112 protein-coding genes, 1 tRNA gene, 9 pseudogenes and 2 riboswitches (1 of these 124 only partly in view) are annotated in these 113,841 nt (G+C 45.0%); of the genes and pseudogenes, 47 read left to right on the forward strand and 75 right to left on the reverse strand.

Features of this window, described 5'->3' with window-relative positions; all coding sequences use genetic code 11:
* From ACVA54_RS06665 to ACVA54_RS06685, 5 genes are all read right to left on the reverse strand, one after another.
* On the reverse strand, positions 1 to 491 hold a 491-nt coding region (locus ACVA54_RS06665), incomplete at its 3' end, for an Hsp70 family protein (RefSeq protein WP_446579359.1).
* A 186-nt stretch (positions 492 to 677) separates the two neighbouring features.
* Positions 678 to 1,097, reverse strand: coding sequence for an Hsp20 family protein (locus ACVA54_RS06670; protein WP_099080443.1), 420 nt, complete (start codon positions 1,095 to 1,097; stop codon positions 678 to 680).
* Between the two features lie 487 nt (positions 1,098 to 1,584).
* A complete protein-coding gene (locus ACVA54_RS06675) occupies positions 1,585 to 2,136 on the reverse strand; it encodes a YbhB/YbcL family Raf kinase inhibitor-like protein (protein ID WP_099080442.1) in 552 nt (183 codons plus the stop codon).
* 102 nt (positions 2,137 to 2,238) lie between these two features.
* Entirely contained in the window at positions 2,239 to 2,802 is a 564-nt protein-coding gene (locus ACVA54_RS06680; protein WP_099080441.1) for a cysteine hydrolase family protein, read from the reverse strand.
* A 233-nt stretch (positions 2,803 to 3,035) separates the two neighbouring features.
* On the reverse strand, positions 3,036 to 4,292 hold the full coding sequence (locus ACVA54_RS06685) for an adenylosuccinate synthetase (RefSeq protein ID WP_446608336.1): 1,257 nt from the start codon (positions 4,290 to 4,292) through the stop codon (positions 3,036 to 3,038).
* Between the two features lie 107 nt (positions 4,293 to 4,399).
* Here ACVA54_RS06685 and ACVA54_RS06690 point away from each other — a divergent pair, with 107 nt between their 5' ends.
* From ACVA54_RS06690 to ypfJ, 3 genes are all read left to right on the forward strand, one after another.
* Positions 4,400 to 5,269 (forward strand): LysR family transcriptional regulator, encoded by an 870-nt coding sequence (locus tag ACVA54_RS06690; protein WP_099080439.1) that lies wholly within the window; start codon positions 4,400 to 4,402, stop codon positions 5,267 to 5,269.
* 4 nt (positions 5,270 to 5,273) lie between these two features.
* A complete protein-coding gene (locus ACVA54_RS06695; protein WP_099080438.1) occupies positions 5,274 to 5,666 on the forward strand; it encodes a ribosome recycling factor family protein in 393 nt (130 codons plus the stop codon).
* Between the two features lie 138 nt (positions 5,667 to 5,804).
* A complete protein-coding gene (gene ypfJ, locus ACVA54_RS06700; protein WP_099080437.1) occupies positions 5,805 to 6,698 on the forward strand; it encodes a KPN_02809 family neutral zinc metallopeptidase in 894 nt (297 codons plus the stop codon).
* Positions 6,699 to 6,851: 153 nt separating this feature from the next.
* Here ypfJ and ACVA54_RS06705 read toward each other — a convergent pair whose 3' ends face one another.
* Positions 6,852 to 7,373, reverse strand: a complete 522-nt coding sequence (locus tag ACVA54_RS06705) for a DUF2058 domain-containing protein (RefSeq protein WP_446632270.1) — start codon at positions 7,371 to 7,373, stop codon at positions 6,852 to 6,854.
* A gap of 188 nt (positions 7,374 to 7,561) precedes the next feature.
* Between ACVA54_RS06705 and ACVA54_RS06710 the strand changes: the two genes are divergently transcribed.
* On the forward strand, positions 7,562 to 9,022 hold the full coding sequence (locus tag ACVA54_RS06710; RefSeq protein ID WP_099080435.1) for a glutathione synthase: 1,461 nt from the start codon (positions 7,562 to 7,564) through the stop codon (positions 9,020 to 9,022).
* Between the two features lie 79 nt (positions 9,023 to 9,101).
* Here ACVA54_RS06710 and ACVA54_RS06715 read toward each other — a convergent pair whose 3' ends face one another.
* The 4 genes from ACVA54_RS06715 to ACVA54_RS06730 form a co-directional block, all read right to left on the reverse strand.
* Positions 9,102 to 9,287: a hypothetical protein gene (locus tag ACVA54_RS06715; protein WP_099080434.1), complete on the reverse strand. Its 186-nt coding sequence runs from the start codon at positions 9,285 to 9,287 to the stop codon at positions 9,102 to 9,104.
* A gap of 158 nt (positions 9,288 to 9,445) precedes the next feature.
* Entirely contained in the window at positions 9,446 to 9,805 is a 360-nt protein-coding gene (locus ACVA54_RS06720) for an MmcQ/YjbR family DNA-binding protein (protein ID WP_446649480.1), read from the reverse strand.
* A gap of 296 nt (positions 9,806 to 10,101) precedes the next feature.
* On the reverse strand, positions 10,102 to 10,416 hold the full coding sequence (locus ACVA54_RS06725; RefSeq protein WP_099080432.1) for a cupin domain-containing protein: 315 nt from the start codon (positions 10,414 to 10,416) through the stop codon (positions 10,102 to 10,104).
* 306 nt (positions 10,417 to 10,722) lie between these two features.
* Positions 10,723 to 12,192 (reverse strand): DEAD/DEAH box helicase, encoded by a 1,470-nt coding sequence (locus tag ACVA54_RS06730; RefSeq protein ID WP_119464347.1) that lies wholly within the window; start codon positions 12,190 to 12,192, stop codon positions 10,723 to 10,725.
* A 240-nt stretch (positions 12,193 to 12,432) separates the two neighbouring features.
* Here ACVA54_RS06730 and ACVA54_RS06735 point away from each other — a divergent pair.
* Positions 12,433 to 12,862 (forward strand): annotated as a pseudogene (locus tag ACVA54_RS06735) (VOC family protein).
* Positions 12,863 to 12,920: 58 nt separating this feature from the next.
* Here ACVA54_RS06735 and ACVA54_RS06740 read toward each other — a convergent pair.
* Positions 12,921 to 13,628 carry a lipoate--protein ligase family protein gene (locus ACVA54_RS06740; protein ID WP_119464348.1) on the reverse strand — a complete coding sequence of 236 codons (708 nt, stop codon included), beginning with the start codon at positions 13,626 to 13,628 and terminating at the stop codon, positions 12,921 to 12,923.
* Positions 13,629 to 13,832: 204 nt separating this feature from the next.
* On the opposite strand from ACVA54_RS06740, the gene ACVA54_RS06745 reads away from it, so the two are divergent.
* Positions 13,833 to 14,159 carry a DUF4156 domain-containing protein gene (locus ACVA54_RS06745; protein ID WP_099080429.1) on the forward strand — a complete coding sequence of 109 codons (327 nt, stop codon included), beginning with the start codon at positions 13,833 to 13,835 and terminating at the stop codon, positions 14,157 to 14,159.
* Positions 14,160 to 14,261: 102 nt separating this feature from the next.
* On the opposite strand, the gene ACVA54_RS06750 is transcribed toward ACVA54_RS06745, so the two are convergent.
* The gene (locus ACVA54_RS06750; protein ID WP_446649481.1) at positions 14,262 to 15,281 is read right to left on the reverse strand and encodes a hypothetical protein; all 1,020 of its coding nucleotides are present in this window, start codon (positions 15,279 to 15,281) and stop codon (positions 14,262 to 14,264) included.
* Positions 15,282 to 15,711: 430 nt separating this feature from the next.
* On the reverse strand, positions 15,712 to 16,863 hold the full coding sequence (locus tag ACVA54_RS06755) for an aminotransferase-like domain-containing protein (RefSeq protein ID WP_119464350.1): 1,152 nt from the start codon (positions 16,861 to 16,863) through the stop codon (positions 15,712 to 15,714).
* Positions 16,864 to 16,993: 130 nt separating this feature from the next.
* Between ACVA54_RS06755 and ACVA54_RS06760 the strand changes: the two genes are divergently transcribed.
* On the forward strand, positions 16,994 to 17,863 hold the full coding sequence (locus tag ACVA54_RS06760; protein ID WP_099080426.1) for an AraC family transcriptional regulator: 870 nt from the start codon (positions 16,994 to 16,996) through the stop codon (positions 17,861 to 17,863).
* A 60-nt stretch (positions 17,864 to 17,923) separates the two neighbouring features.
* Here the strand turns inward: ACVA54_RS06760 and ACVA54_RS06765 are convergent, their stop codons facing one another.
* The 5 genes from ACVA54_RS06765 to xdhA form a co-directional block, all read right to left on the reverse strand.
* On the reverse strand, positions 17,924 to 18,970 hold the full coding sequence (locus tag ACVA54_RS06765) for a DUF4382 domain-containing protein (RefSeq protein WP_446596402.1): 1,047 nt from the start codon (positions 18,968 to 18,970) through the stop codon (positions 17,924 to 17,926).
* Between the two features lie 112 nt (positions 18,971 to 19,082).
* Entirely contained in the window at positions 19,083 to 19,214 is a 132-nt protein-coding gene (locus tag ACVA54_RS06770; RefSeq protein ID WP_259343772.1) for a hypothetical protein, read from the reverse strand.
* 27 nt (positions 19,215 to 19,241) lie between these two features.
* On the reverse strand, positions 19,242 to 20,075 hold the full coding sequence (xdhC, locus tag ACVA54_RS06775) for a xanthine dehydrogenase accessory protein XdhC (RefSeq protein WP_446579365.1): 834 nt from the start codon (positions 20,073 to 20,075) through the stop codon (positions 19,242 to 19,244).
* 41 nt (positions 20,076 to 20,116) lie between these two features.
* Positions 20,117 to 22,444 carry a xanthine dehydrogenase molybdopterin binding subunit gene (gene xdhB / locus ACVA54_RS06780; RefSeq protein ID WP_446579366.1) on the reverse strand — a complete coding sequence of 776 codons (2,328 nt, stop codon included), beginning with the start codon at positions 22,442 to 22,444 and terminating at the stop codon, positions 20,117 to 20,119.
* Positions 22,434 to 23,888 (reverse strand): xanthine dehydrogenase small subunit, encoded by a 1,455-nt coding sequence (xdhA, locus tag ACVA54_RS06785; RefSeq protein ID WP_446649482.1) that lies wholly within the window; start codon positions 23,886 to 23,888, stop codon positions 22,434 to 22,436. Before xdhA ends, xdhB begins: the two co-directional genes overlap by 11 nt.
* A 344-nt stretch (positions 23,889 to 24,232) precedes the next feature.
* Between xdhA and ACVA54_RS06790 the strand changes: the two genes are divergently transcribed.
* Entirely contained in the window at positions 24,233 to 24,472 is a 240-nt protein-coding gene (locus ACVA54_RS06790) for a YdcH family protein (protein WP_099080421.1), read from the forward strand.
* A gap of 101 nt (positions 24,473 to 24,573) precedes the next feature.
* On the opposite strand, the gene ACVA54_RS06795 is transcribed toward ACVA54_RS06790, so the two are convergent.
* Positions 24,574 to 25,227, reverse strand: coding sequence for a cupin domain-containing protein (locus tag ACVA54_RS06795; RefSeq protein ID WP_446579368.1), 654 nt, complete (start codon positions 25,225 to 25,227; stop codon positions 24,574 to 24,576).
* A gap of 283 nt (positions 25,228 to 25,510) precedes the next feature.
* On the opposite strand from ACVA54_RS06795, the gene ACVA54_RS06800 reads away from it, so the two are divergent.
* A complete protein-coding gene (locus tag ACVA54_RS06800; RefSeq protein ID WP_099080419.1) occupies positions 25,511 to 26,230 on the forward strand; it encodes a beta-ketoacyl-ACP reductase in 720 nt (239 codons plus the stop codon).
* A 67-nt stretch (positions 26,231 to 26,297) separates the two neighbouring features.
* Here ACVA54_RS06800 and ACVA54_RS06805 read toward each other — a convergent pair whose 3' ends face one another.
* On the reverse strand, positions 26,298 to 26,831 hold the full coding sequence (locus ACVA54_RS06805) for a dihydrofolate reductase family protein (RefSeq protein ID WP_099080418.1): 534 nt from the start codon (positions 26,829 to 26,831) through the stop codon (positions 26,298 to 26,300).
* A 99-nt stretch (positions 26,832 to 26,930) separates the two neighbouring features.
* Here ACVA54_RS06805 and ACVA54_RS06810 point away from each other — a divergent pair, with 99 nt between their 5' ends.
* Entirely contained in the window at positions 26,931 to 27,497 is a 567-nt protein-coding gene (locus ACVA54_RS06810) for a TetR/AcrR family transcriptional regulator (RefSeq protein WP_099080417.1), read from the forward strand.
* Between the two features lie 235 nt (positions 27,498 to 27,732).
* Positions 27,733 to 28,593: a glutathione-dependent disulfide-bond oxidoreductase gene (gene yghU / locus ACVA54_RS06815; RefSeq protein ID WP_099080416.1), complete on the forward strand. Its 861-nt coding sequence runs from the start codon at positions 27,733 to 27,735 to the stop codon at positions 28,591 to 28,593.
* Positions 28,594 to 28,657: 64 nt separating this feature from the next.
* Here the strand turns inward: yghU and ACVA54_RS06820 are convergent, their stop codons facing one another.
* Positions 28,658 to 30,268 carry a BCCT family transporter gene (locus ACVA54_RS06820; protein WP_446649483.1) on the reverse strand — a complete coding sequence of 537 codons (1,611 nt, stop codon included), beginning with the start codon at positions 30,266 to 30,268 and terminating at the stop codon, positions 28,658 to 28,660.
* A 441-nt stretch (positions 30,269 to 30,709) separates the two neighbouring features.
* Between ACVA54_RS06820 and ACVA54_RS06825 the strand changes: the two genes are divergently transcribed.
* Positions 30,710 to 31,879, forward strand: a complete 1,170-nt coding sequence (locus ACVA54_RS06825; protein WP_446596408.1) for a serine hydrolase — start codon at positions 30,710 to 30,712, stop codon at positions 31,877 to 31,879.
* A gap of 94 nt (positions 31,880 to 31,973) precedes the next feature.
* On the forward strand, positions 31,974 to 32,378 hold the full coding sequence (locus tag ACVA54_RS06830; protein ID WP_099080414.1) for an SPOR domain-containing protein: 405 nt from the start codon (positions 31,974 to 31,976) through the stop codon (positions 32,376 to 32,378).
* Positions 32,379 to 32,432: 54 nt separating this feature from the next.
* Here ACVA54_RS06830 and ACVA54_RS06835 read toward each other — a convergent pair whose 3' ends face one another.
* Positions 32,433 to 32,906 (reverse strand): peroxiredoxin, encoded by a 474-nt coding sequence (locus tag ACVA54_RS06835; RefSeq protein ID WP_099080413.1) that lies wholly within the window; start codon positions 32,904 to 32,906, stop codon positions 32,433 to 32,435.
* 794 nt (positions 32,907 to 33,700) lie between these two features.
* On the opposite strand from ACVA54_RS06835, the gene ACVA54_RS06840 reads away from it, so the two are divergent.
* Positions 33,701 to 33,958 carry a LysR family transcriptional regulator gene (locus ACVA54_RS06840; protein ID WP_259343773.1) on the forward strand — a complete coding sequence of 86 codons (258 nt, stop codon included), beginning with the start codon at positions 33,701 to 33,703 and terminating at the stop codon, positions 33,956 to 33,958.
* A 119-nt stretch (positions 33,959 to 34,077) separates the two neighbouring features.
* On the opposite strand, the gene ACVA54_RS06845 is transcribed toward ACVA54_RS06840, so the two are convergent.
* The 6 genes from ACVA54_RS06845 to ACVA54_RS06870 form a co-directional block, all read right to left on the reverse strand.
* A complete protein-coding gene (locus ACVA54_RS06845) occupies positions 34,078 to 34,218 on the reverse strand; it encodes an adenosine deaminase (protein WP_099080412.1) in 141 nt (46 codons plus the stop codon).
* A gap of 57 nt (positions 34,219 to 34,275) precedes the next feature.
* Positions 34,276 to 34,485 carry a hypothetical protein gene (locus ACVA54_RS06850; protein ID WP_446649484.1) on the reverse strand — a complete coding sequence of 70 codons (210 nt, stop codon included), beginning with the start codon at positions 34,483 to 34,485 and terminating at the stop codon, positions 34,276 to 34,278.
* 237 nt (positions 34,486 to 34,722) lie between these two features.
* Complete coding sequence (gene cspE / locus ACVA54_RS06855) at positions 34,723 to 34,935, reverse strand: transcription antiterminator/RNA stability regulator CspE (protein WP_099080410.1); 213 nt, start codon at positions 34,933 to 34,935, stop codon at positions 34,723 to 34,725.
* 239 nt (positions 34,936 to 35,174) lie between these two features.
* Entirely contained in the window at positions 35,175 to 36,020 is an 846-nt protein-coding gene (locus ACVA54_RS06860) for a patatin-like phospholipase family protein (protein ID WP_099080409.1), read from the reverse strand.
* A gap of 480 nt (positions 36,021 to 36,500) precedes the next feature.
* Complete coding sequence (locus ACVA54_RS06865) at positions 36,501 to 36,836, reverse strand: hypothetical protein (protein WP_099080408.1); 336 nt, start codon at positions 36,834 to 36,836, stop codon at positions 36,501 to 36,503.
* 366 nt (positions 36,837 to 37,202) lie between these two features.
* Positions 37,203 to 37,628 (reverse strand): universal stress protein, encoded by a 426-nt coding sequence (locus tag ACVA54_RS06870; RefSeq protein ID WP_099080406.1) that lies wholly within the window; start codon positions 37,626 to 37,628, stop codon positions 37,203 to 37,205.
* A 285-nt stretch (positions 37,629 to 37,913) separates the two neighbouring features.
* On the opposite strand from ACVA54_RS06870, the gene ACVA54_RS06875 reads away from it, so the two are divergent.
* The 4 genes from ACVA54_RS06875 to ACVA54_RS06890 all read left to right on the forward strand — a co-directional run bounded on the left by ACVA54_RS06875 (position 37,914) and on the right by ACVA54_RS06890 (position 42,588).
* Positions 37,914 to 40,070, forward strand: coding sequence for a prolyl oligopeptidase family serine peptidase (locus ACVA54_RS06875; protein WP_099080405.1), 2,157 nt, complete (start codon positions 37,914 to 37,916; stop codon positions 40,068 to 40,070).
* A gap of 222 nt (positions 40,071 to 40,292) precedes the next feature.
* Positions 40,293 to 40,691, forward strand: a complete 399-nt coding sequence (locus ACVA54_RS06880) for an NUDIX hydrolase (RefSeq protein WP_446579373.1) — start codon at positions 40,293 to 40,295, stop codon at positions 40,689 to 40,691.
* A 150-nt stretch (positions 40,692 to 40,841) separates the two neighbouring features.
* On the forward strand, positions 40,842 to 42,005 hold the full coding sequence (locus ACVA54_RS06885; protein WP_446608347.1) for a MerR family transcriptional regulator: 1,164 nt from the start codon (positions 40,842 to 40,844) through the stop codon (positions 42,003 to 42,005).
* A 7-nt stretch (positions 42,006 to 42,012) separates the two neighbouring features.
* Positions 42,013 to 42,588 (forward strand): GNAT family N-acetyltransferase, encoded by a 576-nt coding sequence (locus ACVA54_RS06890; protein ID WP_446642089.1) that lies wholly within the window; start codon positions 42,013 to 42,015, stop codon positions 42,586 to 42,588.
* A 74-nt stretch (positions 42,589 to 42,662) separates the two neighbouring features.
* On the opposite strand, the gene blaCARB is transcribed toward ACVA54_RS06890, so the two are convergent.
* Positions 42,663 to 43,526: a CARB/PSE/RTG family carbenicillin-hydrolyzing class A beta-lactamase gene (gene blaCARB / locus ACVA54_RS06895; RefSeq protein ID WP_119464364.1), complete on the reverse strand. Its 864-nt coding sequence runs from the start codon at positions 43,524 to 43,526 to the stop codon at positions 42,663 to 42,665.
* Positions 43,527 to 43,736: 210 nt separating this feature from the next.
* On the opposite strand from blaCARB, the gene ACVA54_RS06900 reads away from it, so the two are divergent.
* Positions 43,737 to 45,068 (forward strand): ferredoxin reductase family protein, encoded by a 1,332-nt coding sequence (locus ACVA54_RS06900; protein ID WP_119464365.1) that lies wholly within the window; start codon positions 43,737 to 43,739, stop codon positions 45,066 to 45,068.
* Positions 45,069 to 45,110: 42 nt separating this feature from the next.
* On the opposite strand, the gene copI is transcribed toward ACVA54_RS06900, so the two are convergent.
* The 5 genes and pseudogenes from copI to ACVA54_RS06925 form a co-directional block, all read right to left on the reverse strand.
* Complete coding sequence (gene copI, locus ACVA54_RS06905; protein ID WP_099080399.1) at positions 45,111 to 45,671, reverse strand: copper-resistant cuproprotein CopI; 561 nt, start codon at positions 45,669 to 45,671, stop codon at positions 45,111 to 45,113.
* A 73-nt stretch (positions 45,672 to 45,744) separates the two neighbouring features.
* A pseudogene (locus ACVA54_RS06910) lies at positions 45,745 to 48,881 on the reverse strand (efflux RND transporter permease subunit).
* Positions 48,878 to 50,590, reverse strand: coding sequence for an efflux RND transporter periplasmic adaptor subunit (locus tag ACVA54_RS06915; RefSeq protein WP_446649485.1), 1,713 nt, complete (start codon positions 50,588 to 50,590; stop codon positions 48,878 to 48,880). Before ACVA54_RS06915 ends, ACVA54_RS06910 begins: the two are co-directional and overlap by 4 nt.
* Before the next feature lie 101 nt (positions 50,591 to 50,691).
* A complete protein-coding gene (locus ACVA54_RS06920) occupies positions 50,692 to 52,083 on the reverse strand; it encodes a TolC family protein (RefSeq protein ID WP_446632236.1) in 1,392 nt (463 codons plus the stop codon).
* A 137-nt stretch (positions 52,084 to 52,220) separates the two neighbouring features.
* A complete protein-coding gene (locus ACVA54_RS06925) occupies positions 52,221 to 52,664 on the reverse strand; it encodes a hypothetical protein (protein ID WP_099080396.1) in 444 nt (147 codons plus the stop codon).
* Positions 52,665 to 52,856: 192 nt separating this feature from the next.
* Between ACVA54_RS06925 and ACVA54_RS06930 the strand changes: the two are divergent.
* Both ACVA54_RS06930 and ACVA54_RS06935 read left to right on the forward strand, forming a co-directional pair.
* Positions 52,857 to 53,057, forward strand: a pseudogene (locus tag ACVA54_RS06930) (4Fe-4S binding protein); the annotation flags it as partial.
* 177 nt (positions 53,058 to 53,234) lie between these two features.
* Entirely contained in the window at positions 53,235 to 53,615 is a 381-nt protein-coding gene (locus ACVA54_RS06935; protein ID WP_172438164.1) for a hypothetical protein, read from the forward strand.
* 157 nt (positions 53,616 to 53,772) lie between these two features.
* Here the strand turns inward: ACVA54_RS06935 and ACVA54_RS06940 are convergent, their stop codons facing one another.
* The gene (locus ACVA54_RS06940) at positions 53,773 to 54,057 is read right to left on the reverse strand and encodes a hypothetical protein (protein WP_446640323.1); all 285 of its coding nucleotides are present in this window, start codon (positions 54,055 to 54,057) and stop codon (positions 53,773 to 53,775) included.
* 171 nt (positions 54,058 to 54,228) lie between these two features.
* On the opposite strand from ACVA54_RS06940, the gene ACVA54_RS06945 reads away from it, so the two are divergent.
* The 3 genes from ACVA54_RS06945 (at position 54,229) to ACVA54_RS06955 (ending at position 56,459) form a co-directional block, all read left to right on the forward strand.
* Positions 54,229 to 54,621 carry a hypothetical protein gene (locus ACVA54_RS06945; RefSeq protein ID WP_099080395.1) on the forward strand — a complete coding sequence of 131 codons (393 nt, stop codon included), beginning with the start codon at positions 54,229 to 54,231 and terminating at the stop codon, positions 54,619 to 54,621.
* A gap of 295 nt (positions 54,622 to 54,916) precedes the next feature.
* The gene (locus tag ACVA54_RS06950) at positions 54,917 to 55,612 is read left to right on the forward strand and encodes a VC0807 family protein (protein WP_446649486.1); all 696 of its coding nucleotides are present in this window, start codon (positions 54,917 to 54,919) and stop codon (positions 55,610 to 55,612) included.
* Between the two features lie 328 nt (positions 55,613 to 55,940).
* Positions 55,941 to 56,459: an RNA methyltransferase gene (locus tag ACVA54_RS06955; protein ID WP_099080393.1), complete on the forward strand. Its 519-nt coding sequence runs from the start codon at positions 55,941 to 55,943 to the stop codon at positions 56,457 to 56,459.
* 271 nt (positions 56,460 to 56,730) lie between these two features.
* Here ACVA54_RS06955 and ACVA54_RS06960 read toward each other — a convergent pair.
* Positions 56,731 to 56,807, reverse strand: a tRNA-Pro gene (locus tag ACVA54_RS06960).
* A gap of 126 nt (positions 56,808 to 56,933) precedes the next feature.
* On the opposite strand from ACVA54_RS06960, the gene ACVA54_RS06965 reads away from it, so the two are divergent.
* Positions 56,934 to 57,812: an NAD(P)-dependent oxidoreductase gene (locus ACVA54_RS06965; protein WP_119464368.1), complete on the forward strand. Its 879-nt coding sequence runs from the start codon at positions 56,934 to 56,936 to the stop codon at positions 57,810 to 57,812.
* A gap of 181 nt (positions 57,813 to 57,993) precedes the next feature.
* On the opposite strand, the gene ACVA54_RS06970 is transcribed toward ACVA54_RS06965, so the two are convergent.
* From ACVA54_RS06970 to malK, 6 genes and pseudogenes are all read right to left on the reverse strand, one after another.
* A complete protein-coding gene (locus tag ACVA54_RS06970; RefSeq protein ID WP_446608353.1) occupies positions 57,994 to 59,430 on the reverse strand; it encodes a catalase in 1,437 nt (478 codons plus the stop codon).
* A 289-nt stretch (positions 59,431 to 59,719) separates the two neighbouring features.
* A pseudogene (locus ACVA54_RS06975) lies at positions 59,720 to 60,001 on the reverse strand (glutathione S-transferase); the annotation flags it as partial.
* Between the two features lie 67 nt (positions 60,002 to 60,068).
* Positions 60,069 to 61,100, reverse strand: coding sequence for an NADP-dependent oxidoreductase (locus tag ACVA54_RS06980; protein WP_119464369.1), 1,032 nt, complete (start codon positions 61,098 to 61,100; stop codon positions 60,069 to 60,071).
* A 100-nt stretch (positions 61,101 to 61,200) separates the two neighbouring features.
* The gene (locus tag ACVA54_RS06985; RefSeq protein ID WP_099080389.1) at positions 61,201 to 61,788 is read right to left on the reverse strand and encodes a TetR/AcrR family transcriptional regulator; all 588 of its coding nucleotides are present in this window, start codon (positions 61,786 to 61,788) and stop codon (positions 61,201 to 61,203) included.
* Between the two features lie 49 nt (positions 61,789 to 61,837).
* On the reverse strand, positions 61,838 to 62,158 hold the full coding sequence (gene yqfB, locus ACVA54_RS06990) for a N(4)-acetylcytidine aminohydrolase (protein WP_099080388.1): 321 nt from the start codon (positions 62,156 to 62,158) through the stop codon (positions 61,838 to 61,840).
* A 152-nt stretch (positions 62,159 to 62,310) separates the two neighbouring features.
* A complete protein-coding gene (gene malK, locus ACVA54_RS06995; RefSeq protein ID WP_099080387.1) occupies positions 62,311 to 63,429 on the reverse strand; it encodes a maltose/maltodextrin ABC transporter ATP-binding protein MalK in 1,119 nt (372 codons plus the stop codon).
* A gap of 667 nt (positions 63,430 to 64,096) precedes the next feature.
* Between malK and malE the strand changes: the two genes are divergently transcribed.
* The 3 genes from malE (at position 64,097) to malG (ending at position 67,832) form a co-directional block, all read left to right on the forward strand.
* A complete protein-coding gene (malE, locus tag ACVA54_RS07000) occupies positions 64,097 to 65,275 on the forward strand; it encodes a maltose/maltodextrin ABC transporter substrate-binding protein MalE (RefSeq protein WP_099080386.1) in 1,179 nt (392 codons plus the stop codon).
* Between the two features lie 79 nt (positions 65,276 to 65,354).
* Positions 65,355 to 66,929, forward strand: coding sequence for a maltose ABC transporter permease MalF (gene malF / locus ACVA54_RS07005; protein ID WP_446579381.1), 1,575 nt, complete (start codon positions 65,355 to 65,357; stop codon positions 66,927 to 66,929).
* A 12-nt stretch (positions 66,930 to 66,941) separates the two neighbouring features.
* Complete coding sequence (gene malG, locus ACVA54_RS07010) at positions 66,942 to 67,832, forward strand: maltose ABC transporter permease MalG (RefSeq protein WP_099080384.1); 891 nt, start codon at positions 66,942 to 66,944, stop codon at positions 67,830 to 67,832.
* Between the two features lie 432 nt (positions 67,833 to 68,264).
* Here the strand turns inward: malG and ACVA54_RS07015 are convergent, their stop codons facing one another.
* The 3 genes from ACVA54_RS07015 to ACVA54_RS07025 form a co-directional block, all read right to left on the reverse strand.
* The gene (locus ACVA54_RS07015; protein ID WP_099080383.1) at positions 68,265 to 68,510 is read right to left on the reverse strand and encodes a hypothetical protein; all 246 of its coding nucleotides are present in this window, start codon (positions 68,508 to 68,510) and stop codon (positions 68,265 to 68,267) included.
* Positions 68,511 to 68,650: 140 nt separating this feature from the next.
* Positions 68,651 to 69,136 carry an acyl-CoA thioesterase gene (locus ACVA54_RS07020; RefSeq protein ID WP_099080382.1) on the reverse strand — a complete coding sequence of 162 codons (486 nt, stop codon included), beginning with the start codon at positions 69,134 to 69,136 and terminating at the stop codon, positions 68,651 to 68,653.
* A 159-nt stretch (positions 69,137 to 69,295) separates the two neighbouring features.
* On the reverse strand, positions 69,296 to 70,201 hold the full coding sequence (locus ACVA54_RS07025) for a DMT family transporter (RefSeq protein ID WP_099080381.1): 906 nt from the start codon (positions 70,199 to 70,201) through the stop codon (positions 69,296 to 69,298).
* Positions 70,202 to 70,299: 98 nt separating this feature from the next.
* Between ACVA54_RS07025 and ACVA54_RS07030 the strand changes: the two genes are divergently transcribed.
* Complete coding sequence (locus ACVA54_RS07030; RefSeq protein WP_099080380.1) at positions 70,300 to 71,088, forward strand: AraC family transcriptional regulator; 789 nt, start codon at positions 70,300 to 70,302, stop codon at positions 71,086 to 71,088.
* On the opposite strand, the gene ACVA54_RS07035 is transcribed toward ACVA54_RS07030, so the two are convergent.
* Complete coding sequence (locus tag ACVA54_RS07035; protein ID WP_099080379.1) at positions 71,083 to 72,000, reverse strand: M14 family metallopeptidase; 918 nt, start codon at positions 71,998 to 72,000, stop codon at positions 71,083 to 71,085. The two genes, ACVA54_RS07030 and ACVA54_RS07035, sit on opposite strands and share 6 nt — an antisense overlap.
* Before the next feature lie 191 nt (positions 72,001 to 72,191).
* Here ACVA54_RS07035 and ACVA54_RS07040 point away from each other — a divergent pair, with 191 nt between their 5' ends.
* The gene (locus tag ACVA54_RS07040; protein ID WP_446579382.1) at positions 72,192 to 73,097 is read left to right on the forward strand and encodes a DUF808 domain-containing protein; all 906 of its coding nucleotides are present in this window, start codon (positions 72,192 to 72,194) and stop codon (positions 73,095 to 73,097) included.
* 111 nt (positions 73,098 to 73,208) lie between these two features.
* Here the strand turns inward: ACVA54_RS07040 and pyrC are convergent, their stop codons facing one another.
* Positions 73,209 to 74,237, reverse strand: a complete 1,029-nt coding sequence (gene pyrC / locus ACVA54_RS07045; protein WP_099080377.1) for a dihydroorotase — start codon at positions 74,235 to 74,237, stop codon at positions 73,209 to 73,211.
* Between the two features lie 143 nt (positions 74,238 to 74,380).
* On the reverse strand, positions 74,381 to 74,545 hold the full coding sequence (locus ACVA54_RS07050) for a YqaE/Pmp3 family membrane protein (RefSeq protein ID WP_099080376.1): 165 nt from the start codon (positions 74,543 to 74,545) through the stop codon (positions 74,381 to 74,383).
* A 242-nt stretch (positions 74,546 to 74,787) separates the two neighbouring features.
* Between ACVA54_RS07050 and ACVA54_RS07055 the strand changes: the two genes are divergently transcribed.
* Positions 74,788 to 76,605, forward strand: a complete 1,818-nt coding sequence (locus tag ACVA54_RS07055) for an MOSC N-terminal beta barrel domain-containing protein (RefSeq protein ID WP_446649487.1) — start codon at positions 74,788 to 74,790, stop codon at positions 76,603 to 76,605.
* An 84-nt stretch (positions 76,606 to 76,689) separates the two neighbouring features.
* Here ACVA54_RS07055 and nadE read toward each other — a convergent pair whose 3' ends face one another.
* A complete protein-coding gene (gene nadE / locus ACVA54_RS07060) occupies positions 76,690 to 77,520 on the reverse strand; it encodes an ammonia-dependent NAD(+) synthetase (RefSeq protein WP_119464372.1) in 831 nt (276 codons plus the stop codon).
* A 209-nt stretch (positions 77,521 to 77,729) separates the two neighbouring features.
* On the opposite strand from nadE, the gene ACVA54_RS07065 reads away from it, so the two are divergent.
* Together ACVA54_RS07065 and ACVA54_RS07070 are read left to right on the forward strand one after the other, a co-directional pair.
* Complete coding sequence (locus ACVA54_RS07065; RefSeq protein WP_446649488.1) at positions 77,730 to 78,263, forward strand: nicotinate-nicotinamide nucleotide adenylyltransferase; 534 nt, start codon at positions 77,730 to 77,732, stop codon at positions 78,261 to 78,263.
* A gap of 14 nt (positions 78,264 to 78,277) precedes the next feature.
* Positions 78,278 to 78,760, forward strand: a complete 483-nt coding sequence (locus ACVA54_RS07070; RefSeq protein ID WP_099080372.1) for a hypothetical protein — start codon at positions 78,278 to 78,280, stop codon at positions 78,758 to 78,760.
* A gap of 75 nt (positions 78,761 to 78,835) precedes the next feature.
* On the opposite strand, the gene ACVA54_RS07075 is transcribed toward ACVA54_RS07070, so the two are convergent.
* Positions 78,836 to 79,444 carry an AraC family transcriptional regulator gene (locus ACVA54_RS07075; RefSeq protein WP_099080371.1) on the reverse strand — a complete coding sequence of 203 codons (609 nt, stop codon included), beginning with the start codon at positions 79,442 to 79,444 and terminating at the stop codon, positions 78,836 to 78,838.
* 197 nt (positions 79,445 to 79,641) lie between these two features.
* On the opposite strand from ACVA54_RS07075, the gene ACVA54_RS07080 reads away from it, so the two are divergent.
* Positions 79,642 to 80,748 (forward strand): 1-acyl-sn-glycerol-3-phosphate acyltransferase, encoded by a 1,107-nt coding sequence (locus ACVA54_RS07080; RefSeq protein ID WP_099080369.1) that lies wholly within the window; start codon positions 79,642 to 79,644, stop codon positions 80,746 to 80,748.
* A 101-nt stretch (positions 80,749 to 80,849) separates the two neighbouring features.
* On the opposite strand, the gene ACVA54_RS07085 is transcribed toward ACVA54_RS07080, so the two are convergent.
* Positions 80,850 to 81,449 (reverse strand): hypothetical protein, encoded by a 600-nt coding sequence (locus ACVA54_RS07085; protein ID WP_446579497.1) that lies wholly within the window; start codon positions 81,447 to 81,449, stop codon positions 80,850 to 80,852.
* 148 nt (positions 81,450 to 81,597) lie between these two features.
* On the opposite strand from ACVA54_RS07085, the gene ACVA54_RS07090 reads away from it, so the two are divergent.
* Positions 81,598 to 81,870: a YnjH family protein gene (locus ACVA54_RS07090; protein ID WP_119464375.1), complete on the forward strand. Its 273-nt coding sequence runs from the start codon at positions 81,598 to 81,600 to the stop codon at positions 81,868 to 81,870.
* A gap of 53 nt (positions 81,871 to 81,923) precedes the next feature.
* Here the strand turns inward: ACVA54_RS07090 and ACVA54_RS07095 are convergent, their stop codons facing one another.
* Complete coding sequence (locus ACVA54_RS07095) at positions 81,924 to 82,223, reverse strand: YfcZ/YiiS family protein (protein ID WP_099080367.1); 300 nt, start codon at positions 82,221 to 82,223, stop codon at positions 81,924 to 81,926.
* 522 nt (positions 82,224 to 82,745) lie between these two features.
* Between ACVA54_RS07095 and ACVA54_RS07100 the strand changes: the two genes are divergently transcribed.
* Together ACVA54_RS07100 and ACVA54_RS07105 are read left to right on the forward strand one after the other, a co-directional pair.
* On the forward strand, positions 82,746 to 83,207 hold the full coding sequence (locus tag ACVA54_RS07100) for a TetR/AcrR family transcriptional regulator (protein ID WP_099080366.1): 462 nt from the start codon (positions 82,746 to 82,748) through the stop codon (positions 83,205 to 83,207).
* A gap of 219 nt (positions 83,208 to 83,426) precedes the next feature.
* Positions 83,427 to 83,585: pseudogene (locus ACVA54_RS07105) on the forward strand (ATP:cob(I)alamin adenosyltransferase); the annotation flags it as partial.
* Positions 83,586 to 83,681: 96 nt separating this feature from the next.
* Here the strand turns inward: ACVA54_RS07105 and ACVA54_RS07110 are convergent.
* A complete protein-coding gene (locus tag ACVA54_RS07110) occupies positions 83,682 to 84,596 on the reverse strand; it encodes a chemotaxis protein (RefSeq protein ID WP_446644228.1) in 915 nt (304 codons plus the stop codon).
* Positions 84,597 to 84,865: 269 nt separating this feature from the next.
* On the opposite strand from ACVA54_RS07110, the gene ppiC reads away from it, so the two are divergent.
* Both ppiC and ACVA54_RS07120 read left to right on the forward strand, forming a co-directional pair.
* On the forward strand, positions 84,866 to 85,144 hold the full coding sequence (gene ppiC, locus ACVA54_RS07115; RefSeq protein ID WP_099080364.1) for a peptidylprolyl isomerase PpiC: 279 nt from the start codon (positions 84,866 to 84,868) through the stop codon (positions 85,142 to 85,144).
* Positions 85,145 to 85,627: 483 nt separating this feature from the next.
* Complete coding sequence (locus tag ACVA54_RS07120; protein WP_119464376.1) at positions 85,628 to 86,977, forward strand: alpha-amylase family protein; 1,350 nt, start codon at positions 85,628 to 85,630, stop codon at positions 86,975 to 86,977.
* Positions 86,978 to 87,070: 93 nt separating this feature from the next.
* On the opposite strand, the gene ACVA54_RS07125 is transcribed toward ACVA54_RS07120, so the two are convergent.
* On the reverse strand, positions 87,071 to 87,514 hold the full coding sequence (locus tag ACVA54_RS07125; RefSeq protein ID WP_446596420.1) for a GNAT family N-acetyltransferase: 444 nt from the start codon (positions 87,512 to 87,514) through the stop codon (positions 87,071 to 87,073).
* Between the two features lie 144 nt (positions 87,515 to 87,658).
* On the reverse strand, positions 87,659 to 87,961 hold the full coding sequence (locus ACVA54_RS07130) for an ArsR/SmtB family transcription factor (RefSeq protein WP_446649489.1): 303 nt from the start codon (positions 87,959 to 87,961) through the stop codon (positions 87,659 to 87,661).
* 251 nt (positions 87,962 to 88,212) lie between these two features.
* Here ACVA54_RS07130 and ACVA54_RS07135 point away from each other — a divergent pair, with 251 nt between their 5' ends.
* A complete protein-coding gene (locus ACVA54_RS07135) occupies positions 88,213 to 89,346 on the forward strand; it encodes a permease (RefSeq protein ID WP_446644227.1) in 1,134 nt (377 codons plus the stop codon).
* A gap of 278 nt (positions 89,347 to 89,624) precedes the next feature.
* Complete coding sequence (locus ACVA54_RS07140; RefSeq protein ID WP_119464377.1) at positions 89,625 to 89,918, forward strand: hypothetical protein; 294 nt, start codon at positions 89,625 to 89,627, stop codon at positions 89,916 to 89,918.
* Between the two features lie 50 nt (positions 89,919 to 89,968).
* On the opposite strand, the gene ACVA54_RS07145 is transcribed toward ACVA54_RS07140, so the two are convergent.
* The 5 genes from ACVA54_RS07145 to ACVA54_RS07165 all read right to left on the reverse strand — a co-directional run bounded on the left by ACVA54_RS07145 (position 89,969) and on the right by ACVA54_RS07165 (position 95,327).
* On the reverse strand, positions 89,969 to 91,927 hold the full coding sequence (locus tag ACVA54_RS07145) for a monovalent cation:proton antiporter-2 (CPA2) family protein (RefSeq protein ID WP_446649490.1): 1,959 nt from the start codon (positions 91,925 to 91,927) through the stop codon (positions 89,969 to 89,971).
* Positions 91,924 to 92,541 (reverse strand): NAD(P)H-dependent oxidoreductase, encoded by a 618-nt coding sequence (locus ACVA54_RS07150; RefSeq protein ID WP_446608362.1) that lies wholly within the window; start codon positions 92,539 to 92,541, stop codon positions 91,924 to 91,926. The genes ACVA54_RS07145 and ACVA54_RS07150 overlap by 4 nt, the downstream gene beginning before the upstream one ends.
* Positions 92,542 to 93,294: 753 nt before the next feature.
* Complete coding sequence (locus ACVA54_RS07155) at positions 93,295 to 93,726, reverse strand: YccF domain-containing protein (protein WP_099080358.1); 432 nt, start codon at positions 93,724 to 93,726, stop codon at positions 93,295 to 93,297.
* A 191-nt stretch (positions 93,727 to 93,917) separates the two neighbouring features.
* Positions 93,918 to 95,132: an MFS transporter gene (locus ACVA54_RS07160; RefSeq protein WP_119464379.1), complete on the reverse strand. Its 1,215-nt coding sequence runs from the start codon at positions 95,130 to 95,132 to the stop codon at positions 93,918 to 93,920.
* A 12-nt stretch (positions 95,133 to 95,144) separates the two neighbouring features.
* Positions 95,145 to 95,327, reverse strand: a complete 183-nt coding sequence (locus ACVA54_RS07165; protein ID WP_310648447.1) for a hypothetical protein — start codon at positions 95,325 to 95,327, stop codon at positions 95,145 to 95,147.
* Between the two features lie 182 nt (positions 95,328 to 95,509).
* Positions 95,510 to 95,609: riboswitch (purine riboswitch) on the forward strand.
* A gap of 94 nt (positions 95,610 to 95,703) precedes the next feature.
* Here ACVA54_RS07165 and ACVA54_RS07170 point away from each other — a divergent pair.
* Entirely contained in the window at positions 95,704 to 96,711 is a 1,008-nt protein-coding gene (locus ACVA54_RS07170) for an adenosine deaminase (RefSeq protein ID WP_099080356.1), read from the forward strand.
* A 59-nt stretch (positions 96,712 to 96,770) separates the two neighbouring features.
* Here ACVA54_RS07170 and ACVA54_RS07175 read toward each other — a convergent pair whose 3' ends face one another.
* The 3 genes from ACVA54_RS07175 to ACVA54_RS07185 form a co-directional block, all read right to left on the reverse strand.
* A complete protein-coding gene (locus tag ACVA54_RS07175; protein ID WP_259343776.1) occupies positions 96,771 to 97,796 on the reverse strand; it encodes a TRAP transporter substrate-binding protein in 1,026 nt (341 codons plus the stop codon).
* Positions 97,797 to 98,399: 603 nt separating this feature from the next.
* Positions 98,400 to 99,119, reverse strand: a complete 720-nt coding sequence (locus ACVA54_RS07180; RefSeq protein ID WP_099079093.1) for an SDR family oxidoreductase — start codon at positions 99,117 to 99,119, stop codon at positions 98,400 to 98,402.
* 213 nt (positions 99,120 to 99,332) lie between these two features.
* Complete coding sequence (locus ACVA54_RS07185) at positions 99,333 to 99,638, reverse strand: isoamylase early set domain-containing protein (protein ID WP_446596425.1); 306 nt, start codon at positions 99,636 to 99,638, stop codon at positions 99,333 to 99,335.
* Between the two features lie 191 nt (positions 99,639 to 99,829).
* Between ACVA54_RS07185 and ACVA54_RS07190 the strand changes: the two genes are divergently transcribed.
* The gene (locus ACVA54_RS07190; protein ID WP_446649491.1) at positions 99,830 to 100,207 is read left to right on the forward strand and encodes a hypothetical protein; all 378 of its coding nucleotides are present in this window, start codon (positions 99,830 to 99,832) and stop codon (positions 100,205 to 100,207) included.
* 82 nt (positions 100,208 to 100,289) lie between these two features.
* Positions 100,290 to 100,889 (forward strand): thiol:disulfide interchange protein DsbA/DsbL, encoded by a 600-nt coding sequence (locus tag ACVA54_RS07195; RefSeq protein WP_446649492.1) that lies wholly within the window; start codon positions 100,290 to 100,292, stop codon positions 100,887 to 100,889.
* A 45-nt stretch (positions 100,890 to 100,934) separates the two neighbouring features.
* On the opposite strand, the gene ACVA54_RS07200 is transcribed toward ACVA54_RS07195, so the two are convergent.
* The 5 genes and pseudogenes from ACVA54_RS07200 to ACVA54_RS07220 all read right to left on the reverse strand — a co-directional run.
* Entirely contained in the window at positions 100,935 to 101,381 is a 447-nt protein-coding gene (locus ACVA54_RS07200; RefSeq protein ID WP_099079089.1) for a DUF3429 domain-containing protein, read from the reverse strand.
* Between the two features lie 227 nt (positions 101,382 to 101,608).
* Positions 101,609 to 102,265 carry a 3,4-dihydroxy-2-butanone-4-phosphate synthase gene (gene ribB / locus ACVA54_RS07205; protein WP_099079088.1) on the reverse strand — a complete coding sequence of 219 codons (657 nt, stop codon included), beginning with the start codon at positions 102,263 to 102,265 and terminating at the stop codon, positions 101,609 to 101,611.
* A 186-nt stretch (positions 102,266 to 102,451) separates the two neighbouring features.
* Positions 102,452 to 102,592, reverse strand: a riboswitch (FMN riboswitch).
* Between the two features lie 132 nt (positions 102,593 to 102,724).
* A complete protein-coding gene (locus tag ACVA54_RS07210; protein WP_099079087.1) occupies positions 102,725 to 103,342 on the reverse strand; it encodes a cobinamide adenolsyltransferase in 618 nt (205 codons plus the stop codon).
* Between the two features lie 53 nt (positions 103,343 to 103,395).
* A pseudogene (locus ACVA54_RS07215) lies at positions 103,396 to 103,928 on the reverse strand (1-acyl-sn-glycerol-3-phosphate acyltransferase); the annotation flags it as partial.
* 30 nt (positions 103,929 to 103,958) lie between these two features.
* Positions 103,959 to 104,114 (reverse strand): annotated as a pseudogene (locus ACVA54_RS07220) (HD domain-containing protein); the annotation flags it as partial.
* Positions 104,115 to 104,345: 231 nt separating this feature from the next.
* Between ACVA54_RS07220 and ACVA54_RS07225 the strand changes: the two are divergent.
* Positions 104,346 to 104,528: a hypothetical protein gene (locus tag ACVA54_RS07225; RefSeq protein WP_099079086.1), complete on the forward strand. Its 183-nt coding sequence runs from the start codon at positions 104,346 to 104,348 to the stop codon at positions 104,526 to 104,528.
* A 52-nt stretch (positions 104,529 to 104,580) separates the two neighbouring features.
* Here the strand turns inward: ACVA54_RS07225 and ACVA54_RS07230 are convergent, their stop codons facing one another.
* The 6 genes from ACVA54_RS07230 to ACVA54_RS07255 form a co-directional block, all read right to left on the reverse strand.
* The gene (locus ACVA54_RS07230) at positions 104,581 to 105,858 is read right to left on the reverse strand and encodes a cytosine deaminase (protein ID WP_446596427.1); all 1,278 of its coding nucleotides are present in this window, start codon (positions 105,856 to 105,858) and stop codon (positions 104,581 to 104,583) included.
* A 9-nt stretch (positions 105,859 to 105,867) separates the two neighbouring features.
* On the reverse strand, positions 105,868 to 107,106 hold the full coding sequence (gene codB, locus ACVA54_RS07235; RefSeq protein ID WP_099079084.1) for a cytosine permease: 1,239 nt from the start codon (positions 107,104 to 107,106) through the stop codon (positions 105,868 to 105,870).
* Between the two features lie 745 nt (positions 107,107 to 107,851).
* Positions 107,852 to 109,198: a magnesium transporter gene (locus ACVA54_RS07240; protein WP_119464383.1), complete on the reverse strand. Its 1,347-nt coding sequence runs from the start codon at positions 109,196 to 109,198 to the stop codon at positions 107,852 to 107,854.
* Between the two features lie 80 nt (positions 109,199 to 109,278).
* Positions 109,279 to 110,589, reverse strand: a complete 1,311-nt coding sequence (locus tag ACVA54_RS07245; RefSeq protein WP_099079081.1) for an ABC1 kinase family protein — start codon at positions 110,587 to 110,589, stop codon at positions 109,279 to 109,281.
* Between the two features lie 101 nt (positions 110,590 to 110,690).
* Entirely contained in the window at positions 110,691 to 111,914 is a 1,224-nt protein-coding gene (locus tag ACVA54_RS07250; RefSeq protein WP_446645705.1) for an HlyD family secretion protein, read from the reverse strand.
* Positions 111,914 to 112,240: an MFS transporter gene (locus ACVA54_RS07255; protein ID WP_099079079.1), complete on the reverse strand. Its 327-nt coding sequence runs from the start codon at positions 112,238 to 112,240 to the stop codon at positions 111,914 to 111,916. The genes ACVA54_RS07250 and ACVA54_RS07255 overlap by 1 nt, the downstream gene beginning before the upstream one ends.
* 107 nt (positions 112,241 to 112,347) lie before the next feature.
* Between ACVA54_RS07255 and ACVA54_RS07260 the strand changes: the two genes are divergently transcribed.
* Positions 112,348 to 113,349, forward strand: a complete 1,002-nt coding sequence (locus ACVA54_RS07260; protein WP_446579395.1) for an AraC family transcriptional regulator ligand-binding domain-containing protein — start codon at positions 112,348 to 112,350, stop codon at positions 113,347 to 113,349.
* Positions 113,350 to 113,382: 33 nt separating this feature from the next.
* Here the strand turns inward: ACVA54_RS07260 and ACVA54_RS07265 are convergent.
* Positions 113,383 to 113,670: pseudogene (locus ACVA54_RS07265) on the reverse strand (pyridoxamine 5'-phosphate oxidase family protein); the annotation flags it as partial.
* Between ACVA54_RS07265 and ACVA54_RS07270 the strand changes: the two are divergent.
* A pseudogene (locus ACVA54_RS07270) lies at positions 113,653 to 113,841 on the forward strand (aminotransferase class I/II-fold pyridoxal phosphate-dependent enzyme); its annotated part runs 306 nt beyond the window's last position; the annotation flags it as partial. The pseudogenes ACVA54_RS07265 and ACVA54_RS07270 sit on opposite strands and share 18 nt — an antisense overlap.

The following is a 113,841-nucleotide window of genomic DNA, read 5'->3' on the forward strand; positions in this document are numbered from 1 at the left end:
ACTTCTAGACCTGCGATACGGCCAGCATCTTTGGTTGCTTGACGCTGTGCATCGTTAAAGTAAGCAGGAACGGTGATAACGGCGCCAGTCACTTCCTCACCTAGGAAGTCTTCAGCCGTTTTCTTCATTTTTTTCAAGATTTCAGCAGAAACTTGAGGAGCCGCCATTTTTTGGCCTTTCGCTTCTACCCAAGCATCACCGTTGTCAGCCTTAACGATTTTGTAAGGCATGATTTCGATGTCACGCTGAACTTCTTCGTCTTCAAAACGACGGCCAATTAGACGCTTAATTGCAAATAGCGTGTTAGTTGGGTTAGTTACTGCTTGACGTTTCGCAGGTTGACCTACTAGCGTTTCACCGTCAGTGTAAGCAACAACCGATGCAGTGGTGCGCTCACCCTCTGCGTTTTCAATGACACGTGGTTTGTCGCCGTCTAGTACAGCAACACATGAGTTAGTCGTACCTAAGTCAATACCAATGATTTTACCCATAATAATTACCTCTACACTTTGCATTAGTTATATTAATGCAAAGTTGTTAAAATTCGATGTTGTTTTATAAGGGCATAACAGGCATTTTTGTGGCTGTTATACCTTGTCTCAATCAAATAGATTGGTTCAGTGATTACCGCTAAACAGGTGATGCTGTGGTTAGCCATGTTTAGCGAAAACTTGAAACTATTTGCTGATGGAAATCTTACGCGCTTGCATTGCTTCCGGAACTTCTCGGATGAGATCAATATGCAGCAATCCATTTTCCATACTCGCTGCGGTAACAGTGACGTAGTCAGCCAGTTGGAACTTGCGCTCAAAGTTGCGCTCGGCAATACCTTGATAAATGTAAGTTGGTTTGGTTTCAGAGGCATTAATTTCGCCTGAAACGATCAGCATGTTTTCGTTTTGAGTGAGAGTTAGCGCATCTTCAGAGAAACCAGCAACTGCCATAGTAATGCGGTAGTTGTGCTCATCTTTCTGTTCGATGTTATATGGTGGGTAACCATTTTGAGACGATTTCTTCGCGTTGTTCTCAACAAGATTCAACAGACGATCGAAACCGATGGCATGACGGTATAGGGGAGAAATATCTACATTACGCATAGTACTATCCTTTCAATAAGCAATAGTTCTCAACACATAAAGTGCTGAGATCGAACTCATACTCTTAAGCCCTTGAGAGCTAATTTAGACATACGGTTCAACGGTTAATAATCGGAAGTCGCATCTTGATCATCCTGTTGATGGGACAGTCTGCTCGTTCCGTGGTGATCACTTTTGTATTCCCTTAATAAGGCGAATTAAGTCATCAATGAACTCCATTTGGCAGTTCGTGTAAGCAATATATGCTTCCGTAATTTTCTTGTCAATAGGCCCATTAGAAAAAATAACATGAAATGTGTTTTTAATGATTCTTAAGGTAATGCATGAGCAAGCAGTGAAGGGCAGCACATTTAATGAGTGGCACTAGGTGTTCTCAATCTTATTTGAGATGCATCGATTTACGCTGAATCAAAAAAGAAGAGCTCGAACTTGAACTCTTCTTAATCGCTACGCAAGGGTAGGATGAATGAAACCAATCATTTTGTGACTATCTCAAATTGGTTGGTGCGGTTAATACCACTTTATCAATAACATGTTGCAGTATGTTGTAGCCGGCGAGCGCACCTGACGCATTGTCGGGCAGCTCAATTTTTTCTGTATCCAAGGCATAGACGGTAATTTGATAATTGTGTGGTTTCGCGTTTGGAGGAGGGCATGCACCGCCAAATCCTTTGAAACCAAAGTCATTGGTCACCATGCTGGCGCCTTTAGGCAAGCTTTTCCCTCCTTTTTCACCGGCATTTTCTGCCATACCAGTTTGATCAGCAGGAATATTGACCACTAACCAATGCCACCAACCACTACCGGTTGGCGCGTCTGGGTCATACATGGTAATTGCGAAGCTTTTTGTACCTTCAGGAGGGCTATTCCAACTCAGTTCTGGAGACTTATTGTCTCCGGTGCAGCCCCATTGGTTGAAAATTTGTGATTTCTTAAGTGATTGATTATCAATAATATCTGTGCTTTTTAGCTCAAAGGAATAACTAGAAAAGAGAGGAAGAGCAGATAACACAAACGATAATAATTTGATCTGTTTCATTGGCACTCCTATTTGACTTGTCTTAAAGCAAGCAAAGAAAGCATAGTCCACTTTCTCATTACTGCCATAGAAGAGAAAGTGAACGAGCGGGAGTGGGCTGAATTAATACAAGGACTTTGCTAATGAAATAAAATCTAAAGTCGTGCCGACCTCTGAAATCTTAGGAATAACGGACGATAGAGCAAAGGCATGATTGGCTAGCGAGGGGTCGGTGACCGCATCATGGCAAATGGTGACGTTATATCCTAGTTCATAAGCTTGCATGGCTGTTGACAGAACGCCCATGCTTGTCGCGATACCAGTGATCACGACATGAGTCACATTTAAGCTTTGTAGGCGTTGGTGAAGCTGCGTGTGGGTGAATGCCCCCCACGTTTGTTTGGTGATAACGATATCAGTACGGTGATGGTTCAACTCTTCTATCAACGTCGTCCAATTCGGCTTTAGTTCACGCGATGAGCGAGAGGGCGAATCTACTCGCCCGTCTGGACGACCGGAGACATTCACGAGTACCACAGGCCAATTGAGAGAGTGAAAAGTGTTTAACAACAGATTGGTATGCTCAATGACTTTACTTGCATCTTTAGCGTCGACCAGTTCGACAATACCATATTGCAAGTCAATGGCGATGAGTGCAGTGTTATTATCAATTTGGGTAATTGGCACTTTGAAATATCCATGAGTTTGAAGACTATTGCGAAAGTATAGCTTTGAAAACCAAGTAACCTCACTCTGAAGTCGGAATCTGTAAGCATTGGAGTACAGGAAATGAAGATAGGGTTAATGTTCTATCGACTGAAAAAACAAAAAAAGCGGCGTTACCCCGGAAAAGATAAAGCCGCTTGCTAATATAACCAAGCACTTACTGTGACTTGGGTATAGACGTGTTATTCCACGCCTTAGCGCATAATCATTTGTTCACGACCAGGACCAACCGATACCATCTTCACTGGTACACCCATTAGTTCTTCAATACGTAGAACGTATTTTTGTGCCGCGACTGGTAGCTCTTCGAATTTACGACAACCAGAAATGTCTTCGCTCCAACTTTCCATCTTCTCATAGATTGGTGTTAGTGCAGCCGTTTGAGGCCAAATGGGGTTCTCACTGTGTTCGCCTTCGTAACCAACACAAATTTTTAGATCGAAAAGGCCAGTCAGACAGTCTACTTTTGTCAGTGCAATTTCAGTCGCTGCTTGAAGCTCAACACCGTTCTTCGTTGCGACTGCATCGAAGTAACCCATGTCACGTGGACGACCCGTTGTTGCGCCGAATTCACCTGCTAGTTCACGGAATGCATCTTGCTCTTCCATTGCTGTGATCAGCGTACCTGTACCTACCGATGAGCTGAACGCTTTTGCTACTGCGATAACACGCTCTGGGCGCAGAGCAGGCAGACCACTACCGATACCTGCGTACATAGACACGACGTTCGAAGACGTTGTCCATGGGTACTCACCGTAAATAAGGTCACGGCCTGCACCTAGCTGTGCTTCAAACAATAGCGTTTGGTCTTTTGCTTGTAGCGCTTTTAGTGGAAGCGTTACGTTGCAGATAGCATCACGCCAAGGTGAAGACACTTCTAGCAACCAGTCCGCCATCTCTTCAGCGGTTTGTTCAAACTCGAACGTTGGGTAAAGAGCACGTAGCTGTGGAAGTTTCCAATCCATCCAGAATTTAAGACGTTCAACAAGAACTTCTGGTTGCTGTAGCCAACCCACAAGGATGCCTTTTTTCATCACACGGTCGCCGTATGCAGGTGCAATGCCCTGACGAGTTGAACCGTATGCTTTGTCGCCTAAGCGTTGTTCTTCTAGCGTATCTTCTAGTGCGTGTAGAGGTAGACACAGTGTTGCGCGATCAGAGATGCACATCTTCACTTTCACGCCCGCTGCTTCAACTTCCGCAATCTCCTGAGACAGCGACGCAGGGCTGATAACCATACCCGGACCTAAAACTGCCAAACAGTCTGGGTTGAAAACGCCACTTGGTAGCTGGTGCAGCTTGAACGTACCTAGGTCGTTAATCACGGTGTGACCCGCGTTGCTACCACCTTGGAAACGAATGCTTGCAGAAGCTTGCTCTGCCAAAAAGTCAACGATGCGGCCTTTGCCTTCATCACCCCAGTTTGCACCCACAACAACGATAGACGACATAACTCATTCTCCAAAAACAGACCGGAAAATCTTAGGGGGCTCGCGTGAATAAGAGAAATTAATTATACTCATTAACTTGATAAGAAAATCATATCGGGCAATTTTCTATGTTAGATTTGAACTGGTTGCGTACATTCGTCACCTTGGCGGAAGTAAAGCATTTCGGTAAAACAGCGATCGAACTGCACATGACGCAGCCTAATGTGAGCCTTCACATCAAGCAGCTTGAACAAGCGACTCGCACTAAGTTGATCGAGCGTAACCCAGTACAACTGACTCAGGCAGGTAAGCGATTATTAGACACTGCGCAGCACATGTTGAACGAGCTGCAAATCTGCCAATCTGATCTCAATGCCATTGACGACTTAATGCAAGGGACGCTTTCAATTGCAGCGAGCGATATTGTTTCACGCCTATTACTTATCAAGCCTTTTCAGCAGTTTAAAAGTGAATATCCGGGCATCGACTTAGCACTCTTCAATACGACATCTTCTCAGGCGGTGGAGCTAGTGAAAAGTGCCCGTGCTGACATCGGTTTTGTGATGGCGCAGAAAGAGAGCCAACCGCTGCACTTTACGCCTTTAACGCAAATCCATTGGTGTGCTTTTGGCGATAACATTTTCGATTGGCGAGACAACAAGGAAGAGAGCCAGACTTTGATCTTGCTTGGCCATGATACCCGAACTCGTGAATTGATTGACGCATCACTACCAGAGCTAAAGTTACCAAAACATAGAGTGATGGAAGTAGGCAGTGTAGAGGCACAAATCGACTGGGCAGAAGCGGGCTTTGGTACGGCGATTGTGCCTGATTTTTCCCTCGATCCAAGGCTTAAACTCTCACGAGAAGTGACGCCTTTGCCTAGCTTCCCCAATACCGATTTCGGCTACATCGTGCGCCAAAACCAAGTGCTGTCAAAAGCCGCCAAGCAACTTCTTAAATGGGTAGCTGAGAACGTATCGGTGGTTGAGGTTTAACTCTATGAAAGACACAAGCATCACGATTCTATTACCTTCTTTTATTCATCGAATTGGGGGAGAGCAAGCTAAGCGAGCTAAAGCCATCGCGGCTGAGAAAGGGTGTGAACTGAAACGGATCAGGCGTTCTAGGAACTGGCAGATTTCGGGTGAAGCGCGACATATAAAAGCTTTTGCTGATCATATCAAGGTCGAAGCGCCCGAGCCGATGCGATTTGTGATCAACAAATTGGAATTGGGCCTCGCCAAGCACAGTGACAAACTTGAACCGTTAGAAGCGAAGTTGATTCGTTTAGTGTTAGAAACCCCCAATATTACCTTGGCGGAATTGATGTCTGTGACCAACTGTACTGTCGCACAAGCGCGAACCGCACGCTTTGAAGCGGAGATGCTTTGATGGAGCGAACAATACTGGTGGTCGTTCAATCAATCCATAGCACACTGTTCAAGGGACGTAAGTCTCATCTCTGCCTCAGCAAAATTACAAAAAATAGCCCACAATTGAGTCTGCGATACAGAATAATTGGGGTGAAATATGCGATGGCGTAATAGCCGAAGAAGTTCAAATGTAGAAGATCGTCGAGGTCAACCAGGGACAAAAGGTGCAGCTTCAAACGGATTACTTGTTGCTCAACTATTTCGTTTTTTGCCTTTTTTAATGAAGAGCAAAGTCGGCCGGCTTGTTCTACTCGGTGGCGTTCTCTTCTTTGGTTATCAGGCATTAATGGGTGACGGAAGTTTGATCGGAGAGATGGTTGGTATACCAATAACGCAGCAGTCTACTAGCCCATCCGATAGCCAAGCACTTTCGGATGAAAATGCCCAATTCGTAGCGGCGGTTTTGGGGACGACCGAGAGTGTTTGGTCGACGTTATTATCCAATGGCTATCGGGAGCCAACACTAGTGCTTTATACCAACACGACGTCAACAGGGTGTGGGATAGGGCAAGCGGTGTCGGGGCCGTTTTATTGCCCGGCCGATGGCAAAATATACCTCGATCTGAGCTTTATGGATGAATTGAAAAAGCTCGGTGCACCAGGAGACTTTGCTTTTGCCTATGTGATTGCGCATGAGGTCGGTCACCATGTACAAAACCTACTCGGAACGAGCGGTGAAGTCCATCGCTTACAGCAACAATCGTCAAAAGTGGATGCAAATAAACTCAGTGTCAAATTAGAGCTGCAAGCCGACTGTTACGCGGGGGTGTGGGGCTATTATGTCAATAATGAGATGAAAATACTCGATCCCGGCGATATGGAAGAAGGCATTGCAGCGGCAACGGCGGTGGGGGACGATAGATTGCAAGAAATGGCGGGACGCTCGGTTCAGCCGGATAGTTTTACACATGGTTCGTCAGATCAAAGGGTTGCTTGGTTTAAGAAGGGATTTGAATCAGGTGATCCAGAGCAGTGTCAGACGTTTAACTGAGTATGTTCGCCATGTCGTAAGGTTGGTGGTGGTACACTGTTTGAAATGAAATAAAGAACCCAAGCGGTGTCAATGTGTTGGCTTTAAGCAGCGCCATTATTTGAAAACACTTGGGTTGAGATAAATGGTACGATTATCGTGACAGAAAAAGCGCTACCACATTAGATCGTCTGGCACGACGAAGTCAGCGTATGGATCGTCTTCTGCTGGGATATCTGATTCTGGCTCTTTCTGTTCAATGATCACTGACTCGTCGCGTTGAGCAATTTTGTTTGCAACAGGACGAGGAATAACCACATAGCTCTCACCAACGATGGCAATGGCCAAGATACCTTTTATCAGCTGCTCACGAACTAGTGAATCTACATATAGAGATTTCACAAGTGTACCATGAGTAAAGTTGTACTTGATGTCGCCATCTTTTAAATCAATCTTGTTATTCTCAATCAGCTGATTGATTTGTGCTCTAATCTCTTTGTTCAAGCGCTCGTTGTTTTGTTGTTCGCTCAGTTGCTTGTCACGCTCTAACTGCTGACGTTTGCTCTCTTCAACCGCCGCTTTTACTTCACGTGCTTGAATACGTGATTTCTTAGAGCCTTTTTTGGCTTTCTTCAGTTTTTTTTCGTTTACCAAGCCTGCTTTTAGCATCTGCTCTTGAAGGGTAAGTTTTGCCATGTTCTATCCAGTTAGTGCGCAATTTTGTGCATTTTAACCACTCCCAAGCGGCAAAGGAAGGGCGATGAGCTTTGTGCATGACAAGAATTGGTTCTATTTTAAGTAAAAGAGGTCAAAATCATGATCATCTTTTTGAACGTTCATTCGTCTAAGGTAGATTACGACGTTATTTTTTTAGAAGCGAACCTATGAATACTTCAAAATATCGATATGTTTCTCAGCAAGTGATTGAAGATGCCTGTGAGTGGGCAATCATGCATGGCATCGCATTTCGCCAAGCAGACAATAGCGCGAGACATTGTCCTTTTAGCATTGCGCCAATGTCGATTGAACGAAGCGTGTATGAGCATTTAAAAATGGTCACGCCGATTATCGCCAAGCTGATCAGCAACGTGTCCGAAGATCACGACTTCTTGCAAAGCTCACTAATTGATGTGGCTAAGGCTGAGCCATTTTTCGGACGCCTGATGGCACTCCACCAAGAAGCGCATGGAGCGTCTGGAAACCGTTTAAAGCCAGCTCGCCAACCTTTGCTATTGATGCGCACGGATTTTATGGACGACCGCCAACATGGAGCTAAGGTCATAGAGTTCAACGGAATTGCCGCAGGCATGGCTCCGTTTGGTCAGCGAGCGACACAGCTTCATCAATTTATGCAAAATCAATGGGGCATCGTGTATCGTGATTGGCTAGAAGATGAGAGTGCAATACCGGCGGATAATGTTGGTATGGAACAATTGGCGTTGGGCATTGCCACGGCCGCGAAAAAAGTAAAAACGCGCTTCAGTGAAGACGATAAGCCGACGTTTTTGATGGTGGTGCAAAAAAATGAAGACAACGTTTACGACCAGCATTTGCTTGAGGTTGAACTACAAAAGCTAGGCATGCGCACCGTAAGACGTACCTTCGAACAGTTGAGTACCCAGTTATATACCGGTGACAATCAGCGTCTTATGTTAGACAACATCGGTGGCGTCGACGTGGTTTATCTGCGTTCGGGTTACCAATATATAGACTACTGCTCACCAGAATTGGATGAACCAGTTTGTGGCTATACCTTGAGCCAGACTCGTTTGTTTATGGAAAAGCATTACGTAGCGATAAACGCAACCTTTAGCCAGCAACTTGCAACCAGTAAATCAATGCAAATGCTGCTTACCACGATGCCAGCTGAAGACTATATACGCTGGGGACTGACGTTAGAAGAAGCGACGTTGGTGAAAAGTGTTCTCGCCGACATGAAACCCGTCAATGTAGAAACTATTGCGTGGTTTAACTCGTCTGCTAATCAGAACGAATGGGTGTTGAAGAATCAAGGAGAAGGCGGTGGTCACTGCATATTTGGTGCGGATATCAAAGCGAAACTGAGTCAGATGACTCAAGAGGAATATGATGCGTGGGCATTAATGCAACGTCTGTATCCTCATGAGCGCGAAAAGCCAACGATTGCCGTGCGTGATGCCAAGCAGACAATAGTGACCGATTTAGTCAGTGAAATTGGTTTGTTTACAGCGCATTATCAAGGTGAACCTGCCACCGAGTTTGAAGGGTATGCTGGCTATCTTATCCGTAGTAAACCCGCCAGTGAAAATGAAGGAGGGATTCATAGTGGAAAGGGAATATTAGATTCACTAGTGTTGGTGGATTGATAGGATGAAAAGATTCTCCGCTCTGTTTTATTTCGTGCGGAGAGTGTGCTGTTTGTCTATTTCTGGTGGTCGAGGAGGGCTACATGCGTCCCATTCCATGGAACAGACCGCCAAATAGTGCCCCTAAAATACTGAAGATAATGCCTAGAATGATCATGGCCGGAATGGATGCAATGGCAAATTTTACCATGAGGATAACCATCGACATGAAGGGCATTTTGATATCAACCACGATGACTTCTTGTTTCTCATTTTCTACAGACATAAAACTCCCATGTGCACTTTTTAGTTCGTAATCCGTTTATTATATACCAGCTATCGAAAGGTGCTTGATTGAGCGAGTGTGGCGTAATGGCACTAGACGAGCCGGATTGTTAGTTAGTAAGCAGGTTTGCATTGTGTTTATCAAGGTTTCGCAATTGGCTACTCAATCCCTAACTCTTGGCGCCTACGTTTGCTCAGGCCAAGAGCAACAATTTGATAAGATTCGGACAAGTAATACTTCAACTCCTCATCCAATCGCCCCGAAGTTTCTGTTTGTTGAATCCATTTCATGCCGCGATTGGCAAAATAAGGGGCAGGGATGTAACCTTCACTGTCACGGAGAAAATCAAAATTCAAAGGTGAGGTTTTAAAAATAAAGGCAGGCTGTTTATTTTTGCTCCAACCACCAATCGCGAAGACTTTTCCGCCCACTTTCCAAACATGTGCATCACCCCACTGTACAACATGAGATGTCGCAGCGAACGAGCCGCAGAATTGATTGAACTCTTCGTATGTCATGGATAACCTCGTCAATGCTTGTTACAACAAGATTAATATAGCTTGGGAATGAACGTTGCTGTCGAAAAGAGATCTCTGTGGAAGTTTCCCCACAGCGATACTTTTTCAGAGGCATCGTCATGGTGTCCAAAAGTCCGAATAACCTAACGGTTGTATTGTCGATAAATTGACCATAACCCAGTGATAAATACTCCCCATATCATCACCGAGCCATATACGGTATTCATGTGCATTCCTTGCTTTTTAATGAAAATTTGTCGAGTTAAACATCTAATTGCCAACCATTATGACGGCAGTCAGCGGTAAAAGACAGCTAGCCAGACGGTGACTTCATCAGGTGAAGTGCTCAATACTTTGTGTTTTATACCGGCTTTTATATTGATAAAATCGCCCTCAGATAATGTATGAACTTGCCCATTTTCGAATTCAATAACCCCTTCGCCTTTAAGTACAATAACCCACTCGTGTTCAGCTTGGTCGTACCAGCCAACCTCCGGGGATCGATGTCCATGAGATAGAATTCGCTCGATTCGAATGTGGTTTGTAGAAATGATATCTTCGAATATCTCATCAGGGATGTGATTTGGTATATCAGAATATATATTGGTCATTCTTTTTTCTCCTGAGCCATAATGTCTTTTAAACGGAAGGAGTTGGTATAGCCTCCTTTATGGTGACGATTTTCTTTTATAATATCAAAGAGGTGTGGGTAGGTAATGGATACCAAAGTGAGAAAGCATTTCAAAATGCATCTGACGATATTTTAGAAGAGATTCACTAGGTGGTTGAGGTTGAAAGTGCTCTGGAGGCATTACTTAAACTCTTAAGAGCAAGTTTGAAGTGCGATGTATCTGGTTGATAAAACAAAGCCGCTGAGTGTTATCAGCGGCTTTGTTATTTAAATGGAAGCGAGCGACTTAATTAGCCACTTGTGGACGCGGCTTACGACGCTGACCAGATGGCTTGCTGCTTGAAGGTTTTGCTCCTACTGGCTTACCACCGTTGCCATTTCTATTGCTGTTTGGCTTATTCGCATCTGGTTTGCCGTTTGAGCGCGCCTGACCGTCACGGTTTCCCTTAGGCTTACCAGCTCCACCTTTATTCTCATTGAAACGACGCTTAGGCTTGCTTGCGCCATTGGACGTTTTCTTCTCTGCTTGATGAGCATTGTCACCGTCGGTTTTTGGCTTCTTAGGCTTTTTCGGTTTCTTTGGCTTGATTGGGCGAGTATCTAGCTTAGATTCTGGTACGGCATTGGTTGGAGCGAAGCCCTCAAGTTGTTTGCGTGGTAGAAGTTCTTGAATTACACGCTCTATTGCGAACAGTTCCGGTGCTTCAAGTGCACAAACCAATGAAATTGCTTTGCCTGTTTCGCCAGCGCGACCTGTACGACCAATACGGTGAACGTAATCTTCAGCCACTTTTGGTAGCTCGAAGTTCACCACTTGAGGAAGCTGAGGAATATCGATACCACGTGCTGCGATGTCAGTTGCAACGAGAACGCGTACTTCACCTGATTTGAAGTCCGCCAGTGCTTTCGTACGTGCGCCTTGACTCTTGTTCCCGTGGATAGCGGCAGCGGTAATCTTTTCGTCAATGAGAAACTTCGCTAAGCGGTTTGCGCCGTGCTTAGTTTTAGTAAATACCAGCACTTGCTTCCAGTCACCGTCTTTGATCAGTTTTACCAGCATTGGCGCTTTCTTTTTCACGTCTGCAGGGTAAATGCATTGCTCTACTGTTCTTGCGGTTGAGTTTGCTGGGTTAACTGAAATCTCAACAGGGTTGTTTACTAACCCTTTTGCAAGAGCGCGAATTTCATTCGAGAACGTGGCAGAGAACAGTAGGTTTTGACGTTGTTTTGGCAGCAAATCAAGAATCTTACGAATGTCGCGAATAAAACCCATGTCGAGCATGCGGTCTGCTTCATCCAGAACCAGTACTTCCAGTTGGTCGAATTTCACCGCATTCTGGCTGTACAAGTCCATTAGACGGCCAGGCGTTGCAACCAATACGTCAGCACCCTTACGAAGACGCAGCATTTGTGGGTTGATCTTCACGCCACCGAATACCACCGCGCTGCTCAGCGTTAGATGGCGGCTGTACATGAACACGTTTTCTTGAACCTGCGCGGCAAGCTCACGTGTTGGCGTTAAGATCAAAGCACGAATATGGTTACTGCGAACACGAGGGCCATTTGACAAACGCTCAAGGATTGGCAGCGTGAAGCCCGCTGTTTTACCTGTACCAGTCTGCGCTGCTGCCATGACGTCTTTCCCTTTCAAAATAGCAGGAATTGCTTGAGCCTGAATTGGCGAAGGGGTGTCGTAGCCTTTTTCCTGAATTGCTTTAAGGATTGGAGCAGATAGACCTAACGAGGTAAAACCCATATGTATGATTCTCAATTGTCGAGTTAGATAACAACGCGTCGAATTTATGTACGATGCGAAAAGTGCGACATTCTGAGGCTTTTGGGCGTCGGCTTCAACTATTTCTGTCACGGAGAAATAGTTGAACTCGATCTCATTTCCTATAGGGATGTAAAAATGAGCGATTTACCTAAAGTTAACTTGAAGTTTTAGAGTATTCATCAAGCAAACGAAAAACATGATGAATAAGGAATTTCCCCCATGAAAAACGACATTGAACACGCCAATATTTTTAGTTGTGGATGCGCAACAAACGATTCGTTTTCTTATCAGTGCAATTCCAGAATGGAAAGTACGCGGAAGCGGAAAAATTGATGTCTGGTTTGGCAAACCTATCGAATGGTTCCATCTCGGAGATGAGCATTCTTACATGGTAATCTCTTCAGGCGGCAATAGTGAAGCTGAACATTGGACTAGCCATACGACAGGGCTCAAGCATTTAGGCATTGTGGTACCCGATGTGGAAGCTTTAATAATAAGGTTCAAAGAAGCAGGATACGATCTAGTTCATCTCGGTGGTGAGCACCCATTTAGGAAGAGCGTTTACTACGTAGAGGATCACGGCTTACAGCTTGAGTTTATTGAGTCTTTCTCAGAAAAAGACAGCGAGCGTTATGACTATCTGTTGTAGTAAGCTCTTTCTATCGCTAGGCATTGGAACGTGCCTAGCTTTACTTCTTGTGATCTTTTCAAATTTTCACATGATCCAAAAACGCCTGCGTCAGTTTTTGGAATAAAGTGTCCACGCTTGGTCTCTCTTCTATGTGATCGAATAGGGGAGTATGGACATTGCCACGAATGTCTTCGTCATAGCCACACAGGAGATTGCATAACTGTACGGGCTCAACGATTTTCTCTACATCTGTGTCGATCAGAATACACGCTTGAGATAGCACGACCTGTCCGCCGCTTTTGTTGAGTAATACTCGTTGCGCGGTTCCCACCACCTTTTGACCTCTAATGTTGAGATTGTAGTCGCCATCGCAGTAGGAATTGGGGGTGGCGTGAATATCAACTTTCACGCCAAGTTGCTCGAAGAATATCGTTAGCACTGAACATAAATGGAGATAAGCTTGTTTGATATCGTATGGCTGGCCTTCTGGCCAATGATAAATATGAGAGAGGTTAATGATCCCAGACACTTGAGGCACTGGCGCGCCCCCTGTTTTACGTGAAAAGAGTTTCCAGTTGGCATGTTGTAGCGCTTGTTCTAATTCGTCAAAGATAGGCCACTTTTTTCCTGCGGGAAGAACCAGTGTGGGGCTTTTCACTTGCCACAGCAGTAATACTTGCGAGAGTTGATTTGATTGGACTTGTTTAATTAATTCATCTTCTTTGCTAAATACATCAGCAACTTCTATTGCTCGATAGCGGATCAGTTTGTTTTTGCCAGCCAAATTCAATCCCTCACTTCGTCTGATTCATCTGTTTTACCGCAGTTCGGCATTAAATGCTATCTACGTTAAGATTGATGACACTGAACATCCGTGATGCTCGAATGTTGAAATGAACCGTTGTTGTAACGACAAGTATTCTTTGTTGTTCATTGCCTAGTCGATGCATAGAATGCCCGGTTTGGATAAACCTAGGTCGATATCATTATGAAAAAGTTAATGACTGGCGCAGCATTAGCAACATTATTAACCGGTTGTGTTACCTTCCCAACACAGGAATCTAATCAAGTGAAAGTCGTTTGGGATGACGTGAATGCCATTGAAAACTGCCAACACCTTGGCACCGTGATGGGCTCTGAAGGTCACTTCTATGATTACTGGCTTCATGCAGACAAAGACATGGTTTGGGGTACGCTGAACCAAATGCGCATTAAAGCGGCTGACTTAGGTGCAGACACGCTCTATCTTTATGAGCCTCTAGGTTTTAATAGCTCAGTGACCATGTTCGCTAATGCGTACAAATGCCAAAATTAATTTAAAAAAAAGCAGACGATAAAAGTCTGCTTTTTTGTAGCTCATCTTAACTTAGTCATGACCGCTACCAGTCTCTGAAGATTTAGCACCTTACGCGTTGAATCAGTGGATACTCGCCGTTGCAACCGCTATGGCATCTGTGAATGAAACGGTAAACGCATCGCTAGTATTAAGCACTTTGGCCGGGAACGTTAAACTCAATTGGGTTTGTGGTGCGACTTCGGACTCAATACTGGTGATGAACTTACGTGTTTCCCCTGGCGAAATAGAGAGAGCACTACTGCCTTTTGGCCCGAGCTCTGCGATACCAAACGTGTTCAAACCATTCCCTTCGTCATCGACCAAACTCAATAACGACTCCGATTTATAAACTAACTCGCCTTTGTCGGTTTGATACGCTCTAAAAGTATTGAAGTTAGGTTGAAGTTCGACTTCAGCACCTAAGTTGGTGACAGAGAAGGTGACGTTCGAACCATCAAACTGTTCTACTTTGACCAGTACATTGGCATCTTGATAGCGCGCGGCAGCTGCGAGCTCTTCTTGTCGCTGTTTCTCGCGCTCTGCGTCAGTGAGATTGGCGTTTTCTTCTGCTATTCGTGCTTCTGCTAATCGGTAGGACTTATCAACCATTGCGAGTAGGGTAGGAATCGAATAAGACGAGAGTCCCTCTAAATGGTCAAAATCGATTTTTGCATGGGTGGTTAAGGTATTGGTGGAGAACTGACAGTAGCCATCAATCAAGCTAATAAATGCAATTTCAAATGTGCCTTGTAGCTTAGTGATTTCTCGTCCTGCTTGTTCAATGTTGGTGCGAACTTGTTTGATTTCTTCTAATGATTTTGCTGGTAGCAGACCATTCGGTGATACGTCATTTGCAACGGAAACCAATGCTTCGGTGACGAATGGATTATTTTTTACCGGGATCACGGTCGTGACAAGATTGGCTTTGGTGATATCTTCTCCGAGAAGAACGGTCATCTTTTGTGACACGGCCGTTTTATTCCCAGCGAGAACGTCGCCACAATTTGGCGAGTTGCTAGCATGAGCTGATGATGCAGAAGCAAGTGACAGCATGGCGGACAAGCCCGATATGACGAGTCCTTTCGATGTTCGGTTGTTCATCTTGATAACCCCTCTCTAATATGATGCGTGTCAGCCGACGTTCAGACTCCAATTTATGACTGGATTAGCGACATTCAGAATGGCTTTAAGTGCTTCCTTGCTCAATTCATCTTCACAAGACGTATCGACGGAGATGATCACCGTCTATTGTTGTCCGTGTTAAGCCCCACGGCCAAAAGTGTTTGAATTCGTAGATGATGTTGCAAGGTTGATGTCTTTTTTGAAAGATAGACGTAACTTTTCTAGGCTTCAAATTTGTGATGATGATCTATTTTTGGCTAGAGCTCTAGGATCAAGTAAAAACAGACACTTAACGTAGAGAATCGATTTTGAGAGAAAAAATTATTTTTTGTGGGAACTTTTTCAAACACTACCTTTGAAACATAATTTGTGTTTCAAAGGTAGATGGTTGGATTCTAAAGTATATTTTTTAATTTAGTGCGTTTAACACTTCAGCCAAGCGCGTCACAGCTACTTTCAGTTCTTCACGTGTGGCATTCGTGAAGTTTAGTCGCAATGCGGCTTTTACCTCTGATCCTTCAGGATAAAACACTGGGCTCGGTACAACAGCGACGCCATTGGCGAGCAGCGTTTTTGCTAGCGTAAACGTATCGCACTCAGGGATCTCAACCCAGACAAACATGCCGCCATCAACAGGCTTTACTCTACAGCTTGATGGGAGCTGTTTTTTTAGCTCGGCAAACATCACGTCGTAGCGAGATTTGTATAGCTGACAAATGGTTGAAATGTGAGTGTCAAAGCCATCGTGTTGCATCAGGCCATGCAACAGTGCTTGCATCGGTACGCTAGAGTGTAGGTCCGCTCCTTGCTTGATTTTGATCAACGGTTCAATATAGCTGCGTTTGCCGGTTACCACACCGATACGTAGCCCAGGAGAGGCAATTTTTGAGAACGAACGTAATACGATCGCGTTCTGTGGGCAGAAATCGGATACCAAAGGTAACGCACTTCCTGAGAATCGCAGTTCGCGGTAAGGGGCATCTTCAATGAATGCCACATTGTATTGAATACAAAGCTCTGCCACTTTTTTACGGGTTTCTAGCGCCCAGCATACGCCTGTAGGGTTGTGGAAGTCTGGCACCGCATAAAACATTTTGGGTTTTTGCTCTGCAAAGCATTCTTCTAGCTCTTGTAAATTAGGGCCAAACTCTGTTTGCGAAACGGTTACGATGTCCGCTTGAACTAAGCCAAATACTTGCATTGCGCCTAGGTAGCTTGGTGCTTCCATTACGACTTTGTCGTTAGGGTTAATATAGGCTCGCGCAATTAAGTCTAAGCCTTGCTGTGAGCCCGTAGTGATCATGGCAAGGTGCGTGTCTGGCAATTGGTAATAACCGTTCAGAAAGTTCAGTAGCGGTGCATAACCTGCGGTTGAGCCGTACTGAAACACCTCTGTCATGTTGGCTAGGTTTTCAAGGGTTGGCTTCATTAAGTCGATAGGGAATGTCTTTTCATCTGGTAAACCGCCAGCAAGTGAGATGACGTTTTTATCGCTCGCCGCCGCGAGGATCTCACGAATATAAGAAGACTTTACTTGTTGTAGTGACTGTGCAATTTCCATGTACTGTGTTTCTCGCAGTATTTAATTCTAGTTTTATGCGAAAGATAGTACATGGGAATTGATAACTTAGGTGTGTCTGTTTATGCTGTTAAACATGTCCATTTATGCTATTTAGGCGAGATGTCACTCCATGAGCCAACAGCAGGTTTCCAGAATCAATGACGTGTTGTTTTACATACATCAAGATATTAGTAGAGAATTATCCGCCAAAGAGCTGGCTGATGTAGCGGCGTATTCTGAACAGCACTTCCACCGAATATTTAAACAAGTGGTCGGGGAATCCATCCATCAATACATCCGTCGTACCCGCATGGAATACGCAGCGAATCAGTTGATGTTTGATACCAAATCGTCGGTATTGGATATCGCCAATAAGTGTGGTTTTAGTTCGGTTTCTTCTTTTAGTCGAGCATTCAAAGCGACTTTTGAACTCTCACCGGGAGCATGGCGCAAGCACGATCTGCAGGTCGCAGAAAAGCCTTATTTGAAAGATCCCGAGATTGCCGCTGGTTATCATCGAGTGGCACAGCGCACTTTACCTGAACCGAAAATCATTGAAGTCCCACAACGATTCGCCGCTTACGTTCGTCATGAAGGTTACAATCGTTCGATTCGTAAGGCATGGTTGGTGCTTAAGGCATGGGCGAATTCGGAGAATCGTGATTTCTTAACTCAATTTGGGCTGCACCACTCCAACCCAGCATGGGTAGAGTTAGATAAGTGTCGGTATGTCGCGTGCATGGCGATAGATAAACCCCTTAAATATCGTGGGGTAGTGAATCAAATGATCATCCCTGGCGGCTTGCATGCGGTGTTTCGTCTTAGCGGAATGTATGGTGAGTTGCTGCCGCAAATTAGTATGGTGTTAGAGAAATGGTTACCGAAGTCGGGTTTTAAGCAGCGTTCAACACCGGCGTATGTCCATTATCATCGTAATCACTTTCTTAATGAAGAAGAGCGCTTCGAGTTAGATTTTTACTTGCCAATCAGTTTCTTTTGAGCGCATAAAGGTCGACATTGAAATGAGGATAGCAGAGCCGAAGCTCTGCTGTCTAAAAGGTTAGAAGTTTGATGTGGTGTCAGCACCCGCGATAACCGTTAAATTGCTGTTGGCTTTATAAATGGTGTCGTTGGTATCGTTAGCTGTACAGGTGTAACCTACGGAGTATGTTCCTGGCTCCACGAATCCAAATTCATATTGGTAGGTGATCAAACCGTTTTCTGTTTCAGGGTTTACGTTAGCCGCAGCGATAGGAAGCACGCCTTCGGTTGCTGTGTCTTCTGTTGCTGTGTCTTCGGTTACTTTGTAAGGCTGCATGTCCTCTTGTGCGATGTCACCTCGGTATAGGTAAACCGCGTGTGCATTACCATTCCCGGAATCAGAGTCGCTCTCACACTGTAGGTAGGTGTCGTTTAAGGCGATTTCACCTTTAATGTTTCCCGTGGTCACGGTGTTGATAAGTGACACTGACGTACGTTGAATGGTGTAGCCTTCATCTTTGCCCGTTGCGTCTTTTAGACCGCGTCGCAAGTCGAACTCAACCACGTAATCGTTGTTGTCTGGGTTAACGGTAAAGGTATCGTTAAAATACAGTACGCCAGAATTAGGCTCTTCACCGACGCCTTGAGGACACTTCCCTTCGCCTTTTACCGTTAAGGCAACTTGGTTTCCTGTAGCTTTTTCAACGACGTAAGATGGGTAGTCAGGATGGTCGCCATCATTGGCAAAAACACACAGTTTGTAATCGCCGGTGGGGATGACTTCATCTTCAACCAATTCTTGCGCATCGCTGCCTTGGAAAGCTAATAAGTTTACGCTCAGTGGGAGTGGGTCTTCGCCTTCTTCAAGTAAGTTTCCATCTTCATCAACGTATTCCCCATTCTCATTGGTTTTGTAAACGTCAAAGATTTGTGGCTTACCTTCACCAATCGGTAAGAACGCGACTTTGCTGTAGGTCACGACGACTTCTGATACGTCATCAATAGGTGCATCAGAAACGGATAGGGTAACAGGGGTCGTTGTGCTTTTAGAATCACTGTCTGAACCACATCCAGTAAGGGCAAAAACAACAGCAGCCCCGATCATGCTAAATTTAAACGCGTTCATTTATACATCCTTTCTAATATAAAACTTTTTAAAGGTAGCTGAAATTTAGAGATAAATTGAATACATCTTGCCAATTCTTTGTGATGCTTTGTCAGTTTTTTGTATGAAATCCTTAATCTGGAATAAATGATGCGAATATTTGCACGTTGCGTGGTTTGTTTTGCCACCAAGTACTCAACTTACCGTTTGCTTGGTGTGCCAGTTTAACAATGCGAAATATCGCCTCACAGTAGAATTCAACCATAGCGAACTCATGATTAAATAGCAGAGATTAAGGTGTGTCGATCTTCCGTGCCGATACTTGCGACGCTTGCTCTCGCTTGTTGGGAATAATTTCTCCCTGATAACAGGCGATCAATTCGCCAGCGACAGCCACGGCGATCTCTGCCGGGTGTTTACCTTTTACTGCTTCTATGCCGATGGGGCAGGTCATGTTATTGATCGCATCGTCATCAAAGCCTCGTTCTTTTAATCGATAATCAAAACGCTTTCTTTTTGTGAGTGAGCCGATCAGTCCAAAGTAGCGACAGTCTCCACGCGTTAAGATGGCTCGAGCAAGTTCGAAGTCGAGATGATGGCTATGAGTGAGCACTAAGTACATGCAGTTTTCAGGAAGGTGGTGTACTTCACCGACGGGATCCTCTGTCAGTCGTTTCTCTACGTTTTTAGGGAGGTGAGAAGGGAACTGTTCGGCGCGTTCATCAATCCAAATCACTTTAAATGGCAATGTCGCGAGAATAGGGATCAGCGCTTTGGCGACATGACCAGCACCAAATAGTGCGAGAAGATGCCGTGGCTGGCCTATTGGCTCAAAGCTCAGTGTGACGATGCCGCCGCAGCACTGCCCCAGCTTCGCCCCTAAATTGAAACGTTCGATCTTCATGTCGGTTTCGCCCAGATTGAGCAATTCTTTGGCGGTTTGCATGGCAACGTATTCAAGATGACCGCCGCCAATGCTGCCCACCACCTCGCTTTCCGTAACGAGCATTTTGGTGCCTGCACTGCGCGGTGTGGAGCCTTTATCTTCAAGCACTGTCACCATGATACAAGGCATGCCCTTGGCGTCGAACTCAGCTAGGGCTTGGATCCAATTGTCTGTATGCATCTCAGCCTCCTAGCTAACGATGTCGAACTCTGCGGTACCGATTACTTTTGGCGTGCTTGTTTGATGGCGTTGTAAACGTGTTCTGGTGTGGCTGGTATTGGAAGAGTGGGGGCTTTTCCATTATTTGCCATGTGGGCAATCGCATTACGGATGGCACACCATACCGATATCGCCAACATGAACGGCGGCTCCCCCACCGCTTTCGAGTGGAAGATGGTTTGTTCTCGGTTGGCTCGGTTCTCGACTAAGCGAGTGTTGAAGATCGTTGGGGTATCGGTGACGGTCGGGATCTTGTAGCTCACTGGGCCAGCTGTCACCAGTTGCCCCTTATCATCCCAAACTAACTCTTCTGTGGTTAGCCAGCCCATTCCTTGAATGAACCCACCTTCAATCTGACCAATATCAATCGCTGGATTTAAAGATGCACCGACATCGTGAAGTATCTCTGTGCGCAGTACTTTGTATTCGCCGGTGAGGGTATCGATAATGACTTCGGAGCAGGAAACGCCGTAAGCGTAGTAATAGAAAGGGCGACCGCGCGCTTTCTCGTAGTCATAATAGACCTTCGGCGTACGATAGAAGCCCGTCGCTGCGAGTGAAACTTGGTTGAGCCAACAAAGCTCACACAGCTTGGCAAACGTTATGGACTGTTTGGTGCCGAGTAAAATGCTGCCGTTGTTGAACACGACCTCCTCCGTCGCGACGTTGAAGTGGGAAGCGGCAAAGTTGGCCATGCGTGCTTTGATCGTCATCGCGGCCTGCTGCGCCGCTTTGCCATTGAGGTCTGCCCCTGATGACGCCGCCGTTGCAGAGGTGTTTGGGACTTTCTCAGTATTGGTTGCTGTGATTTGAATGGTGTTGATGTCAACGTTGAACGTTTCTGCGACGACTTGCGCGACTTTGGTGTTCACTCCTTGACCCATTTCCGTCGCACCGTGATTAAGGCAAATGCTGCCATCGGTGTAGACAATAATAAGCGCACCGGCTTGGTTAAGGAAACTCGCCGTAAAGGAAATACCAAACTTCACTGGCGTTAAGGCGATGCCTTTTTTTAATATCGGACTGGAGGCGTTGAACTCGGTGATGGCTTTACGCCTCGCCTGATAGTCACACGACGCTTCTAGATCAGCCGTCATCTCATGGAGGAAGTTATCGGTCACTTTTTGGTAGTAGTGAGTTTCGTTGCGACCTTCCCCTGCGTAATAATTGGCTTTGCGTACGTCCAACGGGTCTTTACCCAGTTGATAGGCGATGCTATCCATCACATGTTCAATGGTGACCATGCCCTGCGGGCCACCGAACCCCCGGAATGCCGTGTTGGATGCCATATTGGTTTTCAAGCAGTGTCCGGTCACCGTGGCGTTGCCAAGGTAATAAGCATTATCTGCATGGAACATGGCACGATCGACAATCGCGCGGGAAAGATCCGGTGAGTGTCCGGCATTGGCGCAGAGTGCCAGTTCGATCCCTTGAATCACGCCGTTATCATCAAACCCCACTTTATATTGATTGAAGAAGGGATGACGCTTGCCCGTGATCATCATGTCCTCTCGACGTGGCAGGCGAAATTTCACGGGCTGCCCGGTTTGCGTAGCCATTATTGCGGCGATACAGGCGGGAAATGCGGCCTGTGTTTCCTTACCACCGAACCCGCCTCCGATCCGGCGTACTTCGGTTTTCACTTTGTGCATGGGAATGTCCAATACCGAAGCCACGAGTTTTTGTATTTCCGTCGGATTTTGCGATGAAGAATAGACGATGACGCCCCCATCTTCGGTAGGGATTGCGCTGGAAACCTGTGTTTCCAAATAGAAATGTTCCTGCCCACCTATGCATAATGAGCCTTCCAGTACATGTGGTGCGAAGGCAATCGCTCCTGTGGCGTCGCCCCGTTTCTGGGTGTGGCTATCGGCAACAAACAGTCCTTCCGCTAGCGACTGCTTGGCATCTAGCAAGGCGGGAAGCGGCGCGTATTCGACAATGGCGGCATTGGCTCCTTTTCGAGCATTGTCGAGGCTGTTGGCGGCAACCGCAATCACGGGCTGACCAATGTAAACCACCTTTCTGTCGGCGAGTAATGGATCGCCAGGGAGGATCGTACCGATATCGAGTTTGCCTGGAACATCATGCGCAGTGATGACCGCTTGCACGCCTGGCACCTTGTAGCAAGGAGACACATCCAGTTTCGTGATGGCCGCATGCGCGTGTGGGCTAATAAGGGCATAAACGTGGAGTTGATTGGGATACTCGGCGCGATCGTCAACATAGAGTGCTTCTCCGGACACCTGTTTCTCTGCACTGTCATGTTTGACTGGCTTACCGACACCGGTGGCCAATGTCGCTTTGGATGAGGGCGTCTTACGGGACATAGTGAATGACCCTCGTATAAATGGCTTGGTTGTTTTTGGCGTAGCTCAACTCGATGTACATCCGGTATAGCAGGTTCTTGGCGAGCTCTGTGCGGTACTCCTTGGTTGCTCTGAAATCAGAAATGGGAGAAAAATCCTGTTCTAACGCCGTCATGGCAGCATGTACCGTGGCTTGTGAGAGTGGCTTCCCGATTAAGGCTTGTTCACATTGCTTAGCTCGAGCAGGAATGGCCGCCATACCACCGAACGCAATACGCGCATCAGTAATCGTGTCGTTATTTAGGGTCAGCAGGAATCCGCCACACACGGCGGAGATATCATCATCAAAACGTTTGGACACTTTGTACGCTTTAAAGGTTTGGTCTTTTTGCGGTTTAGGCACTTGAATCGTCTGAATAAACTCCGAGGGTTGGAGCTCTGTGACTCTGTAATCGTTAAAGAAATCTTCTAGCGCGATTTCACGCACGTAATCACCTCGTCTTAAAATCAGTGTGGTTCCAAGTGCGATCAACAATGGCGCAGTATCTCCGACCGGGGAGGCGTTAGCGATGTTGCCACCCATGGTTCCTTGGTTTCGGATTTGCAGAGAAGCAAAACGTTGAAGCAACGCGCCAAAGTCGGGATAGTGCGGCGCTAGAGAGCGATGAATGTCGGTAAAGGGTACATTTGCACCAATTTCGATATGGGTCTCGGTTTGATTGATGGTTTTCATATCCTCGACGTGACCAAGATAAATGAGCTTTTCGATACGGTGGTGTGCCTGCGTGACCTCCAATGCCAAATCGGTTCCGCCTGCAAACAGTTTTGCGTTCGGGTGAGCGATGAGAACTTGGGCGAGTTCATCACAACTTGTCGGTGAAAAGGCGATCTTTCCATCGACATGATGCTCAAGTTGCGGCTTTTCGATGGCGTTCAATTTATCGATGGTCTCTTTTTCGTACTTGAGAAAAGCGTCACGAATAGGCGTTTGCTGGCTCAGCGACAGGGCGGCGTCAATGATTGGGCGATAGCCAGTGCAGCGACAAAGATTACCGGTTAGCGCTAGGGCGATTTCTTCTTTGTTGGCGTGCGGGGTGTTTTTAATCAGCGCAAACATCGACATAATAAAGCCTGGCGTGCAGAAGCCACATTGGCTGCCGTGAAAATCGACCATTGCTTGCTGAACTGGGTGGAGTCTCTTTGCGCTTTTTAAGTCTTCTACTGTGATTAATTGTTTGCCATGTAGCGCAGAAACAAAGGTTAAACATGAATTCACACTTCGGTACTCGAGTTGTCCGTCAATGATTTCACCTAACACCACCGTGCAGGCTCCGCAATCGCCTGAACCGCATCCTTCTTTCGTACCGGTTTTTCGTGCATGCTCGCGGAGATAGTTCAATACCGTCAGATTAGGAGAAATATCGTCTTCTTCCATCAAGGTCTGGTTTAAGAGAAAACGGCTCACAAGACCTCCACGATACTTTTACCACCATTGCTTACAAGCTAGTCATTCCTTCACAGATGGTCAAATTCGTATCAGGCAACTGTCTGAATTATAGGTTCGCGTCAATCTGGGTATAACGGGGGAATCGATAAAAAGATAACTGGCGAAGATGACGTTAGAAACGGGTCACTTAGTTTATTGACGAAGACGATTAAAATCACTTTGCAAAACGTGAAAAATCAGTTTGTTACTTTTTTGTGGGCAATTCGACGATTTAACTGCGGAACAGGTGCTAAAGTTATCTCATAGTTGCTTAAGATTTGAGCAATCATTACATCGAAATAACTCAAGCGAAAGAGGTCTTTATGTTAGGCGAAAATCACTCATTAACTCATGAATTCCCAGAGCACTTAGATACCATCAATCAATTAGTAGCAAGTGACGCCTCATTTGCTGAAACGGCAAAAAACTACAATGCGCTAGATAAGGAGATAAGGGAACTAGAATTACGCGGAAATCCTATTGATGACAATGAAATGAATACGCTTAAACACAACAGAGCGGAACTTAAAGATTGGCTGCATTCTAAAATCATGAGTGCATAGCAGAGCCCTTGATATTACAGATAGCGGCTCGGCCATCGAGCCGCTTGCCCCTCTTCTTTATATCTCTTCACTCCGTTGTATTTCTCTCTACATCTCTATTTTTAATCTATCGGAAGATGTCCCGTTTTTACCCAAATGACGGTTTCCTGTTCGACAAATGGAAAGTGTTCACTCATATGTGGGCTACGAAGCCAAGTGTGTTTTGGATAGGTGCCAAATTCATCCTTGAACGCCCCGGAAAGTACCAATATTTCTTCTCCACCAAAGTGTCGATGAGGTTGAAAACGCTCTCCTTTGGGCCATTTGACTAACGCAACATGCTCATGCTCAACGTTGTGTAAAGGCAGCACTTTTAGATTCCCTATGCCAGGCAGCCATTCTGCAGCTGTGGTGTTGATGCGCACGGTTTTAAGGTCGCTGGGAGCAAACTGATTCAGCTTGACCAGAATAACGCAACCTTCTTTACTAAACGGAGCGTGGTGGCTTCCGGGCGGATTGCGAAGGTAGGTGCCAGCAGGGTAGTCCCCCTTTTCATCTGAAAAGACACCCTCAAGAACCAGGATCTCTTCGCCGAGCGGATGAAAATGCGTGGTGAAAGCGGAGTTCGCTTCGTATTTCACTATGCTAGTAGTATGGCCGGATTCTTTTGACTCCCTCTCTAGCGGCTTTCGCCAGACTCCAGAGGCTGGACTACTTACCCACTCTTCATTCCCTGTATTGATAACGATGCGCTGAGAAAAATCCATATTTAGCATGATCAGGCTCCAGTAATGTTGAGAGGCTTTGGAGGACCGTTGTCACTTGACTAACGTTTAAGTTTTTCTGTTGAAATTTCTTACCCAAGTTTGACTAGGAAGAACAGTAACATAGGTCTGATAATACCAAATTGACATTTATCGACCTTGATTAGTTCTCTACTGCCTTCCAGAATATTCCTATTGTTGCATTATAAGAATATCAAACTACGTATGGAAAATCGCCAACTTGCCATGCGTTGAATAAAGCAATTTTTTAATCTGTACACTTAAGGAAGGCCAAATGAAACAAGAAAAAGTAGCAGTCGTTACTGGTGCGGCTCGTGGTATCGGTCAGGCAATTTGTGAACAACTTATTGAGGACGGTTTCCATGTCGTTGGGCTAGATATTTCTCCGATAGACTGGAGCGACTCTGAACAACTATCTCATTATCAAGTAAACCTGTGTGATGCAAAGGCAGTGAATGAAGTCGTGGGTAGTATTATTAGTCAACATCAATCTATTGATGTTTTGGTCAATAATGCTGGAATCACGCGTGATGCGTTGCTACCAGACATGCTAGAGCAAGACTGGGATAGCGTTATCGATGTGAACCTAAAAGCCGTGTTTTTGCTGACTCAGTGCGTTGCGCCTGTCATGTTAGAGCAAGGGAGCGGAAGTGTGGTCAATATAGCATCTATCGTTGGTACTGACGGTAACATTGGGCAGAGTAATTACGGTGCGAGTAAAGGCGGTGTGATCGCCATGAGCAAAGGTTGGGCGAAAGAACTCGCCAGAAAAGGGGCGCAAATACGCGTGAACTGTGTCGCTCCCGGTTTTATCTCTACCGATATGACAAGAAGTTTACCGGAGAAAGTCATTCAAATGATGGAAGGGAAAACCCCATTAGGGCGAATGGGGTCGGTTCAGGATATTGCTAATGGCGTATCTTTCCTAGCTTCCGATAAGAGTGCCTACATCACGGGTCAAGTGCTCAAGATTGATGGCGGTTTAGTGCTTTAAATAGTGAAATATAGCTCAATTAATAGACGCCCTTCACTTTGATGGGCGTTTTCCTGTGGTAATTAGCCTACCTTTTACGCACGTAAGTCGTTTGCACCAACGTATCTAACACGATTTCGCTCTTGGTGACTTTAAAGTTCAATGGTTGCTCCAGTTTGCCGAACAAGGGAGCGCCGCCGCCAAGTAGGATAGGGAAGCGGGTTATCACTATTTCATCGATAAGATCTTCTTTTAGGAAGTTCTGAATCGTCACACCTCCGTCGATGTATAATTCTTTAAAGCCTTTTGCATTCAAATCAGCAAGCACGTCTTTTAGCTCGCCCTTTACTAAAAAGACTTTGTCTTCGTAGCCCTGTGGCACTGTTGTCATGGTGTTACTGAGTACGAAGACAGGTTTGCGGTAAGGCCAGTCGCAATCAAAACTCAGTACCACATCTAAGGTATTGCGCCCCATGACTAAGCCATCAATACGTTCCATCAAAGCGAAAAATCCGGTATCGACGTGGTCTGGATTTGGTACGGAATATAGCCAGTCGAGTTTACCTTGTTTATCTGCGATGTAACCGTCCAGACTGGTCGCAATAAATACGATGTTTGCCATGAGTACCTCATCTAATGGGTTGTGCTTGAGCCAAGCTAAAGGTTAGTTTAAAATTAATTCTACAAAGTAGAATATTGGCGAGTTTATCGGGAAGATCAAATGTCTGTCAACGAAAAGAAGCGCGGAAGACCGACCGCAAAGCAGTCACTGTTAAGCGCAGAAAGTATTTTAGAGTCGGCTAAGTTATTGATGAAAAGGGATGGAAAGGTGCCAAGCATCCGCTCGTTGGCAATGCAATTGAATGTGGATCCTATGGCGATCTATCACTATTTCAAAAATAAGAATGCGTTGCTTGAAGCGCTCACCACATCGCTGGTGGAAGCCATTTATCGGCCCCAAGCGAGTGAAGATTGGCAAAGCGGCCTTAAAAGCCTGTGTGTTAGTTATATTAACCTGTTGCGTGAGTACAACGGGCTGTTGCAAACCATATTGAGTATGACATCCCATGGTCCGGCGCAAGTGTTCGCTGAGCGTTATCAATGGATTGTTGAGCCTTTGGGTTTATCTCGGCAAGTGGAGAAAGACAGTTTGGATCTATTGGCGGATTACCTGCACGGCTTTGCACTGTCGATCAGTTGTTGTCATGATGCAAGTTTGATTAAAACCGAGATGATGGATGGGCCGCTGAACTTGATTTGTTCATCACTATTGGTATCAAGAACCTAGCTCATGTTAACGCTCTGAATCCTGCGTCTTGAAGTCACTCGGGTATATATCCTGAAAGAAATTCCCATAACCAAAGGTTCTAACTAAAAGAGATTGCAGGACTTTTAATTGGCGAATTCGACCTAATATCTTGAGTAGGCTTTATCGCATGTGGCGATGGGGACATCTGATTATGCTTACTGGCGCGATTAGGATGTCAGTTGGAAGATGCATTCAAACACAATAAGGGATAACAATGACTAACGAATACATTCCACCAAAAGTTTGGACAAACGATAACGAAAACGGCGGCCAGTGGGCGAGCATCAACCGTCCAGATTCAGGTGCAAGGCATGAACAAGCGCTCCCAGTTGGTGAGCACCCGTTCCAGCTTTACTCAATGGGCACACCAAACGGTCAGAAAGTAACGATCATGTTTGAGGAGCTTTTGGCGGCAGGCGTAACAGAAGCAGAATACGACGCATACTTGATCAAGATTGGCGATGGCGACCAGTTTGGTTCTGGCTTTGTGTCCGTCAACCCGAACTCGAAGATCCCAGCGCTGGTTGACCGCTCGGGTGATGAGCCAGTAAACGTGTTTGAGTCTGGCAATATCTTGTTCTACCTAGCGGAGAAGTTTGGTCACTTCCTACCAAAAGAAGGCGCACAGCGTGCTGAAGTAATGAACTGGTTATTTTGGTTACAAGGTTCTGCGCCATACCTTGGCGGTGGTTTTGGTCATTTCTACGCGTACGCACCAGAGAAATTCGAGTACCCAATTAACCGCTTTACGATGGAAGCAAAACGTCAGCTAGACGTACTGGATAAGCGCCTTGCGGGCAATGAATTTCTAGGTGGTGACAAGTACAGTATTGCAGACATCGCAACTTGGCCTTGGTACGGAAATTTGGTGCTAGGGCGTTTGTACGATTCAGCAGAGTTTTTGGACGTCGTGAGCTATAAGAATGTCGTGCGTTGGGCGAAAGCGATTGATGAACGTGAAGCCGTTAAGCGTGGCCATATTGTAAACCGAACATGGGGAGAGGAGTGGGAACAAGCAGCGGAACGTCACAGCGCTGCGGACATCGACACCGTACTTGCAAAAAAGCCCGACTAGTTAATGCGTTAGGCTAGATAACAAAACGAGCGCTCGAACGGCGCTCGTTTAGATTTTTTAGTAGTTAGCGAGCCACTGCGTGTTTTGCGGCTGTATCTTGATAAGCTGGCAGCTCTGACCTTAAGCCCTTAATGAGGCTCACACACATCACCAATAGTACTAGCGTAAACGGCAATCCCGTTGCGACCACGCCTGATTGCAACGCTTGCAGCGCTTCTTTACCACCAATCCAAAGCATCACCGCTGCGATCGACCCCTCGATACAAGCCCAGAAGATACGTTGTGGTACAGGAGCATCAATCTTACCGCCAGCCGTAATGCTATCAATGACCAGAGAACCAGAGTCTGAAGAGGTGATAAAGAACACCAAAATGAGAACAATGGACAATACAGAGATGATCGAGCTGTAAGGCAGGGCATCATAAACATGGAATAGAGTCAGGGAAATATCAGTTAGGCCATGTGCACCTAATTCACCGACCTTGTTCACTACTTGGTCTAGTGCAATACCACCGAATACGGACATCCAAACCAGCGTCACGACGGTAGGGATAACGATAACGGCGAAAATAAACTCACGGACGGTACGCCCCTTAGATACTCGCGCAATGAACATGCCAACGAATGGCGACCACGATACCCACCATGCCCAGTAGAAAACGGTCCAGCCATGCATCCAGTCCGTATCTTCTCGACCATGTGGGTTACTTAGCGCAACAATATTTTGAGCATAAGCCACTGTGCTATCCCAAATAGAAGCCACGGCAACGTCGAAACTAATGAAAATAACGAATGCCAGTAGGGCAAAAGCCACAATCATATTGATGTTACTCAGTAGCTTAACACCACCGTCGATACCACGAATGACCGATAGCACGGCAATAAAGGTGACAAAAGCGATGACAATGATTTGCATACCAATGCCACCCTCTAAACCAAATACGTGATTAATACCGCTAGTCGCTTGTTGCGCGCCTAAGCCGAGTGACGTGGCGAGACCAAATAATGTCGACAGTACTGCCAAAATATCAATGATGTGACCTAACCATCCCCAAGCTCTATCACCAAATAAAGGATAAAACGCTGAGCGTAATGACAGTGGTAGTCCCTTATTATATGCGAAGAAGGCAAGAGAAAGTGCAACAATGGCGTAAATGGCCCAGCCGTGGATGCCCCAATGGAACATGGTCGCGCCCATCGCGAGTGATTTTGCTTCATCACTGTACGCCTCGGCGTTGAGTGGGGTGCCGAACCAGTTGGTAAAGTACGCGGTTGGCTCTGCAACGCTCCAGAAAAGGAGACCAATTCCCATACCTGCTGCAAACAGCATCGAAAGCCAAGAAATGGTTGAATGTTCAGCGCGCGCCTCTTTACCTCCAATTCTGATTTTACCAAGCGGAGAAAATAGAATGGCGATAGCGAATAAGATGAAGAAGTTTGTTGACCATATAAAGAACAGATCAAAGTCTGCGATGATGCCGTTTTTCAAGCCGTTCAAGGCTTCACGAGCAGTGGCGGGATCAACAATAAGAAGAGAAATAAGGCAAAGGATCACAAGGCCTGCGCTAATCCCAAAGACTGGGTTGTGGATATCAAACCCCCACTTTTGTACGTTGTCTTGGCCAACCTGATAATCGGTAGTTTCGATACTATATTTTTTGAGTGCATTATCCATAAATACAACATGTACGCTTTTTAATGTGTCTTTCTTGTGCAAGAAAAACACTAAAACCGCCCTCCGTTTGTTTTGAGTTCTAATTAAAAATGTGACGGAATGATAATGTTTTATGTAACGATATGCAAATAATGAGCGTTTTGTGCGGTATTTTATGTGTGAGTGCGCAATGGTAATCGTTTGATGTGTAATTTTTTTTGGTTTGGTTCTTGGAGGGGGCACCGTGAACGATGAGGTTACCGACGTGTAATCGTATATTGATGTTCAAACTCTTTTGTTGTTGCAGTTTCTGAGCGAAGGATTTTTTTATAAGTAATTTTCAATCAACTTCGCATTCTTTTCGACAAAGATCGAGTAAACGTAACCAATCGTAACAGAGCTGCTGTAACTGAACAGCGTTTCAATATACTCGTCTTAGTTTGTAAGCCAAAGAATGCTGCTATGAAAAAAAATTTAGTATTTAATGCGTCGTTAGTCACAGCCCTGACGACCATCTCCACTCCTCTTTTTGCTGCTCCGACCGTGGTACCAAATGCGCCAGAGTTAAGCTCACGTGGCTATGTATTAATGGATTATCACACCGGTACGGTGTTGGTAGAACGTGATGCGGATAAGCGTCTCAACCCTGCAAGCTTGACCAAGTTGATGACAGCTTATGTCGCAGGCCAAGAGATGAAATCTGGCAGCATCAGTCTGGATGATGAAGTGGTGATCAGCCGCAATGCATGGGCGAAGAACTTCCCTGATTCTTCGAAAATGTTCATTGAAGTGGGGACGTCTGTCTCTCTATCTGAACTTTATCGTGGGTTGGTGGTGCAATCGGGTAACGATGCCAGTGTGGCGATTGCCGAGCACGTTGCAGGCAGCGAGGTGGGTTTTGTCGGCTTAATGAATAGCTGGGCGAACCAACTTGGTTTGTCGAACTCGGCGTTTACCAATCCGCACGGCTTAGACAGTGATGGTCTGTATTCAACCCCTCGTGATATTGCGACGTTAGGCCGTGCAATCATTCGTGACTTGCCCGATATTTATCCAATGTACAGTGAAACGTCGTTTACTTATAACGGAATCACGCAATACAACCGCAACGGATTGTTACGCGATCGCAGTATGAATGTCGATGGCATGAAGACAGGTTACACCAGCGGTGCAGGTTACAGCTTAGCTACCTCAGCGACGAATGGTGACATGCGATTAGTTGCTGTTGTTATGGGCGCAAAGAGCCCCAGTGTTCGTGAATCAGAGAGCAAACAGCTGTTGAGTTACGGTTTCCGTTTCTTCGATACAGTCGTGCCAACCAAAGCGGGTAAAAAAATGGCCTCGGCTCGTGTATGGATGGGGGATCAAGACGAGCTGAAAGTCGGCGTTGAACGCGATGTTTATCTCACTTTGCCAAAAGGTGACGTGAACAAGCTAGAAGCCGAACTGGAGTACAACAGTGACTTAATCGCGCCCATTCAAAAAGACCAAGTGGTTGGTAAAGTGGTGTACAAAGTGGGCGATGATGTTGTGAAAGAGACCGAACTTGTGGCACTTGAGCCAGTAGAAGAGGGCGGTATCTTTAAACGCTTGGTGGACTGGGTTAAACGCTTGGTACTAAGTTGGTTCTAATCACTCGACAAATTTAGTCAGGCGGCCAAAACGGTCGCCTTTTTATTTTGAGAACTCATAAAGAGATACATTCAGAATAATAACGGAGTGACACGTGTATAAGATTCTATCTTTGACATTAGCTTTTACGCTTGTAGGGTGTACCTTGCCTCAACAGCAGGCTGACAGCGGACAGTGCGTAGGGGTGATGTCATCGCAAGATGCTTACGGCTACCTAAACCCGAGCCACTACACCATGCAAGTACTGGCGTTAAAGCAAGAGAAAGATGTGAAAGAGTACATTCGCTACATCGATCCGAAGCATCCAGTTTGGGTGAACTGGAAAAACAGCCGAGGCACTCGTTGGTACACGGTGACCGTTGGTGACTTCAGAACCAAGCAAGACGCATACGATGCGTTGTCATCGTTACCAAGTCGCGTAAAGCAGTCGGCCCCATTTGTACTCAGTTTTGCTGAATTACAAAGTAAGCAAGAGACCAGCGTAGTGAGAATGCGTTAACTCAGAAACAAAAAACGGAAGCTGAAAAGCTTCCGATTGAATTAAGTTATTGATTTATAGTAATGCGAGGATGGTTTCTGCATTGCTCACTTCAAACGTTTGTGGTGCTTCGACGTTTAAATTCGTGACGACGCCGTTGTCGATGAGCATGGCGTAACGCTGTGAACGTATGCCACCAAAACCTCCGGTATCCATCTCTAAGCCAAGTGCTTTAGTAAAGCTCGCATCCCCGTCGCCCAACATCATTATTTCATTTGCGTTTTGTGCTTCTCCCCAAGCTTGCATCACAAAGGCATCGTTGACAGAAACGCAAGCAATTAGGTCGACGCCTTTGGCTTTTAGCTGGTCTGCCAAGACGACATACCCAGGTAAATGGGCTTCAGAACACGTTGGCGTGAATGCGCCCGGTACCGCAAACAGGACAACCTTTTTGTTGGCAAAAAGTTCGCTCACTTGATGGTTCACCATGCCATCCGTCGTCAGTTCACTAAGAGTTGCAGCAGGCAGTGTTTGGCCTTGTTTAATCATGATTATCTTCCTTTTGTGTATGCTTTGTTCCGCTCACTCAGTCTAGCGCCAAAATCAACATGATCAAAATGTACGGAATCATAACGTCTTACATGGACTATTCCTCAGTGGCTTTGGCTGGTGTCTGGGGCTGTGTTTGTGGTGACAGAAGGCTATTGCGAATGATGTTACTTAGTGAGTGGCTAATGTGTTCCCAGTTAGTGAACGCGATGATGAGTGCCAATATCCACCATGCTTTGTGAAGAAAAAGGCCACAAAGTGATAAAGCAAACACCAGGTGAATATGGGAACTTCTCTACTCTTGCGCTTGATGAACTGCGACTTCATGGATCTACCATAGCAAATAGAGTATGAAAATGGCGAGCGCTATAGTGACTGAAAATAGGTAACCGCTGAAGTATTCGGAATTTAAAATCACCATCATGGTGCCGTTAGGGGGGGAACAAGTTCATATCAATGTTTTTTAAATGGTAGTGCCAGTGGGGGCGAGTAGATAAGCACCGAAAAGCATAAACAAAGAGAGCTTTATTGGCACCATCAAGATCGCATATATCACGCGACCTATGGCTTTTATGACGTTCATAGTTATCCCTTTTGTCGATGTTAAGAGGGTAAACGTTGAGCGGGTGATTATTGTTTCTAGTTCGTCATCACATTCGCAAAATAGTATAAAAACCTCTATAAGTTGGTTTATATATAATTTAAGTTAAACTTATTTTAGTGGTTATTTTTCTTGGTTAACATTAAGTATGAAGCACTCAGATTACAGTTTAATCCCCACGTTTGTCGCGATAATGGAAGAGAGAAATTGCACCAAAGCGGCGTTACGGTTAGTCGTAAGCCAGTCAGCGGTAAGCCAAGCTGTGGTAAGACTAAGGGAGGTGTTTAGTGATGCGTTATTTTTTGTGAGAGTCACGGTGTTGCGCCAACGGTTTTTGCTCAAATCGACCCGACGCTCGCGAGTGCTGTGGAAAATATCGCGTACATGCAGCCAGAGCACTCAAGGTTTGAGTCGCTGGAATGCAATAAACGCTTTGTCATTTCTTCTTTGAGTGGGTTGGCTTAAAGTTAATTGTGCATTACTCATTGTGAACTGAGAAGGGGTGGCGATACCTTGCACATCGATATTTAGCTGAGAGGAATAAAGAACAGAAAATGGAGGGTTCGCTTATTAGAGTTCAAACAATTTATCAAATGCTCTTTGCTCCATGATATCTTCAATTTTTCGGCGTGTTTGTTGTTTTAAAATTGCTTCGCTTTGCTCAGATTCTTTCTTTTCCTGTGCTACCTGTTTTTTACTTTTTCTAGCCATTTGAGTACCTTTTAAATTTGCTGTATTTCAATACTATATTAATGCATTAAAATGGATTTACTTGATAGTAAAACTTCCTAACTTTGAACCCGAGTCACACAGTATGTTACCTGAGTGAGTTTTCTCACAATATTTAAAATCAATGAGATAGCAAGCAGATTGAAGTTTTCTTAGTATGTGTCGTCTTAAAATATCACTATTGAGTTGGTGTATTTTGGCACACCAAGAAATATTCGGCTTTGTTAAATTGAATTCAATCTCTAACATTTAATTTCCTGTTTCTTGGATATTTTTTCTTTGTTCAATAATTGAAACCAGTGTTTTTGACGACTTGTTCTTTTAGACATAATCTTTCCTAAAAATAATTTAATAAATATATAGCACCTAACTTATTGTAGGCAGCATTAAGCCAAGCAAAAATGTTTGCTTAGTGTTGGTTGTGAGACATTTTGAAGGGGAGAGAGTTTGGTGCCGCATGGACATGCCGCACCAAGAAAAGCGATATTATAGAGGGGTAACTTCAGTCGCTTGAGGACCTTTTTTACCATCTTCTACGTTAAAGCTTACTTTCTGACCTTCAGTCAACGTTTTGAAACCGTCAGCAACGATAGCGTTGAAGTGTACGAATACATCTTGACCGCCATTGTCTTGAGAAAGAAAACCGAAACCTTTAGTTTCGTTGAACCATTTTACTGAACCAGTTACTTTACCAGACATAAAAACCTCTGAATTTAAACAAAAATATATGAATTATGATGGTTCTTTTTTAAGCTATTGAATGTGCAATCAAGAGGAAGTTTTACGCAGGTGTCTGAATTGAGTGATTCAGGGGGGTACTGAGAGGGAACTTAAACTAAATGTAGCATTAACAGCTCTTTTCTAAGAGCCAGAGCGCACTATACAGGGTGTTTAAAAAATAGCTACAATTATTTTAAATTATATTTAACTAACTTTAATTAGTTATTCCACCGAGCGATGGCGTCTCTTCCAGCGATAATACCTAGCTTATAGGCATCATGCAATGGTTCAGGAGAACGACTGAGGCGTTTAAGCCTAAAAGTCTCTGGAGGACAAACTTGAATGATCTCTACGCCCACAGGGGGATTCTGAATAAGTTGTAAGGACTGGTTGTAGCGAATATGGCGAGTGAGCATTGGCTCAATTAACGCTGGCGTATCTTTTAACATGCGTTTAGTGAGAGCATTAAACTTGCTTTTTGATTTACGATAACTGGCTGGACGGCTTCGGAGGATCATGATTTTAGTTGCACCTCTTTTAATGGCTTCTGCAATTGGAATGGCATCTGTAACTCCCCCATCGACGTATTTTGTCTTGCCTAATGTGACGCCGTTACGGTAAAGAATCGGCAGTGCACTGCTTGCTTTCATCGTTTCAGCCAGCATATCGATTGTGGGAGTATGATACTCGGCTTGTCCGTTATCTTGGCGAGTCACACCAAGGAAGAAAGGCCGAGGGTCTGCAGCGAGAGTGGTATGATCAATACCAAGCTCATTTAGTGTGATTTCCCATATCCAGTCCAAATCCATCATATCTCCGCCACGCAGCAATTGAGTTGGTGAGATGAATTCTTTGCGTAAGCTGTAATCGAGATAAATCTTCAGATTTCTGCCTGGCATTTTAGCTAGGTAAGCCGCTAGATTACTGGCTCCAGCAGATACTCCCCAAAAACTGTCGAATGGAGAAAAATTTTCGGTTAGAAAACGATCGAGTATGCCGCATGAAAATACGCCGCGCATTGCGCCACCTTCAACAATCAGTGCATGAGGGCCTACCAGTTTCATCCGATCCTTCCGTTAACTATCCTTTTATTGGGAAAGTAGCTTAATAGATCTGAGCCAATTTAGGGAAGAGGAAATCGAACGATGGTCATCATAATGTGGCGTGGGAACGCTTTTGAGCTTTGCTGAGGGGGAAATAGTAAAAAAGCAGAGCACCGAAATGCTCTACTTTTTAGAATTATAAGCTTGATATAAATTGCGTTATTGGCAGTTGTGTAAAGGCGTAGGTGATGCCAACACAGAATGCCGCTCCGGTGACTCCGGCGCCGGCCGTTGTTGCAAGTAAGAGAAGAGTTATTTTAGGCATTTAAGAATAAACGCCTTCTCGTAGATTGGGTAAACGAACCCATTGGCTTCCTGATAGAGCTTGAAGCCGTATCCAAATGCCGCGTTATATATTTTTTCATCCCCAAACCCTCAACTTGTTATCATTAGCAGAGTAAACAGTACAGTACCAATAGTGCTTATTTATCAGGTTTATCATCAATGTGAGAAATACACAAACATTACCCATAACGCGGTTAACGCAAGTAATGGCGTGAACACTTTTTGAATTGATGCGCCATCGGTTAAATCGTAAATCACGATCGATTCGTTGTAGAACGAGCGTTTGAATGAACCAAAGCTAATTTCATTTTTTACATCAGATTTCTCGTAATGTTTACGTGCCGAATCTGCCATTTGAGACTCAAGGTCTTGCATTTCATATTCTTTGTTAAAAAACGCATCCCACGCAGAAAGGCGAGCAATAGTTTTTGGCGAACGGTTGCCTTTTAGCTTTTCTACACGTTTTGAGTAAGCAGCTTGATATTTATCCACGATAAATTCCTACATGAATAGACTGTTGTGTAGAACAAAGCGTTAAATGTTCTACTCAGTGGTTGTAAAAGTGAAAACTGGAAAAAAATGGAACTTTTACTTTTGTAGGTCATGGACTACTTAGAAGTGCGGCATTTGATTATTAAAGAGCATAAAAAGGAATCTCATTCCTTCATGCGGCGAATGATATGGTCAGCTCTTGGATGCGACAAACAAAATAAATTGGTCAACATAACAAGCAACGTTTGTTGCGCTGAAGTTGGGTGAACAGAATAGGGGTTATTTTTAGAGGAAGTTTAGGGGAGTGGAACGAAATGCGCGGCTTAATTTAAAAGCCGCCCTGCAGTAGACGGCTTTCTTGTCGATTTAATCGTGAATCGGCACGACTAAAATATCTACCGGGCATTTATTGATGAGATGTCTTGAGTAAGAAATAATTTTGCTCCAGAAGTCGTGGTGGTGCCCACAAATGAGCAAATCGACTTCTTCTTCTTTGATGGTGATTTCAAGTTTATCCGCTAAGTCACCAGTCCCAACCAAAAAACGTTTAAGTGGGTGATCTATGTAGTCACCGAAGCTTCTCAAGCACTCCATTGAATGTTCGCTTAGCGGTCTGTTGTCAGGGTATTTTACGATGTCGACTAGCTCTGGATAAATCTCGCCGTGTGTACCGTCAATGTGAATAAATGAAATCTCGGAACCGAGATAGTTTGCCATTGAAACAGCTCTATCGATCAACACAGTACTCTCATCAGACAGTTCCAGTGCGACAAGAATATGTTTGTATTTCATAGCCACGCCCTTACGTACATTGCATTTATCTTAAGCATAGTATGGCTTCAGAAAAAAATGTGCCGAGAAGAGCTCGAAACTGCTTAAAGTTTTGTCAAATTATCATGTTACATTGCATAGAGAGAGTCTTTCGGACGTACTCATTTCGCGGGGACTAGTGCGCAATGAAAATAACCGCTTGTTTCTTTCTTAGTTGAATGAGTTGGAACCATGCCCCCAATCTGTAGTACAGTTTGTAAGATGCATGATGCGTTACAGAAGACCTTAAAAAAGAAATGGAAGTCTATGAAAAATAAAACCTTAGCACTGTTTACTGCCGTTACGATGACGGGCGTCTCATCCACTGTGCTTGCAGAAGATGCAACGCAACAGTTGGTTGAACATGTGCATGAAATGGCACTGAAGTATCCAATGACCAAAAAAGTTAATGTGGTTGATGAGTACTTTGGCACCAACGTGAGCGATCCGTACCGCTGGCTAGAAGATGACCGCAGCAAAGAGACCTCTGATTGGGTAAAAGCCCAAAATCAAGTGACATTTGATTACCTAGAGCAAGTGCCATATCGCAAGCTGATTGAAGCGCGCCTAACCAAGTTGATGGATTACGAAAAACTAGGACGACCATTTAAAGAAGGCAAATACACCTACTTCTATAAGAACGATGGTTTACAGAATCAGGACGTCCTTTATCGTCAATTCGGCAATGGTGAGCCTGACGTTTTTCTCGATCCCAACACCTTTAGCGAAGATGGCACCACCTCATTGGCAAATGTGAGCTTCACCAAAGATGGATCTCTAGTGGCGTACAGTATTTCAGAGGGGGGCAGCGACTGGCGAAAAGTGATCGTTCTCAATACGGAAACTAAGCAGCCCGTGGGTGAGACGCTAGTAGACATTAAATTCAGTGGTGTGAACTGGCTAGGTAACAATGGTTTCTACTATTCGAGTTACGACAAACCTGAGGGAAGTGAGCTGTCAGCGAAAACGGATCAGCACAAACTTTATTACCACAAACTGGGTACCAAGCAGAGTGAAGATAAGCTTATCTTCGGTGGTAAAGAGTCAGAGAAACACAGATACATTCGCGGCTATACCTCTGATGATCAACGATATTTGTTTATTTCAGCAAGTACTTCAACTTCGGGTAATAAGCTGTTCTTTAAAGATCTGACTAAGCCAGACAGTGCGCTGCAAACCATTGTGGATAATACCGAATCTGACACTTGGGTAATTGATAACAAAGGTACCACATTGTATTTGGTGACCAACCTCGATGCGCCTAATAAACGGGTCGTGACGGTGGATGCGAGTAACCCACAACCGAACCATTGGAACGACTTAATTCCAGAAACAGACAATGTGCTTAAACCATCGACCGCGGGTGGCACTTTGTTTGCGAGCTATATCGTGGATGCGTTATCCATGGTCAAACAATACGATATGAGCGGTAAGCTCATTCGAGAAATCAAACTGCCAGACATCGGCAGTGCTTACGGCTTTTGGGGTAAGAAAGAGGATGCAGAAGTCTATTACACTTTCACCAACTACAAGACGCCTAGCACCACCTATCGCCTAGGCATAGAAAACGGAGACAGCACGATCTACCACAAATCCGATGCGCCATTCAAACCAGAACAATTTGAATCTCAGCAAGTGTTCTACAAATCCAAAGATGGCACTAGGATTCCGATGATCATTACCTATAAGAAGGGGACGCCAATAGACGGCACAGCTCCGACTATCTTGTATGGTTATGGTGGTTTTAATGTCAGCTTAACGCCTTACTTCAGCCCAAGCCGAGCGGCGTGGCTAGAGCTCGGTGGCATTTATGCGGTAGCCAACATTCGTGGCGGCGGCGAGTATGGCAAAGAGTGGCACAACGCTGGTACAAAGATGCACAAGCAAAATGTGTTCGATGACTTTATTGCAGCAGCAGAATTCCTTATCGATAAAGATTACACATCTAAGGGAAAGCTGGCGATCAATGGCGGTTCGAACGGTGGTTTGCTTGTTGGAGCCGTAATGACGCAACGTCCAGAACTGTTTAAAGTGGCACTGCCAGCGGTAGGTGTATTGGATATGTTGCGCTACCACACTTTCACTGCTGGTGCTGGGTGGGCGTATGACTACGGCACCTCGGAACAGAGCAAAGAAATGTTCCAATATCTGAAAGATTACTCACCTGTGCATAATGTGAAACCTGGTGTTGAGTATCCAGCAACGATGGTCACCACAGGCGATCATGACGATCGCGTGGTTCCGGCACATTCCTACAAGTTTGCTGCCGAGTTGCAATCAAAACAGGCGGGTACTAACCCAACACTGATCCGTATTGAAACCAATGCTGGCCATGGTGCGGGGACCCCAACGAGTAAAATTATTGAAAAAACTGCCGATGTATACAGCTTTACGCTCTTTAATATGGGCGTCGAAAAACTGTAACCGTACCTTTCCCTTCTCAAACGCAGCTTATCGGGCTGCGTTTTTGTTTTGAAATCGAAGCTCTATGAACATTGAGCTGCCAGTTATTCTCCTTTGAACCCACCTTCATTTTTCATGGGGCAATATATAAGGCATTAGGCAAAATTAGCCCTGATTTGTATTGACGTCGATGACTTGGGTGTAGAATGCTGCGAGTTTTCAGTCGTGTTTTTAGGAATCTAAATGCATAAATCAGCAGGAATAATTATTAAAGACGGGGCGTTGTTGGTCTTGCGTTCAAAAGGCAAAGACACCTTCTACGCTCCGGGCGGGAAACTTGATAGTGGTGAAACACCAGAACAAGCGTTGTGTCGTGAACTACGAGAAGAAGTCGGTATTGCGGTTAGAGAAGGTGACTTAACGGCTTTTGGTCGCTTTGAGGCGCCCGCTCACGATAAAGTCGACGTGACTCTCATCATGGATGTATTTTTTGTTGATTCTTATGCTGGTCATGTTGTCGCAAGCAATGAAATCGAAGAGTGCAAATGGGTGGATTCTTCAAACGTAGATAACATTTCGATTAGCACGATTTTCCGCAATGATGTGTTCCCTCAACTAGTTGTGCAAGGGTTAGTGAATTAGCCTGCTTTTAAATCACTGACAAAATTTAAAACGCCCACAATGCTTGTGAATTGTGGGCATTTTGTTTTTTGAATCTTTTTCCAAAATTAAAGTTGACCTGTCTATAACTCTACAGTTTAAGATGCTTTTATCAGCGCTAAGGAAACAAACATGTATCGGATATCGGAACTGGCAGAGATGCTGGGTTTGTCTCGCACCACATTGCTCTATTACGAGAAGATCGAACTTATTAAAGGGCAGCGGTTAAGCAATGGCTACCGTGCTTATAGTGATGCGGATTTACAACGTTTACGCTTGGTCCAGCAATTGCAAAGTGGTGGACTCACGCTTAAAGAGTGCAAAGCGTGTTTAGAGGCCAAAGTAGACCGCGAATTGATGTTAGAGAGGCTCAAGCAGCTTGATGAAGAGATCGAGCAAAAGCAGAAATCGCGTCAGTTGTTGGCGGCACTGCTTGGTGAAACGCCGTTAACCGAATGGCATGAATCTTTGGATGAAGTCGCGCCGGATGCGCACTTAAAATGGCTAATGACGCAAGGTTTTAGCGAGAAAGAAGCCCTTCACTTACGTTGGTTATCAAAAGACATGAATACTCACGAAGACTACATGGCGGACTTCTTCCGCGTATTTGAAACCTTGGAGTTCTGGGGCCCAGGCTCAGAGCAAGATACGTTAAAAGCGCTGAGTCTATTGCCAACGCAACCTGATGATATTCTTGAAATCGGCTGCGGGCAGGGCATTGCAACTCGCACCTTAGCAAAACACGCGCATGTCACTGCGGTTGATAACGACAAGCCATCTATACAGCGCTTGCAAGACAAAGCTCAAGCTCTTGGATTAAGTGACAAGATCACTACCGTTTGCGCGAGCATGACCGAGTTACCGTTTGCAGAAGGTGCAAGCAAGCTGATTTGGGCGGAGGGTAGTGCATACATTATGGGCGTTGAGAACGCATTCAAAGCATGGCGATCATTGCTAGCAGACGACGGTATCTTGGTAGTGAGCGATCTGGTTTGGAACACAGACACACCAAGCGAAGATACGGTGGTATTTTGGCAGAAAGAGTACCCAGATATTGGCAGTGTCGAGAAGCGAATTGCACAGGCGAAAGCCGCAGGTTACCGAGTGCTAGAGACGTTTCCAATTAGCCAGCAGGCTTGGGATAACTACTACCTCCCGCTGGATGAACGTGTGCAAAGCTTGAAAGCAGAGATGCCAGCATCGCAAGCATTGAAAGACATACAAGTTGAATTAGATATCGTTAAACGTCGCGGCAATGAAGTGGCGTACCAGATGTATATCTTACAAAAAGATTGAAAGAAAAATGAACGAAACAACAAATCAAAAGACTCAAAAAACACACTACACACTTTCTCCTTACGAGAGAGCAATGAGCAGCGAGATGATTGCGCTATTTACTCAAACCTTCTCTGATTCAGAAGGGGAAGTGGAAGGTCAAACCATAGGTGCTTTGGTGAGTGAGCTACTCAAAACAACGCCAGAAAAAGATCTAAAAGGTTTTATTGCCAGAGAAGGCGATCGCCTAATTGCGGGCGTATTGTTTACGCCACTGCGTTTCGAAAGTGGTGAAACTGGCTATCTGCTATCACCAATGGCAACGTTGACGGAGTGCCAAGGCAAAGGGGTAGGGCAAGCATTGATTCAGTTCGGGTTAAAGCAACTCAAGCTGCAGGGCGTTAACCTAGCATTCACTTATGGTGACCCTAGCTTCTATTCTAAGGTCGGTTTCCAACAAGTGACCGAAGCACAGTGTAAAGCGCCACATAAGTTAAGTTATCCGCATGGCTGGTTAGCTCAATCACTAACGAATGAAGCGTTGATGCCGGTGGCGGGTGGCTCGTCTTGTGCACAAGCCCTAGATAATCCGGTTTACTGGTAACGTCTTGCTACAAAAGTGAACATAAAAACGGAGATCAAAGCTCCGTTGAATTTTATAGGGGGACGGTTAAGTCGTTAACCTGCACTAGGGATGTCTACATATTCTTCAAGAACAAGCTGACTAATCTTCGCAATGGCTTGATCTCTTGCTTGAAGGGAGAGTTCGGTTTCTGTGAGGTAAATACTGATATAAATCGGTTTATGATTCTCTTTCCAAATCACAGCGGTAATGCCGCGTGACCCAAAGCCCCCAGCGCCTGAGCGATCGGCAATCGACCAGTCTTTAGGTAAGACAGAACGCATCAGAGAGTCAGACACTTTGTTATCTTGCATCCAGATCTTTAGTTGGGTACGAGATTCGTACGACAGAGCTTCACCTTCAAGCAGAGTATGTAGCGTGTTTACCATGGCGTTAGGTGTCGTGGTGTCTTGCTTATCTCCAGGTGTTGCTTCATTTAAACCGGGTTCATAGCGGTCTAAGCGTGTGGCTTTATCGCCAATAGAACGTAAAAACATCGTCACTACTCTTGGGCCGCCTACGCTACGCAACACAATATTGGCAGCCGTGTTATCGCTCATGAGCATCGCCGCTTCACACGCGTGCTCTACTCGTGTTGTTTGTCCTGTCATGCGATCCATGACTGGTGACCAAACCACGATGTTGCGTTCTTCTACTTTGGCCGTTGCGTTTTTGTTTAATTTTCCGCTATCCATATCGCTTAACATAGTGGCACATGCGAGCGTTTTGAATGTGCTCATCATTGGAAAACGTTCGTCGCCGCGATAATCCCACTGTTCATCTGTCTGTGTATCCCAAACAGACACGCCAATACGACCAGCGATGTGTTGCTCAATGGCGGCTAGATTCACATTTAATTGGGCGGCGTAAGTTGCACTAGAAAAGACCAGTAGTTCAAATAGCAGCAATAGCTTTTTCATTATCGATTTCTTAGTGTTATTTAATCAGGTTCGCACTTTGCGATAAGTAGGAGCACTATAACGAGTGAATGCTTTAATCACTGTTAGATTTTCGTCTTTTTTCTGTAGGAATCTTTGCATATGCCAAGCTTTATCTGATTTTACGTTTATTGACGTTGCTTTACATGTAGATAGCTAAAGTAAAGTTGTTAACTAACCGAGTAACCAATCATGAAAACAGTCCGCAATATTATTTGGGTAATGATTGCCGTGATGTCCGTATTATGGTTTGCGATGGAGCCGCAACTTTTCTCGTCAACGAATCTCTTTGAATGGCGTTCTGCCCTAATCCAATACTCAGGTATTTTGTCGCTGATGCTGATGTCTATCGCCATGATATTAGCGATGCGCTTACCTGTCGTTGAAAATTGGCTGCATGGTATGGACAAAGCTTATCGAGTTCACAAATGGCTGGGCATTAGTAGTGTCGCATTGGGTGTTGCACACTGGCTTTGGTATCAAGTGCCAAAATGGTTGGTAATATCAGGTGTAACGGCTAGACCGGTAAAACATTCAGGTGAAGGCCCTGCGGGTAACCTCTCTGGTATCGAGGCTTGGATTCATGGTTTGCGGGACCTTGCTCAAGGCATGGGTGAATGGGGCTTCTACATGCTATTGGTTTTGCTTTTGGTTTCTTTATGGAGTGCAGTGAAGTACAAACCATTTAAACTCTCACACCGCTTGATGTCTGTGGCGTATCTGCTAACCGCTGTCCATTCCGTACTGCTGTTGAAACGCGCGTACTGGGGGGAGCCTATTTACTATTTGACCGTTGGTTTTGCTGTGATTGGCTCTATCGCTGCGCTATATAGTTTGCTTGGTTTTGTCGGACGCCGTAGCAAATACTCGGCGATTGTGGCTTCTACACGTTATTTCTCGCAAGCGGAAGTCATGGAATTGGTTTTAACACCGGAAGCTTCTTGGCAAGGCCATAAAGCGGGTCAATTTGCTTACTTACGTTTTGGAGATGAAGATGCTCATCCGTTTACCATCGTATCAGGTAGTGAAAGCAACGAGTTACGTTTCTTAATTAAAGAGCTAGGTGACTTTACCACTGGGCTTTATGAGCGAGTCCGAGCAGGCGATGTGGTGATGGTTGAAGGCCCTTATGGTCGTTTAGAGTTTGATTTAGACCAACCACAAATCTGGATCGCTGGTGGCGTGGGGATTGCTTCTTTCTTCGCGGCTTTAGAGGAGCTGAAAGCACAAATAGCGCATCCCAATATTCATCTGTTCTACTGTACTCGTGGTATTGACGGCCAGTTGGTCGATGAACTGTGGCACTTAGCGCACCAAGCAAACGTCAAATTGCACGTGATTGATACGTTGAAATCACCTCGTTTGAATGCTGAACGTATCATCGCACAATGCGGTGATTTGGATCAGTATGAAACGTATTTCTGCGGGCCAGAAGCTTTTTCAAAAACACTGAAAAAAGAGCTAGATACGTACCAATTCGATATTGAAAAGCGTTATCACGAAGAGCTATTCGTGATGCGTTAAAGAAACAGAGGCGCTGTAAAATTTGCGCCTCTTTTTTATTCTCTAGAGTTCTATTTTTTTGACCATGCCAGCTTCCGCATGACCTGGAATGTTGCACGCAAATTCAACGTTACTGTCGCCGTGGAAATGCCACAGCAGCTGTTTTGCTTTGCCCGGTTCAACCGTGACAGCGTTACCTGAGTCGTGCATGTGGTCGCCGCTCATGTTCTTCATCATTTCACGGTGTTCTAATTGTTCTTTCGCTGAGCCGATGCTGAATTCGTGATTGATTTTACCTGTGTTCATTACCACAAATTGCACCACGTCATTTGGCTCAATCTTAACGTCTTTCTTGAACTTAATCGTCATGTCATCGCTCAAAATAACGTGTACGACTTTGTCTGGTTTTGCTCCCATCGCTGGCATACCAACAGTGGACATCCCGGGCATGTCCATCATGTTGGAGTGATCCATTTTGCTGTGGTCCATTTCACCATGATTCATGCTGCCATGATCCATATTATCGTGGCTCATATTATTATGATCCATATTGGAATGGTCCATTTGAGCGAAAGCGCCGGTCGTTGTTAGAGTGAGCGCTAGAGTAATGAGTGTTTTTTTCATTGTGAATATCCTTTGTAGCATCTAAGTCGGTGACCTCCCCCGAAGTGCTCGGACTTCGGGGGGAGGGCGTTAATTACGAACGTTTGTTTAGTTCGCTTTTATTCAGTTCATGTTGTTTCCATAATTTGAAGATGGCTGGCAGTACTAATAGCGTCAGTAGCAGTGCCGATGCCATACCAATCATTGGCGCGGCGATACGTTGCATCACTTCTGACCCTGTGCCTTCACCGTACATGATTGGGATCAGACCAATAATGACCGTCAGTACCGTCATCATTACAGGGCGAACACGTAAGCCAGCACCTTCACGAATGGCATCGGTTAGGTCTTTCGCCTCAAGTTGTTGCTTGTTCTCTTCTGCGTCGAGCTTTTTGTAGTACCAAGCTTGGTTGAGATACACGAGCATGATGACCCCAATTTCAACTGCGACACCGGCAAGAGCGATAAAGCCCACTCCGACGGCAATCGAGAAGTTGTAGTTGAGGATATGCATTAGCCACAAACCACCCACCATAGCGAGCGGTAGGGTAAGCATGATGATCATCACTTCACCGACGCGACGGAAGCTGAAGTAAAGCAACAACATAATGATGGCGATGGTGATTGGGACCACGACACTCAAGCGGTCTTTTGCACGCTCCATGTATTCGTATTGACCAGACCAAGCAAGTAACCTACAGGAAGTTCTAGTTGCCCTGCCACGACTTGTTGCGCTTCCACGACGTAAGAGCCCAAGTCACGACCATCGATGTCAACAAACACCCAACCGTTTGGGCGCGCGTTTTCAGTCTTGATCATTGGAGGGCCGTCTTCGTAATGGATGTCTGCAACGTCAGCCAATGCGATACGAGCGCCATTTGGTGTGACTAACGGTAAGTTTTGCAGTTTAACTACCGAGTCACGGTAGTCTTGTGGGTAGCGAACATTGATTGGATAACGCTCCAAGCCTTCGATAGTTTCACCCACATTCATGCCGCCTACTGCGGTGGAGATAACTTGCTGGACGTCTTTGATGTTTAAGCCGTAACGTGCTGCCGCACGACGCTTAATATCGATTGTGACATAGCGGCCGCCCGCTACACGCTCTGCGTAAACAGAAGCCGTGCCTTGTACGCTGTTAAGAATAGGTTCCAACTGAGAGCCGATCTTTTCAATCACTTTTAGATCAGGGCCTGCGATCTTAATGCCGATAGGGGTCTTGATGCCGGTCGCCAGCATGTCGATACGCGTTTTGATTGGCATTACCCACGCGTTGGTTAAGCCTGGGAATTTCACCAGATCATCAAACTCTTTGCGCAACGATTCCATTGTGACGCTGTCACGCCACTGTTCGCGAGGTTTGAGTTGAATCACGGTTTCAATCATGGTCAGCGGTGCAGGGTCAGTTGCGGTTTCTGCACGACCAATTTTGCCCCATACCGTTTGTACTTCTGGGACGGTTTTGATTAGCTTATTGGTTTGTTGTAGAAGCTCACGTGCTTTACCAATCGAGATACCCGGATAGGTTGTCGGCATATACATCAAGTCGCCTTCATCCAGGGGGGGGATGAATTCGCTGCCCAGCTTGCTGGTGGGGTAGTAAGCCGATGCCATCAAACCTAAGGCGATAACAATCATGGTCTTAGGGTATTTCAGACTGGTGTTCAACAGTGGTCGGTACAATGCGACCAAGCCACGGTTTACCGGGTTTTTGTGCTCCGGTAACACCTTACCGCGAATGAAGTAACCCATGAGTACAGGAACAAGCGTGATAGCCAAACCAGCGGCCGCTGCCATGGCGTAAGTCTTAGTGAACGCAAGCGGAGAGAACATCTTGCCTTCTTGACCTTCTAAGGCAAATACGGGCACGAAGCTCAGGGTAATGATCAGCAATGAGAAGAAAAGCGGGGCACCGACTTCTTCAGACGCTGTGCCAATCACTTGCCAGCGGTTTTTATCGGTCAGTGGTGTTCGTTCTATGTGCTTGTGGACGTTCTCTATCATTACTATTGCACCATCCACCATGGCGCCGATGGCAATCGCGATACCACCGAGGGACATGATATTGGCATTAATGCCTTGCCAATGCATTACGATAAACGCAGTAAGAATACCGACCGGCAGGCTAAGAGCGATAACCAACGAGGAGCGAATGTGGAATAGGAATAGTGCACACACAATCGCAACGACGATGAACTCTTCTGCAAGCTTCTTCCATAGGTTTTCTACCGCAGCATCTATCAGAGTCGAACGGTCATAAGTTGCAACAATTTCAACACCTTCTGGTAGACCGCGTTGTAGGTCTGCGAGTTTGTCTTTAACTTTTGCGATTACCTCACTTGCGTTCTCACCAAAGCGCATCACGATAACGCCGCCAACGGCTTCACCTTCGCCATTCAGCTCTGAGATACCACGACGCATCTGTGGGCCAAGGTTAATGTCTGCAATATCACCCAATAGTAGTGGCGTGCCTTTGTCGGTGACTTTCAGAGGGAGCGATTTAATGTCTTCGATGCTGGTTAGGTAACCCGTGGTACGAACCATGTGTTCGGCTTCGGCTACTTCAATTACGGACGCGCCGGTTTCTTGGTTACCGTTTTGGATTGCCATGTTCACTTGTTGTAGCGTGAGGTTGTAAGCTCGCAGCTTGGCAGGATCAATTTGCACTTGATACTGCTTCACCATGCCTCCTACGGTGGCCACTTCCGATACGCCTTCAACGGTTTGCAATTCGTACTTTAAGAACCAGTCTTGTAGACTACGAAGATCGGCTAAATCGTGCTTACCGGCTTTGTCTTGTAAAACGTAGCTGTAAACCCAGCCCACACCGGTCGCGTCAGGACCTAAGGTCGGTTTTGCGCTCGGTGGTAGCTTTGGTGCTACCTGGCTTAAGTACTCCAACACGCGTGAACGTGCCCAGTACATGTCGGTATCATCGTTGAAAATGATATAAACATAGGAATCGCTAAAGAAAGAGTAACCACGAACCGTTTCTGCTCCCGGTACGGCAAGCATTGCGGTTGTTAGTGGGTAGGTCACCTGATCTTCCACTACTTGAGGAGCTTGACCCGGGTAGCTTGTCTTGATGATCACTTGCACATCAGAAAGGTCCGGAATCGCATCAACAGGCGTATTCTTTACACTGTAAAGTCCGCCTAATACCAGGGCTAAGGTCGCGATCAACACGAAGAAGCGGTTGTTGATTGACCAACGAATAATGGCATTGATCATAATTGCCCCTCAACGGCCACTAGTTGCTTCAGAACGTAGTCAGTCCCTTGTTTTTCCAATAGAAATCGAACTTTCTGGCCTTCTTTAAAGCCAGATAAATCCACTTCGTCACCAACGGAGAAGTTCATCTCGCCTGCATCCCAGTTCCAATCAGCAACGGGCAGGTGATTTAAGGTGATCATGCCAAAGTCTGCCATCAACATAGTGATGTCACCTGTTAGCCAGACTTCTGTTGCAATGACGCTCTTGTCCGATTTGTAATCAATGATTTGGTACTGACCAGATTCAGTCTTTTGCATTTCAAATTCAATGGATTGACCTTTTTTTAAGTCACCGATATCGATGCCCTCAGCAAGAGTGAAGTTCATTACCATGCCAGGCCAACCCCATTCAGGTACAGGTTGGTGGTTAATGGTCAGCATACTGTGTTCTTCCATCACATCGGTGATTTCACCTTTTGCCCAAGCAGTTTCTGCTGCAGGCTCTACACCGTTGATGCGAGAGAGATCCGCGGATTGGCTTGATTCAGAATCGAGCATGAAGTGTGATGAGGTGACAATCTTGTCGTCTTGTTTAAGGCCTTGTAATACTTCGATTTGCTCACCATCTTCGCGGCCTACTTCAATTCGGGCAGAGCGGTATTTGCCGTCACCTTCTGCCAGAACCACGCGAGTCATGCCACCAGAACGAATAACGGATGATTTAGGAATGGTTAATACCGCGTCTTCAGTAACAGGCTGCAATGCGATGTTGGCAAACATGTTTGGCTTTAATGCGCCATTTGGGTTAGGAAATTTAAGGCGAACCCGCAATGTACGCGTTTTCGGGTCGAGGATTGGGTACACGTAATCCACCACGCCTTGCCATTCATTTCCCGGAATCGCATCCAGGGTCATCGTGGCTTGAGAGCCAGCTTTTATCCAGTGTGCTTGGCGCTCAAAGACTTCCCCATCAACCCAAACATTGTCCAATGGACCAGCACTGATCACCGCTTGTGCTGGGGATAGGTAGCCACCTTCACGCACGTTTAGGCTTGCAATAACACCGTCAGCCGGTGCTTTAATTTCAATGGATTGAGAGGCTTTTCCGCTGCGCCTAATGGATTTTATTTGACCACGGTCTACACCAAGCGTCACCAAACGCTCTGTTGCACCTTTTACTAAACCGTTGCGACCAGTGCGGTAAGCATTCAGCAATTCTTCTTGTGCCTTAACCAACTCTGGTGAATACAGGGTGAAAAGCACATCGCCTTTCTTCACTTTTTCACCGACGGCATTGATGTAGAGTTTCTCAACCCAACCAGCAACACGCACGTTGGTTTGCCACAACAGGCTTCCATCGAAGGCGATATAGCCGACGGTCTCAATGCGCGGTGATAATTTTTCCAGCGTTACTTTTGCGGTTTTTACACCAAGGTTATTTTCTACTGACGGATCAATCGTAACTGTCCCTGGTTTATTTTGTTCGCCAGTTAAGTCTTCAGCGTAAACAGGGATCAAGTCCATCCCCATCAGAGATTTACCCGGTTTGTCGCGTTTGTAGTTTGGATCCATTGGAGCAACCCAGTAGAGAGGGTCGTTGGAACTGGTAGCCGATTCGCCACCCATTGCACTCATGTCATGAGTTGAACCCGCAAGAAAATGATTCGCACCAAACCCTAAAGCTCCACCAACAATCAGTGCGATGGTTGCTACTTGTAATGTTTTCATTTTTATACCTTATTTTCCCGTTTTAATTTGACGCCACAGTGTTTTCGATTGCTCTTGTTTGTCATATCGCTGCAGCCCCAATCGCGTTGGGGAATTACAAATTAATATGCCGAGATAGAGCGAGCTTCAGGGGAAGCTACTTGATAGTCGAAGCCGCCGAGTAGGGTGGCTAAATTGCTGTTTGCGATGTTGAGATCGGTCAACAGACGTTGTTGCTCTAGCTGTAATGCCAACTCATCAGTCGTGGCAGAAATCACATCGTTAAACTGTGCGGTGTTGTTTTGGTAACCTCGCTCCACAGCTTGAATGCGCGCTTTTGCTTGAGGTAATAAGGTGGATTGATAACGTTCTAGACGCTGGGTTAGGTTGCCGCGATCAACTAACAAAGTGTTCACTTTGGCGTTCATTTGCGTCAATAAGGTGTCTTTTTGTGATTGTGCAGCGCCAACTTGGTACTGAGCAGCGGCAAGATTGCGATCTTGACGGTCACCGGTGAACAAAGGAATGTCCATGGTTAGATAAGCGCTGACCAAGTCTGACGCTGGCTCGCCCTTCATATTGTTGGCTTGACGATAAGCGTACATCACTTCGACACCAAACTGAGGGTTGTAGGCTTGCTCAGCAATTTCGACCTGAGTTTTATTGGTAGAAATACTCACATCTGCCATTTTAACCATTGGGTGCTGGCTGAGTTGTTGGTAGTGCTTAGTCGAATCAAGACTGGACGCAAGTTTGTTATTGAGTGTGTCCCAGTTCAGTTGATTACTTGCATGCAGAGCCTGCTCGTTCGCTAACCAGTCTGAACCCAACCATTCGGATAGTTGAGAAATAAGACGACGTTGCATTTGCGCATTGGCTTGCAGTTTCTCGTCCAGTTTGCTTACTTGGAGTTGTGAGTTGAGTAGATCTTGCGCTTCACTCTTGCCAATCGAGTAGTTGGTTTGAATAAAGCTTTCCATTTCCTTCATCAACTTACGGTTTTCTCGCAAGATTTGCTCAGCTTGTTGCTGATAGCCAAGCTCTAGCCAAAGTTGAGTCATGCTGTTGGCAACCTCAAGCTCACGAGCATGTACTTGAAGCCCAAGTCCATCGGCTTGTTGATTGGCTTTCTTCTGTTGAAGGTCGAGCGTCGAGCCACGCTCAAACTGCTGCATTAATCCAACGGAGATGTTGGTCATTGGGTCTTCATCGAACTTGAAACTGTCGACAGGTAAGCCACCGAAGCCCACTTTCAGTTTTGGATCCATCAAGGTTGAGCTTGCAATGCCCGTTTCACGCATGGCAGTAGATTGCGCCGAGTATTGTTGGCGATTGCCATCGTTACTCAAGGCCACATTAATTAGCTGCGTGAGCTTGTCGTTTGAAGCACGCATATTTAACGCGGTAGATCCTGCTACTTTAGTTTTTGTGCTTGCTGCATTAACTAAGGTCGGCGCAGAAACTAGAGCCATGACTAAAATAGGTGCAGTTAGGCGGTATGGTTTGAAATCCATAATCTAAATCCAGTGTTCGCCGGATCGATAGGGGGAAGACTTGAGTTAAAGCGGGAACAGTAAGCCAGTCTTACACCATCGCTCGGGCGCATTAAAACAACCTGCGAGATACACGCAGGGTCGAATGCTTGACTGACTTAAACTATAGGGGGCCTGTACAGGTCGCGGGTAATATGCACGACAGGGGAAGCGAATTCGGGAGTAATGGCTGCACGATAAACGGTAGGCATTGGACTATTGACAGGAATAGGCAGGGGAACAAACACGATTGTGCATGCGGTTGTGCAGCAGGTGTGAACCATACCGGAACTGCCTCCGCAGTTCATGCTGGTTTCTTTTGCGTCACTATTTTCTACTAAGGGAGCGTCTGTCATTGAAACTTCTGTCATAGCAACGCCCATTATTTCGGGCATGTCACAGTGCTCACTGTCGCTCTTCATCATAGAATGTCCATGATTCATCTTGCCGTTTGACATCATTTGGATGTTCATCAAAGGCTCACTATTAGCCACACTCGATACCAAAAGTACCAGCGCAGTAAAGAGAGTTAACCAAATTGTATGCAGCGACTTTAAGTGCATACCTTTTCCCGTTTTGATGAAAATGATGAAAGCCTTTCTATTTTTAAGGTTAACCTTAGGGTAAGGTCAAGATTTAATTAATTTTTGCTTCCTATTGACTGAAGTGAACACGTTTCGCCAGCTTAAACGCCATGCCGCAGATGCAGATATGTCTGCGCATGAAGCTTACGTATCAGAAAAGAAACCAAGGTTATGGACCGTAGCTCTGAGTTTATCGAGTTTGATGCTAACCACTGCATTAGCTGTGGTCAGTGCATCTAAGCGTGCCGCGATAAAGCCGTGCACGGTGTACTGAACTTTGTGTGCGATAAGCAAGGTTGACCAGCTTTGCGTCCCGACGATCGTCCCCACTTTGGTTCGAATAAAAATGGTTTAACCTTGATGGGCGATTCGATGGTCATTTTTTGGAAGATAGCGGTTTGTCATGAAATTGACTGACTCTGACCGTCGCTTGTTATTTGGGTCAATTCCTTACCCTAAACTCTTATACACAAGCATCTTGAGGTGACTCGGGTATATATCTAGCCTGAGAGATCCTCAGAATCTTTATAACGATAAGAGCCAACTTGCATGAAAAGAACGACATCAGCAGTGTTAATCCTTATCTTGGTGAGTGCTTACTTAGCGTATGAGCGTTTTTATGTTTACCCACAAAGGTTGGAAACCCAAGCAGAATCTATGTTGATTCAAATGGCAAACCGAGAAGAGTGGCTCGATGTATATGAGATGATGAAGCGCGTTAATGCCCATAAAGCGTATTTAGAATTGGCGGCAGACATCACCTCTAACGACGGTCAACGTGCTTATAGTGAAGGGTATATCACTTACAGCGAAAGCAATCGCAATGTTTGTAAATATGTGGTTTTTAATTTCAAAATCAATTCGCTGAGAAGTTACGTTATTTCTGATTTGCATGATTGCTCGTTAGGTGAGTATTACTCGTTTCAATAAAAACGCCTCGAAGTGGGAGGCGCTTATTGGTTTACCCAAGCATCTTGGGTTGCTTGGGTATATGCCTAAGGCAATACGTCCAGAGCCCTGCATGTTGAAGTCACCTAGGTGTGTTACAGGGACTAAGGTAGGTGTGACCGATAAGTTTTTATTATATCTAAATAATCAACTTATCTTGAACCCAAACGCATTTCACGTTCTCTTTTTGAGCCAGGCAGATGATCTTTTCTAGAATGTCTTTTGGTGAATCAAACTCCGACCAAATGCGAAGGTTGCCAACATCTTTGTTCGCCTCGACCACGATGGCATCGTAGTGATGGTTTTTCGCTAGCAGACCAGTCTTCGCATCTAATACTTGTGCGCCCCCGGCAGTCGGCATCCAAAATGCTTCCACAAAGCTGATTCGTGAACTCGGCGTACCATGCTGTGAGGCAGGTTGCATCACATCAACGCCTTCTTCACGGACGCGAGAGTGGCTGACCGCATCAAAAGCCGCACGGAAGATCGATGGTGAGGGAGCCTCCGCAATGTCGCTGCCGAGGCCAATTTAAACGCTTTGTATGTTGTTGCTCTAAAGGTACAATCGCAAGCCTTACAATACGGGCGGCCTACGATGCTATTTAACAACGATATCGACGAAATGATGAGCTATTTAGAGCGTTTCTGCAAAGAACCGCATATAAAAGCACTAGATAACGTTTCAGACGATCAAATTAATCTACTTCTCGATTTCTTAACGCTCGCACACCAGCTGAAGTGTGATATCTACGCGACTAGAAATCTGAAAAGCTCGCACTTTATCGGTGTTGGCGTGTTTGCTTTAACCCAAGATAGAGCCCCCCAAGGAAACCTATTTCTAAAGGTGGAATTTGGTCGCATTTACCTTACATTTGAATTAGATAACTGTAACGAAGATAACCTGTTAACGCCTATCCGCGTCATTGATGCGCTCGTCTATTTGACAGAGTACGCTGGCCACGCCCTATTGCCAGACAGTTACAAGTAGTGGATGTGACACGACGACCGTTTAAGTGCTGAGCAACGCCATGCGAATCCCTCTCTAAACGTTTGTTATAACAACATTTACATCATAGCTAAGGCGCATTTCCTTTTGCGTACAGCGAGTTAACGTGTCGTTTGCTCGTCTATTTCATAAGTCGTTACATAACTCGAGGCTTTAACCCTTTACATCTGGCGCTAAGCGGTGAACACTTCACCTCAAAGTAAACAAGTAACAGATATGCCCACTTAATCTCAAGGCAACCCGCCTTTTGGGGTTATAGTAGATTCAGTAGGAAATTATGAACAACACAACCACGAAAAAGTCGAATCCTCTCTTCGAGATCCTTTTTAACGTATTCATCCCTTCTTTCATATTGATGAAGTTCAGTGGCGATGAGCATTTAGGAACCGCGATGGCACTCGTTGTCGCTTTGCTATTTCCTATTGTTTACGGTGGTATGGATCTTATCCGTAACAAGAAGTTTAACTTCATCTCTGCACTTGGCTTTGTTAGTGTTCTATTAACGGGTGGCATTGGTTTATTAGAACTCGATACGCGCTGGTTGGCGCTGAAAGAGGCTCTGATTCCTGGCCTTATTGGTTTAGCTGTGTTGGGTTCAACGTTTACACGTTATCCTTTCATGCAGAAGATGCTCCTGAATGATACGGTGTTAAACCTTTCTTTGATCAAGGAACGCTTGAGCGCGCGCGGCCGAACTGAGGAGTTCGAGCGTTGCTTGATGTCATCAAATTATCTATTTGCTAGCACATTTGCGTTTTCTTCAGCAATGAATTACTTCTTAGCAACCTGGATTGTCACCAGCCCAGCAGGCACAGTAGCCTTCAATGAAGAGTTGGGTAAGTTGACACTTTACAGTTACCCTATCATTGCAATTCCAAGTATGTTGATGATGTTTGGTATTTTTTATTACATTTGGCGTCAAGTTCGAGCAATGACGTCTCTCGAGACCGAGCAGATTTTTCATACTAAGTAATTTGAGTGTTAATGCTTTGATTTAAAGAAAAAGAGCAGGGATTTATCTCTGCTCTTTTGGTTACAATTGCTCTTAGATGAATACCAATTATATTCGTATGCCTTGGACCCAAGACCAACTTTCTCCATTGATGAAAAGCTGCACAGAAATAAAACCAAGGAAGGCCAGACTCACTATCAGTCATCTTCTCTGTTAGCGATGGAGATGGTTTGACATATTGGAATAATCGCGGGCAAATATTGTGATCTAGCGATAGTACTTCGACCACATTAGGTCCATAATCCACCGTTTCGATTCAATATTCAAACGTAGAAGTAGAACACAAGCAATGACAACACAGCCAACGGTCATTATTGGCCTGCACAACCCGAAAAATCCAACTAACGTTGGCGCTGTTATGCGTGCTGCGGGCTGTTATGACGCCACACAGGTACGCTATAACGGTACTCGTTATAATCGCGCCGTAAAATTCCAAACAGACACCAAAAACATGCATGAACGTATTGGATTGGTCGAGATGGACGATCTTACCGCTGAGTTAGAAAGCGATGTAGAAATTGTATGCGTAGAATTGGCCGTTGGCGCAGTGGCGCTTCCGCACTTTACTCATCCCAAGAAAGCGGTGTATGTGTTTGGACCAGAAGACGGTTCATTGCCACAAGATGTGGTCGATCAAGCGCATCACGTTGTGTATGTCCCTACCACGGGCTGCATGAATCTTGCCGCGACCGTTAATGTTGTCTTGTATGACCGTTTAGCGAAAACGTTAGGTTCAATAGATGACCATCAACAAGTCATTGCTAACCGAGACAATAAAAATCGATTAAAAGTGAAAGCGAACGCTTAACTGAAACTGAATCACATGAAACCTATAATGCTTCGCCGTTGCGAGGCTTTTTTTTGCTCTGAGGTTCTCTGTTCGCAACGCGTTACCATTCACAAAATATTGGCTCATCACTGTGCTGAATGGCTTAGATTATCCCGAGCTGAGGTCACATAGGCTTGATAAAGTGAGACGGAGGAGTGAATGCTATCTTTTGGCGCACTAAAAAGTTAGAGAAGTGCGATTTAGATACTGTGTGCTGATATTGCGGAAATCATGAGGGGGGAATTGAAAATGGTCGGACTGACTGGATTTGAACCAGCGACCCCCGACACCCCATGACGGTGCGCTACCAAGCTGCGCTACAGTCCGATGTGTAAACGTTAATAATCTGTCCGGCGAAAGTCAACTAGGTTTTTACATAAATTGCAGGTAATGGTTTGAATTCTTTAGTAACATACTTTAAAACGAAACTAATTCGAATTCAGGAGTCTTGCAATGGATAAACTACGAGTAGCGTTTATCGGTCTGGGTGTTATGGGATACCCAATGGCTAGTTACTTAAGTAAAGCGGGCTTTGAAACCAAAGTGTACAACCGTACCAAAGCTAAGGCAGATAAGTGGGCTGAAGAATACCAAGGCGTAGCGTGTGAGACACCACGTGAAGCTGCCGAAGGTTGTGACATTGTCTTTACTTGTGTTGGCAACGACGATGATGTACGCAGCGTCGTATACGGTGAAGAGGGCATCTTGGTTGGCTTAAACGCGGGTGCAGTGTTGGTTGACCACACGACGACATCTGCTGACTTGGCGGTAGAGCTTGCCGAAGCGTGCGCTCAATACGGCAATCACTTCATTGATGCACCGGTTTCTGGTGGTCAAGCGGGCGCAGAAAACGGCGTACTAACCATCATGTGTGGTGGTGAGCAAAGTATTTTCGATCGCGTGTCTCCAGCGATGGACGTGTACGCGAAGCAGATGACACTACTGGGTGAAAACGGCCAAGGCCAACGCTGTAAGATGGTAAACCAAATTTGTATTGGTGGCGTGCTACAAGGTCTAAGTGAAGCTTTGCTGCTGGCACAAAAATCAGGCTTGGACATTGCCCAAGTGGTTGAAACACTGAAACACGGCGCCGCAGGTTCATGGCAGATGGAAAACCGTGCAAATACCATGGCGGAAGGTAAGTTTGATTTTGGTTTTGCAATCGACTGGATGCGCAAAGATCTAGGCTTCTGTTTGCAAGAAGCAGAGCGAGTGGGTTTAGACCTTCCACTGACTAAGAAAGTGGATGAGCAATACGCAGACCTTCAACGCGATGGTTTAGGTCGCATGGATACATCAGTACTGATCAAAGCGGTAGCTAAAAATCAGTAGTTGATGAATCAGTAATAGATAAACAGTTCTTGGGTATCAAAGAGCTTAAAGAAATCTAAGTTGATCATAATGAATCTCCTTGAGCATTGATTGTGATTAGTGATTTGAAATCAGGAGGTGCCTTAGGGCACCTCCTTTTTTATGTCTGTTAGTCACACAGTGTGATACTTGCAGCGTTCGCTTACTTGTTTAAGCCTAGCGCAATCTCAAGACCTTTGCCGTACGCTTCGTCTGCTTGGTAAGCGTGTTGAACGTGGCGCTGTTGGATGAAATCAGGCACGCCGTCCATTGCACGAGCCGTGTTGTCGAACAGAGTTTGACGTTGTTCTTCGTTCATCAGGCGGAATAGCTCACCCGCTTGGCTGAAGTAGTCTTCGTCTACACGGTGATCGTAGTGATCAGCGTTGCCGTTGATACGTAGTGGTGGCTCAGAGTAGTCTGGTTGCTCTGCCCATTCTTGTTTGTAGTTTGGCTCGTAGCCCAATGTTGAGCCAAAGTTACCATCAACTCGCATCGCGCCGTCGCGGTGGTAGCTGTGAACAGGGCAACGAGGAGCGTTCACAGGGATTTGATGGTGGTTCACACCTAAACGGTAACGCTGAGCATCGCCGTAAGCGAACAAACGGCCTTGCAGCATCTTGTCTGGAGAGAATCCGATACCCGGTACGACAGCTGCTGGGTTGAACGCTGATTGTTCAACTTCTGCGTAGAAGTTTTCTGGGTTACGGTTTAGTTCAAATTCACCAATGGGGATCAATGGGTAATCTTTTTGAGACCATACACGTGTTAGGTCGAATGGGTTGAAGTTGACTTCATCGGCTTCAAGCTCAGGCATGATCTGTACGTACATCTTCCATTTAGGGAAGTCTTGACGTTCAATCGCTTCGTAAAGGTCACGATGGTGGCTTTCACGGTCTTTCCCTATGATCGCTTCTGCCTCTTGATCAGTTAGGTTTTTGATGCCTTGCTGAGTTTTGAAGTGGAATTTCACCCAGTAACGCTCGTTTTCTGCGTTGATAAAGCTGAACGTATGACTACCAAAACCATGCATGTGACGATAAGACGCTGGGATACCACGGTCACTCATTACGATGGTCACTTGATGGAAAGCCTCTGGTAGTGATGTCCAGAAATCCCAGTTGCTGGTAGAGCTGCGCATGTTAGTGCGAGGGTCGCGTTTTACTGCGTGGTTTAGATCTGGGAATTTTAGTGGGTCACGTAGGAAGAATACAGGCGTGTTGTTACCAACTAAGTCCCAGTTACCTTCTTCTGTGTAGAATTTTAGTGCGAAACCACGGATGTCGCGTTCTGCGTCTGCGGCACCGCGCTCACCAGCTACTGTAGTGAAGCGAGCGAATAGTTCTGTTTTTTTCCCGATGTCAGAGAAGATCTTAGCGCGAGTGTATTTTGTGATGTCGTGAGTTACTGTGAACGTACCGTAAGCACCAGAACCTTTTGCGTGCATACGACGCTCTGGGATCACTTCACGATCAAAGTGTGCCAATTTTTCAAGGAACCAAACATCTTGTAATAATTGAGGACCGCGTGAGCCAGCAGTCATAACATTTTGGTTATGTGCAACAGGGCAACCTGCTGCTGTCGTCAGTTTCTTGCTCATTTAAATTTCCTTGCAATAGTGATGATAAATCTTGTCTTTTGGATGAATCCGAAAATTATGCGAGGAGAATAGCAATGATAATGAGAATGAAAACTATCATTAATAGCAAGTGTGATAGGTATCACGTACGCATTAAGTGATTGTTAAATAATAACTTACTGTCAATTAACATTGTTTGTTGTGTGGATTAAAAATAACATTTAATAGTGGTTTGTGAGAAAAATTGCTGCCTATTTTAAATCGTTCACAATAGACAGAAATTCTCAATCGATTGAGCGGTAAAAATGAATTAACCGAATTTCACTTCAAGCTCTTCTGCCTTGTGAAAAGAAGGATGAGTCGAAAGTTGTGCGCCATAACGCTGAATATTAGAGAAGCGGTCAATCATGCCGAATTTGTTTAGGACATCGACAACAAACGACATCATGAAATTCGCACCAGTCAGGCGTTCTTCAATAAAGCAAGTTTTCCTTTCTAGGCTTTGATCAACGTAGCTCCTCACTTTCATCATTTCTGCATCGGCATAGTCGGCTAGAAAGTTTGTTTGCGCGCTATCTTTAGCAACAAACATCTATATGATTCGTTTTGAACGAGATTGGTTTAGGTGATGTAGCTTGATCATTGAACATTCCTTTTATTTAAAGCGGTTGATTCGTTTGTATAACCAACTTGCCAAAGTTTTTGCCTTCAAGGAGACCAATAAAAGCTTCTGGTGCATTTTCTAACCCCTGAACTAAGTGTTCACGGTAGTGAATTTTTCCCTCTGCTACCCAGTGGCTAACGTCTTTGACGAAGTTTGAATAATTTTGCTCATAGTGATCAAAAATGATGAAGCCTTGCATTTTGATGCGTTTAACCAGAATGTTGCCCATTAGCAGCGACATGCGATCTGGGCCCTCTGGCAGTGAAGTGGCATTGTATTGAGAAATTAAACCACAAAGTGGAACGCGAGCACCGACGTTAAGCAGAGGCAATACGGCATCAAACACTTTTCCGCCTACGTTTTCAAAGTAGACATCGATGCCTTTGTCGCAAGTTGCAGCTAACTGCTCGGCAAAGTCTTCTGCGGTATGATCCAGACACTCATCAAAGCCCAATGTTTCTTTTGCGTACTGGCACTTCTCTGCGCTGCCTGCAACACCAATCACACGGCAGCCTTTCAGCTTACCTATTTGACCAACTATCGAGCCTACAGCGCCAGTCGCAGCTGCCACAACCAGAGTGTCACCGACTTTTGGCTGACCGATTTCAAGCAGGCCCACATAAGCGGTAAAGCCCGGCATACCCAGCACGCCAAGCGCGTAAGACGGGTGAGTCGGCTCGTTACCGAGTTTAAACAGGCCTTCACCATCAGAAAGTGCGTAATCCTGCCAACCCGTGTAAGCCACCACCCACTCGCCTTGTTGGTAATCTGGATGCTGAGAAGCGGCAACCTGACACACCGTCCCCCCAACCATCACATCGTTGATTTCAACTGGATCGGCGTAAGACTTCGCGTCACTCATACGTCCACGCATATACGGGTCTAGAGATAGGTACACGCTGCGCAAAAGCACTTCGCCCTTGCTTGGGGTAGGGATAGCCGTTTGCTCTAATCGAAAGTTACTTTGAACTGGAGAGCCCACAGGGCGATTGGCGAGAACGATTTGACGGTTCAGTGATTGAGTCATGTTGTGTCCTTAGTAGTTATTAGACCAGTCGTCTAGTATTGATTCCTAAAAAATCCGCCGTACTTTTTGATTAAAGAGAAGGCGGATTAAGTGTGGCTGATTATTCAGCTTTTAACATATTTTGTGTGCTTTTAAAGCTACATTGTAAACCCGAGCGATCTAGATACAGCTTATTCAGCAAACTCGCGCCAATCCATTGGTGATAGAGCAAGTGGGCGGTTTCTTCTGCAGACGCTACCTGAATAGAGCCATCGTTTAAACCAATTTGAATACACTCTTCAATGGCTTTCACAACCTGACTTGCGCCGTTGGCGAGTTTAATCCGCATTGCATCAGATAGATCGGAAACCTCAGCGCTCAACTTTACGACCAGGCATTTGTTGGCGTTGCATTGGCCATTTTCGATCGCCATCCAACGTTCAAAGTAACTGAGTATACGATCACAACCAGAGCCATCACTTTCTGAAAAGTGAACCTTTATCATCTTAAGATAACGCGTGAAGTAAGCTTCAATTAAAGCCTCGCCAAATTGTTCTTTCGACTTAAAGTAGTGATAGAAAGAACCCTTGGGTACATCCGCTACTTTGAGCAATTCGGATAACCCTACGCTAGTAAAGCCTTTGGCGACGACCAATTGGTAGCCGACATCTAAGATGTGTTGACGAGTATCGTTCGTTTTTGCGTTCATGAATCTACCATAAACAAAATTAGACCAGTCGCCTAGCTTTTCCTGGGTGTTATTTGATCAACTCGTACTCAATCACATAAAGTTCATCAATATTTGGATAGATCTCACGGATCAGCTCTTTCAGTTTTGGTAGCTCAATGGCTTCTTGTTCGGCGTGGAACTCGTTGATGTCGTCGAAATTCAATGGTTCTACTGACAGTATTCGAATGTTACATACCTTGCGATTAGTCTCTAAAGTAAAGACTTCGACTTCTGTATTTGGCACATAGTGACTTTCTGATTCGTCGCGGATAGTGATGGTCTTTTTACCCGCTGTGATCAGCGGAGTGAGGAACTCGAAAAAAGTAATTTCGGTTGGATGTGAAGACATGGTTAGTACTCATTATGGGTTTATTTACGTCAATTATATCTCGCTATTAAAGAAAAATATCCAAAAGAGTGCCGCCCCAAGCTTCTATTTTTCACTTTCTCAAACAAAAAAATCCCTCTCGATTGAGAGGGATTGGTAACAAGCAACCGTGTTTATTCGATCTCGATGCCGTTTTCTTTGTATAGGCGTCGGCAAGCGCGCCCATCGCTGTGGAATAGGTGACAACGGTGTGCAGGAATGCCAATTTCCAGTTTGTCACCCGTGTCGACGGCTAATGTATCTGGTTGACGGAAAATCACGTCAGCATCTGCGCCTTCTAAGTTTAGGTATACCTGAGTTTCGTTACCCAATTTCTCGACAATCATGACTTCGCCTTTAATCGTTGCATCCGCTTCGTTTGCCGTTACTAGATGCTCAGGACGAACACCTAGAGACATACGATCGCCACGATTAACGGTGGTGCCATCGACAGGGATCCAGAAAGACACACCGTTAGACAGTTGAACTTTAACGCGCTCAGCTTCGACTTCATCAATGAACACACTCATGAAGTTCATTTTTGGTGAGCCAATAAAACCAGCAACGAAACGGTTTTGTGGATAGTGGTATAGCTCCAATGGCTTACCAACTTGTGATACGAAACCACCGTCTAGAACTACAATTTTATCTGCCATTGTCATCGCTTCTACCTGATCGTGCGTGACATAGATCATGGTACAGCCTAACTGGCGTTGCAGCTTAGTGATTTGTGCACGCATGTTAACGCGCAATGCAGCATCCAGGTTGGAAAGTGGTTCATCAAGAAGGAATACATTTGGCTGAGACACCAGTGTACGGCCGATAGCAACACGTTGACGTTGACCGCCAGAAAGTGCTTTTGGTTGACGCTCTAGTAGGTGACCAAGTTGAAGAATTTCTGCAGCGTGTTCAACGCGCTTATCGATCTCTTTTTTGTCAGCTTTAGCCAGTTTTAGACCAAATGACATGTTGTCATAGAGGTTAAGGTGTGGGTATAGCGCATAGGATTGGAAAACCATACCAACACCACGTTTGGATGGCTCTACATCATTCATGCGTTGGTCACCAATATACAAATCACCCGAAGTAATGTCTTCAAGACCGGCAATACAACGTAGTAGGGTAGATTTACCACAACCAGATGGACCTACGAAGACAACGAACTCACCTTCGTTGATCTCTAGGTCTACGTTTTTAGAAATCAGTACGTCGCCATACGCTTTACAAACATTTTTTAACGTGACACTCGCCATGTAGCTCGTCCTCGATCAATTTTTTATTATTTACCGCTCATCATTATATGAGTTATCTCGCGAGCAGTAACAGTAGGAATTGGTAAGTTATTAATGGTGGTAAGAAAAATAGGGTAATGTTCAAAATGTCATAAATAGGAACACTACCCCTCCTAGCCAAATACGAGTGTATCTCCCCCACATTATTCGTATCGTCTCCCCCGTGAATTAATTACCACAAACAACACTAATAATGACATACCACTCGTATGGCAATGCAAACCAGCAAATCTATAACCTACAGGGTAGGGAATGCTGGGAAAGGGTTCTTACCATCCATTATTGGATGGCTGCAGTTTCTAAGATCGTGCTCAATGCGACATCCTCCCAAACAAAATAAATGTAGGGGGAGTAGGCAGGGAGGAGTAGAAAAATACGCGTAATGAATGATTTGGGCAGAAATCACATTATTGCATGGCCTAAAGTTGAATCTGATCACAGGAAGTGTTCATTTTGTGATTTGAGTCCCCAACCCTTGGCGATTCAGATCACGAAAATACGTCATAATGGCAAGGGCGTAGGGGTTAGGAGGATGAGACACAATAGATAATTTCAGATGATATGTGTCGAAATATGGCTGAACCTCAATGGACTAGCCCTACATCAAAAATATAAAAAGGATACGAACATGAAAAAATTAAGCGCTGCAGCACTAGGTACTCTTGTTGCACTGGGTTCTTTTGGTGCAAATGCTGCTATCGAGGAAGGACAACTCACTATCTGGATCAACGGTGACAAGGGTTACAATGGCCTTGCAGAAGTTGGTAAGAAGTTTGAAGAAGACACTGGCATTAAAGTAACAGTGGCTCATCCAGATGCGCTACAAGACAAGTTCCCTCAAACTGCAGCGACAGGTGATGGTCCTGATATCGTATTCTGGGCTCACGATCGCTTTGGTGGCTACGCGGAAGCAGGTCTACTAGCTGAAATTAAACCATCTAAAGAAATCCAAGAAGGCATCGTTGATTTTGCATGGGATGCAGTACGCTACGATGGCAAGCTGATTGGCTATCCTGTAGCAGTTGAGTCTTTATCTCTAATCTACAACAAAGATCTTGTTCCAAACCCACCTAAGACTTGGGAAGAAGTGGCAGCGCTAGACGCGAAACTTAAGAAAGACGGTAAGTCTGCAATCATGTGGAACCTAAAAGAACCGTACTTCACGTGGCCACTAATGGCAGCTGATGGCGGTTATGCGTTCAAATACACCTCTGACGGTTACGACGTGCAAGACGCTGGTATCGCAAACGAAGGCGTGAAAGATGCAATGAACTTCGTTAAAGGTCTAGTAGACAAAGGCGTGATCTCTGCTGATATGGACTACTCAGTATCTGAGTCTGCATTTAACCAAGGTACTGCAGCGATGACTATCAATGGTCCATGGTCATGGGGCAACATCGAGAAGTCTGGCGTGAACTACGGCGTAACTACGCTTCCTAAGTTCCAAGGCCAATCTTCTAAGCCATTCGTTGGTGTTCTAACAGCAGGCATCAGTACGGCATCACCAAACAAAGACCTAGCAGTGGAGTTCATTGAGAACTACCTACTAACAAACGATGGCCTACGTATGGTTAACAGTGATAAGCCACTAGGTGCGGTAGCGCTTAACTCGTTCCAACGTGAGCTAGATTCAGATGCTCGTATCGCGGCAACAATGGACAACGCGATGAACGGCGAAATCATGCCAAACATTCCACAAATGAACGCGTTCTGGGGTGCAGCTAAAAACGCTATCATCAATGTTGTTGATGGTCGCCAATCCGTTGACGCAGCTCTAGCTGACGCAGAAAAACAAATGACAAAATAATTCAGTAATACCCTTTTAAGGAGGGGGTAACTCCTCCTTACTTTTCTATATTTATTCTCTATTCGCTAGCAGGTTCCCTATGCAGTCAGTTCAAGGTACAAATGCTATGACAGCACCAGAAGCCAACCTTCCGAGCAGCAAAAAAGTGTTTATCAAGTGGGCACTATTAGGCACAGTCGGCATTATTAATGGCTACGCAACAATTCTTATGTATTCTCGTGGTGAGATTGCGTTTGCGTTACTTACGCTTCTTCTTACCGCTTTAGCACTGTATATCTTTGGTAGTAAAAAGACCTACGCTCACCGATATATCTACCCGGGTATCGCTGGGATGATTTTATTCATCCTTTTCCCATTGGCATATACTATAGGGTTAGCGTTTACTAACTACAGTGCAAAAAATCAACTCTCCTTTGACCGTGCACAGACTGTGCTGCTAGACAGAACATACCAAAGTGGTGATAGCTACCCGTTTACTCTGTATAAGACTGAGCAGGGGCATCAAATTGTGGTTAAGAAAGGCGAAGAGCTTTTAGCGACGCCTACCTTCCAGTTACAAGGCTTCTCTGCAACAGATCTTGATCTAGTGCCAATCACTGAAGTAACGGGTGAGAAGGAGCCAATCAAGACTATCGTTAAGAACCGCAGTGCATTAAGTGGCGTAGACCTACATTTTCCAGACGGTGATGATATCCGTATGAGTGGCCTGCGTAAGTTTGCTGCTGTGGTACCTCTATATACGCTACAAAACGATGGTGAAACGCTATACAACAACCGTACCAACGAAACACTGCGTCCAAATATGGAAGTTGGCTACTATCAGCCTGTAGATGAAAATGGGCAGTTTGTCGGCAATACGGTTTCTCCGGGCTTTGTTGTGAATATTGGCACACATAATTTTGAGCGTGTCTGGAAGGATGATGGCATTAAAGAACCATTCATCAGCATCTTTATTTGGACGATTATATTTTCTGCTTTAACGGTATTATTTACGCTTGTTATTGGTTTAGTTCTTGCCAGTGTTGTTCAATGGGAAGCACTGAAAGGCCGTGCTGTTTACCGACTTTTGCTTATCCTGCCATATGCGGTACCAGCGTTTATCTCAATCTTGATTTTTAAAGGCCTCTTCAACCAAAGCTTTGGTGAGATAAATATGCTACTTGAAGGGCTGTTTGGTATTAGTCCTGCATGGTTCTCAGACCCGTTCATGGCGAAAACAATGATTCTTGTGGTGAACACATGGTTGGGATTCCCTTACATGATGATTCTATGTATGGGGCTGCTTAAGGCGATTCCTGATGACTTATATGAAGCGTCAGCTATCGACGGTGCCAACTTCATCACCAACTTCACTCGCATCACTCTACCTATGATGCTGAAGCCACTGACGCCATTACTGATTGCAAGCTTTGCATTTAACTTCAATAACTTCGTACTTATCCAGCTATTGACGGGTGGTGGTCCGAACATGATTGGTACATCTGAACCAGCAGGTTACACGGATCTACTTGTAAGCTACACGTACCGCATCGCGTTTGAAGGTGCTGGTGGCCAAGATTTTGGTCTGGCAAGTGCAGTCGCAACGTTGATCTTCTTGTTAGTGGGCGCATTGGCTCTTCTAAACCTTCGTGTAACTAAAGTAGCTCAAGATTAAGGAGACAGAACAATGGCAATGGTACAAGGTAAGTCATTAAAATACCGTGTTTGGGCTACACATATCGCAATGTGGGCGTTTCTATCACTGATCATTTTCCCGTTATTGATGATCATCGCGATTTCATTCCGTGAGGGTAACTTTGCAACGGGCAGTTTGATCCCTGATAACCCGACATTAGATCACTGGAAATTAGCACTAGGAATATCCGTGACCAATGCGGATGGTTCGATTACGCCACCACCGTTCCCGGTTATGACATGGCTTTGGAACTCCGTTAAAGTTGGGGGCATTTCGGCTATTTTGATTGTGGCGTTATCAACAACTTCAGCTTATGCGTTTGCACGTATGAAGTTTAAAGGTAAAAACACAATCCTTAAGGCGATGATGATCTTCCAAATGTTCCCAGCGGTACTGGCTCTGGTTGCTCTATACGCACTGTTTGACAAGCTTGGACAATACATCCCATTCTTAGGCTTGAATACGCATGGTGGTTTGATTTTTGCTTACCTAGGCGGTATCGCTCTGCATGTGTGGACGATTAAAGGTTACTTTGAAAGTATTGACTCTTCTTTAGAAGAAGCAGCAGCACTCGATGGTGCGACGCCTTGGCAAGCATTCCGTCTAGTATTGCTTCCACTGTCTGTACCAATTTTAGCAGTAGTGTTTATTCTTTCATTTATCATGGTGATAGGCGAAGTTCCTGTAGCGTCGCTGCTGCTATCTGATGTAAACTCATACACTCTTGCTGTTGGCATGCAACAATACCTCTACCCACAAAACTATTTGTGGGGTGACTTTGCAGCCGCTGCGGTACTTTCAGCAGTGCCAATTACAGCAGTATTCTTGCTTGCACAGCGCTGGTTGGTTGGTGGCCTAACCGCTGGTGGTGTCAAAGGTTAATACTTAATTTGGTCGTTAAGTATGAACTGAAAGAATAAAAAGAAAAGGGCGACCAATGGTCGCCCTTATATAGCTTTGATATTACGCTCTTTGGTTTGGCCGCCGATCAGTAATATCAGGCTTTATTGGCGTTACGCATAGCTGGCTGTTAGCTTAGTTCCTTACGTTTTAATCACTAACAGTTTTTGTAACCATAACCTGAGTCACGACTCAGGTTTTTTATGCGTATCGAAAATGTAGAGATAGCCTAGCGATTTTGTAATGGAGTATACAGAGAGACAGAGATAGGCCATGCGTCTCACTTCACATAAATAATGTAGGGATATTCTGAGGTGAAGGGATAATACCAATATGGATTGTGCCTTGGGAAGGGAGTCTAACCAGTAGGAAGGGTTAAGCAGCGAGTTGCCTTGGGTTTAAATGTAGAACAATCTAAAACTCACGACTGGAAGGTGCGCATCCGACGTATTGAAGCAGTGTATATAAACTCTCTTTCTGAAGCGCAACGCGGCGAAATAGATCCGCGAAAGTAACATCGCCACCAAAGCAAGCTTGAATGTAGTGGTTGATTTCAGCTTCGTTGTAGCCTTCGACATACATGGTTCTGACCCATTGGTATTCAACGGATTTTAAATTGGAGAGTGTCACTTCACTCAATGTGGTGTTCTTCAATCTCAAGATCCAAACTCTATACAACGCCAGAATAGTGATGGAATTTAAGCAAAACAAAGTGAAATATTTATGACAGAGCGCAAGCAAATGAAGCAACGATGACATTGCTTCATGCATGATGGGGAATCAGTTTGCGCTGAAAGGAATCATTTTGGGTATTTAACGTGCGCTTCCATCTCTTCGCCAATTTCTTTGCGCATGTTCATTAAGCGAATCGCTGACTGTTCGAGCGCTTTATCCTCATCGGACTCAGGAATCCATTTAGGTACGTCGATAGGTTTGCCATTTTCATCAACGGCAACCATGATCACGATGCAATGAGTGGTTAAGCGATTTTTCATCTTTTTAGGATCGCAGGCTTGAACATCAATTGCGATGTGCATAGAGCTTCGTCCCGTATAAATAACCTTAGCGCTGACTTCTACCAGGTTACCCACGTGAATCGGAGCGACAAAGCGAATCCCTCCAGCATACGCGGTAATGCAGTATTTGCCACTCCAAGCTGCGCTGCAGGCATAGGCCGCTAAGTCGATCCACTTCATGACTGCACCGCCGTGCACCTTACCACCGAAATTTACGTCCCCGGGTTCCGCTAGAAAACGAAGGGTAATGTCTCTTTGACCACTGCTCATCTGTCATTCCTTTGTGCGTTGCTGTTTCATCAATATTGTCGTTTCAATGTATCAGTAAGCACTTGGTTCTGGAATAGGTGGCGCAACAAAATGTTAACTTTTGTAGACTTCTTGAAATCAAAAAAGCCACGGTAGATTCCGTGGCTTGTTCACTGTTCATTAAGAGGTTGCTGGTGGTAACTCTGGACTGGTGATTGGCGTCTTTCTTCGTACCTTTATCTGCGAAAGAACGACTCCAGAGATAACCAGCATACCGCCGATAATGTGATAGTTGTACACCTGCTCACCCAACAAGGATGACGCAAGGGCAACGGAGACCACGGGCATCAAATTCATGAACATTGCGCTAGAATCCGCACCGATTAAGTCGATCGCTTTCACCCACATTAGTGGTGCAAAAATAGAAGCGGCAATACCCGCATAGGCGATCAATGGAAGCGCGCTTTGGCTTGGTAGCAACTGCTCGCTGCGAAGCCATAAAGGCATCAACATGACCAAAGTGAATGCCCCTTGCATGTACACTAGAGTCAGGCTGTTGAAGGGCATTTTCCAGCGTTTGAGCAACACACAGTAAATCGCGTAGCAGAGCGAGGCTGCTAGCATCAAGCTGTCGCCTTGAGTCATATTTTGGTGAAGGAAATAGCTGATATCACCATGCCCTAGCATAAATGCTAACCCTGCTAATGAAAGGACACCGCCAACCAGACTTAACATGGAAATAGATTTGCCAAGTAGAGGCACGCTCAAGAATACGCTAATCAGCGGTACTAATGAAGAGATCAGTGCCATGTTCGATGCCGTGGTCGTTAGGCCTGCGTAGTAACCGAGAGATTGGTTTAATACCATACCTAACAATGCGAGCACTGCCAGTTTGGTGAGGTAAGGACGAATAATATGACGCTGCCTGATCACCGTGGGTAAACAGAATGGCGTTAGGATCAGCATTGCCAAAAACCAACGATAGAAACTCATTGCACTCGGTTCAATAGTGCTCGATGCCATTTTGTTGATGATGGCATTGCCCCCCCAGATCATAACGGTGAAAAATGGAAGTAAATAAACCATGAGAGCCCTATCGCATAATATTAGATAGCGCTAGTCTGACAGGTCTTTATAATGAAAAGTATCTCTGTAGAGACATTGTAAGCGACAGGAAGACAAATTTGAAAAAGAGTATGAGAAATCTTCATCCTTCATTATTAATCGACGCTGCACCATCAGATGTATTTATGAATTTTGAGGCGTTTTTGTCGAACACTGAAACGCGAGTTCATAGCCATGCATGGGGCCAAGTACAGTTGATCAGTGGCGGCATTTTGGAGATGGATGCCGAAGATACCCGCTTTCTTGCACCTCCACACCTTGCGATTTGGGTACCAGCCGGAATCCGACACACCAGTTACAATCGTAAGCCATTGGAATATTGTTCTTTAAATATTGCGCCAGAACTTACCCAGTATTTCCCAGAGAAAACCAGTCTGATTAAGGTCACTCCTATTGTTTCTGCGATAGTAGAAGATTTTCGCCAACGCGATATCAACGTGGCAAAAACCGATGAGGATAAGCGCTTAGTTCAGGTGTTACTCGATCAGCTAGCTAAACAAGAAGTCGAGCACCATTTCTTGCCGACTACTGACAACAAGTACCTTGAGCCGATTTTAAAAGCAGTAGAAGAAGCACCGACGGATGAGATTAGTTTGGGAGAATGGGCAGAGAAGGTCCACACCACAGAACGAACGTTGGCGCGTCACTGTCAGAGTGAACTGGGGATGAGTTTTACTGAGTGGCGATTAAGAGTGCGCTATTTGCACTCGATGGAGTTGTTACGTAAAGGACAGACAGTAAAAGAAGTGGCACTAACATTGGGTTACAACCAAGCAAGCCCATTTATTACCATGTTCAAAAAATACTCCGGCATTACACCGGAGCAGTATAAAAATCGCTTGTTATAGCTGAGTGAGTACGTAGTCCAGACCACCCACAACCGCTGCGACTTGAGCGTCATTACACTCTTCATCCGTTACTTTCGGGCTGTCTGGGTAAACTTCCGTTGTGGTGCCGTAAGTACAGTTGGTCACGCCACCACACAGACCTAGCTTTAGCATTGGGTAGTTAATCACGCCAAATTGAACCACCGTTGAACCGATGATTTCGCCTTTATCATCGGCTGGGGCGATGTGCGTGACTTTGGCTACCGATTCAATAATGGCTTTTTGAAACTCTGGTTGCGGGTTTTCTGTGTCACCTACTGTGTAGAAACCGTCCGGGATCATACCCTCTACGTACTCAATGCCATCGCGAGCAGCGAGTGCAGGACGAAATTCGGTTTCGTCAGAATCCGTCGTTTCATGAAGGTCAATGTGCATTAACACATCGCCTAACGTTGCAACCAACTTAATTAAGTTTGCCGATTCTTCTGCAGGACTATCAGCATAGAAAGAGCGGTTTGGATCAATCGCATTTGGGTTCCAACGGTTGATGACTTCGTAACCCCAAGGGCTAACACAAGGAGCAACGACAATATTGAAGTGCTCAGCGTAACGCTCGGCTTGAGTATCAACAAACTTCAGTGCGCCATGCACACCGCTCGTTTCGTAGCCATGAACCCCACCTGTTACTAAAACAACCGGTTTGTTTGCATCCCAGTTACGGGTTTTGATGCAAAACAGTGGGAAGCGTGATTCGTCGTAAGAAAGCGCGCCATATTGCTCCACCTCGAAACGATCACGAAGCGCATTAATCTTAGACACCACTTCTTCTTGATAGCTGCGTTTTACGTCACGTTGTTCAAACCATGCTTTGCGTTCCGCTTCACCCCAAGGTTCACCTTGGGTACCGATTGGGTCAGTGTATCCGCTTTTCATCTATACTTTTCTTTTATGTGCTTGAAGGTAAGACAAGACTAGTATTCTCTGAATCTGACGGCAATAGAAAACACAATTTGTCACACCATTGTTTGCAAAATCATTACTTTGTTGAGCTTTCTGTAGTGTTGCATTTTGTTACTTAACCTGAATGTAGGTTACTAATTCAATTCTATAAAAGAGATAAGAAAATGGCTGGAGCGAGTTTACTCACGTTGTTGGATGACATAGCGACTGTATTGGATGATGTCGCCTTAATGTCTAAAGTCGCGGCAAAGAAGACCGCAGGTGTATTGGGTGATGATTTAGCATTAAATGCTCAGCAGGTATCAGGCGTTGCCGCTGAGCGAGAAATTCCGGTGGTTTGGGCGGTGGCTAAAGGATCATTTAGAAATAAACTTATCCTCGTCCCTGCAGCGTTACTAATTAGCGCTTTTATACCTTGGTTAATCATGCCTTTACTCTTGCTGGGGGGCTTATTTCTCTGTTTTGAAGGGGCAGAGAAAATTCTAGAAAAGCTTTTCCCACATGCACATAAACATGAAGAAAAACAAGACGAAGTCGATTCTGACGAGTCGGTCGAAGAATATGAGAAGAGAAAGGTCGCGGGAGCGGTTCGTACCGATTTCATTCTTTCAGCTGAGATTATTGTTATCGCACTTGGCACTGTGACGGGCGCCAGCATGCTGACTCAAATTTTAGTCGTAAGCTTAATTGCATTGCTGATGACAATCGGTGTGTATGGGCTGGTGGCTGGCATCGTGAAACTCGATGATCTGGGCTTCTATCTTGAGCGAACATCGAAAGGTAAAGGAGTCAAAGCCAAGATTGGCAGCGTGCTGGTTAGTTTTGCACCAAAACTGATGAGGTTTTTGGGGATAGTCGGTACCGCCGCAATGTTCTTAGTCGGTGGTGGTATTGTGGTACACAATGTGCCTGCTGTTCACCATCTGATAGAACCCATCATTATGGATTTTCGAGGTCACACCATTGCGACAGCGATTGTACCGACGCTACTAAACGGTCTTGTCGGTGTTGTTGCAGGCCTTGCTGTTGTTGCGGTTTGGACAGTCGTAGAAAAAGTACGCGGTGAGTAATCTGAGTTCTGGTTATTTAGAGGCAGTGAGTATGAAAAGGCCCAAAGAAGAGGGTCATGCCCTTCCCAACTAGGTGTGGCAGATGACCCTTTTTTCATTTTGGAGGCGTGATTATTTCACTTCCCACTCAATCTTGTCGTTGGCACGAATAGGAACAACGATGTCGTTACCAAATGGCATCGTTTCTGGTACATCCCAAGAGGTTTTTTCAAGAGTGACGGTATCAGTGTTACGTGCGATGCCGTAGAAATCAGGGCCGTTAAAGCTTGCGAAGGCTTCTAGGTTCTCTAGCTTACCTTCTTTGTCGAACACTTCAGCATATAGCTCTAGTGCTGCGTGTGCAGTGTATGAGCCCGCACAGCCACAAGCTGACTCTTTTGCCCCTTTCGCATGTGGCGCAGAGTCCGTTCCCAGGAAGAATTTCTTGCTGCCGCTAGTTGCAGCTGCAATAAGCGCTTGTTGGTGGGTATTGCGCTTAAGAATTGGCAGGCAGTAGAAGTGAGGCTTAATACCGCCTACAAGCATGTGGTTACGGTTGAATAGTAGGTGGTGAGCGGTAATGGTTGCCGCAACGTTATCAGATGCGTTGGTGACGAAGTTTGCGGCATCTGCCGTTGTGATGTGCTCAAGAACGATCTTTAGGTTAGGGAAGTCATTAACGATTGGAGCAAGAACGGTATCAAGGAATTCCTTCTCACGGTCGAAGATATCTACGTGATTGTGGGTGACTTCACCGTGCACCAATAGAAGCATACCGACTTCTTCCATCGTTTCTAGAACGTGGTAAATGTTCTTCGCGTCAGTGACACCTGAATCTGAGTTGGTGGTTGCACCTGCAGGGTAAAGCTTTGCGGCGACGATTTTGCCCGTTGCTTTGGCTTTGCGTATTTCGTCAGGTGAGGTGTTGTCAGTCAGATAAAGTGCCATAAGTGGTTCGAATTGGTCACCGTGTGGTTCAGTAAGAATTCGATCACGGTAGGCGAGCGCCATTTCGGTATTGGTAACAGGTGGGACGGTATTTGGCATGATCAGCGCACGGCCGTTATAACGGCTAATATCGCGAACGGTGTCTTTTAGAACTTCACCATCGCGTAAGTGAACGTGCCAGTCGTCAGGACGAGTAATAGTCAGTGTTGTCATTAATGGCTCCCACCAGTGAAAATATGTGATTGGAGCCTAAACGCTGCATTTACCTCAAGAGCAAACGCTTGCGCTTAGGCGACAGGATGATAGAGGAAATGCACATCCATTTCATCCCATTTTTCACTTTTCTTTCTGCGGGGTTATTTCATCGTTAACCAACGTGCGTGAATTGTACCCGGTAGGAAGAAGAAAAACGTCAAAACGAGGTTGATGATAAAGTCCTTACTTAAGCCCTTCTCCATAAAAACTGCAACGGGTGGAAGAAAGATACACAGCAATATCAGAATGAGTTTATTTGTATCCATGGTTTAAACTCAGGATAAGTGACAATGGTGGCGTCAAAAAAAACTGACGAGATTGCATAAGCAATGACACAATTTGGCAATCCCTGTTTAGTTAGAAGCCTGCAAAATCATGGAACATTGTTCATCACAGGTGGTTTTTCTAAAACCTAGCTGATTGGTGTGGCTCTTTTATCGGCACTTGGGTCAAAGAGCCGATGGAGATAGAATAGTTTAATCATTAACGAATCGGTAGGAATAGGGTCGTGTCTCAGTCTGTGTTGTCTCAAATAAATGTATTTCCAGTAAAATCCGTTGGTGGCGTCTTGCTTTCGTCTGCGTGGGTAGAAAAGCAAGGGTTGAGTTTTGACCGTCGTTTTATGATTGCGAAAGCTGACGGGGCGATGGTCACTGCAAGGAAGCACCCACAAATGGTGACCATTAAGTCTGCCTTGTTGCCAGATGGTGTGGTATTCACCAGCCTTGAGGCGAAACCGCTAAAAATTCGTTATCAAGATTTCAAAATGCAGGAAACCCCAGCCACGGTTTGGAAGGATACGTTTACGGCTTTTACCACAACGGATGAAGCCGATGACTGGTTTAGCAAGGTATTGGGACTGCGTGTCGAGTTGTTGTTTACCGGAGAGCAATCGAATCGAGTACGAGAAAAGCTGGGTCATAATGTCAGCTTTGCAGATGGTTACCCAGTATTGGTGATCAGTGAAGCGTCACTAGAGGAGCTGAATCGCAGAAGCTCAGAACAGCACTCGATGGAACAGTTCCGCACCAATCTTGTCGTTGCCGGCACAAAGCCATTTGAAGAAGATTCATGGAAACGCATTCGAATTGGTGAAGTGGAATTTGAAACAGTTAAGCCTTGTGAGCGCTGCATCCTAACGACCGTAAACACACAACGCGGTACATTTCGTGAGAGTAAAGAGCCACTAAGAACATTGCAAGAATTTCGTGCCAATGAGCGTGGGGGTGTCTTCTTCGGACAAAATCTGGTTGCACGCAATGAGGGCATTATCCGTCAAGGCGACAAAGTCGAAGTATTGGAATACAAAGAACCGGAGTACTATCCAGACAACTCACCGAAACGAATGTCGCTTACTTGTGTTGAACGTGAAGCTATCGCCCGCGACTTCGTGACTTTTTGGCTAGAACCAAGCAAAGGCTTACTGCCCCCATATCTACCAGGCCAACATCTTCCAATTGATGTGGAAATAGACGGCAAGAAAGTGGGGCGTCGTTACACGCTTTCTTCTAGCCCATCAAGGCAGGGTCGATATGCCATTTCCGTCAAGCGAATTGCAGGAGGCCGAGTCTCCAATGCATTATTGGACAACTTGCAAGTTGGGGATGTCCTAGAAACAGGAACACCCGATGGCCAATTTCACTTGAAAGAACATCAAGCCCAACCATTATTATTGCTTTCTGCTGGGAGCGGTGTGACGCCAATGCTTTCGATGTTGCGTTATTTAGCCGATCAAAATCAGTTAGATGATGTTGTGTTCTATCATCAATGTCGAAGCGAGATGGATATTCCTTGCAAAGCGGAATTGGAGGCGCTTAAACGTCAGCATCCAGGATTAGATTTGAAAATCAGTTTGACCCAACCAACGATTGATTGGTTTGGTCTAAAAGGTCGCTTAAGCCTTTCTCATATCAAACTCATCAAAGACGTTGAACAGAGGCAAGTGTTTGTATGTGGCCCGGATGGCTTTATGCAAAAGGCGAAGAATCTGCTGTTGAAGAAAGGGTTACCAGAAGACAACTACCATCAGGAAGCCTTCGGTATTGCGGCAATGGCAGCGAGACCGGAAAAGAGGGTAGGGATTGAATTTAATGGTTTTAAACTGTTGGGCAACAATCAACAAACGTTACTGGAACAGATTGAAAATGCAGGCAAGCGTGTTTCAAATAGCTGCCGAGTGGGTTTATGCGGTGCTTGTAAGGTGCAGTTGGAGTCAGGTAAAGTTGATCAACCTGACGTTCCTGCACTCACCGATGAAGAGCGTGCAATGGGGACGGTTCTAGCTTGTTGCGCGATTCCAGAAACGGACGTCATAGTGACAGGCTAGCGCCTATTAACTAATAAAACGCCGCATAGGGTATGCGGCGTTTTTACCTGAGCGGTACGAAGCGGTTATTCGTAGTAGCACTATTTAGTCATAGATCGTAGGAATCGGTTGACGTTTGTGCTGGGTTGCCTTGTAGATAGAAACCAAACGATCGCTGACTTCTTGTGATACTGGTTTCCCCTCAAGAAAATCATCAATCTGCTCGTAAGTCAGGCTTAGAGCATCTTCATCTGCTTTTTGCGGAGCAAGTTCTTCTAGGTCCGCTGTTGGGACTTTTTTCACCAGTAATTCAGGTGCACCTAGCGTTGCTGCAACTTCACGAACTTGACGTTTGTTTAGACCAAATAGAGGAGCCATATCACAGGCACCGTCACCAAATTTGGTGTAAAAGCCAGTAATGTTCTCTGCGGAGTGATCGGTACCAATGACCAAACCGCCAACATAACCAGCGATTTCATATTGCGCGATCATGCGAGCACGTGCTTTAACGTTACCTTTTACAAAATCTATTTTTGCTGCATCTGTAGGCAAAAGCCCCGTTCCCTCAAGTGCAACATGAGACGCCGCGTGGAGACCATCAACGCCTTCTTTGATGTTAACGGATACAGAGTGTGTTGGTTGGATGAAAGAGAGCGCCAGTTGCGCTTCATCTTCATCCTTCTGCTCACCGTAAGGCAGTCGAACAGCAATAAACTGATAGTGTTGGTGGCCTGATTCTTCATTCAACTGGTCAACAGCAATTTGTGCTAGGCGGCCACACGTTGTTGAGTCAACACCACCACTGATGCCAAGCACAAGTGACTTACAACCGGCTTCTTGAAGCTTACGCTTAATAAAAGCGACACGGCGCTCAATTTCGAAATGCGGGTCAATTGATGGCAATACACGCATTTCATCGCGGATGGACTGTTCCATTTAAGGTTCCTTTTCCTGCAAATATGTCAGACACCAAAATCCATTTTAATAGATTTTACAACGGCAGGCGTTTATCGTTCACAAATGGCGCAAAACCATTCAATTGATGTTCATAAACGTCGCTTTGGTGTCAAAAGCTTTAAAGATTTGTAGTATCATACCGAATTCATCGAATTAGAAAACACCCTTCAACCAGGTAATCACCGGATATGAAAAAAATCGCCGTTTTTGGCAGCGCATTTAACCCGCCTAGCTTAGGACACAAGAGCGTAATCGAGTCACTGAGCCACTTTGATCTCGTGTTGCTAGAGCCCAGTATTGCACACGCTTGGGGCAAAAATATGTTGGATTACCCAATACGGTGCAAACTGGTCGATGCTTTTATTGAGGACATGGGGCTTTCTAATGTTCAACGATCAGATTTAGAGCAAACTTTGTACCAGCCTGGGCAACGTGTGACGACATTTTCGTTATTAGCAAAAATTCAAGAAACTCATGAGCAAGCCGATATAACTTTTGTTATCGGTCCTGATAATTTCTTCAATTTTGCTAAATTTTATAAAGCAGAAGAGATTATGGGGCGTTGGTCTGTTATGGCGTGTCCAGAAAAGATAAAAATCAGAAGTACGGACATTCGTAATGCATTGTTACAGGGCAAAGATATCAGTGCATATACGACCCCAACAGTCAGTGAATTATTGCTAAGCGAAGGCTTATATAAAGAAACATTATCTGGTAACTAAGAGGTCAGATTCTCATGGTCAGAATGGTGGTATTTAGTGCATGCGCGCTGCTTGTGGCCACACAGGCGAGTTCTGCTTGTAACTATTTGTCTGATCGGTCGGTTGTTTTTGTGAATAACACCATGCCTGTTTGCGAAGACGTTTTTGATAGCGTTGGTGTGCTCAGTGTCGATACGCTCAGTTGGTATGAAGAGATAAAAGTGACGGATGAGCTAACTGATAACTATTGGGATGAGTGGGCGATTAAATCGCTAGATACGCCATTACTCACGAAAAACCATAAAAACAATTACTTTGGTTTAGGTGTCTGGATGCCAGAAGAGTTGCAAGGCGATGAAAATAAAATGACCACAGAGGAATGGCTACGCAGCCATGGCTTGATGTTTAGTGTTGGTTTTGGTGATAAAAATGATGGCGAACCACGGATGCGTTTTGATTATCGCTGGCACGAGTATTACGACGCGGACTGGATGATGCAAATCGAAGTGCCGTTCTAACCCACGTTAACTGATTGAAGGGCTTACATTATGTACGCCCTTTTTGTAATTCTGTTCGACAATGAACGGTAAAACCTAGAGTACTTCTCCAAACACCAAGTAGCATAACTGCTCATATTCTTCTTCATTGCCCGCAAATAATTGCTCGACAATATCTGCTTGCTTTAAGCCAGATAGTTTCATTTTTCTAGCTTCACGAAGTGTTAACACTAGGCACAACTCTCTTGAAATGCGCTCCTCACTCCCTGGCTTCCACTGATTAATGGAAGTGGTTAGAGGGGAGGTGTTCAAGCTAGGTTTTAGGGTAAGCGCCTCATGTTTAACAACGGTCAATAAATCAAGTTGATATGTACTACGTTCTTTCGTAGTGGAGAGTTTTTCCGCGAGGGCTTTCAATAATACCGAAGGCGTTACAAAACCCGCTTGGTGTGCGAATGAGTCTTTCAAGCGGACAGAGAAATCACAGCGATTGACACGAGTGTTAGGTAAAAAAGTGAGGGAGCTCAAACATCCCTGTGGAATCCAAAAATATTGACCCGGTTCGATGGCATACTCCTGCCTACCCAATTTTATGATCGCCAAACCTTCTACAACAGATAGCAAACTGTGTTTGAGCGCATTTTTACGTGCTGTTACATGCAGAAAAGGGAAGTGAGCGTCGTGAAATTCAATTGCGTAGTTCATTATGAATACCAGAGTTTTTGGGCCGCTAAGAGTACCGCTAAAGCATTTGAATGCCAACCGGGTAACAGATTTTTTTGACAAGTTAAATTGTAATACGACTGGTATGACCATGTTAAAAGTATGGGTTGAACTGCTGCGGCGTGGCAAAACAATGCGTAGAATGTGCCAGCTTTTTTTGAAATGAAATGAAATAAATAATGACAACCAATACCGATCCCTATATTGAAATTCGTCCATACAATGACGAAGAGATTCCAGCGGCGCTAGACCGTCTGATCCAAGACGATGAATTCATCAGTGCAATTTTAAAGCACCGCTTTGCGAATAAAGCTGGTTGGTTTAAAGCATTGATGAGCCCAGTTATCCGCATCTACTTAAAAGCGAAGTGGAGTAAACTGAAGTCGGTGGAGGCCATTCAGTTAGAAGTAAAGAAATATCTTCGAGATACCTTAGATGCGACAACGGATGGCGTGACCTTTTCTGGCTTAGATAAGTTAGACAAAAATACGTCTTACCTCTTTATTTCTAACCACCGTGATATTGCGATGGACCCAGCGCTTGTTAACTATGGTTTACACCAAAATGATCACCGAACGGTACGTATTGCTATTGGTGATAACTTACTTAAGAAGCCATGTGCGACTGAACTGATGAAACTGAATAAAAGTTTCATCGTCAAACGTTCGGCAAGAGCGCCACGAGAGATGATGAAGGCCCTAGGGCAACTCTCTAGCTACATCAAACACTCTCTGGATACAGGGAACTCAATTTGGATTGCTCAAAAAGAAGGCCGCGCGAAAGATGGGAACGACTTTACCGATCCAGCGATTCTCAAAATGTTTCATGTGGAAGGCCGAAAACATAAAATTAGCTTTGGTGAGTATACGCGTTCTTTGAAAATTGTTCCTGTTTCTATCTCGTACCAAAACGATCCTTGTGATATCGCCAAGGCTAAAGAGTTGTATGAGAAAGCAGAGAATGGTCGCTATGAAAAAGGCGAATTTGAAGACATTGAGAGCATCATCCAAGGAATCATAGGCTACAAAGGTAAAGTGCACGTTTCTTTTGGGGATGTCATTGACCAAGAGTTTGAAACGCCAGATGCATTGGCGGCAGAAATCGATCGTCAAATCCATCACAACTACCGTGTGTTCCCAATCAATCTGCTAGCCGCAGGGCGTGAAGATGAGAGCATTACCGACTCTGTGAGAGCTCAACTGGCTGAGAAGTTAGAGAAATTACCGACTGGCGCGCAAACCTATTTGGTTGCGAGCTATGCGAATCCGGTAAACAATCAGGAATAGTCAACGCGGAACTCCGATCCGTGGCAGTGAAGCAGTGAGAGGCGAAGTCTAAATAGGGTTTATCTGTTGATTCTATACTCGTTTCTCACCTTAATTCTTTACTACGGCGCGACAGCGCCACCTAGTGTTAGGTTGCGAGGCCATTTTGATATTTTGTTTCCACCTAAAAAGATATTCCCTTTAACGGTCATCATATCTGGAAATTGAGTAAGTGAAGAGCCACCAATATAGAGGTTTCCATCCACGATTAACCCTTCTGGTAATGCCGTTAATGGTGTACGAATGACACTCAAGTCTCCTTTCACTCGTAGCCTTGCAGGGAGATTTTTTAGGGGAGTATCTGTTAAATTTAAGTACCCACCCAGTTTTATCCCTATAGGCCAACGCTCAATTTTACTGCCCAATAAATCGGCATAACCTTTTATTTTTGTGCCGGGGCTGATGGTTTTCAATGCACTATGCTTCGCTTCTAAATTACCACTGACATCTAGCGCTTTAGGTAACTTAGTGATGGGGGTTTGTGAGATATTCAAGTTACCCTTCACCGCTAAGCCATCGGGCAACTGACGATAGGGTTTATTCCTCAGGTCAAGGTTGCCATAGTTATCGGTATGACCAAATTTGGAATAGTAGTCGAGTTCATAGGCGGTAGGTGAACCACTGACAGCCATTAATGTTAATAATAATGGGACAACACGCATCGTCGACACTTCTAAATTTAAAAACATGAAAAGCATAGCGTAAAGCAACTTGCGCATCTAGAGCCTGACTTACCAATAGTATGAGATGCTGCCAAGAACATAAAAGATCTACCTGCTAGTATGCTTAAATCTATTTGAGGAGATATGCATGAATTTGAAATCGATTTTAATAATGATCATGAGCTTGGCGTCGTTGTCGGTTTCTGATGCAGTGGTGGCAAAGTCTTATAGTACACCAGAGCTGGGAGCCTTCATCGCTGCGGATGGCAAGGTCGGACAGCGTATTTGTTACTATGATGATAAAGCTTATACCGAGGGGGCGATGCTTAAAGTCGACAATGTTCTTTTGGTTTGTGCGGAGGCCAATGATTTTGAATCCAATGGTGCACTTAAGTGGGTCATACTTAAGAAACAACCGTGAGGCGGTACTCAGCGAAGTTAAAAAAGCGAGCGAGTGCTCGCTTTTATCCATGACTAGCGCATTAGAGAGCGAGTCTTTAGTTCAAAGATTAGCTTTTCAGCGCTGACTTCAAACTTGAATCGAGCGGTTAGCTCTTTTGATTCTTCAGTCAGTTCAGATGTGTTGTATTCAACATCTGCACATACTGATTTAGCCAATTCAACGTATTTTTCTAACTCTGCTTCCAATGTTGCTTTTGACTCTGCGAAAATCGTTACGTCAGCAACATCGTCGCCTTCTTTGATGATAAAGCCCATCTCGCCAGCACAACCACAAGCTTCACATACTTGATTTTGTTCTAATTCGATACTCATAACAAATCCTCATGTAAATACTGTGGGTATTCTATCAGGTATTTGATCTGTATCTACAAAAATGAACGATTTTGGACAAAAATAGAACAGCATGTTATGTTGTTAATCAAAAGTAATAGGCTAGGTTTCGATGCTTATAGGAAAATAGTGTGATGCCTGTCAATGTTTAAAAGCAATTAACCAACATATTAGAGAGATATTCGTTTGATTGGTTGAACTGGAATTCAATTTATAAGACTATTTCCGATTGATTGTTTTTATACAATTATCACTCTTAATCTTAACATAGTTTTGATGAATGATTTGGTGTAAAGTTTTGATGGAATGAGTTTTTACCATGTTTTTAGTCACATATAGTGATAGTCCTATTACTATGGTTCGCACTGGAATACAGTGCAAATGGGGTATGTTGGTTCCTAATATAAGATTAGGGGCGCGAAGTAGATACTGTTAAGGGTGATTTTCATTCTAGCTTCATCGAAAAGTGAGTTAGATGGATTTATGAAGAGAAGAGCTTAGAATATGCCAAAGCGTAGTAAAGAAGATACCGAAATTACTATTCAGAAGATTATGGATGCCGTTGTTGATCAACTTTTAAGACTTGGTTACGACAAAATGTCTTACACAACGTTGAGTCAGCAGACGGGGGTATCACGTACGGGTATTAGCCACCATTTCCCTAAGAAAACGGATTTTACCGCGGCACTCGATGGTCGTATCTTTAAAATGTTCGTCGATCATTTGGAGTTTGATAAAGGCTTAGAGGTGTTTTCTCAGAGCTGGATTAAGGCTCTTGATGATTCAGAATTTTTGGCGATCTTACGCCTATTATTCCATCATATTGTTACTTCAGAAAATGCTCATGAGTTTGCTGCTAATGGTATAGACCGTTTGTACAAAATGGCAGAAAGTCAATTTGGAGACGGCAGCGCGAGAGAAATTGAGTGGTTGCTTGGCCGATCATTGATTCAAATGAGCAAGTAACTCAAACACCATAGACCAACCCCGCAACGATGCGGGGCTTCTTTTTTCTTTTCGTTAAAACCTTTCGGGTGTATCAGGTGATAATGTCCTTGATTTATCCTCCTCCAACATGGCCACAAAATAGTTGTAATCATTAGGTGTAACGCGAAATAATGAATGTGGAAGGGAAGTTAAGTCACTCGGGTATATACGGATTTCTTTTGATCTTGGAACAAAAGCATGAGACCCATAAGTAAGGAACTAGCCGAGATTTGCTACCCATTCATTTATGAAGCCAGCCCAGTGTGTGACTTTGAAATTGCTGCTGATGAGCTATGCAGCCGCATTGGGTTAGTACTAACGATGGAGTTGGATGATTTTAGTCGCAATATCCTGACTTGATTACAGCCTAACGTGTATCACATATTAATGACCTTTATCAGGTTGCAGAGACGGAGTTTGTGTCTCGCAGCTACACAATGCCAAAGAAGTAAACTAAGAAGCCATGGCTTTGGCTTCTAACTCTTTTGCCCCTCGAAGCATGGCTTCCACCAGTTCACCTGCGTTGAATTTCTCAAGTGCCTCGTGTGCACCGACTTGGTGAGCGCGATCAACACAAATCTCACTCGACAGGGAAGTGTGAAGAATACGGTAAGAGTGGTTCAGCGCGGCATCATTTTGAACTTCAAAGGCAAGCTCGTATCCGTCTAAGCCAGGCATTTCAATATCGCTGACCAACAAGTCGATAGGATGATTAGCGGCGGCATCATGTTTCATCAATGCCAATGCATCAGTTCCGTTTTTACAGATTTGGTAAGGAATGTTGATGCTATCTAACGCATCACAGAGCTGTTTTCGTGCGATGGCGGAATCATCAACCAGTAAGATATTCAATGCTTTCAATCGCTCGCGCTCAATGTCCGTTAGCATTGGAATTTTCGCATTTTCATACTGTGGATAGATTTTTGAAAGTAGCAGTTCGACATCCAACATCTGAACAATGTTATCTTCATAACGAGTGATACCCGTAACAAAGATATTGTTACCAGCGCTTTCTGGCGGCGTTTCAATTGTTTTCCAGTCGCATTCGATGATTTTTTCAATGCCACGAACCATGAAGGCGACGACGGTTCTTAGGCAGTCGGTCACAATCAAGTAGCAGTCTTGGTACTCTTCTTCGTGCATAGGGCGAAAACCAATCGCTGCCGCCATGTCGATCACGGGGACGGTTAAATTACGAATCGTAACGGTCCCGATTACGTGATAATGTGAATAAGGAATTTTAGTCGTAGGCAGATAAGGAACAATTTCACGAACTTTTAGGGTGCCTATTGCAAAGTGCTGTTGCAGGGTGAGTTTAAATACCAGCATTCCCTGTGATTGATTCGCTTTGCTTATGACTTTAGTCATAAAATATCCTTATCTATACTGCTGATTTATGACGCTAATCTAATCTTATAAGGCGACAGCTTCAACCGTTTAGCAGAGAAAAGTTAGCTTTTGAAGCAATCTTCCTAATTTGAGTGGATATCGTGTGAATGGCCACACAGTATTTCACTAAATTATCAGTTTTTCCTTGCTCATTTTTCGCTCCAAAATAGAGCTGTATGCGAGAAATTATTGGCGATATCAGGTCAATTCGGTAAACTTGCTCGATCCGAACAGTGAGAGACAGGCACATGGCAAATACAGCAGCGGCTTTGCACATTCTTGTGAAGCATAAAGAACAAGCTGAAGACATCATAGCGCAACTTAAAAAAGGCGCTAAATTCCAGGCGTTAGCAAAGAAATACTCGACTTGCCCATCTGGTAAACGTGGTGGCGACCTAGGTGAGTTTCGACGTGGTCAAATGGTGCCACAGTTCGATAAAGTTTGTTTTTCCGGTGAAGTGCTAACGCCACACCTTGTGAAGACCAAATTTGGTTGGCACGTCGTTAAGGTCTTGTACCGTACCTAATAAAAAATAGCGCGTTTATCGCGCTATTTTTGTATTTACCGCCCTTTATTCGCGCTCCTCTCGTTATCTTTTCGAGCCTTTGTCGACTTTCCTATCTATTTATAAATTGCACCGAACGTGATGTAAGTAACAGTTTTGCTTTCTTAAATGTTTGTTACATAGCGAGTGATTTCTCCATTGCTACATTCTTCTTGAGCTAAGGCGTATTAGTGAGAATGGAGGCTGGGCAGAAGATGTCATCTTTAAAAGTGACTATAAAACAGGGGTTTATGCACTGGTTTTTTGTAGTTTTGATGATGGTTTGGGCGCTAACATAGCTTATTAAACCTTTACAGGGGATGAGCTACGCCCTGTTTTTCCCCCTAGCAGAAACGCAAAAGGGGTGAGGGAGGCGCGTCAATAGTTCTTATAATTTTGGCTATTGGATTCGCTCACGATGAATTCGAGTAACAATGGGTGAGCGAACGCGACGAGGAGAGAAACATGAGTGGCTTACAGGACACACAATCAACGGGTGCCAATGTTATCTTGCATGCTTTTGATTGGAAGTATGTTGACATTGCCCAACGCGCAGCGGAGATCAGCGAGCTAGGTTATGGCTCGGTATTGGTTTCACCACCAATGAAAAGCGCACAAGACGAACGCTGGTGGCAGCGTTACCAACCTCAAGACTATCGTGTTATCGACAATGCGCTCGGTAATACCACAGATTTTAAAAGCATGGTTGAAGCGCTCGACCGTGCAGGCGTATTAGTTTATGCCGATGTCGTTTTTAATCACATGGCAAACGAAGCACATCTCCGCTCGGACCTACAATATCCGCGCCAATCAGTGATGGATGACTACCAGAAAAATACGGACAAGTATCAAGACCTGATTCTATTTGGTGACTTATCTGAGCCGCTGTTTGATGAAAATGATTTTGTTGAAGCCTTTGGTATCACAGATTGGAAAGACAAGTGGGAAGTGCAGAACGGACGAATTACCGGAGGCCCAACTGATCCTGGCTTGCCGACACTTCGAGTTTGTGACGACGTCGTTAAACAGCAGCGTGCTTATCTTAACGCATTAAAAGTACTCGGTGTGAAAGGCTTCCGTATTGATGCGGCTAAACACATGACTTTGGAACATCTAAAGCGGGTTTGGACCGAAGACATTACCCATGATATCCATATTTTCGGTGAAATCATTACTGATGGTGGGGCTACAGAAGAAGAGTACGAACTGTTTCTTGAGCCATATTTGAAAGAGACGCGTTTGGGAGCCTACGATTTCCCTTTGTTCTCAACCATCTTTAAGGCGTTCTCCAAGAAGGGCAGCTTCAAATCTTTGATTGACCCTTATTGTTTTGGTCAGGCGTTATCGAATGGTCGCGCAATTACGTTCGCCATTACCCATGACATTCCGAACAACGATGTGTTCTTGGACTTGATCATGGATGAAGAGGACGAGTGGTTAGCGTATGCCTATATTCTTGGTCGTGATGGCGGTGTGCCGCTGATTTACACCGACCTCGATACTAGCGGTATTAAAGGCAAAGATGGCAAACCAAGATGGAAGAATACGTGGAAAGACTCAAGAATGGCGAAGATGATCGCGTTTCATAACCGAGTTCATGGTGAGCCGATGATGGTGCTAGAAGGCAACGATGATATGTTAGTACTTCAACGGGGTGAGAAGGGAATTTTGGTGTTGAATAAATCTGCTCGACCTCAATCGTTGTTGCTGCAAGGAGGCAACGATCTAGTCGATATGATATCCAACTTGAAGGTAGCTAGTGGGCAAGAGGTGAAGGTTGCAGCTAAATCCGCCATGCTTTTAGTGTCTGAATAATATGTGTTTAAAAAGCGACTAAATGCCGAGTATGGTATTTAGTCGCGTCGTGTTCACCGCTTTACCATGAGCATTACTAAGGAGCTGATTTAATCAACTCAAAACCAGTCTTAGTGAAATATCACCATCGTCTAACACGCCATCTTCAACAAAACCAAAATTTCGGTAGAGCTTTCCAGCTTGTTGATTGGACGGCTTATGCATAGTGAGAAGGGTTTTTCCACCGAGATCCTTTATTTCTTCAACAAGAAGGTTGAGTACTTGTGTTCCATAGCCTTTATTTTGATGATCTTTATCGATCATAAAACGGAACAGCCAGTAGATAGAATAATCCAGTGGCTCATCTTCATGACAAAACGCCAATAGACCAATAACCGTCTCTTGTTCATAAATCACTTTCAACTGGTAATCGATTTCGAAGTGAGACTGGGCAATCGTAATGGCATTGGACGCGAGGCTATCTTCCTGTTTTGGATGCAAATTGAGCCGGATGCAATCCAAGTAGTTTTCTTTGGTTAGCTCTCTAAGTGAGATCATAAAAACGTCGTTCCTTCTTCCTAAAAGCAGAAGGAGTAAAGCTTATTATTCTATGAGATAGCAAATGTTGGATGGGGTGTGAGTGCAACGATGTGAGGAAGTTCATATAGCGGTGGCTGCCTCAGAAAGAAGCCGATGCCCAGATTAGCATTTATCGCCACCTTCATTGATGCAACACTCATCACGTAGGAATCCAATCACAGAATCCAGACATTCATATTCAGCCACGCAGTACAAAGTGCGACCTTCGCGACGCTGGCTGATCAATCCCGCAGAAACAAGGCTCGAAATATGGTGAGAAAGTGTAGAAGCCGGGATACCGAGTTTATCTTGTACGCCACCTACCGCTATGCCCTGATAGCCTGCTTTGACCACCTCTTTGTAGATACAGAGTCGGGTAGGGTGCCCTAATTCTTTAAGTGCTTTGGCTACGGCTTCAAGTTCCATTCTGACCTCTTGAGAAGACTAACGATAAATTCATTTCGATGATAATGGAAGTGTTATGGAATAGCAAATTCCAAAAATACTTTTCATAAGCAATTGATATTTATTATCTAATCAAACATTTCGACATTTATCGAAATAAATGTATTGACCATGATTTTTTTACTTCTATAATTCGAGAAAAATGGAAATGAAGAGTCCAGCTTCATTGGGAAATTTACCGTTAGTGATGAGAGATCAGTAGGAGACTCAATATGAACCCAGAAATTATGGTCATGGCTAAGGAAGCGCTTGATATGTTTGCGTTTCTAGCTGCAGAGCTAATCATTCTGTTCTTAGCAATCAGTTACATTGTTGGTGTTTTGCAAGACTTTCTAACACCGGAAAAAATTCAGTCTATCTTGAGCTCGAAGAAGGGTAAGGGCTATTTCATTGCTGCGTTATTAGGTTCAATTACGCCTTTTTGCTCCTGCTCAACGATTCCTTTTCTAAAAGGTTTGTTGCGCGCCAGAGCAGGTTTTGGACCTATGATGGTGTTCCTATTTGCAAGCCCACTGCTTAATCCAGTGATCATCGGTTTATTTGTGGTAACCTTTGGATGGAAAGTGGCAGTATTCTACTTTTCGATTGCAATGACGGTATCGGTAGTTGCGGGTTATGTGCTTGAAAAACTGGGTTTTGAGCGGTATGTAAAACCTGAAGCATACGAAGCCGCGGGCTCGTCTTCATGTGGGACAGCTTGTGGTGATTCAAGCCGCAAAAAATCAGAAGAGAAACCAGCAACAAACAGTGGCACAAGTCCTTGTTGCACACCCGCTCCGGTTGTTGAAAAAATTTCTTGTTGTGCGTCAGCTCCAGTCGCTGAAGAACCGTCTTGTTGTGGTGATAGCACACCAAAAACAGAACCTAAGGTAGAAGTGTCTTGCTGCTCTGCAGACGGCAGTGCGACAGCGAAAGTTGTGGAAGAGAAAGAACCAAACCGTTGGGTACGCATTTGGCACTCAACTTGGAAAGACTTCAAACCAGTATTCCCATACCTAATGATGGGTATCGCAATTGGCTCTTTCATCTACGGTTTCATTCCGACTGATCTGATCGTAGAGTACGCAGGTGAAGCTAAGTGGTACGCGATTCCAGTTGCCACTGTGATTGGCATTCCATTGTACATTCGAGCAGAAGCGGTGATTCCACTAAGTGCGGCGCTAGTACAAAAAGGCATGGCGTTGGGCTCAGTCATGGCGCTTATCATTGGTAGCGCGGGCGCAAGTCTTACAGAAGTGATTTTGCTAAAATCTATCTTTAAGAACCAAATGATTGCGGCGTTTCTATTCGTGATTCTAAGCATGGCGATTAGTGCAGGATACCTATACACCTTTATTTTTGCTTAAAAGAATAAAGCTGAATACGCACGATTGCTTTCAAACAAAAATCCCCGAGCCTAGACTCAGGGATTTGTTTATTCCTTGTGGCTCATTAACTTCACATTCACAGTGTATTTCAAACTCGTGAGACGGTAAGAACAAAACGCATACTGTTTGATCTTTGTTCGATAATTTAGTTGCGGTTTTTTTAATCAAGATCAATCTTCAGCGTAATTTAATCTTTGGATCACATGCCTTCATCTATACTTCTAAAAGGTAGCCCATTGGAGGATCAAGGAGGCACCATGATTACCGTGCATCGTGAATACAGTTTGAAGAATAGCCTAGACTTGCATGCTAGCGTTGAAGTCAATCCAGTTGGAATGTTGGAAGTCGATATCATTGAGCTGGGTGAGCATCATACGACGGATTTTGGTGACTTGTCTTTTGAAAGTCGTGGTAGCGAAACCAAAGTGTGTGGGAAAGAAGGCAACGTGCCGTGGCAATTCAACCTTGCGAAAAAAGATGCGTTGGAGCTTTCTCACCTAGTTGATGAAGCCAATGAAGAATATGAGACCTTAATGAGTGATCTTATGTAACTTCAGTTGATGCTTAGACGAGAAAAAACCTCCCGCGGGAGGTTTTCATTTTATGGGGTGTCTTCTGTTGGAGTCGGCAAATCTGGAACGTTTTCACCATCAAACTTGTCTGCGTAGCCCTTCGGTGGTGGTGTCCAACCTCGTTCTGATCGCGAGAGTTTATCGTGCCGGTCTTTTCGCATCTCTTCGGCCATTTTCTCTTCTAGGTGAATAAACAGCTGAAGGAAGTTATTGTCGTAGCGCTCACCTTTTGAATCATCGGCCCATGCTTCGTACAGAATATTGGATTTTCTATCTTCGACACGCTTATAAGTGGTTTTTTGTTGTTCAACAAAGAACGGATGAATACCAAGCAGCTTCATCGCATGACCACCAACTTCTAATGCAGAGTGGTAAGTCTCTGATTCTATAATATCCGCTCCTGCCTGACGGAGACGGTAGCCATGACCGCGGTCGAATGCACGTGCGATGATTTTCACCTGAGGGTAAGTGTGTTTGATGTATTTCACCAATTCGACACTTGATTCTTGGTTATCAATCGCGACAACAATTGCCGAGGCCTGTTTAATGCCAGCGGTATGAAGCATATCGGGACGCGTTGCATCACCAAAGTAAGCACGGGTGCCAATTTGGCGCATGTTGTCAATTTGGCTCGCTTGGTGATCCAGAACGACGGTCTTTACACCATTGGATACTAAGAGACGGTTGATGATCTGACCAAAACGACCAATACCCGCGATGATAACCGTGCCTTGCTCTTCAATAGTATCGATTTCACGTTCGTTCGATTCACTTTGATAGCGAGGAAGAATCACTCTATCAAACAGAATAAATAACCCCGGAGTAAGGAACATCGAGATAGCCACGACGAGGGCTAATGTTTGAGATAGCTCGAATGGAATAACGTGGTTTTGTACTGAGAAACTTAATAGCACAAAACCGAATTCACCCGCTTGCGCTAAGCTCAACGCGAACAACCAACGGTTGCTCCCTTTAATGCGAAATATAAAGGCTAAAATGAGCAAAATGGACGCTTTTAGTAGCATGACGCCGAGCGTGAGAGCGATGATTAAACCGAAGCCACTAAATAGGACAGAGAAATCGATGCCTGCACCAACCGTGATAAAGAACAGGCCGAGTAACAAGCCCTTAAAGGGTTCAATATTTGACTCAAGCTCATGGCGGAATTCACTGTTTGCCAAGACGACACCTGCGAGGAAAGTTCCCAAAGCCGGTGATAGACCAACTAAACTCATCAGGGCAGCAATACCGATCACTAGCATCAACGCTGTAGCCGTGAATATCTCACGCAGACCTGAGCTTGCGACATAGCGGAATAATGGGCGACTCAGGAAATGGCCGCCAACGACCACGAGAGCAATCGAAGCGGTAATCGCTAAGCCATATGTCCAACCAGGCAATCCAGCGACCAAGCTTAACTCTTCATGATGCTCTGCCGCCGTTTGCGCAGCGGATTGTGCTTGCTCTACTAATTCGGGCAATGCTAGGAGGGGGATAAAGGCTAGCATTGGAATGACGGCGATATCCTGGAAAAGAAGTACAGAGAACGCGTTCTGACCACCTTCTGTTTTGGTCAACCTTTTTTCGCTGAAGGTTTGTAGCACAATGGCGGTTGAAGATAAGGCGAAAATCAAGCCGATGGCTAAAGCAACGGTCCAAGGCTGCCCAACATAAAGCGCAATCCCCATGATCACAGCAGCAGTACCACCAACTTGCAAACCACCTAAGCCCATTAGACGATTGCGCATTGCCCAGAGCATTTTGGGCTCTAGTTCCAAACCGACGAGAAATAACATCATCACCACACCGAACTCAGCGAAGTGCTGAATGGTGGTGGTCTCTTTGCCTACTAGACCAATGATGGGGCCAATAATCACACCGGCAATTAAGTAGCCGAGTACAGACCCCAACCCCAAGCGCTTCGCTAAAGGAACGGTAATCACTGCCGCTATTAGGTAGATAAAAGCTTGTAAGAAAACCCCAGTCATGATGCTCCCTTAATCAGTTCTGGTAAGGCGCTGTTGAGCTTAATGAGTGATGCTGCTGCTTTGATATTGAGTTTGTCTTCGACTAACGCGGTGAGCAGAGTCCGGTAGCGTTCAAGATGATGGGGGATTCGCCCTTCTTCTAGCGCGGTGCGAGAACCAAACAAAGCAAGAGGGGCAATATAGTTCATTCCGGTTAGTGAAGACATTTGTTCGATAGGTGCAAGTAGCTCCCGAATGGTAAAGTGGTTGTAGCCTTCGGCTTTGTAGGCTTCTTCTTTACCGCCCGCAGAAAGCACGCATAGCATCGTTTTTCCCCGCAATTCTGTACCTTCTGCGCCATAAGCAAAACCGTATTCAAGCACAAGATCCTGCCATTCTTTTAAGATAGAAGGGGTGGAGTACCAATAGAGAGGAAATTGAAAAATCACCACATCATGATCGCGTAAGCGTTGTTGTTCTCGGTCGATATTAATATTGAAATGAGGATACTCACTGTACAGATCGACGCACGTCACTCCTTCAATTTCTTGGGCGGCTTTGAACATAGGGGCGTTCACTTCGGAGCGGTGCTGGGAAGGATGCGCAAAGAGAATGAGTACTTTTTTATTTATCATAGAAATCCTTGCTGTGTGCCCAAACTATTTTTGGTATAAGAATGAGAGACTTTAGTGATTGTAACAAACTGTAACTCATATCTCATTAGCTCGCCAGCATCGCCCACATAGAAACCGTGTTAGGCGTCAACTATGAGATCAGTCACTCCCCGAAAGAGCTTTTGACCAAAGCTATTGTTCAGGATGCATTTTGCGCTTATGTACGTAAGGATCATCCGCTAAAAGGTGGACGCTTACAGATTACGGATTGTGAGAACTTAGAGTTCGCCACCATCATTGCCGCCGACTGGAACTCAAACGTTTCGTTCACAGAAAAAATAATGAAAGTCAAAGGAGTAGAGCCTAACATTGCTTTCGTTGTGAACTGCCTTTCGCCATTGTGGATGTAGTCGAAAACTCGGATATGGTATTTCCTGCCTCAAAGACGCTGAATGCCGAGAAACTTTCTTATCTATGTCGGATCGAATTCAAGTACGGTGGGATGGTTATTAAGCCCGCCTTGCAGGCTTGCTATCATCACAAAAATCTGAGCAATGTCACAGTGCATTGGTTACGCGGTATCGTTACAGAGATTATCAAAAACAACTTAGACTCGAGAACTCACCAATAATAACCACTGGTTATTACCCCATTTACTTGGGTTTATTAATAAACCGTCGTTAATGGCGGGTTACTTATTACCGGAATAACCCTCTAAGCCATTTGCTGAGAGGGTCACTATACCGAAACAATCTCAAGGTACTTGGTTATAGATTATCGTTTGATGTTGTAGCGAGCCATTGTGGCTTCTTCTGTCGATACGACGGTTTTACCAATCGGTGCGAGAGAAATGACCGCCAGTTTTAGGTGTTGAAGTGCAAACGGAATACCGATGATCGTTACAAAGCATGCCACGGCAGAAAGTACATGGCCGATTGCTAACCAGATACCCGCAAACACAAACCAAATTACATTACCGATCACCCCGAGCGGGCTAGTGCCGATGTCCATCTCGTTCGTGAGTTCATCTCGTGAAACGGCTTCTTTGCCGAATGGGAAAAACGAGAAATTACCCATTACGAAACAAGCGCGCCCCCATGGAATGCCGATGATACTGATGAATGCCAGTAGCCCGAAGAACCACCATAGCAAACCCATGAATACGCCACCGAATACAAACCAGATGATGTTGCCGAGTGTTCTCATTTAAAACCCTTTTGATTTATAGCGTTAAGTTAAGTATGCCATATAAACATTAACCGAGGATGAATAATTGCAATGAGATTGCACTATTGATATCCAGCATGTCCAAGTTCAGGTTACTTGGGAATAGCACATTGGAGCGTTGAAACGACAGATAAAAAAGGCTCTCAACGTGTATTGAGAGCCTTCAATACTTAGGCCTTAACCATAGTTAAACGCGGTACAGGTTTGTCATTAATCGGCAGGTGAATCAGTGCGGCGATCAACGCAAGAACCACGGTAGACCACCAGATAGGCTCGTATGAGCCGTAGTAATCGTAAATTCGGCCGCCCACCCAAGCTCCCAAGAAACTGCCGACCTGGTGAGTGAAGAACACCAGACCATAAAGGGTCGATAGGTAACGTGAGCCGAAGATTTGGCGAACCAGGCCAGAAGTCAGCGGCACTGTCCCAAGCCAGCAGAAACCGATTGCGCCACCAAAAATAGCTGCCGTCTGTTCAGTGACAGGTAGCGTCACAAAAGCGGCAATCACAATGGTGCGCATCAAGTACAGTGCTGACATTACGTGGCGTTTGTTAAAGCGATCACCCATTACCCCCCAGAAATAGGAGCCAAAGATATTGAAGATACCAACGTAAGCTAATGCCATTGCTGCAGTTGACGCTGGTAAGTTCTTATCTGCTAAATAACTAGGTAGGTGAGTGGCAATAAACATCACGTGGAAACCACACACAAAAAATCCGGCATGAATCAACCAGTAACCTTTATGAGCAAAGGCTTCTTTCAATGCTTCTTTCAGTGTTTGATTGTCTTCTGGTGCATTGGTAGCGGCATTGGCTTTTGGCTTTGCCGTCCTCATGAATAGGGCGAACACCACCATAAAGCTACATAGCACAGCGAATGCTTGCATTGCCCCTTGCCAGCCAAAGTCGCTCATTAGTGTCTGTGCGCCTGGGATCATGGCAAACATACCAAATGAACCAGCGGCCGTGGTTAAACCGAATGCTTTTGCAGCATGCTCTGCTGGTACGACTTTCGCGACGGCACCCAGAACGATCACGTAGCTGGTGGCACTCAGACCAAGACCAACAAGTACACCCAGTGATAGGTACATCATGGTTGGTGCAACGGCCATCGATGTCAGAAACAGTCCCAAAGCGTAAGAGATGGCACCTAAAATGATAATACGCTTTGCTCCCCAACGGTCGGCTGCCATACCCACAAAAGGCTGGAAAACACCAAACAATAGGTTTTGCAATGCTATCGCAAAGCTAAAGAACTCACGCCCGGTTTGAAAGTAGTCGGAAATTGGCATCATAAAAATGCCAAATGATTGTCTGATCCCTAGACAGATAATTAGAATCCCTATTCCCAGCCAAACTAGGAGTGGAAACCGGAAAATACTCATAAATTGCTCTTATTAATGATGGTGGTGATGAGAGTGTTCTTTATTGTCACCTGTAGTTTGGTGACAGCCACTGTTAATGGCTTGTGCTGCCAGAATTTCCAATAACTTAGGAGAGTTATGGACAATGATTAATGACAAGCACAACATGACCGATATCCTCAGCACCTGAGCGAAAATGGATTGAGAAAAAAGCATGCATTGTGCGCTCACGTAAAAAAATGAGCGCGAAGTGTAGTGATAAACCAGTAATGACGCAAATGACAAAAAGTGGAATAGGTTATGCGTTTAATGCATGTGTAAGGGAGGGAGAAGCGTTTTTTTGGAGTTTGCGTATGGCTATTGAACAATCATCGATTTGAGATTCATCTTTTATCACGTAAAATAGCGCAGGTTTGCTTCGTATAACCCCAATAATATGGATTGGGGATCTCTACCAGTTCCCGCAAAGTGCTGATTACGAAGAGTTGAGGTCACAGTGGATCTTACTCTTTGTAATGGCGTTCGATTTTTTCCAATCACTATCTATTCTTAGAGTAATTGCATCCACAAAACATAACTAAATAGGTGGAATATGAATGCATTTATTCAAGGGCTTCCAAAAGTAGAGCTGCACTTACACATTGAAGGTTCGTTAGAACCGGAGCTGCTGTTTGAACTTGCAAAACGAAACAACATCGACATTCCATATGACTCTCCAGAGACATTACGCCGCGCTTACGAATTTGAGGATTTACAGTCTTTCCTCGATATCTATTATCAAGGCGCGAACGCGCTGCGAACCGAACAAGATTTTTATGATCTCACTTGGGCATATTTAGAACGATGTAAAGCGGACAATGTCATCCATACCGAGATCTTCTTTGACCCGCAAACGCATACCGACCGAGGCATTGATTTTGATACTGTTATTAATGGCATATACCGAGCCATGCAAGACGGTCACGATAAGCTTGGTATCACTTCGCAGATCATCGCGTGCTTCTTGCGCCACCTTTCAGAAGAAAGCGCCTTTGAAACGTTGCAATCCGTCCTGAATCATCAAGATAAAATTATTGGTGTGGGGTTGGATTCTTCTGAGCAGGGGCACCCTCCAGAGAAGTTTAAGCATGTGTTCCAGCAAGCCAAAGTGGCGGGTTTACTAACCGTTGCGCACGCAGGGGAAGAAGGGCCAGCGCAGAACATTATTGATGCGATAGAAATGCTTGGCGTTAACCGTGTCGATCATGGTGTTCGCTGCGTAGAAGATGCGTCTTTGGTAGAAAGATTGATTGAGAGCAAAATGCCATTAACGGTGTGCCCACTTTCCAATATTAAATTGTGCGTGTTTGATAACATGGCGCAGCATAATATCGTCGAGCTACTTCGTAAAGGTGTGGCAGTCACGATCAATTCAGATGACCCCGCTTACTTTGGCGGCTATATGACAGACAATTTCTTAGCGGTGAGTAACGCTCACTCGATGAGCAAACAGGAGTTGGCTCAGTTCACTATTAACGCCATCAATGCAAGTTTCATCAGCGATGGATTAAAAACAGAGTATCGTGCGCAGGTAGAAGATTATCTGACTGCTTACCAGTAGGAAAAGGCAGACAGTGAAAGGGCTAGTTTGTTAGCCCTTTTTCAAGTGCATGATCAATATTATTGCTGACTTGCGTCAAGGTACGCCTTGGAAGACATATTTGTCCAAGCCCGTACTTTGGTTAAATACTGTTGCTGCGACTCAATAATCTCTTTGGTTAAAGGATCATTACTGGCTTGTTCTTGGAGCAGATCCTCGGTCGCTTTTTGCATCGCTTGCAGTACTTCTGGTGGGAAGTCTCGGACTTTAATATCAGGGTACTCTGCACTCATTGTTGCCCAGCTATTTGCGTTAGCATCGACTGCTTGGGTATACATATCAAAGGCAGCCACGCGGAACGCAGTTTCCAGAATTGAGCGTAAATCAGCGGGCAGTGTTTCCCATGTTTTCTTATTTACGAGGAACTGGGTTTCAGATCCAGGTTCATGCCACGCGGTGTAATAGTAAGGCGCAATTTTTTGGAACCCCATTCTTAAGTCAAAAGCGGGACCAACCCACTCTAACGCGTCTATCGTTCCTCGTTCTAGCGATGTGTAAAGTTCACCGGGTGCGATATTGGTCGGTTTTGCGCCAACCTTTGCCATTACCTCCCCAGCAAAGCCCGGAATGCGGATCTTCAAGCCTTGCAAATCATCGAGAGAGTGGATCTCTTTCTTAAACCATCCTCCCATTTGGATATCTGAGTTACCACCAGGAAACGACAGTAAGTTGTGCGGGGCGTAGACCTTTTCCATCAACTCCATGCCTCCGCCTCGGTAGAACCAAGCGTATTGCTCGGTCGAAATCATGCCAAAGGGCATAGAAGAGAAATAGAGGGTATTGGGCACTTTTCCTTTCCAGTAATACGAGCTTGAGTGACCCAGATCGTATTGGCCTGATTTGACCATATCAAAAATACCTAATGGCGCTTTGTGCTTGTTAGCGGAATCAATACGAATCACCAAGCGTCCATTGGACATCTCTTCGGCTAATTTCGCCATATTTTTGCTGGCATCGCCGAGAATCGGGGTATTTGGTCCCCAAGTTTCTGCGAGTTTAAGTCGGTAAACCTTATCGGCACCGAAAGCGGAAAAAGCACTCAGCATCAAAGGCAGAGTCCAGGCGGTGGTGAGTAGCGAGCGTAATATCGGTTTTGTAGGCAGCATGACAGAATGACTTCCTTATTCTTTTGTTTGTAATGCTTACTAGCTTTTATTTTGTTGATTTTTTAGTCAATCTTATTTTTATGCTTGCATTCACTTGGGCTCAGACGGAAAACCTAAGCAAAATGATGGAACTAGGGGAGCATGCTAGGCGTGCTGCCATCTGAGGATGAGAACGTATGCCGTAGTAGTGATCATGAGAGCATGATCTTCATACCAAAAGTGCAGTGTAGGTCACGGTGATGGGAAACGAAAGTAGTGTTGCCTTTAACCTCCCCCCCATTTAAAAAAGCGGGGGCTTCGAGGGACAAAGCCCCCAAAAATGAAAAGGCATTAAATTGCAAATAGACGAGTAACGGGTAGAGCGTGAAATATTTGTGAAATTTGCAGGGGAAAAGCACGAATTTTATGCAGTTGAGACAGTTTATAGCTCATGAGTCAAGATTGTAGCTAGTGTGGCTGATTTTTAATCAGTGTAAACATAATGCCAGAGACGCGAGAATGAGAGTAGACAAGCGGCCCGTTGGCAGGGGCCGCGATGTGAAACTATGGCTGTTGTTTAGTCGGTGCCAATGCGATTTCACGGATACAGACGTTCTGTGGTTGTTGGTAAGCAAACACAACGGCACGAGCAATGTCATCAGCAGCAAGTACGCCGCCCATGTCTACTTTCCATGCATCGTAACCATCTTTGATGTCTTGAGACGTAGTGTGAGAAAGCAGTTCCGTTTCTACAGCACCCGGTGCGATAGTGGTAACACGAACGTTAGACGCCGCCACTTCTTCACGCACGTTTTCGGAGATAGCGTGCACCGCGAACTTAGTACCACAGTATGCCGCGTGATCTGGGAAGGTTTTCTTACCTGCGATAGAGCTGATATTGATAATCGTACCGCTATTGCGGGCTTTCATCGGAGCAAGAACCGATTGCATGCCGTTTAACAGGCCAAGCACATTCACATCAAACATGCGCTTCCATTCTGAAGCATCCTGAGCATCAATTTGACCAAGTAACATTACACCGGCGTTGTTCACCAACGCATCTGCTGGTCCAAATTTCTCTTCTGCTTTCGCAATAGCGGCTTCAAAAGAAGATTTGTCTGTTACGTCTACTTTCTCACAGAGTGTATTTGGTAAGTTCAGTGCTTCCAAACGTTCTACGCGGCGAGCCAGAAGAAGAAGAGGGTGGCCTTCATCGCTTAAGCGACGTGCGATAGCTTCACCAATACCTGAGCTTGCGCCCGTAATTACGATCAGTTTTTTCATCTTTTGTTTCCTTTTTATTCTTGCTTGAAAATCGCTTTGTTTGAAAGCAGTTGTTTCGCTGCAATGTGGGTAATATTAAGGAAATGACATTTGTTGATATATATCACTTTAGCTAAAACACTGTTGTTGGCTGGAAACAATAGCGAATTACCTTGCTTTATAATAGACATAAAAAAGGCGCACGAATGCGCCTGTAGAAGGTTGAATGAAATGTTATGAAGATTCCGCCGCGGTACAGACGACACTGTTGTCACTACCAAAGCCGTTAGGCACATAAGCATCGGCGTATGGGTCGTTCTCCCATTCTTCGTCATCAAACAGGTAACGGAATTCAATATTTTTCTCCTTCGGCAAGCGTGTCTTAAATTTAAACTGACCACTTTTCTTTACGAGTTTCATGGGTTCTGGTTGCCAGTTATTAAAATCGCCTGCAATTTGAATCGATTGCCACTGATTTTTGTCTAGCTCGAACGTGACTTCGACTTCATCTTTCGTTTTAAAGAATCTCTTTTTAAGCATTAACTCTTCCTTGTTTGTTCAAAAACCGTTCTAACTATTACTCAGGCTTCACAGGAATTTCAAGCCTTATCGAACGGTATTCGATGGAGACTACGGATGAATACGTTTTCTGTATGGGTTGTGGAGTGTCTCACTTGTAAGCAAGAACGGTTTCTGTATGATGAAGACTCACCGTATTTTGAAGATGTTGTATGTTGAGTTTTAACCGCACATTCACGACGACGATGCTTTGCCTGCTAGCCATGCTGCTAACGGGTTTTGCCTCTAGTGTGCGTGCGGCGAAGGTGCAGATAGAGGCACTGTGTGCTCAAGAGCAACAATTTGATCTTCAGCAGCACCAGAGGGTGAACAAAAGCGATTGGGTTGAATCGCATCACAGTGACCACCTGATGGAGAAAGGACAGCAAGCTCATACAAGCTGCAGTTCTTTATGTATCGTTAAAATGCCTATCAACTTGTTGCATGATGACTTGATGCTGCTGCCCCACCAGCTTGCTCTTATCGATAAATCATCAACGCCGAAAGCCGTGGCCGTGGTTTATAAAACTTACCGCCCTCCAATTGTTTGATTCCCACATTCATCATTCTCCAGTACCGCTGGATTCTTATTAATTAGTGAATATGGCACTCGTGTGTCAGAAGGAATCAAACATGAAAAAACTACTCGCGCTATGCAGCACTCTTTTACTGACATTTACCACTCACGCTGCGCAATTTGAAGAAGGTAAGCATTACAAAGTCTTGGATGTGGCAAAAGCCAGCAAACCCACCGTTACGGAGTTTTTCTCATTTTACTGCCCACACTGTTATAAATTCGAAGCAGTGGTGGAGAACTTAAAATCAGCACTACCAGAAGACGCAAGCTTTGAGAAAGTTCACGTTGCCTTTATGGGCAGTGATATGGTGGTGCCAATGGCAAAATCATATGCAACGATGGTGTCGTTAGGTGTTGAGAAAAGCATGGTTCCGGTTATGTTCGCGCAGATCCACCAAATGCGCCAAGCCCCACGCGATGAAGTCGAACTAAAGCAGATCTTTGTCGATAATGGTGTGGATGCGAAGAAGTTTGACGCGGCATACAATAGCTTTGCTGTAAACTCGATGCAAAAGCAGTTCGATAAGAAATTTGAAGAGAGTACTCTGACAGGGGTACCTGGTGTATTAGTGAATAACAAGTACATTGTGCTTGCGAACGAGATCCGCAGTTACGATGAGTACAATGAGTTGGTGAACTACTTACTTACCCTGTAAGCATTGACGCAAAATCAAAAATGGCGACCTCGGAGGTCGTCATTTTTATGTAATTAATACCAGACCATGCATTAACACAACGCCAGCAGTGAGCTTTCCTCTCATTAGTTGATAGCCTTTTGGCTCTACTTCTTTCTCTACTTTTCTTATTAGTTTTTCTGCGTACCAAACTGCGACATAACCAATGGCTAAGAGTAGCGTTGCCACCATGTGATTCTTGTTGCTTTGCAATAGGGCGGCCCAAGCGAGCAAGACGAATAGGTTACTGAGTATCAATGCATTACGACTAAGGCGATGGTAATAATGGTCGATGCCGTTGCCCCATAAATTGCCAGACAAAAAGCTCAAAATAACGGCGCTGTATGTGATGAAAAATTGCTGGCCGTTTAAGTCAAACAATACGGTGTCAGTAAGGATGAGTACTAAGCTAAACAGAAAAGGAATGAGGCCTAAATATCCCAGCTGTAACATGGTAGAACGTGTCGTCGCCATAGCAGTCTTCCTTATCGTTATTGTTCGGTGGCATTAGTAAGCGTAGTACTTATCTAACCAAGTAACCTAAGTGAGAACGACTTGGCTTGCAGACGTGCCAATGCTCGGAATTCAGCCCCTTTAAGCCAAATGAGTATGCATAAAGTGAAACGTTGGACGGTAGGATAGAGCGACGGGTAGAAAAGCCGCACGAGTATGCGGCTTAGAACAGTTTGATAGCTAAGTGCTTATGCGAGTTTCAAATCGAACTGATTACGGTACGCGACCATGTCTTCGATAGTCAGTACAGGCATGTTATGAAGGCGGCCAAATGCGACGATTTCCGGCGTTTTTGCCATTGTGCCGTCTGGGTTTGTGACTTCACACAGTACACCTGCAGGTTGTAGTCCCGCCATCTGCATGAGATCAACCGTACCTTCGGTATGACCACGGCGAGTCATTACACCACCAGGGCGAGCGCGAAGTGGGAATATGTGACCTGGGCGAGCCAAGTCGTCTGGCTTTGCATTTGGATTCGCTGCGGTTTTGATGGTTGTCACGCGGTCGGCCGCAGAAACACCCGTTGTTACGCCTTGCTTCGCTTCGATTGAAACAGTGAAAGCGGTTTGGTTTGCGCTGTTGTTGTTCACAACCATTGGTGGAAGTTCAAGTTTGTCTGCTTGAGCATCGGTCAGGCATAAACAAACAATGCCGCTGCATTCGCGGATCATCAGTGCCATTTGCTCGTTTGTTAGGTGCTCAACTGAATAGATAATGTCGCCTTCGTTTTCACGATCTTCATCATCAAGAAGAAGCACGCCACGGCCTTCTTTGAGAGCGATAAGTGCGTTTTCAACACGTGTGATTGGGTTGCCAAATTCGGCAAGTAGTGATGACTGATTCATGGTTAACTCCTAAATATCACCAGAATCAGGGCGGTATGAGAGATCGTTGTGTTCATCATTATAACCACAAGTTTACGCGCTAATGAATGGCATAAACCCGCACTTAACAAAAAACGCGATCAAAAAGAAACGCACCAGAACTTCTCAATAATTTGATAAATACATTGAGTAAATATGCTGGTGTATTCTTATTCTCTTTCATCCGGACTATAACCGTCGGCTCTGGCATTTCACCAGATCTGCTGACCTCGATAAATCGAGCGCTCGCGGGCTCACTCAAAAGAGTATACCGCCGGTGGGGAATTTCGCCCCGCCCTGAGAACATTGAGTCCGAACTTAACATTATTGTTTAGTCGGAAATAAAACTCCGACGACTCAGCATGAGCGGTCGGAGTAGAGATAGTACTGCGTACACTAAGAATTGAAAAGTCGAAGGTAACTATTTGATGGAAAAGTGTGCTATCGATTGAAATGATCGGTACGAATAAAATGATCGATCTGTTCTGGCACAAAGGTGTTATAGATTAGGCTGGTATGGGTTTGCTTTGTTTCGATATGATCCTGCATGCCATCTAGTCGAGTTTCTTCTACGGTGACGGTTCCATCAGAGAGTGTGTGGTCTTTGTGCATCAGGATTTGTCGTGCGCCAATCGGCATGGTGCCAGCGATGCTGCCGAGCTTTTGCGGGAAAGCCCAAACATCTTCATGCATATTGAGGCCATGATGAGGCGAATTACCCAACATGACACCAAAACCAAGATCCTGAATGCGAGTTACGATGGACGCCCCTTTCAGCGGAGAACCAATCGCGACGACATGCGAAATCAAGCTAGTAGTTGGCTGCCTGTTTGCGAGGTAGCGTTTAATCATCAGCCCCCCCAAACTATGGCCCACCAATACGTTAGCAGCGAAAGGATTAAGTGCATGATCAATAGAGTCAAACAGTGATTCTTCATTAATTGATACGGTGTTGTAACTTAACACCTTTGTTTCGTAGCCAAACTTACGCAGTTGTTGGCTAAGAGGCTGCATGACGAGCCCATGCATATAAAGACCATGTAAGATGATGATTTTCATAACACCTCCTAGATTTGTGACGTTGACTTTATCCTACTAAATTCTGCACTGAACTACTGTCGGCGAATGAGCAAATCTTGCACTTCATTTTGTAACAAATGGCGATTTAGCGTTGCCGGTTGCAGTAATTCACCAATACTGACTTCAATTCGAGACCAGAATCGAGTGGATGCTTAGTTAGTGCGTGTCCATCTTTGTGGCTGAAGAACGATCCCCATAAGCCTTTTAACGCCATTGTAGTCACAGGAACAGGTGTTCGGCTTAGGAGCTTCTCAACATCAGGTCTGAATTCACCCAGTTCACCATTTGACGTTAATCGACCTTCTGGGAAGATACTAACCACTTCATCGTTATTAAGCGCTTGCTCGACTTTCTCGAAAGCACTTTCGTATATCTCTGCGCATTTGCGTGGTGAACAGATTGGGATGACGCCAGCATGACGGAAAACGTACTTAAGAACGGGCAGTTCACTGATTGATTTATCCATCACAAATCGCATCGGGCGGGTCGATGTGCCCATTAAGATAAGCGCGTCTACGTAACTGACATGGTTTGCCACAATCAGGGAAGCGCCTTGCGCTTCAATCGCATGAGTAACCGCATCATGGTATTGTTATGGATAGTTAATCTTTTCTAAAAACGAGATGGCTTTCTTCGCCACCATTGTGGAACTTTGCTTTCGGTCTGGGTGATCTTTAGGGTAGGTGAAGCAATCATGCAAATAAGAAGCAGGCAATTCTATCGCTAAATCAGCACCTTCTTTTTTACCTAGTCCGTCATTAAGTAAGCTTGAGGTATATTGTGGTCCGCGTTTAGGGTGATATTGCTGAGACCGGCAACAAATTTTATAGAAAATATGTTTGGATTACGTTCATCTTGTTGTTTTTATAAATAATGAAAATAGACGTATAATGGATGGCTATTTTTTTTTCAGTCAAAATTCATTCTAGGTGAGAGGGATAGGATTCACGCGAAATCGACAATTATAAAATGAATCCAAGAAATGCAGGATTTATATGAATTAGAGCGTAAGCTAGTGGAAGGCGGTGCAGATATGAAAGGCTTAAAAGTGGAGCCCGCGATTGTGGATGAAGAGGGCAAGATCGTCTATTTAGGCCGTTCTCCTTCCATGTTGAGAAACATCATTAGTTGTCAGCAAAAGCTTACGCAACGAATGAAAAAATAAAACAAGGGTCTGATAGTATCAGCCCCTTGTTCTTTTTTATTCAGAGTGGCTATTAACGTTTAAACGTTACTTGTTCTTGTTCACCAAGATGAATGTGTGTTGTCGCTGGTTGAGTTTCCGCAATCACGTTACCGTGACGAACGGAGTAACGCACTGGCACTTGGCGGCGTACTGCATCAAAACCGTTTTCAGCAGGAAGGATCAGTAGGTTACCAGGTTTGCCTTCTTCAATACCGTGCTTGTCTTGAATGTTCAGCGTACGGGCTGAATTGGTGCTGATCAGATCCAGTGAGTTATTGATTTGATCGTAACCCATCACTTGGCACACATGCAGACCCATGTGCAGAACTTGCAACATATTCGCTGTACCTAGTGGGTACCAAGGATCAAACACATCATCATGACCAAAACATACGTTGATGTTGGCATTCAGCATCTCTTTAACGCGTGTTACACCACGGCGTTTCGGGTAGTCGTCAAAGCGACCTTGTAGGTGAATGTTCACCAATGGGTTTGCAACGAAGTTGATACCAGACATGCGCAGTAGGCGGAATAGGCGAGAGGCATAGGCGCCGTTGTAAGAGCCCATTGCCGTCGTATGGCTTGCTGTTACCTTGTGGCCCATATTGAATTTGTGCGCTAATGCTGCCAGTGTTTCAACAAAGCGAGATTGTTCGTCGTCGATTTCATCACAGTGTACGTCGATCAGGCGGTCATATTTTTGTGCCAGTTCGAACACATAGTGTAGGGATTCAATACCGTATTCACGAGTGAACTCGAAGTGTGGGATTGCACCGATAACGTCTGCCCCCAGTTGAACGGCTTCTTCAAGCAACTCTTTACCGTTAGGGTAAGATAAGATGCCTTCTTGTGGGAAAGCAACGATTTGAATGTCGACCCACTCTTTCATCTCTTCACGCACTTCCACCATCGCTTTTAGTGCGATAAGGGTAGGGTCAGAAACGTCAACGTGAGTACGCACGTGCTGAACCCCATTGGCGATTTGCCATTTTAGTGTTTGCTTTGCACGTGCTTTGACGTCTTCAATCGACAGCATTTCTTTGCGTTCAGCCCAGCGCTCGATCCCTTCGAACAGTGTACCAGAGATGTTCCAACTCGGTTCACCAGCAGTCTGGGTTGTATCTAAGTGAATGTGCGGCTCACAAAAAGGTGCGACAGCCATGCCGCCCTCGGCATCGAGTACGTCACCTGAGTAATTTAGCTCTACATTATTGTTTTCAATACGCTTGAATTGACCATCCTCAATCAGTATTTGCTGGAGACCTTCCTGTCCCTTTAGCGTAGCGTTCTTGATCAATAGTGTTGTCATGCTGGTTCCTTACGCTGGCTGTTCAGCCAGTGTCTTTTTATTAAGAATGGGATTAAGAGTCAGGTAGCTGATTGCGCCGCCTAGTACCGCGTTAACAGGAACCACACCTGGAAGGAAGTGACCCGCTGCTACACCAATGGCAACGGCGATAATGCCAGCCCAGTTAACAGTTTGGAACTCCGCCGCGTCGAAATTTTTATAACGTTTACGGTTTACTAGGAAATCCGCGATGATAACGCCGCCAATTGGTGGAATAGCAAGCGATAGGAACGTTAACCAGCCAACAAAGTTATTGTAGAGCCAAAGTGCGCAAAGTGTTCCTACCACGCCATTAGCCATGGAAATGTATTTACTTGGTAAACCAGTGATGTTGGAGAAGCCAAGACCGGATGCGTAAAGCGCATTGTCATTGGTTGTCCAAATGTTCAAGCCTAGAACGATAATGGCAGGGATCAATAAACCTTGCGCGATCATCACTTCGGAAATGTCAGACTGACCGGTTACCGCTGCACCAGCAGCGCCAAAGACAAACATGAGTGAGTTACCAATAAAGAAGGCAATCATGGTCACCATGACGGCGCCTTTTGGGTTTTTACCGAAACGGACGAAGTCCGCCGTTAATGTACCCGCACTAATGAATGAACCAACTACCATTGCCAATGCGACTGAGAAATCAAGGGGCTCAACTGGTTGTACATTTTGTAACTCAGCGATACCACCGATGCTGTTTATCGCTTCGATCACGGAGTAGCCGCCAAGTAGTGCAATGGCAGGAACAGCAATCGCCGATAGAATCATCAGTGCAGAGATACCAAAGTAAACGGTCGCGGTCATTAAGAGACCAGAGAGAATGATGAGGGAGTTAGTGTCAATGCCTGTCGCCTTGTGAACCGGAATGGCAAACATTGCCACGCCAACACCGAACCAGCCAACTTGTGTACCACCAAGCAGTGCGGAAGGAAGCCAAGAGCCTTTAGAGCCAAAAGAGAAACGAGCAAGAAGGTGAGTAGAAAGACCAGTAGAAGCGCCGATGTAACCAAGGAAAGAAGTGTAGATGCCGAGAATTAGGTTACCAATGAGAACAGCGAGGAGGAAATCATCAAAAGAAAGGCCAGTACCGAGCGAACCGCCCGTCCACATACTCGCGGAGAAGAAAGTGAGTCCTAACATTACCATGGTTAATGAAGCGACCCCCTTTCTGGCACTGTTAGGAACTGGTCCAAGACTGTAGTTATTGTCTGCAGCCATTTTTACCTCCGCAAAGAAAAATAAAATGAATTATCGAACCCAAATTCTGGGTAAACGGCGCGTATTATCGTGATGTAAATTCCATAGTCAATGTGTTTTTTGTTATTAAAACGTTTGTTTGAGGTTTTTTTGTTGTTTTTTGGTTTTAAATCAGTGGCTTGTAATTTATTTTTAGAGTGAAAAATGTTTGTTAATGGCCTCTGCATTTTACTGAAAGTGTAATGAAATCGGTATTATTTCCGTTAATGTTATGTCCTGTTTGAATTTGATGGTTTCTTTCTTAAGTCTGTTGCTGTCGTCCCTTTATGAATGAAAAAGCAAACGTTTCCTTGGTGTTTATTTTTGTTGTGTTCATTATTTGAACGCAATCTGTCAAATTTGGTTGTGGTTATGATGATTAGTTGGCATTTTTGGTCTGGAGTGTTTATTTTTTATGGTTATCTTAACCGTAGGTGGCCAATGAAGGATGAAATGATTTTGTGTGTGGCGTGGTGCAAGCCGGTTAAGTACGTAAGGAAAGAATAGTGGGGGGGTAAAAAAAAAGCCAACCGCAGCAAAGCGATTGGCCTATGTATGCGTGAACAAGTCGAGTTCACGAACAACGTCAGTTGGCTAGGTGACCCTCGGCTTAAAAAGGGTCACTATAAGCATAGCAGTTCATGTGCATTTTACCTTAAATAATATGAATAAATCGCTTTGCTGGTATTACTAGTCTTTATTAATCAGTTAGATGACGGTGCTAATTTTATAACATGACTAAGCTCGCAGTACCCAAGAAGGCAAAGAAGCCAACCACATCAGTGACGGTCGTTAAAATGACCGAACCTGCTAACGCGGGGTCAAGCTTCAACTTATCTAAAGCTATTGGTATAAGTACGCCAAACAACGCTGCCGTGATGATATTAACGATGATGGCCAGTGCAATGGTTGCACCTAATACGGTAGATTGAAACCAAAGTCCTGCTAAACCACCAATGATTAGTGCCCACAATAGTCCGTTTAAAGAGCCGATGCCCAGTTCATTTTTCAATAAAGCAAAACGGTTACCAGGTGTGATCTGATTGAGCGCCATCGCACGAATCATCAGAGTCAGTGTTTGGCTACCTGCAATACCACCCATCGATGCGACAATCGGCATCAAAACGGCTAACGCGACTACTTGAGCAATGACATCTTCAAACAGACCAATGGTTACCGAAGCGAAAATAGCGGTGATGAGGTTGATCCCAAGCCAAACCCCACGTTTTTGAGAGCTTTTCATGACAGGGGCGAATAAGTCATCACCTTCATCCATACCTGTACCCGCCATCAAACGAGCTTCGTAAATCTCTCGCTGAGTACTGAGTGCAAATTGCCAATCCGCTTCGCCAATTAAGGTTTGGTCTGCATCGGTGACGGGAAGTGCTGAGAGCGCACTGTGCTCTAATGCTTCTACGGCTTCTGGTAATTTCATTTTACTGTCGAGCACAGTGACGGTTTCAATCGCGAGCGTATTTAGTCGAATGTCGCTTTCACCTCGCAGTAACTCGTGATAGTTCACGACACCACGAAACTGTTTGCAGCGGTTAATTAAATACACATGTTGTGGTGCGTCATAGCTGTAGCGAGCCATCAGCATACGTGCTTTTTCTACCGTAATGTTGAATGGAAGTGTAATGATCTTACGCTCAGCCCAGCGGCCGAGTTCATCTTCTTCGTATTCATTCGCCTGATCGTATAGCTCGAGCTCGTCTTTCTCGATGAGAGACAATGCTTCATTGATGATCTCTTCAGGGAGTGAGTCAGCCCATTCGATCAGTGAGAGATTATCTAGTTTTGCAAGGGTGAGTTTTAGTTCGACCTCAGATAAAGCATTAATGATAGAAAAACGCACATCGGCACGCATTTCGGTCAACACATCGATGTGAAACTCTAACGGCAGTGCTCGCCACAAACGGACACGATCATCAATGGGAAAAGCTTCCAGAATCAATGCGACGGAGCCTGGTTCTAAGCCGTATTCGATGGAATCATTCAGTGCGGTGATTTGATCCGCTTCGTCCGCTTTGACAATCTGTTCTATTAAAGTTGAGAGGTCTTGAAACTTGCTCACTGAGAACCCCGACAGTAGGTTGATAAACTGCTGTCAAAGTTACGCGAAAGTAGCAGAAAAACAACACCCTAAAGGGTGAGTTAACTGAGATATGGCAGAACCAGATGGTGAACGTTCACTTTTGCACCAACACGAGCGGCAAGGAAGTACATTCCGCCGATTTTTCGATGCAGGAAAAGGGCATCGGCTGGTGGTGTGTGCCAGTAATCTTGTTCCATGCTTAAAATGGTGCCTGCTTCGCGGAGCTTTTGTGCCAATCCACTGGCTTTGAAATCATAAGGTTCATCAACCAACATTGGTTCGCACGCCATTTTGACCAGATCGAGAATGGCTTTACGCTGAGCAGGCAAGATGGATTGGCTGAAGAATCCTATTTGCTCCAGTGCATCATTCAAGCCTTGTTCGTCATTGTTCACGACCGACGCGAAGGCTTGGAGATAGCCGGTACTAAAACGTTCGCTGTACTCACGAGTCGCGCCGAAATCCAGCAAGCCGATTTGGTGGGTACTCTCAATATACAAATAGTTGGCAAAATTGGGGTCGGTTTGTACCATCTTGAATTCGAACAACTCTCGGAACAGCAATTCGAGCAGACTGTGTATGACAAAATCTCGCGTATTTTGGTCATAATGTTCGATTTGCTCAATCGGACAGCCATCAATGAACTCCATGCTGAGCACGGAGTCGGAACAGCTTTTAGTGTGTATTTTCGGCACCACAAAATGAGGGGCCTTTTTCAAAGCCTCATGATAGCGAATGGCAAACTGTGCTTCGCGGTCGTAATCGGCTTCATCATGCAGTTGTTTTTTCGCTTCCTCGAGCAATCCTTTGTAATCGACAGACTCTGGAATCAATCCAACCACTTTAAGCAGTGTCCCCACATTGTTTACGTCACTATCGATGCTTTTTCTTATTCCAGGATATTGCACTTTGACTGCTAGGTTGTCACCTGCATCGCTGTAAGCTTGGTGTACTTGTCCGATCGAGGCGCTGGCAATGGGTTTGAAGTTAAAAGAGAGAAAATCGTCTTTCCAATTGACCCCCAACGAGCTTTCCATCACACCGTTCAGTTGTTTGGCTGGCATTGGGTCGGCATTAGAGCGAAGTCGAGAAAGGATGTCCGCTAATTCAGGCTCCAAGACATCACCGGCATCCATTGAGAGCATTTGACCAAGCTTCATGGCTGCACCGCGCAGGTGAGCGAGTTGGTCTGTTAAGCGTGCGATGTTCTGTGGTGTCAGCAAAAGATCTTTCGCTTTGGGTCTGTTGCCCTTTGCGATTTGCTTGGTGCCTTCTGCAATCACGTTGCCAGCAACACGGGTCGCAAGCGAGGCGAATTTGCCAAATCTTGATATACGATGGGTAGGTAGGCTTCTTTCCTTTGGCGACATGAATCTGCTCCAATATTTACTAACTATTTGTTATACGGGGACAGTACGTGCTTGGATACAAATGACAAGAAAACCGCCAGCGAAACTGGCGGTTTGGGCGTTTAGATAGAGTAGAAGAAGTACAACTGAGACTTCATTCGGATGATAATGCCCCGAATTGCATCTAGGAAGGCAAGGAAACCAATTGGCTTTTCACCGCTTACCCACGCAAGACCAACAGAACCAACTGGAATGTCATAGCCTTCAGGTTCATCAATTTTTAGGCGAACAAAGTGATGTTTATTCTGTAAGTTTTTACCCGTTGTTGCTCTTACCGAATCGTCTAAGCCTAACAGGTTGCCTTGTGATTCACCGGTTGCTTCAACGATACCCTCAACCGTTGCGGCGAAGATCTTACCAGGATATACCGATGAGGCGAACTCAGCCGGTTGACCCGGTTTGATATTGCGAATGGCTTGGTGGTTCACGCGCATCAGTACGTACTTTTCGTTGGTGTACATATTGATACGAGGCGCGACTGAGACACGCTGGCCTTCTCGTAAAATAAAGTTGGTGACAAACCCATCGGCAGGGGCGTGCACTTTTGTGCTGTTGAGATCCCACTGCGCTTTGGCGATTTTCTCTTGTGCTTGGCGAAGTTCTGCACGTTTGGTTTCGACCGCAAGTTCGGCTTTATCAATAGCAAGTTTTGCCCGTGAGATATCCACTTGCTTCTTCTTGATTTGTGACTCAAGTGTCAACACATTGTGGCGCGCCATGTCCACTGCGCTCGATTGTTTGTCGATGTCACTTTCCGTAATGGTGTTTTGCACCACGCGGTTTTGTTCAACGTAACGGTCTAACATCTTCTTTTGCAATTTGAAATCAACTTGCGCTGCAGCTAACTGGCTTTTTGATGTTTCAAGGTCTTGCACCAGCGCTTCGTGATTCGCTTCTTCAATCGAAATATCGCCTTGTGCCGTTTCAAGCGCGACTTCTGCCACATCGGCAGAGACTTTCGCTTGATTAAATGCGATTTCATATTGCGTAGGGTCGAGTTCGTAGATGAGCTGACCTTGCGCAACTTGTTGGTTAGGCTTGATATAAATGTGGTCGACTTTGCCTCTGACGTTGGTTGAATCGGGGCGAAGTTGAATATGAGGAGACTGCACCACAGAACCACCAGAGAGATCCATTGGCGTAAAGTTGATCAAACCTACCCACACAAACATCAACCAACCGACCCCACCAAGGTAAGCAAATGACTTCGTTGCTTTGTTCCAAGGCATGCCAACAAGGCGAAGCAAGTAGATAAACAGTGCCCAAACCGCTAAACCTTCTAACATTATGCCTCCTCTTGTGGCAGTGTTTCTGATTGCGGTTTACTTCTCCATGTATCACGCAGATTGAGAATGGCTTTTTCCATATCAACGAAGGCAAAGATCACCGCGAGCACCCAAACCCAGTGCCAGACGAACCCTATCCAGGTGAGGGCGGTGATGAGCCCTATCTGATGGTGATCTTTACTATGTGCTTTATTGATTGGTAATTCATGGATTTTCCAAAAGCCGTAACACGCACCAGCAACACTGGCGATTAATACGACGGCCGCAACAACATGCAAAGCGGTGTCTGCGCCTGTTCCGACAAATGGGACACTGAGTAAACTCATTAACTACTCCTCTAAGATATATGGGGTATATTGTGTTTACCTATTGAAAAGGATGGCCATTTATGACAGATTCAATCAATTGTCGGCTATATTTGATGTGATTAGTAGTGGAAACGGTTCGGTTTATTCGCGCAATGGGCATCCTAAATATTCATAACCTCGCGTTATTTAAGTATAAATTGCAGTCAGATGACCTTGGGATCCCGGCTTCTGTTTTTCATAACCCAATGACTTTGATTCCGATCCCTGCTGTCAATGAGTGGTATCGAAACCTAGAATCACGGAGTGGTGACGCTGATGTGATATTAAATTTAAGTCGGGAGGTCGATCTTCAAACACTCGGGCCTATAGGGCGCTGGCTGTTTTCGGGGAACGATTTATCCAGCACGATTCGCCGAGTGAATTATGGGGTGAGTAATTTGCAATCCGGTGCGTTTTTTGCCGGGGCGCAATCTGGGAATATCGTTAAATGGACTTATCACAATCCTTTTGTCGATGCATCGGGCAAAGTGCATGATAGCATCCGCTGCGCCACTTTTATGATAAAGGTATTGCGGGCGTTTCTCGGCCAAGATTATGCACCATTGCGAGTGATGATTTCGGGCTCAAGAAAGAACCACGCACTATACAAAGCGTACTTTGGGTGTGAGGTGATGTGGAGTCAACCTAGAACGGAGATCTGGATTCATAGTGACGATCGTCTTGCTTCAAAGCAGGTGACGCATCGTCAAGAGAGCCGCCTTGCGATGAGTTTTTCCGATTTAGATGATCTGCTCAACATGCCGGACCCAGAGGATGAGCTTAAAATCATTTATGAAGTGGTGAATTATAGCCGCCATTACGGGTTACCCACATTAGAGCAAGTATCGATGCTATTTGGGCTTTCAGAGCAGCAGTTTCAGCGTCGATTGCACAAGCTTGGGCTAAATTTTTCGACCGTTTCAGGGTATGTATTAAGCAACGTCGCAGCAGAGCAATTAAGAAAGGGCAACAGTGTGCCAGCTATCTCTCAAATGCTTGGATACAGCAATGTGGCCAGTTTCAATCGAATGTTTAAAAAGCACCGCGGCGTGACGCCAAAAGAGTATTCACTGCGTTTTGAATGTTGAGCTAATAGAACGAAGTAGCAGGGGCATCGGCTCCTATTTTTGCCAGCAATTCGGGTAGGCACTACGGTAGTCAGGCTCTTCAATCCCTTCATAAAGATCCTCACAAGCTTGAAGCGGCCCTACCACTGTTCGATAAGGCAAAACACCTGCCCAAACGGGAATATCCATATCTTGAGCCTCATCACTCACGCCAAAGTGACTGATTTTCACAGAGGCTTCGGTCAGTGGGATGCGAAGTAGCATGGTCGCTTTGAGCTCTTTCTCATTACTCAAGCGAATTTCCTGCGTTCTGCCTAGTGCAATTCGCTCAATAAAGTGATGTTTAACGGCTTGCGGTTAGGCTATCTCGTTGTGCCGGAGTCTTTAGTCGAAGATAGACTTGTGGTTAAGGATGCGCTATGTGGTGATTCGCCAACGCATACTCAAGAAGCGTTAGCGGAATTCATCACGGAAGGAGGCTTGCTTCGTCATATTCGTAAGATGCGCCGCTTA

Source organism: Vibrio sp. PNB23_22_6 (assembly GCF_052877535.1).

Coding starts and splice junctions, on each gene's coding strand:
- ACVA54_RS06670 (WP_099080443.1), bottom strand. CDS start 1,097: ATGCGTAATGTAGATATTTCTCCCCTATACCGTCATGCCATCGGTTTC.
- ACVA54_RS06675 (WP_099080442.1), bottom strand. CDS start 2,136: ATGAAACAGATCAAATTATTATCGTTTGTGTTATCTGCTCTTCCTCTC.
- ACVA54_RS06685 (WP_446608336.1), bottom strand. CDS start 4,292: ATGTCGTCTATCGTTGTTGTGGGTGCAAACTGGGGTGATGAAGGCAAA.
- ACVA54_RS06690 (WP_099080439.1), top strand. CDS start 4,400: ATGTTAGATTTGAACTGGTTGCGTACATTCGTCACCTTGGCGGAAGTA.
- ACVA54_RS06695 (WP_099080438.1), top strand. CDS start 5,274: ATGAAAGACACAAGCATCACGATTCTATTACCTTCTTTTATTCATCGA.
- ypfJ (WP_099080437.1), top strand. CDS start 5,805: ATGCGATGGCGTAATAGCCGAAGAAGTTCAAATGTAGAAGATCGTCGA.
- ACVA54_RS06705 (WP_446632270.1), bottom strand. CDS start 7,373: ATGGCAAAACTTACCCTTCAAGAGCAGATGCTAAAAGCAGGCTTGGTA.
- ACVA54_RS06710 (WP_099080435.1), top strand. CDS start 7,562: ATGAATACTTCAAAATATCGATATGTTTCTCAGCAAGTGATTGAAGAT.
- ACVA54_RS06715 (WP_099080434.1), bottom strand. CDS start 9,287: ATGTCTGTAGAAAATGAGAAACAAGAAGTCATCGTGGTTGATATCAAA.
- ACVA54_RS06720 (WP_446649480.1), bottom strand. CDS start 9,805: ATGACATACGAAGAGTTCAATCAATTCTGCGGCTCGTTCGCTGCGACA.
- ACVA54_RS06725 (WP_099080432.1), bottom strand. CDS start 10,416: ATGACCAATATATATTCTGATATACCAAATCACATCCCTGATGAGATA.
- ACVA54_RS06730 (WP_119464347.1), bottom strand. CDS start 12,192: ATGGGTTTTACCTCGTTAGGTCTATCTGCTCCAATCCTTAAAGCAATT.
- ACVA54_RS06745 (WP_099080429.1), top strand. CDS start 13,833: ATGAAAAAGTTAATGACTGGCGCAGCATTAGCAACATTATTAACCGGT.
- ACVA54_RS06750 (WP_446649481.1), bottom strand. CDS start 15,281: ATGAACAACCGAACATCGAAAGGACTCGTCATATCGGGCTTGTCCGCC.
- ACVA54_RS06755 (WP_119464350.1), bottom strand. CDS start 16,863: ATGGAAATTGCACAGTCACTACAACAAGTAAAGTCTTCTTATATTCGT.
- ACVA54_RS06760 (WP_099080426.1), top strand. CDS start 16,994: ATGAGCCAACAGCAGGTTTCCAGAATCAATGACGTGTTGTTTTACATA.
- ACVA54_RS06765 (WP_446596402.1), bottom strand. CDS start 18,970: ATGAACGCGTTTAAATTTAGCATGATCGGGGCTGCTGTTGTTTTTGCC.
- ACVA54_RS06770 (WP_259343772.1), bottom strand. CDS start 19,214: ATGGTTGAATTCTACTGTGAGGCGATATTTCGCATTGTTAAACTGGCA.
- xdhC (WP_446579365.1), bottom strand. CDS start 20,075: ATGCATACAGACAATTGGATCCAAGCCCTAGCTGAGTTCGACGCCAAG.
- xdhB (WP_446579366.1), bottom strand. CDS start 22,444: ATGTCCCGTAAGACGCCCTCATCCAAAGCGACATTGGCCACCGGTGTC.
- ACVA54_RS06790 (WP_099080421.1), top strand. CDS start 24,233: ATGTTAGGCGAAAATCACTCATTAACTCATGAATTCCCAGAGCACTTA.
- ACVA54_RS06795 (WP_446579368.1), bottom strand. CDS start 25,227: ATGCTAAATATGGATTTTTCTCAGCGCATCGTTATCAATACAGGGAAT.
- ACVA54_RS06800 (WP_099080419.1), top strand. CDS start 25,511: ATGAAACAAGAAAAAGTAGCAGTCGTTACTGGTGCGGCTCGTGGTATC.
- ACVA54_RS06805 (WP_099080418.1), bottom strand. CDS start 26,831: ATGGCAAACATCGTATTTATTGCGACCAGTCTGGACGGTTACATCGCA.
- ACVA54_RS06810 (WP_099080417.1), top strand. CDS start 26,931: ATGTCTGTCAACGAAAAGAAGCGCGGAAGACCGACCGCAAAGCAGTCA.
- yghU (WP_099080416.1), top strand. CDS start 27,733: ATGACTAACGAATACATTCCACCAAAAGTTTGGACAAACGATAACGAA.
- ACVA54_RS06820 (WP_446649483.1), bottom strand. CDS start 30,268: ATGGATAATGCACTCAAAAAATATAGTATCGAAACTACCGATTATCAG.
- ACVA54_RS06825 (WP_446596408.1), top strand. CDS start 30,710: ATGAAAAAAAATTTAGTATTTAATGCGTCGTTAGTCACAGCCCTGACG.
- ACVA54_RS06835 (WP_099080413.1), bottom strand. CDS start 32,906: ATGATTAAACAAGGCCAAACACTGCCTGCTGCAACTCTTAGTGAACTG.
- ACVA54_RS06840 (WP_259343773.1), top strand. CDS start 33,701: ATGGAAGAGAGAAATTGCACCAAAGCGGCGTTACGGTTAGTCGTAAGC.
- ACVA54_RS06845 (WP_099080412.1), bottom strand. CDS start 34,218: ATGGCTAGAAAAAGTAAAAAACAGGTAGCACAGGAAAAGAAAGAATCT.
- ACVA54_RS06850 (WP_446649484.1), bottom strand. CDS start 34,485: ATGTTAGAGATTGAATTCAATTTAACAAAGCCGAATATTTCTTGGTGT.
- cspE (WP_099080410.1), bottom strand. CDS start 34,935: ATGTCTGGTAAAGTAACTGGTTCAGTAAAATGGTTCAACGAAACTAAA.
- ACVA54_RS06860 (WP_099080409.1), bottom strand. CDS start 36,020: ATGAAACTGGTAGGCCCTCATGCACTGATTGTTGAAGGTGGCGCAATG.
- ACVA54_RS06870 (WP_099080406.1), bottom strand. CDS start 37,628: ATGAAATACAAACATATTCTTGTCGCACTGGAACTGTCTGATGAGAGT.
- ACVA54_RS06875 (WP_099080405.1), top strand. CDS start 37,914: ATGAAAAATAAAACCTTAGCACTGTTTACTGCCGTTACGATGACGGGC.
- ACVA54_RS06880 (WP_446579373.1), top strand. CDS start 40,293: ATGCATAAATCAGCAGGAATAATTATTAAAGACGGGGCGTTGTTGGTC.
- ACVA54_RS06885 (WP_446608347.1), top strand. CDS start 40,842: ATGTATCGGATATCGGAACTGGCAGAGATGCTGGGTTTGTCTCGCACC.
- ACVA54_RS06890 (WP_446642089.1), top strand. CDS start 42,013: ATGAACGAAACAACAAATCAAAAGACTCAAAAAACACACTACACACTT.
- blaCARB (WP_119464364.1), bottom strand. CDS start 43,526: ATGAAAAAGCTATTGCTGCTATTTGAACTACTGGTCTTTTCTAGTGCA.
- ACVA54_RS06900 (WP_119464365.1), top strand. CDS start 43,737: ATGAAAACAGTCCGCAATATTATTTGGGTAATGATTGCCGTGATGTCC.
- copI (WP_099080399.1), bottom strand. CDS start 45,671: ATGAAAAAAACACTCATTACTCTAGCGCTCACTCTAACAACGACCGGC.
- ACVA54_RS06915 (WP_446649485.1), bottom strand. CDS start 50,590: ATGAAAACATTACAAGTAGCAACCATCGCACTGATTGTTGGTGGAGCT.
- ACVA54_RS06920 (WP_446632236.1), bottom strand. CDS start 52,083: ATGGATTTCAAACCATACCGCCTAACTGCACCTATTTTAGTCATGGCT.
- ACVA54_RS06925 (WP_099080396.1), bottom strand. CDS start 52,664: ATGCACTTAAAGTCGCTGCATACAATTTGGTTAACTCTCTTTACTGCG.
- ACVA54_RS06935 (WP_172438164.1), top strand. CDS start 53,235: ATGAAAAGAACGACATCAGCAGTGTTAATCCTTATCTTGGTGAGTGCT.
- ACVA54_RS06940 (WP_446640323.1), bottom strand. CDS start 54,057: ATGCAACCTGCCTCACAGCATGGTACGCCGAGTTCACGAATCAGCTTT.
- ACVA54_RS06945 (WP_099080395.1), top strand. CDS start 54,229: ATGCTATTTAACAACGATATCGACGAAATGATGAGCTATTTAGAGCGT.
- ACVA54_RS06950 (WP_446649486.1), top strand. CDS start 54,917: ATGAACAACACAACCACGAAAAAGTCGAATCCTCTCTTCGAGATCCTT.
- ACVA54_RS06955 (WP_099080393.1), top strand. CDS start 55,941: ATGACAACACAGCCAACGGTCATTATTGGCCTGCACAACCCGAAAAAT.
- ACVA54_RS06965 (WP_119464368.1), top strand. CDS start 56,934: ATGGATAAACTACGAGTAGCGTTTATCGGTCTGGGTGTTATGGGATAC.
- ACVA54_RS06970 (WP_446608353.1), bottom strand. CDS start 59,430: ATGAGCAAGAAACTGACGACAGCAGCAGGTTGCCCTGTTGCACATAAC.
- ACVA54_RS06980 (WP_119464369.1), bottom strand. CDS start 61,100: ATGACTCAATCACTGAACCGTCAAATCGTTCTCGCCAATCGCCCTGTG.
- ACVA54_RS06985 (WP_099080389.1), bottom strand. CDS start 61,788: ATGAACGCAAAAACGAACGATACTCGTCAACACATCTTAGATGTCGGC.
- yqfB (WP_099080388.1), bottom strand. CDS start 62,158: ATGTCTTCACATCCAACCGAAATTACTTTTTTCGAGTTCCTCACTCCG.
- malK (WP_099080387.1), bottom strand. CDS start 63,429: ATGGCGAGTGTCACGTTAAAAAATGTTTGTAAAGCGTATGGCGACGTA.
- malE (WP_099080386.1), top strand. CDS start 64,097: ATGAAAAAATTAAGCGCTGCAGCACTAGGTACTCTTGTTGCACTGGGT.
- malF (WP_446579381.1), top strand. CDS start 65,355: ATGCAGTCAGTTCAAGGTACAAATGCTATGACAGCACCAGAAGCCAAC.
- malG (WP_099080384.1), top strand. CDS start 66,942: ATGGCAATGGTACAAGGTAAGTCATTAAAATACCGTGTTTGGGCTACA.
- ACVA54_RS07020 (WP_099080382.1), bottom strand. CDS start 69,136: ATGAGCAGTGGTCAAAGAGACATTACCCTTCGTTTTCTAGCGGAACCC.
- ACVA54_RS07025 (WP_099080381.1), bottom strand. CDS start 70,201: ATGGTTTATTTACTTCCATTTTTCACCGTTATGATCTGGGGGGGCAAT.
- ACVA54_RS07035 (WP_099080379.1), bottom strand. CDS start 72,000: ATGAAAAGCGGATACACTGACCCAATCGGTACCCAAGGTGAACCTTGG.
- ACVA54_RS07040 (WP_446579382.1), top strand. CDS start 72,192: ATGGCTGGAGCGAGTTTACTCACGTTGTTGGATGACATAGCGACTGTA.
- pyrC (WP_099080377.1), bottom strand. CDS start 74,237: ATGACAACACTGACTATTACTCGTCCTGACGACTGGCACGTTCACTTA.
- ACVA54_RS07050 (WP_099080376.1), bottom strand. CDS start 74,545: ATGGATACAAATAAACTCATTCTGATATTGCTGTGTATCTTTCTTCCA.
- nadE (WP_119464372.1), bottom strand. CDS start 77,520: ATGGAACAGTCCATCCGCGATGAAATGCGTGTATTGCCATCAATTGAC.
- ACVA54_RS07065 (WP_446649488.1), top strand. CDS start 77,730: ATGAAAAAAATCGCCGTTTTTGGCAGCGCATTTAACCCGCCTAGCTTA.
- ACVA54_RS07070 (WP_099080372.1), top strand. CDS start 78,278: ATGGTCAGAATGGTGGTATTTAGTGCATGCGCGCTGCTTGTGGCCACA.
- ACVA54_RS07075 (WP_099080371.1), bottom strand. CDS start 79,444: ATGAACTACGCAATTGAATTTCACGACGCTCACTTCCCTTTTCTGCAT.
- ACVA54_RS07080 (WP_099080369.1), top strand. CDS start 79,642: ATGACAACCAATACCGATCCCTATATTGAAATTCGTCCATACAATGAC.
- ACVA54_RS07085 (WP_446579497.1), bottom strand. CDS start 81,449: ATGCGTGTTGTCCCATTATTATTAACATTAATGGCTGTCAGTGGTTCA.
- ACVA54_RS07090 (WP_119464375.1), top strand. CDS start 81,598: ATGAATTTGAAATCGATTTTAATAATGATCATGAGCTTGGCGTCGTTG.
- ACVA54_RS07095 (WP_099080367.1), bottom strand. CDS start 82,223: ATGAGTATCGAATTAGAACAAAATCAAGTATGTGAAGCTTGTGGTTGT.
- ACVA54_RS07100 (WP_099080366.1), top strand. CDS start 82,746: ATGCCAAAGCGTAGTAAAGAAGATACCGAAATTACTATTCAGAAGATT.
- ACVA54_RS07110 (WP_446644228.1), bottom strand. CDS start 84,596: ATGACTAAAGTCATAAGCAAAGCGAATCAATCACAGGGAATGCTGGTA.
- ppiC (WP_099080364.1), top strand. CDS start 84,866: ATGGCAAATACAGCAGCGGCTTTGCACATTCTTGTGAAGCATAAAGAA.
- ACVA54_RS07120 (WP_119464376.1), top strand. CDS start 85,628: ATGAGTGGCTTACAGGACACACAATCAACGGGTGCCAATGTTATCTTG.
- ACVA54_RS07125 (WP_446596420.1), bottom strand. CDS start 87,514: ATGATCTCACTTAGAGAGCTAACCAAAGAAAACTACTTGGATTGCATC.
- ACVA54_RS07130 (WP_446649489.1), bottom strand. CDS start 87,961: ATGGAACTTGAAGCCGTAGCCAAAGCACTTAAAGAATTAGGGCACCCT.
- ACVA54_RS07135 (WP_446644227.1), top strand. CDS start 88,213: ATGAACCCAGAAATTATGGTCATGGCTAAGGAAGCGCTTGATATGTTT.
- ACVA54_RS07140 (WP_119464377.1), top strand. CDS start 89,625: ATGATTACCGTGCATCGTGAATACAGTTTGAAGAATAGCCTAGACTTG.
- ACVA54_RS07145 (WP_446649490.1), bottom strand. CDS start 91,927: ATGACTGGGGTTTTCTTACAAGCTTTTATCTACCTAATAGCGGCAGTG.
- ACVA54_RS07150 (WP_446608362.1), bottom strand. CDS start 92,541: ATGATAAATAAAAAAGTACTCATTCTCTTTGCGCATCCTTCCCAGCAC.
- ACVA54_RS07155 (WP_099080358.1), bottom strand. CDS start 93,726: ATGAGAACACTCGGCAACATCATCTGGTTTGTATTCGGTGGCGTATTC.
- ACVA54_RS07160 (WP_119464379.1), bottom strand. CDS start 95,132: ATGAGTATTTTCCGGTTTCCACTCCTAGTTTGGCTGGGAATAGGGATT.
- ACVA54_RS07165 (WP_310648447.1), bottom strand. CDS start 95,327: ATGCTTTTTTCTCAATCCATTTTCGCTCAGGTGCTGAGGATATCGGTC.
- ACVA54_RS07170 (WP_099080356.1), top strand. CDS start 95,704: ATGAATGCATTTATTCAAGGGCTTCCAAAAGTAGAGCTGCACTTACAC.
- ACVA54_RS07175 (WP_259343776.1), bottom strand. CDS start 97,796: ATGCTGAGTGCTTTTTCCGCTTTCGGTGCCGATAAGGTTTACCGACTT.
- ACVA54_RS07180 (WP_099079093.1), bottom strand. CDS start 99,119: ATGAAAAAACTGATCGTAATTACGGGCGCAAGCTCAGGTATTGGTGAA.
- ACVA54_RS07185 (WP_446596425.1), bottom strand. CDS start 99,638: ATGCTTAAAAAGAGATTCTTTAAAACGAAAGATGAAGTCGAAGTCACG.
- ACVA54_RS07190 (WP_446649491.1), top strand. CDS start 99,830: ATGTTGAGTTTTAACCGCACATTCACGACGACGATGCTTTGCCTGCTA.
- ACVA54_RS07195 (WP_446649492.1), top strand. CDS start 100,290: ATGAAAAAACTACTCGCGCTATGCAGCACTCTTTTACTGACATTTACC.
- ACVA54_RS07200 (WP_099079089.1), bottom strand. CDS start 101,381: ATGGCGACGACACGTTCTACCATGTTACAGCTGGGATATTTAGGCCTC.
- ribB (WP_099079088.1), bottom strand. CDS start 102,265: ATGAATCAGTCATCACTACTTGCCGAATTTGGCAACCCAATCACACGT.
- ACVA54_RS07210 (WP_099079087.1), bottom strand. CDS start 103,342: ATGAAAATCATCATCTTACATGGTCTTTATATGCATGGGCTCGTCATG.
- ACVA54_RS07225 (WP_099079086.1), top strand. CDS start 104,346: ATGCAGGATTTATATGAATTAGAGCGTAAGCTAGTGGAAGGCGGTGCA.
- ACVA54_RS07230 (WP_446596427.1), bottom strand. CDS start 105,858: ATGACAACACTATTGATCAAGAACGCTACGCTAAAGGGACAGGAAGGT.
- codB (WP_099079084.1), bottom strand. CDS start 107,106: ATGGCTGCAGACAATAACTACAGTCTTGGACCAGTTCCTAACAGTGCC.
- ACVA54_RS07245 (WP_099079081.1), bottom strand. CDS start 110,589: ATGTCGCCAAAGGAAAGAAGCCTACCTACCCATCGTATATCAAGATTT.
- ACVA54_RS07250 (WP_446645705.1), bottom strand. CDS start 111,914: ATGTTAGAAGGTTTAGCGGTTTGGGCACTGTTTATCTACTTGCTTCGC.
- ACVA54_RS07255 (WP_099079079.1), bottom strand. CDS start 112,240: ATGAGTTTACTCAGTGTCCCATTTGTCGGAACAGGCGCAGACACCGCT.